Origin of the sequence: Ostreibacterium oceani (assembly GCF_009362845.1) — a bacterium.
GTDB classification, from domain to species: Bacteria; Pseudomonadota; Gammaproteobacteria; order Cardiobacteriales; family Ostreibacteriaceae; genus Ostreibacterium; species Ostreibacterium oceani.
Window position 1 is genome coordinate 115,344 of record NZ_WHNW01000001.1, and the last position, 115,343, is coordinate 230,686.

The 115,343-nt window shown below is 45.7% G+C and carries 97 protein-coding genes, 1 tRNA gene and 1 pseudogene (2 of these 99 cut by a window edge); 50 read left to right on the forward strand and 49 right to left on the reverse strand.

Annotated elements, in window-relative coordinates; genetic code table 11:
- From GCU85_RS00500 to fabZ, 7 genes are all read left to right on the forward strand, one after another.
- Positions 1–33, forward strand: partial view of a DMT family transporter gene (locus tag GCU85_RS00500; protein WP_152808241.1) — the 3' portion only. 831 nt of this gene lie to the left of the window's left edge; the window shows 33 of its 864 coding nt (coding positions 832–864); its start codon lies beyond the left edge, outside the window; its stop codon occupies positions 31–33.
- Between the two features lie 108 nt (positions 34–141).
- Positions 142–735 (forward strand): 5-formyltetrahydrofolate cyclo-ligase, encoded by a 594-nt coding sequence (locus GCU85_RS00505; RefSeq protein ID WP_152808243.1) that lies wholly within the window; start codon positions 142–144, stop codon positions 733–735.
- 139 nt (positions 736–874) lie between these two features.
- Positions 875–1,159, forward strand: coding sequence for a (Na+)-NQR maturation NqrM (nqrM, locus tag GCU85_RS00510; protein WP_152808245.1), 285 nt, complete (start codon positions 875–877; stop codon positions 1,157–1,159).
- Between the two features lie 310 nt (positions 1,160–1,469).
- Entirely contained in the window at positions 1,470–3,746 is a 2,277-nt protein-coding gene (gene bamA, locus GCU85_RS00515) for an outer membrane protein assembly factor BamA (protein ID WP_152808247.1), read from the forward strand.
- A complete protein-coding gene (locus GCU85_RS00520; RefSeq protein WP_152808249.1) occupies positions 3,746–4,390 on the forward strand; it encodes an OmpH family outer membrane protein in 645 nt (214 codons plus the stop codon). The genes bamA and GCU85_RS00520 overlap by 1 nt, the downstream gene beginning before the upstream one ends.
- A complete protein-coding gene (lpxD, locus tag GCU85_RS00525; protein WP_218110445.1) occupies positions 4,383–5,432 on the forward strand; it encodes a UDP-3-O-(3-hydroxymyristoyl)glucosamine N-acyltransferase in 1,050 nt (349 codons plus the stop codon). The genes GCU85_RS00520 and lpxD overlap by 8 nt, the downstream gene beginning before the upstream one ends.
- Positions 5,425–5,892: a 3-hydroxyacyl-ACP dehydratase FabZ gene (gene fabZ, locus GCU85_RS00530; RefSeq protein WP_152808253.1), complete on the forward strand. Its 468-nt coding sequence runs from the start codon at positions 5,425–5,427 to the stop codon at positions 5,890–5,892. Before lpxD ends, fabZ begins: the two co-directional genes overlap by 8 nt.
- A gap of 144 nt (positions 5,893–6,036) precedes the next feature.
- Here fabZ and GCU85_RS00535 read toward each other — a convergent pair whose 3' ends face one another.
- From GCU85_RS00535 to surE, 10 genes are all read right to left on the reverse strand, one after another.
- Entirely contained in the window at positions 6,037–6,801 is a 765-nt protein-coding gene (locus GCU85_RS00535; RefSeq protein ID WP_152808255.1) for an N-formylglutamate amidohydrolase, read from the reverse strand.
- A gap of 212 nt (positions 6,802–7,013) precedes the next feature.
- Entirely contained in the window at positions 7,014–7,619 is a 606-nt protein-coding gene (locus GCU85_RS00540; RefSeq protein ID WP_218110446.1) for a PqiC family protein, read from the reverse strand.
- 70 nt (positions 7,620–7,689) lie between these two features.
- A complete protein-coding gene (locus tag GCU85_RS00545) occupies positions 7,690–9,447 on the reverse strand; it encodes a PqiB family protein (RefSeq protein ID WP_152808258.1) in 1,758 nt (585 codons plus the stop codon).
- Between the two features lie 33 nt (positions 9,448–9,480).
- On the reverse strand, positions 9,481–10,062 hold the full coding sequence (locus GCU85_RS00550) for a paraquat-inducible protein A (protein WP_235896177.1): 582 nt from the start codon (positions 10,060–10,062) through the stop codon (positions 9,481–9,483).
- A 97-nt stretch (positions 10,063–10,159) separates the two neighbouring features.
- Complete coding sequence (locus GCU85_RS00555) at positions 10,160–10,825, reverse strand: paraquat-inducible protein A (RefSeq protein WP_152808263.1); 666 nt, start codon at positions 10,823–10,825, stop codon at positions 10,160–10,162.
- Positions 10,826–10,881: 56 nt separating this feature from the next.
- Complete coding sequence (locus GCU85_RS00560) at positions 10,882–11,184, reverse strand: DUF3144 domain-containing protein (RefSeq protein WP_152808265.1); 303 nt, start codon at positions 11,182–11,184, stop codon at positions 10,882–10,884.
- Positions 11,185–11,305: 121 nt separating this feature from the next.
- The gene (locus tag GCU85_RS00565; protein ID WP_152808267.1) at positions 11,306–12,736 is read right to left on the reverse strand and encodes a hypothetical protein; all 1,431 of its coding nucleotides are present in this window, start codon (positions 12,734–12,736) and stop codon (positions 11,306–11,308) included.
- Positions 12,737–12,925: 189 nt separating this feature from the next.
- A complete protein-coding gene (locus GCU85_RS00570; RefSeq protein ID WP_152808269.1) occupies positions 12,926–13,693 on the reverse strand; it encodes a peptidoglycan DD-metalloendopeptidase family protein in 768 nt (255 codons plus the stop codon).
- Positions 13,694–13,726: 33 nt separating this feature from the next.
- Complete coding sequence (locus GCU85_RS00575; RefSeq protein ID WP_152808271.1) at positions 13,727–14,302, reverse strand: YqaA family protein; 576 nt, start codon at positions 14,300–14,302, stop codon at positions 13,727–13,729.
- A gap of 38 nt (positions 14,303–14,340) precedes the next feature.
- Positions 14,341–15,084: a 5'/3'-nucleotidase SurE gene (surE, locus tag GCU85_RS00580; protein ID WP_152808273.1), complete on the reverse strand. Its 744-nt coding sequence runs from the start codon at positions 15,082–15,084 to the stop codon at positions 14,341–14,343.
- 110 nt (positions 15,085–15,194) lie between these two features.
- Here surE and GCU85_RS10290 point away from each other — a divergent pair, with 110 nt between their 5' ends.
- Together GCU85_RS10290 and GCU85_RS00590 are read left to right on the forward strand one after the other, a co-directional pair.
- Positions 15,195–15,818, forward strand: a complete 624-nt coding sequence (locus tag GCU85_RS10290) for a GNAT family N-acetyltransferase (protein WP_152808275.1) — start codon at positions 15,195–15,197, stop codon at positions 15,816–15,818.
- Between the two features lie 110 nt (positions 15,819–15,928).
- Positions 15,929–16,546, forward strand: a complete 618-nt coding sequence (locus GCU85_RS00590) for a LysE family translocator (protein WP_152808277.1) — start codon at positions 15,929–15,931, stop codon at positions 16,544–16,546.
- A 113-nt stretch (positions 16,547–16,659) separates the two neighbouring features.
- Here GCU85_RS00590 and GCU85_RS00595 read toward each other — a convergent pair whose 3' ends face one another.
- The gene (locus tag GCU85_RS00595; protein ID WP_152808279.1) at positions 16,660–17,118 is read right to left on the reverse strand and encodes a flavodoxin family protein; all 459 of its coding nucleotides are present in this window, start codon (positions 17,116–17,118) and stop codon (positions 16,660–16,662) included.
- A 316-nt stretch (positions 17,119–17,434) separates the two neighbouring features.
- Here GCU85_RS00595 and GCU85_RS00600 point away from each other — a divergent pair.
- From GCU85_RS00600 to GCU85_RS00610, 3 genes are all read left to right on the forward strand, one after another.
- Positions 17,435–17,511: transfer RNA gene (locus GCU85_RS00600), tRNA-Arg, on the forward strand.
- A 177-nt stretch (positions 17,512–17,688) separates the two neighbouring features.
- A complete protein-coding gene (locus GCU85_RS00605) occupies positions 17,689–18,534 on the forward strand; it encodes a metallophosphoesterase family protein (protein ID WP_152808281.1) in 846 nt (281 codons plus the stop codon).
- A gap of 185 nt (positions 18,535–18,719) precedes the next feature.
- The gene (locus GCU85_RS00610; protein WP_152808283.1) at positions 18,720–20,072 is read left to right on the forward strand and encodes a hypothetical protein; all 1,353 of its coding nucleotides are present in this window, start codon (positions 18,720–18,722) and stop codon (positions 20,070–20,072) included.
- A gap of 92 nt (positions 20,073–20,164) precedes the next feature.
- On the opposite strand, the gene aroC is transcribed toward GCU85_RS00610, so the two are convergent.
- The 3 genes from aroC to GCU85_RS00625 all read right to left on the reverse strand — a co-directional run bounded on the left by aroC (position 20,165) and on the right by GCU85_RS00625 (position 22,495).
- Positions 20,165–21,235 (reverse strand): chorismate synthase, encoded by a 1,071-nt coding sequence (gene aroC / locus GCU85_RS00615; protein WP_152808285.1) that lies wholly within the window; start codon positions 21,233–21,235, stop codon positions 20,165–20,167.
- Positions 21,236–21,249: 14 nt separating this feature from the next.
- A complete protein-coding gene (locus GCU85_RS00620) occupies positions 21,250–21,858 on the reverse strand; it encodes a TrmH family RNA methyltransferase (protein ID WP_152808287.1) in 609 nt (202 codons plus the stop codon).
- A gap of 91 nt (positions 21,859–21,949) precedes the next feature.
- Positions 21,950–22,495 carry an adenylate kinase gene (locus GCU85_RS00625; RefSeq protein ID WP_152808289.1) on the reverse strand — a complete coding sequence of 182 codons (546 nt, stop codon included), beginning with the start codon at positions 22,493–22,495 and terminating at the stop codon, positions 21,950–21,952.
- A 107-nt stretch (positions 22,496–22,602) separates the two neighbouring features.
- Here GCU85_RS00625 and GCU85_RS00630 point away from each other — a divergent pair, with 107 nt between their 5' ends.
- Positions 22,603–23,355 carry an endonuclease I family protein gene (locus GCU85_RS00630; RefSeq protein WP_152808291.1) on the forward strand — a complete coding sequence of 251 codons (753 nt, stop codon included), beginning with the start codon at positions 22,603–22,605 and terminating at the stop codon, positions 23,353–23,355.
- Between the two features lie 51 nt (positions 23,356–23,406).
- Here GCU85_RS00630 and GCU85_RS00635 read toward each other — a convergent pair whose 3' ends face one another.
- Both GCU85_RS00635 and GCU85_RS00640 read right to left on the reverse strand, forming a co-directional pair.
- A complete protein-coding gene (locus tag GCU85_RS00635; protein WP_152808293.1) occupies positions 23,407–24,639 on the reverse strand; it encodes a DUF1015 domain-containing protein in 1,233 nt (410 codons plus the stop codon).
- 7 nt (positions 24,640–24,646) lie between these two features.
- On the reverse strand, positions 24,647–25,618 hold the full coding sequence (locus GCU85_RS00640; RefSeq protein ID WP_152808295.1) for an NAD(P)-dependent oxidoreductase: 972 nt from the start codon (positions 25,616–25,618) through the stop codon (positions 24,647–24,649).
- A gap of 245 nt (positions 25,619–25,863) precedes the next feature.
- On the opposite strand from GCU85_RS00640, the gene GCU85_RS00645 reads away from it, so the two are divergent.
- Positions 25,864–27,684: an ABCB family ABC transporter ATP-binding protein/permease gene (locus GCU85_RS00645; RefSeq protein WP_152808297.1), complete on the forward strand. Its 1,821-nt coding sequence runs from the start codon at positions 25,864–25,866 to the stop codon at positions 27,682–27,684.
- 83 nt (positions 27,685–27,767) lie between these two features.
- Here the strand turns inward: GCU85_RS00645 and glmS are convergent, their stop codons facing one another.
- The 5 genes and pseudogenes from glmS to GCU85_RS00670 all read right to left on the reverse strand — a co-directional run bounded on the left by glmS (position 27,768) and on the right by GCU85_RS00670 (position 32,253).
- Positions 27,768–29,597: a glutamine--fructose-6-phosphate transaminase (isomerizing) gene (glmS, locus tag GCU85_RS00650; protein ID WP_152808299.1), complete on the reverse strand. Its 1,830-nt coding sequence runs from the start codon at positions 29,595–29,597 to the stop codon at positions 27,768–27,770.
- Positions 29,598–30,156: 559 nt separating this feature from the next.
- Positions 30,157–30,541: pseudogene (locus GCU85_RS10365) on the reverse strand (integrase core domain-containing protein); the annotation flags it as partial.
- 44 nt (positions 30,542–30,585) lie between these two features.
- Positions 30,586–31,266, reverse strand: coding sequence for a DDE-type integrase/transposase/recombinase (locus GCU85_RS00660; RefSeq protein WP_152808302.1), 681 nt, complete (start codon positions 31,264–31,266; stop codon positions 30,586–30,588).
- A gap of 12 nt (positions 31,267–31,278) precedes the next feature.
- Positions 31,279–31,563: a hypothetical protein gene (locus GCU85_RS00665; RefSeq protein WP_152808304.1), complete on the reverse strand. Its 285-nt coding sequence runs from the start codon at positions 31,561–31,563 to the stop codon at positions 31,279–31,281.
- A gap of 480 nt (positions 31,564–32,043) precedes the next feature.
- A complete protein-coding gene (locus GCU85_RS00670; protein ID WP_152808306.1) occupies positions 32,044–32,253 on the reverse strand; it encodes a cold-shock protein in 210 nt (69 codons plus the stop codon).
- Positions 32,254–32,938: 685 nt separating this feature from the next.
- Here GCU85_RS00670 and gpmI point away from each other — a divergent pair.
- The 7 genes from gpmI (at position 32,939) to GCU85_RS00705 (ending at position 41,204) form a co-directional block, all read left to right on the forward strand.
- On the forward strand, positions 32,939–34,441 hold the full coding sequence (gene gpmI / locus GCU85_RS00675; RefSeq protein WP_152808308.1) for a 2,3-bisphosphoglycerate-independent phosphoglycerate mutase: 1,503 nt from the start codon (positions 32,939–32,941) through the stop codon (positions 34,439–34,441).
- Positions 34,442–34,584: 143 nt separating this feature from the next.
- On the forward strand, positions 34,585–36,843 hold the full coding sequence (locus GCU85_RS00680; protein ID WP_152808310.1) for an AMP-binding protein: 2,259 nt from the start codon (positions 34,585–34,587) through the stop codon (positions 36,841–36,843).
- 96 nt (positions 36,844–36,939) lie between these two features.
- Positions 36,940–38,115, forward strand: coding sequence for a lysophospholipid transporter LplT (lplT, locus tag GCU85_RS00685; protein ID WP_152808313.1), 1,176 nt, complete (start codon positions 36,940–36,942; stop codon positions 38,113–38,115).
- Positions 38,116–38,596: 481 nt separating this feature from the next.
- Positions 38,597–38,935, forward strand: a complete 339-nt coding sequence (locus GCU85_RS00690) for a PepSY domain-containing protein (RefSeq protein ID WP_152808315.1) — start codon at positions 38,597–38,599, stop codon at positions 38,933–38,935.
- Positions 38,936–39,012: 77 nt separating this feature from the next.
- Positions 39,013–39,219 carry a hypothetical protein gene (locus GCU85_RS00695; protein ID WP_152808317.1) on the forward strand — a complete coding sequence of 69 codons (207 nt, stop codon included), beginning with the start codon at positions 39,013–39,015 and terminating at the stop codon, positions 39,217–39,219.
- Between the two features lie 33 nt (positions 39,220–39,252).
- Positions 39,253–39,918, forward strand: a complete 666-nt coding sequence (locus GCU85_RS00700) for a response regulator transcription factor (protein ID WP_152808664.1) — start codon at positions 39,253–39,255, stop codon at positions 39,916–39,918.
- Complete coding sequence (locus GCU85_RS00705; protein WP_152808320.1) at positions 39,891–41,204, forward strand: ATP-binding protein; 1,314 nt, start codon at positions 39,891–39,893, stop codon at positions 41,202–41,204. The genes GCU85_RS00700 and GCU85_RS00705 overlap by 28 nt, the downstream gene beginning before the upstream one ends.
- A gap of 163 nt (positions 41,205–41,367) precedes the next feature.
- On the opposite strand, the gene GCU85_RS00710 is transcribed toward GCU85_RS00705, so the two are convergent.
- The 17 genes from GCU85_RS00710 to glnE all read right to left on the reverse strand — a co-directional run bounded on the left by GCU85_RS00710 (position 41,368) and on the right by glnE (position 68,626).
- A complete protein-coding gene (locus tag GCU85_RS00710; protein WP_152808322.1) occupies positions 41,368–42,111 on the reverse strand; it encodes a glutamine amidotransferase-related protein in 744 nt (247 codons plus the stop codon).
- 137 nt (positions 42,112–42,248) lie between these two features.
- Positions 42,249–42,929 (reverse strand): type 1 glutamine amidotransferase, encoded by a 681-nt coding sequence (locus GCU85_RS00715; RefSeq protein ID WP_218110449.1) that lies wholly within the window; start codon positions 42,927–42,929, stop codon positions 42,249–42,251.
- A gap of 243 nt (positions 42,930–43,172) precedes the next feature.
- On the reverse strand, positions 43,173–43,616 hold the full coding sequence (arsN2, locus tag GCU85_RS00720; RefSeq protein ID WP_218110450.1) for an arsenic resistance N-acetyltransferase ArsN2: 444 nt from the start codon (positions 43,614–43,616) through the stop codon (positions 43,173–43,175).
- Positions 43,617–43,685: 69 nt separating this feature from the next.
- Complete coding sequence (htpX, locus tag GCU85_RS00725; protein ID WP_152808328.1) at positions 43,686–44,558, reverse strand: protease HtpX; 873 nt, start codon at positions 44,556–44,558, stop codon at positions 43,686–43,688.
- 84 nt (positions 44,559–44,642) lie between these two features.
- Complete coding sequence (gene moeA / locus GCU85_RS00730; RefSeq protein ID WP_152808330.1) at positions 44,643–45,932, reverse strand: molybdopterin molybdotransferase MoeA; 1,290 nt, start codon at positions 45,930–45,932, stop codon at positions 44,643–44,645.
- A 38-nt stretch (positions 45,933–45,970) separates the two neighbouring features.
- Positions 45,971–46,618 (reverse strand): P-loop NTPase family protein, encoded by a 648-nt coding sequence (locus tag GCU85_RS00735; protein ID WP_152808332.1) that lies wholly within the window; start codon positions 46,616–46,618, stop codon positions 45,971–45,973.
- A gap of 2 nt (positions 46,619–46,620) precedes the next feature.
- Entirely contained in the window at positions 46,621–47,733 is a 1,113-nt protein-coding gene (locus GCU85_RS00740) for an MraY family glycosyltransferase (protein WP_152808335.1), read from the reverse strand.
- Positions 47,734–47,788: 55 nt separating this feature from the next.
- Complete coding sequence (locus GCU85_RS00745) at positions 47,789–49,015, reverse strand: aspartate kinase (RefSeq protein ID WP_152808337.1); 1,227 nt, start codon at positions 49,013–49,015, stop codon at positions 47,789–47,791.
- Positions 49,016–49,042: 27 nt separating this feature from the next.
- Positions 49,043–51,625 (reverse strand): alanine--tRNA ligase, encoded by a 2,583-nt coding sequence (gene alaS, locus GCU85_RS00750; RefSeq protein ID WP_152808339.1) that lies wholly within the window; start codon positions 51,623–51,625, stop codon positions 49,043–49,045.
- A 185-nt stretch (positions 51,626–51,810) separates the two neighbouring features.
- The gene (locus GCU85_RS00755; protein ID WP_152808340.1) at positions 51,811–52,332 is read right to left on the reverse strand and encodes a prepilin-type N-terminal cleavage/methylation domain-containing protein; all 522 of its coding nucleotides are present in this window, start codon (positions 52,330–52,332) and stop codon (positions 51,811–51,813) included.
- Positions 52,333–52,386: 54 nt separating this feature from the next.
- On the reverse strand, positions 52,387–60,513 hold the full coding sequence (locus tag GCU85_RS00760) for a PilC/PilY family type IV pilus protein (RefSeq protein WP_152808342.1): 8,127 nt from the start codon (positions 60,511–60,513) through the stop codon (positions 52,387–52,389).
- Between the two features lie 109 nt (positions 60,514–60,622).
- Positions 60,623–61,666, reverse strand: coding sequence for a pilus assembly PilX family protein (locus tag GCU85_RS00765; protein ID WP_152808344.1), 1,044 nt, complete (start codon positions 61,664–61,666; stop codon positions 60,623–60,625).
- Positions 61,663–62,493 carry a PilW family protein gene (locus GCU85_RS00770; protein ID WP_152808346.1) on the reverse strand — a complete coding sequence of 277 codons (831 nt, stop codon included), beginning with the start codon at positions 62,491–62,493 and terminating at the stop codon, positions 61,663–61,665. Before GCU85_RS00770 ends, GCU85_RS00765 begins: the two co-directional genes overlap by 4 nt.
- Before the next feature lie 99 nt (positions 62,494–62,592).
- Positions 62,593–63,405, reverse strand: coding sequence for a prepilin-type N-terminal cleavage/methylation domain-containing protein (locus GCU85_RS00775; RefSeq protein ID WP_218110451.1), 813 nt, complete (start codon positions 63,403–63,405; stop codon positions 62,593–62,595).
- Positions 63,406–63,458: 53 nt separating this feature from the next.
- Positions 63,459–64,175 (reverse strand): GspH/FimT family pseudopilin, encoded by a 717-nt coding sequence (locus GCU85_RS00780; RefSeq protein ID WP_152808350.1) that lies wholly within the window; start codon positions 64,173–64,175, stop codon positions 63,459–63,461.
- A 402-nt stretch (positions 64,176–64,577) separates the two neighbouring features.
- On the reverse strand, positions 64,578–65,573 hold the full coding sequence (gene ilvE, locus GCU85_RS00785; protein WP_152808352.1) for a branched-chain-amino-acid transaminase: 996 nt from the start codon (positions 65,571–65,573) through the stop codon (positions 64,578–64,580).
- 158 nt (positions 65,574–65,731) lie between these two features.
- Complete coding sequence (glnE, locus tag GCU85_RS00790; protein ID WP_152808355.1) at positions 65,732–68,626, reverse strand: bifunctional [glutamate--ammonia ligase]-adenylyl-L-tyrosine phosphorylase/[glutamate--ammonia-ligase] adenylyltransferase; 2,895 nt, start codon at positions 68,624–68,626, stop codon at positions 65,732–65,734.
- A 397-nt stretch (positions 68,627–69,023) separates the two neighbouring features.
- Between glnE and nagZ the strand changes: the two genes are divergently transcribed.
- The 7 genes from nagZ (at position 69,024) to GCU85_RS00825 (ending at position 76,891) form a co-directional block, all read left to right on the forward strand.
- The gene (gene nagZ, locus GCU85_RS00795) at positions 69,024–70,073 is read left to right on the forward strand and encodes a beta-N-acetylhexosaminidase (protein ID WP_152808357.1); all 1,050 of its coding nucleotides are present in this window, start codon (positions 69,024–69,026) and stop codon (positions 70,071–70,073) included.
- Between the two features lie 137 nt (positions 70,074–70,210).
- Positions 70,211–71,527 (forward strand): hypothetical protein, encoded by a 1,317-nt coding sequence (locus tag GCU85_RS00800; RefSeq protein ID WP_152808358.1) that lies wholly within the window; start codon positions 70,211–70,213, stop codon positions 71,525–71,527.
- A 51-nt stretch (positions 71,528–71,578) separates the two neighbouring features.
- Positions 71,579–72,877, forward strand: coding sequence for a hypothetical protein (locus tag GCU85_RS00805; RefSeq protein WP_152808360.1), 1,299 nt, complete (start codon positions 71,579–71,581; stop codon positions 72,875–72,877).
- A gap of 244 nt (positions 72,878–73,121) precedes the next feature.
- A complete protein-coding gene (locus tag GCU85_RS00810; protein ID WP_152808362.1) occupies positions 73,122–73,487 on the forward strand; it encodes a peroxiredoxin in 366 nt (121 codons plus the stop codon).
- Between the two features lie 74 nt (positions 73,488–73,561).
- Positions 73,562–74,131, forward strand: coding sequence for a hypoxanthine-guanine phosphoribosyltransferase (locus GCU85_RS00815; RefSeq protein WP_152808363.1), 570 nt, complete (start codon positions 73,562–73,564; stop codon positions 74,129–74,131).
- A gap of 135 nt (positions 74,132–74,266) precedes the next feature.
- The gene (locus tag GCU85_RS00820) at positions 74,267–74,998 is read left to right on the forward strand and encodes an S-methyl-5'-thioinosine phosphorylase (protein WP_152808365.1); all 732 of its coding nucleotides are present in this window, start codon (positions 74,267–74,269) and stop codon (positions 74,996–74,998) included.
- 357 nt (positions 74,999–75,355) lie between these two features.
- The gene (locus GCU85_RS00825; RefSeq protein ID WP_152808367.1) at positions 75,356–76,891 is read left to right on the forward strand and encodes a trimethylamine methyltransferase family protein; all 1,536 of its coding nucleotides are present in this window, start codon (positions 75,356–75,358) and stop codon (positions 76,889–76,891) included.
- Between the two features lie 309 nt (positions 76,892–77,200).
- Here the strand turns inward: GCU85_RS00825 and GCU85_RS00830 are convergent, their stop codons facing one another.
- Both GCU85_RS00830 and aqpZ read right to left on the reverse strand, forming a co-directional pair.
- Positions 77,201–78,205, reverse strand: a complete 1,005-nt coding sequence (locus GCU85_RS00830; protein ID WP_152808368.1) for a LysR substrate-binding domain-containing protein — start codon at positions 78,203–78,205, stop codon at positions 77,201–77,203.
- Positions 78,206–78,762: 557 nt separating this feature from the next.
- Positions 78,763–79,464: an aquaporin Z gene (gene aqpZ, locus GCU85_RS00835; protein WP_218110452.1), complete on the reverse strand. Its 702-nt coding sequence runs from the start codon at positions 79,462–79,464 to the stop codon at positions 78,763–78,765.
- A 387-nt stretch (positions 79,465–79,851) separates the two neighbouring features.
- Here aqpZ and glyQ point away from each other — a divergent pair, with 387 nt between their 5' ends.
- From glyQ to fbaA, 14 genes are all read left to right on the forward strand, one after another.
- Positions 79,852–80,796 (forward strand): glycine--tRNA ligase subunit alpha, encoded by a 945-nt coding sequence (gene glyQ / locus GCU85_RS00840; RefSeq protein WP_152808372.1) that lies wholly within the window; start codon positions 79,852–79,854, stop codon positions 80,794–80,796.
- Positions 80,793–82,934 (forward strand): glycine--tRNA ligase subunit beta, encoded by a 2,142-nt coding sequence (gene glyS, locus GCU85_RS00845; protein ID WP_152808374.1) that lies wholly within the window; start codon positions 80,793–80,795, stop codon positions 82,932–82,934. Before glyQ ends, glyS begins: the two co-directional genes overlap by 4 nt.
- A 90-nt stretch (positions 82,935–83,024) precedes the next feature.
- Complete coding sequence (dcm, locus tag GCU85_RS00850; protein WP_152808376.1) at positions 83,025–84,308, forward strand: DNA (cytosine-5-)-methyltransferase; 1,284 nt, start codon at positions 83,025–83,027, stop codon at positions 84,306–84,308.
- Positions 84,301–85,707: a Sau3AI family type II restriction endonuclease gene (locus GCU85_RS00855; RefSeq protein WP_152808378.1), complete on the forward strand. Its 1,407-nt coding sequence runs from the start codon at positions 84,301–84,303 to the stop codon at positions 85,705–85,707. Before dcm ends, GCU85_RS00855 begins: the two co-directional genes overlap by 8 nt.
- A 9-nt stretch (positions 85,708–85,716) precedes the next feature.
- Positions 85,717–86,268, forward strand: a complete 552-nt coding sequence (locus tag GCU85_RS00860) for a D-glycero-alpha-D-manno-heptose-1,7-bisphosphate 7-phosphatase (protein ID WP_152808380.1) — start codon at positions 85,717–85,719, stop codon at positions 86,266–86,268.
- Between the two features lie 127 nt (positions 86,269–86,395).
- Positions 86,396–87,160: a lysophospholipid acyltransferase family protein gene (locus GCU85_RS00865; protein ID WP_152808381.1), complete on the forward strand. Its 765-nt coding sequence runs from the start codon at positions 86,396–86,398 to the stop codon at positions 87,158–87,160.
- Positions 87,161–87,252: 92 nt separating this feature from the next.
- Positions 87,253–88,506, forward strand: a complete 1,254-nt coding sequence (gene glyA, locus GCU85_RS00870; protein ID WP_152808383.1) for a serine hydroxymethyltransferase — start codon at positions 87,253–87,255, stop codon at positions 88,504–88,506.
- A gap of 512 nt (positions 88,507–89,018) precedes the next feature.
- A complete protein-coding gene (nrdR, locus tag GCU85_RS00875; protein WP_152808385.1) occupies positions 89,019–89,492 on the forward strand; it encodes a transcriptional regulator NrdR in 474 nt (157 codons plus the stop codon).
- Between the two features lie 11 nt (positions 89,493–89,503).
- Positions 89,504–90,607 carry a bifunctional diaminohydroxyphosphoribosylaminopyrimidine deaminase/5-amino-6-(5-phosphoribosylamino)uracil reductase RibD gene (gene ribD / locus GCU85_RS00880; RefSeq protein ID WP_152808387.1) on the forward strand — a complete coding sequence of 368 codons (1,104 nt, stop codon included), beginning with the start codon at positions 89,504–89,506 and terminating at the stop codon, positions 90,605–90,607.
- A gap of 77 nt (positions 90,608–90,684) precedes the next feature.
- Complete coding sequence (locus tag GCU85_RS00885; protein WP_152808389.1) at positions 90,685–91,305, forward strand: riboflavin synthase; 621 nt, start codon at positions 90,685–90,687, stop codon at positions 91,303–91,305.
- 160 nt (positions 91,306–91,465) lie between these two features.
- On the forward strand, positions 91,466–92,563 hold the full coding sequence (gene ribBA / locus GCU85_RS00890) for a bifunctional 3,4-dihydroxy-2-butanone-4-phosphate synthase/GTP cyclohydrolase II (protein WP_152808390.1): 1,098 nt from the start codon (positions 91,466–91,468) through the stop codon (positions 92,561–92,563).
- A 17-nt stretch (positions 92,564–92,580) separates the two neighbouring features.
- Positions 92,581–93,057 (forward strand): 6,7-dimethyl-8-ribityllumazine synthase, encoded by a 477-nt coding sequence (gene ribH, locus GCU85_RS00895; protein WP_152808392.1) that lies wholly within the window; start codon positions 92,581–92,583, stop codon positions 93,055–93,057.
- A gap of 1 nt (position 93,058) precedes the next feature.
- Complete coding sequence (gene nusB, locus GCU85_RS00900; protein WP_152808394.1) at positions 93,059–93,490, forward strand: transcription antitermination factor NusB; 432 nt, start codon at positions 93,059–93,061, stop codon at positions 93,488–93,490.
- Between the two features lie 75 nt (positions 93,491–93,565).
- Entirely contained in the window at positions 93,566–94,597 is a 1,032-nt protein-coding gene (gene fbaA, locus GCU85_RS00905) for a class II fructose-bisphosphate aldolase (protein WP_152808396.1), read from the forward strand.
- 101 nt (positions 94,598–94,698) lie between these two features.
- Here fbaA and GCU85_RS00910 read toward each other — a convergent pair whose 3' ends face one another.
- Complete coding sequence (locus GCU85_RS00910) at positions 94,699–96,078, reverse strand: DegQ family serine endoprotease (protein WP_152808398.1); 1,380 nt, start codon at positions 96,076–96,078, stop codon at positions 94,699–94,701.
- A 130-nt stretch (positions 96,079–96,208) separates the two neighbouring features.
- On the opposite strand from GCU85_RS00910, the gene GCU85_RS00915 reads away from it, so the two are divergent.
- The 4 genes from GCU85_RS00915 to GCU85_RS00930 all read left to right on the forward strand — a co-directional run bounded on the left by GCU85_RS00915 (position 96,209) and on the right by GCU85_RS00930 (position 101,432).
- Positions 96,209–96,886, forward strand: coding sequence for a response regulator transcription factor (locus GCU85_RS00915; RefSeq protein WP_152808400.1), 678 nt, complete (start codon positions 96,209–96,211; stop codon positions 96,884–96,886).
- Positions 96,887–96,968: 82 nt separating this feature from the next.
- Positions 96,969–98,381: a sensor histidine kinase gene (locus GCU85_RS00920; RefSeq protein ID WP_152808402.1), complete on the forward strand. Its 1,413-nt coding sequence runs from the start codon at positions 96,969–96,971 to the stop codon at positions 98,379–98,381.
- A gap of 258 nt (positions 98,382–98,639) precedes the next feature.
- Entirely contained in the window at positions 98,640–100,358 is a 1,719-nt protein-coding gene (locus GCU85_RS00925; RefSeq protein WP_152808404.1) for a DEAD/DEAH box helicase, read from the forward strand.
- A gap of 321 nt (positions 100,359–100,679) precedes the next feature.
- Complete coding sequence (locus tag GCU85_RS00930; protein ID WP_218110453.1) at positions 100,680–101,432, forward strand: hypothetical protein; 753 nt, start codon at positions 100,680–100,682, stop codon at positions 101,430–101,432.
- A gap of 113 nt (positions 101,433–101,545) precedes the next feature.
- Here the strand turns inward: GCU85_RS00930 and dnaN are convergent, their stop codons facing one another.
- The 4 genes from dnaN to sucC all read right to left on the reverse strand — a co-directional run bounded on the left by dnaN (position 101,546) and on the right by sucC (position 106,591).
- Complete coding sequence (gene dnaN, locus GCU85_RS00935) at positions 101,546–102,643, reverse strand: DNA polymerase III subunit beta (RefSeq protein ID WP_152808407.1); 1,098 nt, start codon at positions 102,641–102,643, stop codon at positions 101,546–101,548.
- 198 nt (positions 102,644–102,841) lie between these two features.
- Positions 102,842–104,143, reverse strand: a complete 1,302-nt coding sequence (dnaA, locus tag GCU85_RS00940; protein ID WP_152808409.1) for a chromosomal replication initiator protein DnaA — start codon at positions 104,141–104,143, stop codon at positions 102,842–102,844.
- A 397-nt stretch (positions 104,144–104,540) separates the two neighbouring features.
- The gene (gene sucD / locus GCU85_RS00945; protein ID WP_152808412.1) at positions 104,541–105,413 is read right to left on the reverse strand and encodes a succinate--CoA ligase subunit alpha; all 873 of its coding nucleotides are present in this window, start codon (positions 105,411–105,413) and stop codon (positions 104,541–104,543) included.
- 14 nt (positions 105,414–105,427) lie between these two features.
- Positions 105,428–106,591, reverse strand: coding sequence for an ADP-forming succinate--CoA ligase subunit beta (sucC, locus tag GCU85_RS00950; RefSeq protein WP_152808414.1), 1,164 nt, complete (start codon positions 106,589–106,591; stop codon positions 105,428–105,430).
- 409 nt (positions 106,592–107,000) lie between these two features.
- Between sucC and GCU85_RS00955 the strand changes: the two genes are divergently transcribed.
- The 4 genes from GCU85_RS00955 to GCU85_RS00970 all read left to right on the forward strand — a co-directional run bounded on the left by GCU85_RS00955 (position 107,001) and on the right by GCU85_RS00970 (position 112,505).
- A complete protein-coding gene (locus GCU85_RS00955; protein ID WP_218110454.1) occupies positions 107,001–108,047 on the forward strand; it encodes an NAD(P)/FAD-dependent oxidoreductase in 1,047 nt (348 codons plus the stop codon).
- 143 nt (positions 108,048–108,190) lie between these two features.
- A complete protein-coding gene (locus GCU85_RS00960; protein ID WP_152808418.1) occupies positions 108,191–108,718 on the forward strand; it encodes an RDD family protein in 528 nt (175 codons plus the stop codon).
- Positions 108,719–108,986: 268 nt separating this feature from the next.
- Positions 108,987–111,941 (forward strand): DNA translocase FtsK, encoded by a 2,955-nt coding sequence (locus GCU85_RS00965; protein ID WP_152808419.1) that lies wholly within the window; start codon positions 108,987–108,989, stop codon positions 111,939–111,941.
- Positions 111,942–112,082: 141 nt separating this feature from the next.
- On the forward strand, positions 112,083–112,505 hold the full coding sequence (locus GCU85_RS00970; protein WP_152808421.1) for a DUF6968 family protein: 423 nt from the start codon (positions 112,083–112,085) through the stop codon (positions 112,503–112,505).
- Positions 112,506–112,618: 113 nt separating this feature from the next.
- Here the strand turns inward: GCU85_RS00970 and GCU85_RS00975 are convergent, their stop codons facing one another.
- The 4 genes in view from GCU85_RS00975 to GCU85_RS00990 are tightly spaced (at most 26 nt apart) and all read right to left on the reverse strand, a layout consistent with a single transcriptional unit that may run on beyond the window.
- Positions 112,619–113,209, reverse strand: coding sequence for a hypothetical protein (locus GCU85_RS00975; protein WP_152808423.1), 591 nt, complete (start codon positions 113,207–113,209; stop codon positions 112,619–112,621).
- A complete protein-coding gene (locus GCU85_RS00980) occupies positions 113,206–113,976 on the reverse strand; it encodes a YajG family lipoprotein (RefSeq protein WP_152808424.1) in 771 nt (256 codons plus the stop codon). The genes GCU85_RS00975 and GCU85_RS00980 overlap by 4 nt, the downstream gene beginning before the upstream one ends.
- A gap of 26 nt (positions 113,977–114,002) precedes the next feature.
- Entirely contained in the window at positions 114,003–114,950 is a 948-nt protein-coding gene (locus tag GCU85_RS00985) for an electron transfer flavoprotein subunit alpha/FixB family protein (RefSeq protein ID WP_152808426.1), read from the reverse strand.
- A gap of 1 nt (position 114,951) precedes the next feature.
- Positions 114,952–115,343: the 3' portion of an electron transfer flavoprotein subunit beta/FixA family protein gene (locus GCU85_RS00990; protein ID WP_152808428.1), read on the reverse strand. Its footprint extends 358 nt past the window's final position; 392 of the gene's 750 nt are visible here — the last part of the coding sequence; its start codon lies beyond the right edge, outside the window; the stop codon is at positions 114,952–114,954.

Below are 115,343 nucleotides of genomic sequence, written 5' to 3' on the forward strand. Positions count from 1 at the left end.
TCCATTGTGATGCATTCGCTTAAAAAACGATAACCGTAAAACAATGATTACTTATGCGATAAGCCAAAATGCGATAAGCCAAAATAAATGACCAGCATCACTAAAAACAAATGATAAACGAATAAACAATGGGCTAACACAATGGAAATACAGACACAAAAAACCATACGCACCAATAAACGCCAAGCGAGAAACAATCTACCACCCGCCGAAAAAATCGCCGCGGCCGATAAGATTTGCGCGCAACTCATCAAGCTGCCTGCTTTTGTAGCAGCGCAACAGGTTGCGTGCTATCTGTCGATGCCAGAAGAGGTAACGGTAATGCCCGTAATAGACGCGTGTTGGGCGCTGGGTAAAAGCGTCTATTTGCCAGTGACGATGGCTTGGAAAACGCCGTTACAGTTTGTTAAATACGTGCCTGATATGCCACTGACAAAAGATGCCATCGGCATGGATATACCTGATGCCAATCCTGCGGATTATGTGTTAGCAGACGACATCGATTTGATTGTCACGCCATTGGTAGCCTTTGACCAGTCTTGCAATCGGATTGGCATGGGGGGTGGCTTTTATGACCGCACGTTTGCGTTTAAAAAGCGTGCGCCAATGGTCGCCCCTGTATTGGTTGGCGTGGCCTTTGACATACAGCGAACAACCCAGCCCATCGAGGTCAACGAATGGGATGTTAGCCCCGATTATATTATTAGTGAAAAAGCCGTTTATACGAGCGCTTAAGTGGATGTTGCCTGAATGCGAGTTTGATGCGAGGTGACTCATCGAGCGAGAAGCTGAAAACAGCGCGTGGATTGCTTAGCACTTAGCGGTGTAAAATTATGTTATAATGTAGAAGATTAATAAGTAATGGCGCATAAATATGATTGAGTTTTTAATAGTAGTTTTAGTGATGTTGTTGATGATGGCTATGATGGGTGTCGGTGTGATGTTTAAACGCAAACCCATTAGTGGTAGCTGTGGCGGCTTAGGTAACGCGGGGATTGAGAAAGCCTGTGATTGTGACAAACCCTGCGATGAAAAATTAGCAGCGATGTCAGAGGCAAATGCATTACCTAATCAAGCGGCATCTAGTCAAGCGGCATCAAATCAAACAAATACACGACAAAAGATTATTGCTGCTCGCCCAATTGACCCGATAAACTAGGCGATAAGCTAGGATTCGGTTATTGGATACGTTATACTAGCCGCAGTAATAAAAATAATACGTAAATAAAATAAAAAGCGAGCGCGAGTAATCACTAATATTTCCGCTAATGATCTGCTGAGTTATTTGTTTAATCATCTGGTTAATCTTCTGGTTGATTATCTGGTTAAGCATAGCGGAGCAGAGATACAGGGAGCAGGAATTACATTGTGCCGATACCAAACCAAAGCGCCTGCGCGATTGGTTTTTCTAGTCATCATTTGTAAGCTTTGTTAGAATACGAAACACTTTTTCTGTCGAGTCGGTACAAATGAAAAAAACTTTGCTCTATGTGTGGTTATTACTGGGTTCTTTGGGGACAGCTGTTGCCGAGACGTTTACCGTTGAGGATGTCCGAGTGGATGGTCTGCAACGAATTACAGCCGGTAGCTTTTTTAATTATTTGCCCGTTCGTCAAGGTGATAGATTAGATGAAGCGGATTTTCCCCAAATTATTCGTCAGCTTTATCAAACTGATTTTTTTGACTATATTAATCTGTATAAAGAAGGCAATACGTTAATCGTTGAGGTTGAAGAGCGACCTGTCATCGGTGAAATTGAAATCGTGGGTAATAAAGAAATTAAAACCGATGATTTGCTCAATGGATTGTCAGGACTAGGCATTTCACCCGGAAATACCTTTGATGTTGCCAAATTAAAACAAGCAGAACGCGAATTACTTAATGTCTATCATGCGCGCTCAAAGTTTGATGTCATTATCGCAATGCAAGAAAACCCATTGCCAGATAATCGTGTGCAGCTTAATGTTGATATTCAAGAAGGCATCTCTGCACGCATCCAGCAAATCAATATTGTCGGGAATAAGGCATTTTCCGAAAAAGAAATTTTGAAAAAAATCGACCTCTCAACAACAAAATGGCATTCGTTGTTTACTAAAAATGATCGGTACTCAGGCGATAAATTACGGGGTGATATTGCTGAAATCGAAGCATTTTATTTAGACAGAGGATTTCTGGATTTTAAAATTAACTCGACGCAAGTTAGTTTAACCGATGATAAAAAAGGGGTTTATATCACCGTCAGCCTAGTAGAAGGTCTGCCATACCGCGTAAAATCTGTCGATTTTGTCGGTACCGACGCGATTGATAAAGCACAATTAAACGACATGATAGCGTTTGAAGTGGGTGACTATTACGCCAGAAAGGCGGTACGTGAAACCCAACAAAACATTAAAAATGCCCTAGGGGATAAAAGCTATGCCTTTTCAGCGGTGCAGATTATCCCTGATATCGATAGAGAAAATAACGAAGTTTCATTGACTTATGCAATTGATAAAGGTCGAAAAACAACCGTTCGCCGCATACAGTTTGCGGGCAATTACAAAACCAACGATGAAGTGTTGCGGCGCGAAATGCGCCAATTTGAATCGGCACCCTATAATCACACGAAAATAGCGCGTTCTTTAGAGCGAATCCAGCGCTTGCAAAATATTACTAGCGTGACCCGCAAAGAAGTCCCTGTGGCAGGGCAGCCTGACCAAGTGAATATTGTTTACGAAGTCACTGAAAGCCTACCGCGAACCATTACCGCGGGCGTTGGTTATGGATCGTCGTCAGGATTTTTGTTTAACTTGGGTTATGAGACAGCAAATTTCTTTGGCACGGGAAATACCTTTGCGTTTGATTTTAATAATTCAACGGAGACACGCCAGTATAGCTTTACCTTCACCGACCCATACTATACGGAAAATGGTGTGAGCCGAACGTTTAACTTGTATTACCGCGAACAAGACGAAGATGAAGCCGAAATCGGTGATTGGACTAGCGATAATTGGGGGGCGTTTTTGCGCTATGGTATCCCCATTAACGAGTATGAATCCTTTAGAATTGGCGGTGGGTATCGTGGTATTGAAATAAAAACAGGCGATGAAGTGGCGCCTGAAATCCCGGATTATCTCGCTGAAAACGGCGAGCGTTATGATGAATTTGTGTTTGATTTTGCATGGACTAATGACACACGAGATAAAACGGTATTTTCTACCAGCGGTGCGGTTACTCGCTTGAATGCAGAAATTGTCGTGCCAGGCAGCGATGAGACGTATTACAAATTAGGTGCTAGAAACCGAACTTATTTTGGCATAAGTGATAATTTGTTATTGTCGGTGCGTGGTGATTTGAGCTACGGTGACGGCTACGGTAGCACCGAGGAGCTGCCCTTTTTCAGGAATTACTATGCAGGGGGGCTGACGACAATTCGTGGATTTGAGTCTAACTCTTTAGGTCCTAAGTGGAGCAATGATGATGTGCGCGGTGGAAACCTACGCGTCACTGGTGGTGCAGAGGTTATCTTCCCGTGGTATTTGGGGCAAGATGCTGAGACAGTTCGCGTTGGTTCGTTTGTAGATTTTGGTAATGTCTATAGTGACGTAGATGATTTTGATGTGTCTGATTTTCGCTACTCTGCTGGGCTATTTTTGATATGGCGTTCACCTGTCGGCCCATTGAATTTAAGCTATGGCGTGCCGCTTAATGAAGAGGATGGGGATAAAATCGAAAATTTCCAATTTACCATTGGGGTGCCTTTGTAGTGATTGCACTATCTGCACTATTTGCGCTATCTGTTCGTCGGCTATTGATGGATTTTATGTCGCTGATTGCTCTGGTTGCCGTCGTTACCCTTGTCGTCCTAGCGACATTGAGCCAGCCCGTATTGGCGCAGACAGATACGGCCGATACGCCCAATACACCCGTAGTCACTAATCAACAAAACGCAGTGACAGCCAACGAAAATTTAAAAATTGGGTTTGTTAATATTCGGCAGTTATTGGCGCAAGCACCACAGCTAGAGCAAATTCGCGTGAGTTTGGCACGAGAATTTGAGGCTGAAAACCAACAGCTGATTCAATTACAATCAGACATTGCAACGCTAAACCAGCGTTACGACAGTATTGAGGCAGAACAGAGTAATGAGTTGTTGCGGTTGCAGCAGTTGATTGCGGAAAAACAGCGTGAACTTAATCGTGTCCGCCAGTTATTACAAGACGAGTATAGCTTGCGACGTAATGAAGCGCTCAATCAGTTACAAACGCTGATTGTGCAAATGGTCGCTAGAGTGTCACAAGATAAAAACCTAGATATTGTGCTGAATAATACTGGGGTTGTCTATGTGAGCAATCGAATTGATATCACACCAGACGTCATGGCATACTTGTCGGAGCAATCGCTTGATTAAATTTGATGTCTCGCTAGGACAATTGGCTGTATTTTGTCAGGGTGAGGTCATCGGAGATGCAAGCCAACGTGTCACTGGAGTTTGTTCTGTAGAAGCACCCATTGACAAACACCTCGCGTTTGTCAATCAGCCGCAGTTTTGTTCGCTAATCGATGGTGGCAACGGGTGTTATTATATTGTCAAGCCTGATTGGCAAGACAAAGTAAGCCACGGCATCTGTCACGACAACCCAATGCAAGCGTATCGATTAATTCTCGATGCCATACTGGCAACACAAAATACAGCGCCTGCTCACGGGTCAACGACTATAGCCACGGCACAAATAGCGGCAACGGCACAAATAGCAAGCGATGCCTCAATCGGTCAGGATTGTGTGATTGGTCACCATGTCGTGATAGAGTCTGGAGTGGTGATTGGCGACTATTGTCGGATAGGGCATCATTCGGTGATTACGTCAGGGTGCCAACTAGGTGCGGATTGTGTGATTGAAAACCAAGTCACTATCACCGGTAAAACCCAAATGGGTCGTGCTTGTCAAATTGGGTCAGGGGCGGTGATAGGTAGTTCTGGATTTGGTTTTAGCTTTGAAGGCGGTCAGTGGCAACCGATAGCGCAAATTGGTCGTGTTAAAATCGGAGAACGGGTTTTTGTCGGCGCCAATAGCTGCATTGATCGGGGGGCAATCCACGATACGATTATCGGCGATAATGTGATTATTGATAATTTAGTGCATATTGCCCATAATGTTGAGGTCGGTGATCATACGGCAATGGCGGCGTTTGTTGGCGTGGCAGGATCGACAAAAATTGGCAAATACTGTCTATTAGGCGGTAAAGTCGGGGTCGCGGGGCATATCCACATTGCCGACGGTGTACAGATTAATGGCGGTAGCAATATACTGCAATCAATTGAAAAATCAGGGCGTTACTCTGGTGTTTTGCCGACACTGCCAGCGACTCGCTGGAATCGTCTCGCCATTTACTTTACCAAACTAGATGAATTGACTAAGCGGATAAAATCGATGAGGAAAGAAAATGAATAGTGCAATTAATCATTGTGATGTATTAGAAATTATGGCGTATTTGCCGCACCGGTATCCTTTTTTAATGTTAGACAAGGTCGTGACTTTTGAAAAGGGTAAATCTTTGACCGCGATTAAAAATGTGACCGTAAATGAGCCTTTTTTTACGGGGCACTTCCCACAAAAACCTGTGATGCCAGGCGTTATGATTTTAGAAGCCATGGCGCAAGCGACGGGCATACTTGGATTTAAAAGCGAAAACATGACGCCTGAAGAAGCACAACAGTCGCTGTACTATTTTGTAGGAATTGATAAAGCCCGTTTTAAGCAAGTGGTTGTGCCAGGGGATCAGCTAGAAATTGAGGTGCTTTTTGAGCGTTCACGGCGTGGTATTTTTTCGTTCACAGGGACGGCGCGCGTTGATGGTAAAGTGGCCTGTGTCGCTGAAATTATGTGTACCCGTCGCCCCGTAGACGAATAAGCGGTAGACGAATAAGCGGTAAATGAATGCCAGTGGATGAATAAACCAACGCACGAACGAACAACGGGCGAACAAACCGTTAATTAGCGTTATTTGCCTAGAGGCTGCCCAGTCGATTTCCGAGTCGGTTTTCGAGTCGCTTTTCTAGAGGCTGTGGCTATTTGTATAATCACTGGTTTGGATAATCGCATCGCATAAGACATCAGTCCAGTGCTCAACCCCTGATGCGGTATTGATGTGGTCTTGGCGAAATTCAACGAGAAAATTCGGCACCATTTGAGCGTCTGCATGCGCAGGCACGGTATAGCCTTTGTGAATGTAACCATCATAAGGCTCGTTATCACCGACTAAATAAGGCGTGTTGTTGCGTAAGTATTGCGTAATAGCCGTAGTCGGTTGCGCGTCGCGGTAAATAAAGCCAATATCCCACGGTCGTTGTAATTGTTCGACGACGAGCATAGGGGTAAAACTGTGAATATTGGCAAATTTTGTCTTGGGATTTTGGGTAAGCTTTTGACCAAGGACTTGCGCCACACAAAAATGAAAAGGCCAATAAATTTCGTTAATTCGCCATAATCTGGCCTGCGTCGATAAGTGCGTATTGCCTGGTATAGCGACACCATCACTGGTTGCGGGGATGCAATCAGGGGCATTTAACGGGCGGTTACAGTCGATAACCAGTCGCGAATAATGACAGACAATGGCGGTGGCGTTGAGTTTTTTAGACAAGGCTAGTGTCGCTTCGTATGCCCCGATATCATAGGCGATATGCTGCTTGAAAAACTGCTCGGTTAGTCCAAGGCGGTCTAGTGTATCAGGGACATCGGCGCTAGCATGTTCGCAGACCAGCAACCAATCACTGGTGCCGTTTGGGTTAATAATGGAAACAGGTGAATTGATGTGCGTCATAAAAACAGGAGGTTAAATAGTTAATTATTGTTATTATTATTGTTGTTGTGTACATAAAGGGTAGCAATCAACGCGTAGCAATCAATATAAATCCGAAAACCAATGGTTGCACCTTAGCTGTACTGTCGCAATACAATAGGAGGGTAGATTGTAGGACATTTATCGCCTAGTTATCGCGTCTGTGTAGCCTCGATTACAGTCAATTAAGTCGATTACAGATGCTTGGCGATATCGAGTGCAAGTGCCTCTAGTGCTTGATTATGCGCATCGACTAAAGCGACTGTACTGGTATCGGATAACGGAATATGGGTTGAAAAATTATAGCTATCGAGGTGCTTTGGTTTGACCAAACGATACTTAGCCACTAACGTGAGTTGATTGCTGTTATTGATGGATGCTTCGCTGATTAATTGTTGGATATCCACTTCAACAATGGTATCAACCGAGATGCCTGGTGGTAATGGGTGAACTTCCACAGGCGACTGTTTTGTTGCTTCAATATTTCTAGCCAATATGGTTGGGATAGCATCTGAGAGTCGGTCTGCCCAAATGTCAGTAAGGGAAAGGTGTACTTTGCCGTTTTGTTGCATACGGACAATGCCTTTTTGGTTTAAATAATTGGGCAGTGTTACACGGCGAATAGATACATCGGGTTGCCCTGAAATATCACTGATATTGGCGGTAGGGCTATGGCTTAACACATAGTAAGTTTGAATAGGTGGCGCGCTAGCGCAGCCTGCAATGACGAGGCTGACAGCAATTGAAATGAGGCGCAATAGGCGCAATAGGTGCGTTTTAGCGATGATGCTTTTTTGCATTGAAGCTCGCATCAGGGTTGTTACACGATGGGTCATATTGTTTGAATGGGTTTGTAAATGGGCGCTACGTTTATTGGTCACCATGCTGTCTTTCCGTTGCTTGTTGTTGAGGTTGTTCGGATTGTTGGCGTCTGTTTTCACCAAATATCAAGGCATCAGGGCTGCGTGTCAGCATCTCTGATAAGATTTTTAATGAGGATAGTGTATCATTTAATTCACCCAATGTATCGGTTAGTCCATGATAGAGCGGTGCGTCGGGTGAATAACCTGCAATGACAGATTCGGTCTGTTTCACTAGCGTCTCAATCGATTTGGTCAACTGTTGTATTGATTGATGCGAGGCTTGGGAAAGCTGCTGCCCATCTTTGAGTAGTGCATTAAATGCATCGAGCGTTGGTTGTAAGTTTAGTTGGGTTAACGTGGTGTCTGCGTTGTTAAGCAATTGATTGGCACTGGTCACCAACTCGTTGATAGGCATTTGATTGATTTTATCAACAAACGTTGCAATGCTGTCGGTGATCGTCTCTAGCGATTCGGGCTGCGTGGGTAAAATCGGATAGCCTGTTAGGTCGTCGACAGTAGCGAGTTGCAACGGTAGTGGGATGATATTGTCACTCATCGCGAGGGTGATGTTTTTGCTTCCAGTTAATAGGTTAGCCGTGACTAGGCGTGCATGCAAACCACTTTGAATTAGCTGATTGGTCAGTGAGGCGGCCGTCGTGCGATTACTGGTATCGTTGGCAGTGTTATGGCTTGTGTCATGGCTTGAATTAAGGACTGTGATACGATCTTCATAGATTTCATACAGAACAGGGGTGTAAGTTTTGCCGCTAATCGGATCAAACATGAGCTGAATGGCTTTTACCTTGCCCACCGTAATACCGTTCATCAGCACCTGAGCATCGGTTGATAAGCCGCTAATATTGGATTCAAAATAGCTAACAAACAGTTGTTTTTTGCCAAACTGTTGCTCGTAAGCGATGGTTTTGTTGGGGTAGAGGAAGAATTCCGTATGGCTAGTCACCGCTTCGTCATTTAAGAGTAACTCAATGGGGGTTTCAAATGCAATGCCCCCAGCGACAAGGGCTTCGATGGATTCTAAGGCAACGTCGATACCATTGGCGCTCGTTTTGACGGAAATACCGCCTGCCGACCAAAATTTACTATTTTGTCGGATCAGCTGGTGGTGTGGTGCGTTAATAAATACGTCAACTTTGACCCATAAATAGTCGTCTGAGAAATAAACACGCTCGATATTACCCACTGGCATCCCTTTGTAATAGACGGCAGAGCCTGGGTAAAATGCGGTCGATTTTTCAGCCAATAGCGTCAGGCGAAGCCCAGGTTTGTCTTGTGTGGTGATAGGTGGATCGGATAGACCGACAAAATGGTATTGGTAGTCTTGGTTTTGGTCTTTTGCTGGGTCTATTGTGATATAAGCGCCAGAGAGCAGTGTGTTTAGCCCTGAAATTTTCGTTACTTCAATACGGGGTTTGACGATCCAGAATTGGCTGTCTTTGCGAATAAGGTTTTCGCTACCTTTTTGTAGGCGGATATAGACAAGCACATTGTCAAGCGACTCGTCTAGTGTGATTTTTTCAACTTGACCTATGGTGACAGATTTGTATTTTAGTTTGGTGTTTTCGACGCTAATGCCCTCGGCATTGTCAAACTGAATGGTGATTAATGGCCCTTGGGAAGTAAAATGAGAAACCACGAGAAAAGCCGCCACGAGAAAGGCGATAAAAGGTATCCACCATACGTGATTGAATTTGTTTTCTGGTGTGCGGGTGGCCTCGGGTAACGGGGTATTGGTTTCGTTATTCATTAATGATGTTATTATTTACGATTGTGATTGTGGTTAGGTATTATGGGGTCTTTGGTTGCTGTTTTTGGTTGCTATTTGGTCTTGTTGTAGATCCCAAATGAGTCTGGGGTCAAACTGAGAAACGGCAAGCATCGTCAACACCACAAGAGCGGTAAAAAAAACAATCCCAACGTTGGGCTCAATCTTGGCAAATAAACCCATTTGTATCAAGGCGCCAAGTAGGGCAACGACAAAGACATCAATCATCGACCAGCGCCCAATAATTTCGCTAAAATGATATAGCTTGGTTCGAAAGAGAATGTGGCGGCTGGATCTTATTTGGCAAGTGTAGCATAGATAAGCCATGCTGAGAATTTTAAACACTGGGGTGACAAAACTAGCGATAAAAACAATCAAGGCAATCAAGTAGGATTCGCTTTGCCATAAATGCCAAATTCCCGATAAAATGGTATCACTTTGACTGCCTGTGATGGCCGTTGCCGCCATGATAGGAAAGACATTTGCAGGAATAAAAACGATGATTGCCGTGATTAAATAAGCCCAAGTTTTACTGAGGCTTTGAGGGGTTCTTAGATGGACTTGGCGATGGCATAGGGGGCAGTGCGTGTCATTCATGGATACTAACGTTGCACAAGTCAAACAGGTTTTTAAGCCCATTTTCGCAGCGCTCGTGGTGGCGTTATTTTGGCTAATAGGGCTAGGGCTAGTTGAGCTAGTTGGGCGCATGGCGAGGTTGATTTTGGGCGTTATTTTTTGTGTATTGCGTGTTTTTGGCTGCACGCTGTTGTAAACGGATATGTTGCCAAATTCGTTTCTCAGGAAGTGCAAGGCTAATCAATGCATTAATAACGACTAATACGGAGAAAAGATAAAAGCCTTCGGCAAGCTGAATATTGGCAAAAGTAGCCAGCTTGACCAGTGTCACAAGCGTGGCGACTAAGTAGACTTCAATCATGCCCAGTGCCGACAGGCGAATAATCCAGCGAATTAAACCCACAGAAAAATAAGGCGGTCGATGATAGGCTAGCGGTAATATGGTGAATAATAATCCCACAAATCGCAACAATGGCAAGCCTACAATCAATAAACCGACCGTGAGTGCCAGCGCGATATTCTGTGAATTGAGCATCGCAAGCGTTGAGCCTAACAGTGAAATTTGTTGTTGTTGCCCCGATAGCGTCAAACTTAGAAAAGGCAGGGTAATCGCTGGAAAAAATAAAACAATGGCGGCAATAAGTAATGCAATACTTTTATTTAGTGGTGTGCTTGTGTGATAAAGTGTTTGCTTACAACGCGGACAGCAAGCTTTTTCGCCAGGGTTCAGTGAAATACCCTGTGCGATTAAGTCACAATGTAAACAAACTACCGAGTTATGCATTGAGATTAAGCGGTTGCCTTATCAGCGTTGTTGTGACTGCAGTTATTTTTCTGGGGCTATTTTTTATCGTCATTTGCTGTCTGTTGACTGGCTTTTAACGACTGCACACGGCGTACGTGATTTTCATAAGCTTCGATCACTTTTTTGATGCCGCTTTCTTTGAGGTAACCCTCGTTGCCGGTAAAAACATACGTGGTATAGACCGCTGATGAGGCCATTAACGCCGTTGATATATCGTGAATTTCCACGCCTTCGTTTCTGAATTTATTGGCGAGCGCAATGAATTCATTTAGCAGTTCTTGGTGGGATACGGCGTTTTTTTCTGTGTTTTTTGTTTGTTCGGTGCTTTCTGAGCTCATAGCATCTCCTAAGGTAAATAAAAAATCTGTGAATAACAATCTGTGAATAAAAAAAATCTGGGGCAAACGCCCCAGATTCTAACAAAAAAACGTACGACGAGGTAGTTTTTGTTAGTTGTTGTTAGTTGATTTGTCGCGTCCGTTTGTGCGGTGTTGACGTTGCGTAGTTAGCTAGCGTGCTACCACCGTTTAATTGACCGTTTTGTAGCGAGACGGCTGAAAAACCAATAACGGGTAGCCCGATATAACGATGGCTTTCGTTGCTCACTAGGCGACCATTAAAGCCAATCTCCGCCCAACCTTCTGAAAACGGAATTTCAATATTATTGAGCGTCGCTGATGCGCCAAAGACACTACGGTTGTTAAAGGTGATACGGCTCGTTTCCCAGCAGATGGCAGGTCCAGTGTCAGGGTTTACCGAAGGTGAAAAATCGACCTCGGTATTGACTTGGTTGCGCTCTTCCTCACGATCAAAGTAGCTAAGCGATACAGTTTCACAAGCGCCTTCGTCATTATCGGCGTCAAAACTTGACTTAAATGGCGGACGATTTGGGCCTAGACCATTAAAGGATTCGCCACCATTGACGTAAAAGTGCTTTGTTGGGAACGAAATCACCCAGTCAGTCGCACCGTTTAGTCCTGCATTGACATAGTAATCGTTACTGATGCTTCTTGCCATGAGTACGGCACTAACGGCATCGATGGTTTCGTTCCAAGTGGAGGTGACGAGTCCACCGTTGGCAACAACACTGCTACTTTTATTGCCTAATTTGAGTAGGCTAAGTCCTTCTTCGACTTGTCCATTTAAATCAGGGAATGAGGTGCCAGGTCGGTTATTGGCGCTATTGCCGTTGCCTGAAAGCTCCCAAAAGTTATCGATGGCGGTCGCATCAACGGTAGTAGAAATACCTTGAGGAATATTAATGAATTGGGTAGAGCCATATAAGCCGCCTGTTGGGGCGCTCATGTTGGCATTTCTATCCGCGCTCCACAGCCCCCCATCCCAAGCCGCAGTAACGGCATTGCAGTCATTGGGTACACCATTGACGTGTTTGATGGCGGTAGCTAGCGGGTGCGAAGCAGAATTTTGAACCAATCCCATTTCAATGACCTCAAGGTGACCCTCCTCTAGTCGAGTTAGGCTTTGATCAGCTTCGGCTTCGCCGTTGCCTTCTGCATCGTTGCCTGCATATAACGCGTTTCTGAATAAAATACCTTCAGCTGGGATAGCAGGGACCGTACACGAGGTATCGCGGGTAACCAGTCGAACACCGCCCGCCTGATTTTTGGTCAGTACCGCCGTCCATACGTCATAAGGCGATAGATAGAGGTTAAAATCTAGGACTTCCCAGGTGTTTTTGCCTTCAGAAAAACGGACTTTAACGGCTTTGGTGGTGTTGGTGGTATTGGTGATATTGATACTGGTGTCAAACCCTGATTTAACGGTATAAAAAGGGTAGAGTAAAACTTGGCCAGTGCCATCGGGGTTGATTTCAACCGATTGCGCTGAAAATGCGGCAGCTGCCATGAGTGCAAACAATGATTTTTTCATGAGGGTATTCTCCATGTGGTTTTGTTTTATAATTTTCAAACACATTATGAAGAATTTACGGCAACAAGTTATCTCATTTGCATTAATTTGTTGTCATTTTTTGCTTTATTTTCAGTTAAACCAATCAATTTTCGTTGATTAATTCTACTGGTTGATTTGACGGATTGTTTCGACTGATTGTTTCGTTGATTAAAAATGATAGCGGCTGCCGATGTATTGTTTGGGGTTGACAGGGCGGCCATTCTTTCTGACTTCAAAGTGCAGCATTAATTCACGGTTGCTACCATAGCCAACGGTGCCAATTTTTTGTCGTTTTTTGATGCGTTGCCCTTCTTTGACATAGGTTTTGCTTAAAAAACCATACGCACTCAGCAGTCCATTGTCATGCTTGATAATAATAACATTGCCATAGCCATTAAGGCCATTGCCTTTGTAAGCAACGACACCACCTTCTGCTGCATTGACGGTTTGATTTGGTGCGCCAGCAATGCGAATGCCGTTGCCGCCAATCGATGCCGCATTAAACTCTCGTGATACCTTGCCTTTTATCGGCCAAACCCAGCCGTTGCCAGCGCTTTGGTTGGCTTTTTTGGCATTGCTTTCTGCCGTGGTTTTTGCCGTGGATTTGCTGGAAGATTTTCTGGATGACTTACTAGATGATTTACTAGATGACTTACTAGACGATTTTTTGTCGGCGACGGTGTTATTGGTGTTAGCGAGCTTGAGTTTTTGTCCAACAAAAATTCGGTTTGGGTCGGTGAGGTTGTTGGCGGCTTCGATTTGTTTTTGATCCAAGCCAAATCGCCATGCAATCGCGAATAGCGAATCGCCTTTTTGCACGGTATAAACATTCGGTGCTTTGTCTATACCGTAATTGTTTTTGGAGTATTTGGTGTCGTATTGGCTTGCGCAACCAATAATCGTCAGTAATAGGGCAAATAGTGCAATTTTTTTCATGGCAAACGTGTTTTATTATTCATTTTATTTTTTCTAATAATACAGGCTTATGATGATTATCGCAACTAAAAAAACACACAGCCAACCGAGCCATTCGGCATAGCGTCTAATGGTTTCTTCTAATTTTCTACCGCCTTTGCGGATTGCCCAAGCCACTAAAAAAAAGCGTAACGGGCGACTGAGCACAGAGCCGATAAAAAATAAAGGAAAGGCAATGGGAATCATGCCTGAGCCAATCGTGGCGATTTTATAAGGGAACGGGCTAAAGCCAGCAACAAATACTAAGGCAATCCCCCAGTCGTTAAAGGCTTGGCGATAACGTGCTAGGGTCTCTGTTTTATGTAATGTGGCGACGAGCTGCTCGGCCCATTCAATAAAAAAATAACCGATACCATAGCCGAAAACCCCGCCTGCTATCGATGCAATCGAGAGAATGGTTGCGTAGCGATAGGCCTTTTGCGGCTGGCTTAGGCACATGGGCGCTAGCATAATGTCGGCGGGAATTGGGAAGAAAATAGATTCAATAAAGCCAATAAAAGCCAAATAGGTTTCGGCTAAACGGTGCTTGGTTAAGGCGATGGTCCAGTGGTAGAGTTTTGTGAATATCATGGTGTTGGATCGGGTGAGTTGACTTAACGTGAATTAATTTAACCCAGCCAATCATCGATTGATGTTAGCAGGCGGTGATGTGTCAAATCGGTATGAATTGGTGTGACAGACGCATAGCCGTTTTGAATCGCATGAAAGTCAGTGCCCAGACGTTGATCAGCCATCTCCCCAGGTTCGCCAATCCAATAGGCGGTTTGGCCGTGTTTAGTGGTGACTTGCTTTACGGGTTTGGCTTGGTGTCGAAAGCTCAGCCGCGTTGCGCGAATGCCTTTGAGTTCAGCGACGGGGATATCGGGAATGTTGATATTTAAAATCAAATGATTGGGTAATGGGTTTTGGTGTAATTTTGGGATGAGTTGATTGAGTACATAGGCGGCTGTTTCGTAATGCACAGGCTGGGGCGAAGTCATAGAAACTGCCAGCGATGGGTAACCGAGAAAACGGCCCTCAATGGCGGCTGCCACGGTACCCGAATAAACGACGTCATCGCCCAAGTTGGCACCGAGATTAATGCCTGAGATAACAATATCAAATGCGGTATCTAGTAAACCTAACAAGGCAATATGGACGCAATCGGTCGGCGTGCCTTCGACGGAAATAAAGCCATTTTCGTGCTGGTGAGTATACAGCGGATGGCGTAGGGTTAGGGCGCTACTGACGCCGCTACAGTTTCGATCGGGTGCGACCACATCTATATGTGAGCAATGGGTTGATACGATATCATAGAGCGCCTTTAACCCAGGCGATAGATAGCCGTCATCATTGGAAAGAAGTGCTTTCATCGTGTCATAAAGCCGTTTTAAAAAAATGTATTGTAACCGATATGCAAGTGATTGCGAATCGTTTATCATGCAAATATAGATTTAAATAATAGACTGTCAAAGGAGGCAGCGTGACAATTGATTATCGGTTATTAAGTAATAAAAACGCGAAAGACAACGCTTTGATATTGACATTGCCTGCGTTTTTTGAGGCGGTATTTACGGCATCAGAAGGAAAAGACGAAGGACAACTCATTGGAGGGTTAGTCAGTGGTTTGCTTGAAACGACCGCCACAAATGATTTATTAATTTCGGTGGCGATTGATTTAAACGCAACCTCAACCGCAACCTCAACCTCAACCGCAAGCAATGTGATTAAAGGTTGTGTTTTATTCAGCCGCTTGGTTTTTACTGCGGCTACGGCAGACAAGCCTGGCAAGGCAATTAATATGATGTTGCTTGCTCCCATGGCTGTCGCAACGACAGCGCAAAAACAAGGCATTGGACAGCGATTAATCCAATTTTCAATTCAACAAATGAAACAACAAGGTGTCGATTGCCTGATGACTTACGGTGACGTCAATTTTTACGGCAAAGTCGGCTTTGAGCCTGTAGATGCGACCCTGATAAAACCACCACACTCGCTCGCTTATCCACAAAGTTGGTTGGGTCAATCGCTTAGTCCTCAGCCAGTGACGGCATTCGTCGGAAAAACCACTTGTGTTCGGGTATTAAATAACGCATTATATTGGTAAATGATAGGGCTGGCTTTTGTGTTGGTTGATGCGGTTTAGCGTAATTTTAGGTGATTTTTAGGTAAGTTTTAGGGGATTTTTAACATGCTTTTTAGCGGGTTGGTTTTACGATGAATTTGATGACGTTGTTGCTGTTTGTGCCTGCGTGTTTTGCGCTTAATATGTCGCCTGGTCCCAATAACTTGTTGGCAATGGCAAATGGTAAACGCTTTGGTTTGCGCATTGCCTTGATAGCTGGGCTTGGTCGAATTGTAGCGTTTGCTGTTATGATTACGCTGGCCGCGATGGGCTTGGCAACGGTGTTGTACAATTCTGAAAAAGTCTTTTTGCTGATTAAGCTAGTGGGTGGATTTTATTTGCTGTGGATGGCATTCCAGCTGTGGCGCGCCGATCCAGCACCACACGCGATCGAGCAGTTGTCTAGCCCTCGCTTAATTCCAATGGCTAGACAGGAATTGCTATTAGCGTCAGGCAATCCTAAAGCTATTTTAATTTTCACCGCATTTTTGCCACAATTTATTACGCCATCGGCGCCAATTTTTGGTCAGTTTTTGGTGTTAGGCATTGCTTTTTTGCTTTTAGAGTTTGTTGCGATTTTTTTGTACGCGTGTTTTGGTCATTTTTTACGCCACTGGTTTTCACGGCCTGCGATGCGTCAATTATTTAATCGCGGTTGCGCCACCTTGTTGGGGTTAGCGGGGTTAGGCTTGTTGGCAAGTGGTAGATAAGGTGCATTGATACATTATCGATGATATATTGCCGATAATATATTGCATATAGTGCATTGTATTAATTGCTTTATTATAAACAAAACGTCAGCTTGATTTTGTGTTTTAGACGACTAGATAGCCCCCAGCGACAACGCCTCTGCGAAATATAGCCCGATGTCATAAGCGGCGTCTAGGTCGGTTTGTGCCTGTGGGTTTTTGGCAATATGGCATAACTGGCTGTCTTTCATGTTGTAGCCTAATAAAATCCGCTGAATGGCTTTGACGGCGCCTTGTCCGTCGTTATCACAGCTAATTAATAGGGCGTAGCTTTTGCCGGCTGTTTGTTCGCGTGCATCGTAATAAGTCCGATCAAATAGGGCTTTTAGTTCACCGCTCATATAACCAAAATTCTCTGGTGTGGCGAATATATAACCATCGCTTTGCTGCATTTCTGTCACCGAGACGTCGTGTGTCGGTTTGCAATTGACGGTAATAGGGCTGTCGATGGCATTAGCACCACGTCGCGCGGCATCCACGAGCTGTTTGGTATTGCCTGTTTGTGTGTGGTAAGTAATCAATAAGGTTTTCATTGCGATGATTTTGATTTGCGTGTCTCAGGTATAGGTGCTTTTGTTGGTTTTAAATGACATTTAAGTTGGATTATTATAGCGACCACGGTAATCGAATAGTTTCATGCGCTGAAAAGACAGTATACCAGTTTAGCACGAGGTGTGACAAACTAGACAAAGCAATCCACAAAGCGAGCCACAAAGCGAGCCACAAAGCAATCCACAAAGCGAGGCATCCAATCGTATAAGCATGACCAGATGTATCCAGATGTTTTGTTTTTTAATTGATAATTTTATTGGTTTCGCTGAGTAAATCAGTTAGAATGTAGCCGCTATTGGGTCCGTAGCTCAGTTGGATAGAGTACCTGGCTTCGAACCAGGTGGTCGGGGGTTCGAATCCCTCCGGGCCCGCCACTATTTTCGCCATACATTGGATAGATTTTATGGAAATATCTGTCCACCGCCAATCCGATAAAGTCTGTTCACCACATAAAGCGTGATGGACGGCTAGCAGCAAACAATAAGGGTGAAAATGACCAGACAGGCTATTTGCCTATTGACTATCGCATCATAAATAAACGAGCGTAAACGATGAGAGTCGCCATTTTCTCTGATATACACGGTAAAATATTACTGCCCTTCAAATTGGTAGATTTATATCAAAAAGAAACAGGAAAAGCAGTTGATTTTATTCTTCAATGTGGGGATATAGGTGCCTATCCAGCCATTAATAATCTAGATAAAGCAACGGCGAAACATGCCCAATCCGACAGGGATGAATTAGGGTTCTATGATGATTTTACCAAAATAAATCAACGCATAAAGAAATTTTTAGATGAACTGAATATAACAATGATTTGTGTTCGTGGCAATCACGAAGACCATGACTTTTTAGATGATTTAGAGAAAGAAAACTCGCATACCAATTGGTTTCCGATAGATGTTTACGAAAAAGTGTTCGTCTGCAAGTCAGGGGTAAAGCAAGTATTGCGCACTGAAAATGAAATATTGAGTTTTGTCGGAATTGGCAGAATCGGGGACAGAAAAGGCAGAACAGAAAAACGATTTATCCAAGATTATGAAAGGAAAGCAATTAAAAAATTACTCAAAACAAGCGACACTTTTGATTGCCTAATCACTCACGACAAAGATGATAGGGAAAAAAACGGCTATGGAATGCCTGAAATCAGGGATGTATTGGATAAGGTTATTTTTTATTATCATTTTTACGGGCATACAGGAGAGCCTTTTAAGCACGAAATCGATGCTAATGGGATAACCCAATCCATAAAAATAAAAGAGTTGGAGCATGACGAAAATGGTCTCTTAGAACAAGGGTGTATGGTTATATTGGAAAAAGAAAATGAAAATTTAACCATTGAAATAGTAGATAAAAAATTAACAAACAAGTTGGCTAAATCTAACTGGAAAAATTAATAAATACGGCCATTAGAAAGTGTTTTTTCACCTACGTTGCCAGTATCATTTGATTGTGAAACAAAGTCTGCACCGAGTGGCAGTAAACAATAAAGGGGGGGTACACTCCATTTGACTCATTGAGGTAATGTAGTCAGTACATTAATAGCGCCATCAAAAAGTATTGATAACCCAAGGAGAACAAGATGTTACCATTTTATAAGCTATGTATAAACTATAATGAAAATCAGGGGGTACAACGGACAAGTAAGTGGTGTCACAGCGTCTGCTACCGTTATATTCTGCAGTTAATGACACTATTAATGCTAGTCGCTGTTGTGATGCCGCAGAATGTCTTAGCAAAACCCATACCGAGTGACTATACTCGATTTGAGGTAGCAGATATTCAAATCAATGGAGATAAGGGCACGATTTTTATCACAGTCGAAACGCTTAAGGCAGATGCTGATTTACATTGGGATATCAAGCCTGTTGCCTATCAGCTTCGAATAAAAGATGTCACCAAGTCAAACGCAATGTTAACAGGGACGCCCCCTGTTTTCGGTGGGGATGTCACCGTATCCGCTAGACAAGCTGCGAAGCATCGCTGTAAGGAAGGTGTTACTGGTTGTGTTGAGCTTGATTTTTACACTATTGAAATGCCTTTTCAAGTCATTGATGACGGCTTTTATCAATTTGATGTGTCTTATTTCAGTGATAAGGTTGAGTCAAGACCTTATGTCATGTTTATTTTTGACGGTGAAATTACTGTATGGGAGCTACTTCGTAATGTGCAAATGTTAGATGAGAAGAGTCTGGACGGTATAATTAGTTCGGCTTTCGAGCTAGTTGCGCGTAAAAAGGTGGAAAAAAAACTGCCCCATTTAGTGGCAGAGCGTGACCAGCTCCGTAAAGAACTGACACAGCTTAGCAATCAGCTATGGCAGCAATCTAATTTGGATTACAAGGACGTAGAATATGACGTCAAGCGAAAGTTAGTTCGGCAAAAAGAAGATGAGATCAGAGCAAAATATAGACCGCGGTCAAGAGCCATCAATGCAAAACTCGAAGCAGAATATGAAGTGCAATTACAGCGCATTCAAACATTATATGAAGAACGTGTTGGTATTGTACCCCAAGCACTTGTCCCGCAACCGAAGGCACTCGCTCAGCCCTTGCAGGCAGGCGAAGAAACCCTAGCAGGTATTGATAGTGATGGCGATGGCGTACGTGATGATGTACAAATTGCGATTTATAACCGATATCCTAATGATGAAGAAAAAAGGAATGCATTGACATTAATGGCAATAGATATTCAAAAAGTTGTTGTACTTGGAGCAGAAGGCGATGAAAATAAAATATTTAGCCATGGACTTGATGACAAGCCTATTCAATGCCTAGATGAAACTTTTGGTGATGATGGCTATAATGAACTTGGGTTTATTCAAATAATTGTATTAAATACGCCTGAACGTTTCAATGCAAGCCTAGATTTTGATTTTGCTTTGGATGGTAGTTTCTTCACGGCAAAAAATTATGAAAATCCGTGTGAGCAATAAGGAGTAAGTATGAAAATAATATCTAATCAAATAGTTAAGCTCATAAAATAGCTGCAACTGAGCGTGTTCAACTAATTTGTGCGGTAATCCTCCTAAACACACCAGCCACGGTTTTGTGCATCTTGGCGCAGTAAGTGGTCGACTAGTGTGAGCGCGAGCATGGCTTCGACAATCGGTACGGCGCGGATACCGACACAAGGGTCGTGTCGCCCTTTGGTGATTAAATCGACTGCTTTGCCTGTGTTATCAATCGTTTTCCCCGGGATTAAAATCGAAGACGTAGGTTTAAATGCAACCGCTGCGCGAATCGTTTGTCCGCTAGAAATTCCCCCCAAAATCCCACCTGCATGATTGCTTTCAAAGCCATCGGGCGTGATTTCATCTCGGTGTTCGCTGCCGAGTTGGCTGACGGCGTCAAAGCCATCACCGATAGCAACAGCTTTGGCGGCATTGATTGACATGAGGGCTTTGGCGATATCGGCATCCAGCCGATCAAATACGGGTTCACCGAGGCCTGCGGGTACGTTGGTGGCTTCTACCGAGACTTCGGCGCCCACTGAGTCCCCTGATTTGCGGATTGCCATGAGGTAATCTTCTAAGGTCGCAATGCTATCAGCATCGGCTGCGAAAAACGGGTTGCTATGGATGAGGGATTTGTCGGTGGCGGGAATACGGACAGTGCCAATTTGCGATACCCATGCCGTGATACGAATATCAAACCGTGTGCGCAGGATTTTTTTGGCGATGCCAGCGGCTGCAACGCGCATGGCAGTCTCGCGTGCAGACGAGCGTCCGCCCCCGCGATAATCACGGAATCCGTATTTTTTGTCATACGTTAAATCGGCGTGCCCTGGGCGGTATTGGTTTTTTATTTCGCCATAGTCTTTGCTACGCTGGTCTTGGTTGTGAATAATTAAACCAATTGGCGTGCCTGTGGTTTTGCCTTCAAATACGCCTGATAGAATCTCGACTTGGTCGGGTTCTCGTCGTTGGGTAACGTATTTGCTGGTGCCTGGTTTGCGGCGATCTAAATCAACTTGTAAGTCGCTTTCATCAAGCAAAATACCCGCGGGGCAACCATCGATAATGCCACCAAGTGCTTTGCCGTGGCTTTCGCCAAAGGTGGTGACGCGAAATAATTCTCCAAAACTGTTTCCTGGCATAGGTTCCTCGAGGGTTAATTTAATGGGGCTGCGTGTTGATTGGTGTACTCATATAAACACAAAGACGCGGCAACCGCCACATTTAGGCTCTCAGTTTGTCCGAATTGCTGAATGCTAAGTGGCGTGATTTTTGGGTATTGCGTTGGGTTAAAAGATAACCCGTTTTGTTCGTGTCCCATCACAAACGCGGTTTTTTTAGGCAGTTGTTTGGTGTGCAAATAGTTGGTCTGTAAATAGCTAGTTTGTAAATGGGGTAAAGGTGTTTCAGGAGATATTTCAGGGGGTGTTTCAGGGGGGTGTAGTGCATAAATTTCGTAGCCATCAGTCGCTAGTTGTTGGTAGCTTTGGTCAAAGGTATGGAAAAAACTGGCAGGCACGTGTTTAAACGCGCCTTTGGCTGGTGCGACATCGAAATAGGGCGTGTTAATCACATGAATACTGTGCGCGGAAAACGCCTCAGCACTGCGAAAAATTTTGCCGATATTGTGGCTGGCGTTCAATCCGTCTAGTACCAAAATAACGGCGTGCTTGCCTGGGCTGGCAAAGCGGTTAGCATTGCGTTGCTTGCGAAACGTCCACTGTGACTGTGCATGGCATCGTCGCTCAATTTTATGCTTGGCCATTGGCTGTTGGTTGACTGTTGTTGACTGACTGTTAATGGTGATTATCGGTTTAGCGTATTCATATTACGGATTTCATATTACTGATTGGTGGTTATTTTGCCAATATTTTTTCAATGCGAGCAAAAATATCCGTAATAGAGCCTGTGCCGAGTACCGTAGATAGTTTATTCTGATCGCGATAATACGCAATCAGTGGGGCGGTTTGCTCCTCATAGACTGACAGCCGATTGCGAATGGTTTCTTCGTTGTCATCGGCACGACCCCGTGCGAGCATTCGTTCGACAATTTCTTCGTTATCGACATCGAGCTGGATGACGCAGTGAATCGATTGATCGGCGTCTTTTAGGAGTTTGTCTAGGGCTTTTGCTTGTGGTAGTGTGCGGGGGAATCCGTCAAATAAGATGCCCGATTGGTTAGCCGTGATTTTGTTTTCTACCATCCCCAAAATAATGTCATCAGAGACCAAATCACCAGCATCCATCACGGACTTGGCGGCTAACCCGAGCTCGCTGCCTGCTGAGATTTCTGCACGAAGCATATCACCAGTCGATAAGTGTTCTAGGGTGAATTGTTTTACAATTTCAGCTGACTGTGTGCCTTTGCCAGAGCCGGGTGCGCCCAATATAATTACATGCATAAATAAAATCCCCTATGATTGTCTGCGTGGTGGTATGAAGATAGTGATTATTTTTAATAAATCGTTATAATTGGTTATTTAGTCACTACATTATACGCAAAAAACGCATGTTTAAAAAGGGAAGAATATCGTCATTGGTTGTCGCATTATTGGCAGTTGTTATCATTATCTTGAATGCTTATTTAGATAACGCAGAAAAAACGCCAACGCGCAACGACTCACAGCAGCCATCTCAGCAGCCATCTCAGCAACAAGCATCTGATAAGTCAGACGATACTAGCAAGCCTTATCGGCAAGCACTGTATTTTCTGTGGAGTGAGGTCTATGCGTTGGGCGGTAATACCCTGTATTGTGATGCGCCATTTACAACGGATAATCGAGAAAAACGCGCAAAGCATATCAACGCCGAGCATGTTTTTCCCGCTAGCTGGATTGCCAAAGACTTGCAATGCGGTACGCGTAAGCAGTGCCAGCAAACGAGCGCCTTGTTTCGGACATTAGAATCCGATTTGCATAATATTTATCCTGCCTTAGTCGATGCCAATAAATCGCGCAGTAATTATCGGTTTGGCAACGTGAATCGAAAATCAAGCCCAGTTAAAGGTTGTACATTCTATGTGGATGAATCGGCGCGAATAGCAGAGCCACGTGAAGCGGTACGCGGTGACATTGCCCGTGCGATGCTTTATATGGCGCATGAGCATGGACTAACGCTGTATTCCAAAAATCGGGCGCTGATGCTGGACTGGCATCGCCAAGACCCGCCTGATCAGGCAGAAATCAATCGGGCAAAACAGATTGAAAAAATCCAAGGGCGAGATAACCCGTTTATTACGCAATATCCGTTTGTGAGTAAATAAAGCCCAGTGTAAAAACCCAGTGTAGTAAACGAACACCCACCAGTTAAGCCCTTATTTTCTAAAGCGGATAAAGATACCTGAGCGCACTTTGGGGGCAAACCACGTCGATTTAGGCGGCATGATTTGACCGCAATCAGCAACTGCCATCATTTCTTGGATAGCCGTTGGAAAAGTCGCAAAGACGACCTCAAACCCAGCGGCAATCGCTTGTTCCATGCCAGCGATGTGACTGTCACCTGAGATATACTCTAGGCGGTCGTCTCGCTGCGGATCGGAAATACCTAGCATCGGCGCGAGGATGCGCTGTTGTAAAATAGAGACGGCCAAGCTACCGACAGGATCCGTTGGGACAATGTGTGGCTTGCAAATGAGTTTGTACCAGTTATGGCCTAATAGCATGCCGAATTCTTGTCGATTCATGGGTTGGGCGTGGTATTTATTATCATGCTTTTCGACCAAAAAATCGCTTTCCAGCATACGTAGCAGTGTGGCGGGTTTAATGGGTAAATGTTTGACGCAGCGATTGTAGGCATGGATACGCATTTCATTATCAGGGAATAAAACGCCCAGCATATAATTGTAAGGCTCGTTGCCCGTGTGCTCGGGATTTTGTTGGCGGCACTTTTTGGCAAAACGGTGCCCAGAAGCAATGCGGTGGTGCCCGTCAGCGAGGTAGCTGACACCGACTTGTTGAAAATGATAACGCAGTTCGGATTGTATATTGGCATCGGTGATGACCCAGGCGCGTTGTGTGATATCGGTGGTTAATTCGATATCTGGTGGTTGTTGTGTGATGCGTTGGGTGATTTCAGTGATGCCCGTGTGTTGCGGGTAGGTAATGCAGACAGGGCTAGGCACGACACCGACTTTTTTAATGTATTTGGCCAGTCCTTTTTCTTTTTCTTTGCGCGTGTACTCATGGATGCGAATCGCGTCTTCTTCGTAATCGCTATAGGGGATATCGGCAATCACCCCTGTTTGTATGTGCCCGTCTGTTGTTTCCAATTGATAGACTAACAGCGCGTTATCGACTGGGCGATAGAGCCCTTTGGCGAGTAGTTGCTGCAGATACTGTTTATTTTGCTTGAGCAGCATGTTAAGCGTAATGCCTTCGTGCGGTTCAAATTCATCAATATAACGAAAGGTATTGATGAAATTATCCGGGTTTTTTTCGGCAAACACCCTACGTTCGGCGGGTGTGAAGGTGTCATAAGCTGGACAAATGACAGTTTTAGCGCTGGCTTTTTGCGGTAAGTAGCCAGTTAGTGGATGAATGTTTAGCATTGCCTGATTAGTTTACGCGGTTTAAGAATTGTTGGTGATTGGCAAAAGATGCAATAATTTCAACCACATTATCCGCAACAGCGGTTTGTGCTTGTTCGGTCGATGCGCCAATGTGATGCGTGCCAATTACTTGTGGATGGCTAGCCAATGGCGAGTTAAATTCGCCTGTTGCGGCGCTAGGCTCGTTGCAAAAAACATCAAGCGCTGCCTTTATTGGTTTTTCATCGAGCGCGGCGAGTAAAGCCGCTTCATCGACGACTTCACCGCGTGATGTGTTGATGAGTAGGCTATTGGGTTTCATTTGGGATAAGAATTCGGCATCGATTAATTGTTTGGTGTGTTCGTTAAACGGCACATGCAGGCTAATGACGTCGCAATGGCGCGCTAACGACGCTAAATCAGGGTGTTGTGTTAGGCCAGGGAATTGGTCGGTTAGACGTTGTTGTGCTAGACTGCTGCTGCCTTGGGCGGTGCGAATGACGGTGTGAATCGACATGCCAAAGGCCAATGCGCGTTCGGCAAAGGCTTGTCCGATTGCGCCAAAGCCAATGATACCGACCGATTTGCCGTAGATGCCATCGGCGACTGAGTAGCGTTTTTTGTTCCATTGCCCTGATTTTAAGTCTTGTGTGGCGTCTGCGATATGGCGATCAGCGGCCAGCATAAGCCCCATCGCCAGTTCCGCAACGGCAATGGCGTTTTTCCCTGGGGTGTTACAAACGGCAATGCCTTTTTCAGCAGCATGAGCTTTGTCAATGGTATTGGTGCCTGCGCCAGCGCGGATGATGAGTTTGAGCTGTGTTGCGGCATCAATGGCTTCGGCGCTAACTTTTGTGCTGCGCACCACGAGAATATCTGCATCGCCTATCGCTGTGACTAGGCTGTGTTCATCAAGCGCAGGGCTGTTGGTGAGCGTATGTTCGGCTGCTAATGCGGCTTGTTGGGCTGCAGGAAATTTGTCGGCAAATAATATTTTCATGGTAGGCTGTTATTGGTTATCAATTAGTACGGCCTATCATAACCATTATTCGAATGGCGAATATGTTTAAATACGACATCCCTTTGGATGAATGGAGGCCTTGAATAAATAAAGGCCTTGGATGGATTAAGGCGATACCGTCGGTTTGCTGCCTGTGGCTGTTCGACGAGTTACGCCATACTGGCAAGTAACCAGATAATTAATCTAATCAAAACAAAACAAATAGAGACAAGTAGAGACGAGTTATGCAAAGCAACACCCGACAAAAAACCACAAAAAAAGCAGAGAATTATCAAGTCGATTGGCGCATTAGTCAGCGCTTAATACCGTATCTATGGGCGTACAAGCGGGTCGTGTTTGCCGTGTTGTTGTTTTTGATTTTGGCGCGCGTCTCCAATATCGTCGTGCCGATTATTTTAAAATATACCGTTGATGCGCTAAGCGATCCGCAGTTGCAGTTACTTTCTGCGGTGGTTGGGCTGGTGATTGCTTATGGCGTGTTGCGTTTGAGCTCGGTACTCTTTAACGAAATCCGCAATTGGCTGTTTGCCAAAATCCGTATCGAGATGCTGCATAAAATTTCGATGCAAACTTTGGCACATTTGCATAATTTGTCTTTGCGCTTTCATTTGGATAGAAAAACGGGGGCATTGTCGAGAGAGATGGAGCGTGGTTTACAGGCCATTGCCGTGTTTTTGCGTAATATTTTATTTAATATTATCCCTGTGTTGTTTGAGTTGATTGCGGTGCTCATCCTGATTGGCTTTCAATTTAATTTTATTTTTGTGCTCGTTATTTTAGTGACGATTGTGCTGTATGTCGTGTTTACCTTTTTAATGACGCGATGGCGGACGCAGTTTCGTGTACAAATGAATGACTACGATGCCAATGCCAACACGCGCGCGATTGATTCGTTACTGAATTATGAGACGGTTAAATTATTTGGCAATGAACAAGTTGAGCTGACGCGATACGATGCGGCATTATCGCGGTGGTCTGCGTTTGCCCACAAAAGCACATGGACGTTATCGTTGTTAAATTTAGGGCAAGGCCTGATTATCGCTAGTGGTCTGATGGTCTTGTTGTTAATGGCTGTTATGTCAGTCTTTGACGGTGAGTCATCTGTCGGCGATTTTGTCATGCTAAACGCCTATATGTTGCAGCTTTACGTGCCCTTGAGTTTTTTGGGCTCGATGTATCGCGAAATTAATCATGCCCTGATTGATATGGATAAATTATTTACGCTGCTAGATGAAAAAGCCGATATCACCGAAGTTGCCACTGCCCAACCGCTAGATTTTCGCGGTGGTTGTATTGAGTTTAATCACATTACCTTTTCGTATGATGGCTCGCATCGAATTTTAGACGATATTTCGTTTACAGTCCCTGCGGGGGAAATGGTCGCCGTTGTTGGGCCATCGGGGGCAGGGAAGTCTACGTTATCACGGCTATTGCTGCGGTTTTATGATCCTGACAGTGGTGCTATCTTAATCGATAACCAAGATATTCGGCAGGTCACTTTGGCCAGTTTGCGGACGTATATGGCCGCTGTGCCACAAGATTGCAATCTATTCAATGACACCATTGGTTATAACATTGCCTACAGTATCGCTAGTAGCCAGTCAGATGTATCACAAGCAGAGATTGAGCGCGCGGCTAAAATGGCACAAATCCATGATTTTATCGTGAGCCAGCCCAAAGGTTATGAGACGTTGGTCGGTGAGAGAGGGTTAAAGCTATCAGGTGGTGAAAAACAGCGTGTCGCCATTGCCCGCGCGGCCTTAAAGCAAGCGAAGATTCTTATTTTTGATGAAGCCACGTCTTCATTGGATAGCCGTTCTGAAAAAGCCATCCAAGTCGCTATGAATAACGTTGCAAAAGGACAGACGACTTTGGTTATCGCACATCGATTGTCAACGATTACACAGGCCGATAATATTGTGGTATTAGACCAAGGTCGTGTCGTGGAGACGGGCACGCATGATGCCTTGTTGCTGCAGCAAGGCCTATATGCACAGATGTGGGCACTGCAGCAGGAAAACAAGGCCGACTGCGCCGATGAATAAACGACTAGCAGTCGGCTAGTCGTCGGCTAGTGGTCAATTGGTTACCGATTAGTATTGTTTTATCGAGCTATTTAACTATTCAGCTATTCAACGGTGACCGATTTGGCCAAATTGCGCGGCTGGTCAACATCTTTACCCAGCGCGAGCGCCGTGTAATAAGCCAGCAGCTGCATTGGTACTACCGATAAAATCGGCGCGATGACAGGATGAACACTGGGTATGATGATGTGGTGAGCCGTTTTGTTGGACTGACAGACGCTTTCTTCGGCAACCAAGACGACTTGCGCTTTGCGTGCCATGACTTCTTGCATATTAGACAGTGATTTTTCCAATAAATTATCACTGGGGCATAAGCAGACAACGGGCACATGCCCATCGATTAACGCAATCGCGCCGTGTTTCATTTCGCCTGCAGCGTAGCCCTCAGCGTGAATGTAGCTGATTTCTTTTAACTTAAGCGCTGCCTCTAGCGCAATCGGGTAATGTCGCCCACGCCCGAGGAAAAGCACATCGTTGGCTGGTGCCATCGCATAAGCAATTTGTTGGATGGGTTCGATGTGATGAATACTGTTTTCGATTTGATTGGGTAGTGCCAGCAGTGCTGTGACGATGTCGTGTTCGGTCGCCGCGTCCATTGTGCCACGCTGACGCCCAACATAAATCGCCAAGCAAAGCGCGACAACACATTGTGCGATAAAGGCTTTGGTCGAGGCAACGCCAATCTCAGCGCCCGCGCAGGTCGGTAATCTGTCGGTGCTTTCGCGCGCCATGCTAGAGCTTTCGACGTTTACGACAGAGACGATATGTTGGTTTTCGGACTTAGCACGTCGCAACGCAGCGAGTGTGTCTGCGGTTTCGCCCGATTGTGAAAAGGCAACAAATACGCCCTGTTTGGGTTGGATTAAATCACGGTATCGGTATTCAGAAGCAATGTCGACATCAACGGGGAGGTTAGCGAGGCTTTCCATCCAGTATTTTCCCAGTAATCCTGCGTGGTACGCCGTGCCGCAAGCCACAAATGCCATTCGCTCGATAGTGTTTGGGTCAAAGCTCAGTGGTAACGGCTTAACGCAGTATTGTGATTTGTCGATATAGCGTTCAATAAGGGTGCGTATTACGGTGGGTTGCTCGTGGATTTCTTTGAGCATAAAATGCGGGAAGCCGCCTTTGTCGGTGTCGTCCGCACTAAGCCCCGTTTCGACAACCGCACGGCTAACAGGTGAGTCAGACTGGTCATAAATGGCAATATCTTGTTGAGTGATGATGGCATAGTCACCTTCTTCTAAGTATTGTACTTTATCGGTGACTAGTGCCAATGCCAGTGCGTCAGAGCCCACATACATCTCATTATCGCCGCGCCCAACGACCAGTGGGCTACCCGCACGTGCCGCAAAAATGGTATCAGGTGCGTCATCAATCATAACCGCAATGGCGTAAGCCCCATCTAGGCGTTTGATGCTTTCTTGAAAGGCATGAAAGGCATCTAGCCCTTGGTCGAGCTTGTGCTGAATAAGTTTGGCGATGATCTCGGTGTCCGTTTGTGACTGAAACGCATAGCCTTTGTTGAGTAACTCTTGTTTGAGCGGTTGCCAGTTTTCAATAATGCCGTTATGCACGACTGAGACTTGCTGTGCGTTATGCGGGTGGGCGTTTTCTTCGGTGGGTTCGCCGTGGGTTGCCCAACGGATATGCCCGATGCCGATTTGACCTTTGACAGGGGCGTCGGCAATGACATTTTGCAGGGCGGCGATTTTGCCCTTAGCACGGCGGCGGCTAAATTCAAACGAGCCTTCTCTCTCACGCCGAACGGCAATGCCAGCACTGTCATAGCCACGGTATTCCATGCGCTTTAATCCGTCGAGTAAAAAAGGCACGACATCACGTGCACCGACCATGCCAATAATTCCACACATCGTATTATCCTATGTATAATTTAATGAATATTACTAATTTTAGGTAATTTTCAGGTAATTTGAAAATCGCTAAATTATAGCATAAATTACCTCGTTACCTAGCTTGTCGCTTGTAAGGATTAACCGCTTATGCAATCAAGCGGTCTCCCTGTGTATTGATGGCATGTTTTTATGAGATTTTTTGGATGGCTTTTAGGGCGTGATAAAGGTATAGCCATTTTGACAAGCAACACGAACGCCATGTGACTAATGTGACTAATGAAAATGGTAAATTTGACTTAAGGCAATCCAAGAAATCCCAAGCAACGCCAAGCAACCCCAAGCAACGACTAAATAAATCCTAGGCGTTAGCCGTTAGGTTTTTTTGTGGCTAACTGTTGACTAAATGATGGCTTGATTGACTGTGCTTGAGAGTTAGCGTATTATCCTTCACCCCGCTGTTTTTCTCTAGTGGTGTTTCCTGGTTCTTTGAACGATACCTTCGTTGATACCTTGGGTGACACCCAGGGTAAGAAATAGACATAAGAATAAAGCTTGATATTTGTCATTTTTTGTGTTATTATTTAGGGATGTAGGGCGCGCGTTCGCTGACAGTAACGGGTAAAATAAGTTGTAAGAAATCCTCGCGTTGTTTACAGTTAGGTTAACTCAAAGTAGTGACTAAGTATCTCATAAGGTGTTGCGTTGTTCAAACTTTTGTGCGGTTTGACAGTATTGTAAAAATTGATGAATCGATTTAATTCCAATCGTCTATGCGCACTATCTTTAAACGATTGTTTTTCTTGCCACATTTCCATCATAGTGCGGATAACACGTTCTGCTTTACCATTGGTCTGTGGTCTAGCAATACGTGTAAACTTTTGCCCGATGCCATTGTCACGACACGCTTTGACAAATGCATGTTGCGGCGTTCCTTTGTATTCTTTACCATTATCTGAGTACGCATANGTATTCTCTCAAAAAATACTGTAAACAACCCGAAGAAATCTTACACTTTAAATGATTGTTTTTCGTGCCACATTTCCATCATAGTGCGGATAACACGTTCTGCTTTGCCATTGGTCTGTGGTCTAGCAATACGTGTAAACTTTTGCCCGATGCCATTGTCACGACACGCTTTGACAAATGCATGTTGCGGCGTTCCTTTGTATTCTTTACCATTATCTGAGTACGCATAATCAATGGTGTAAGGGCATTGTGCAAGCACGTTGCTGAGTAAAAAAGCTTTGGCGCTGTGTTGCGTTTTATCGGGTAAAATATCCGCGTACAGTTCCCGCGAGTAGTCATCAATCGCAACAAACAAATAATCCCTAGCCTCAGTTGTTTTCTGTCCTTGTAGTAACGGCAGTCGTTTGGTATCAAAATGCATTAACTCGCCTGGATAGGATTTGTTATAGCGTTTTGCTTTTTGTTTCAGGCGGTGCTGGATGGATTGCTCGACTTTAGCCAATCGCTTCATACCGTATTGGATGTTGCGATAACGCGCGTTGGTACTTTTCTTAGGTGAAAAAGACTGCAGCCTCGCGTTTTTAAGGACTTTGTAAATCGTTGGGCGACTCACGCGATAGCGTGTGGCTAAATCGGTTACTCGCCATTGTCTGGTTTGATAAAGACGCCAAATCTCTTGGCGATCAAGCGGTGTTAAGCGTATTCGTTTGTGCATGTTCATTACAGTATTCTCTCAAAAAATACTGTAAACAACCCGAAGAAATCTTACATCTAATTGGTTAAACCTATCTATTTCTTTATCATTTTCATCTATCACTTTCTCATTAATATCTACAGTGAGCACATCAACAGGATTATCGTACAATATCCCATTGAAATATATGGCCAAAGGGTTGTCGGTACTTTCAGGCGCACTAAAGGTAATTTTTAATTTCTCTAGGTTCTGGTCAAACAATTTTTCTTCAGCATTGCTAATTGAAATAGCAGTCACTAATACTAATAATAATATTTTCTTCATATCAACCTCATAGTTTTAAATTTTATTTTTCGGGGGCACACCATGCTTTACCGCACGGACCTAAATGTTAGCTGTTTAATTAACGGTGTTAAGATGCTGTCTTTGCCATTTAAAGGTTTGCCGTCATACAACGCTTGAATAGCAGCTTGCATATCGAAATTGGGTGTTTTCTTTGTCCATGTGTCATCTCCTCTGTTTCTAACAGTTTAATCAATTGACACAGAATTTTGAACACTACCGACCTTGAATAATTATTTATAATTGGTTAGTCTGTTATCCTACCCAGCTAATAGCTCGGCTTATCACCCTGTTTATCGCCCTGCCCACCTCAATTTCTGCATAAAAAAACCGCGCACTGATTAACAGCACACGGTTTTTTTTGGGTTTTAAATCACTAGCAAAAGCACTAGCAAAAGCCAGTTATTTAAATGGTCCCCGTTAGTCGCCTGACTTATCGGTCAAAACGACTACCGCAAAGACTTAGAGTCCGCGAACGTTGTTTGCACAAGGTCCTTTTTGGCTTTCGCCAACTTCAAACTCTACTGCCTGTCCATCATTAAGCGTTCTAAAGCCGCCGTCAGATGACTGAATCTCTGAGTGATGTACAAATAGATCTTTTCCACCTGCTTCTGGTGTAATAAATCCAAACCCTTTTTCGGCGTTAAACCATTTTACTGTTCCTTTATTCATATGTATTACTTCTTCTTTAAAAATAGTGAAAATAAACTATATATCTGCCACTATCACTATCGCGACAGATATTTTGTATGCTCAACTCAATTGCTAAAAAATAAATTTTCTACCAATAAAGCCAAACACACGACTTAGGTACGAAAATCACCTAGACAACATCAAACAAGACAAGGCTAGACAACCATCGAAAACTGCAAAGGGGATGAATTTAATGACTCGGTGAAACTGATAACTACACTACAGGTAACGCGATGTTTCCTGCAAAATATTAACTACCTTCTCAACTACACATGTAAATCAGACCATTACAATACAGACAGCATACCGCAAATCACAACACCTGCAAAGCAGTATTTGCATTATTTTTTAAGGGCTAGCCACTAGTGCAACGTTATTGCTTTATCAATAAAAAATATATCGTCTATTAAAATGGCTTATCTGCTGGGTTTGCGGCGGGGTTGCAATGGGGTTGCAATGGAGCTGCAGTGGGTTTATAGTGGAATGGTGGCATACATTCTGCAAAACCTATCTGCTTTTAAAAAGTATAATAACTGCTTGGCATCTGTCCTAACGATGACTTTTTGTCGCTGCGTTTTTGTATTCGCTTTTTAATTTTTTGTTTTAAGCCCTTGTGCTATGATGAACCCTAAAACTTTGGTTCGAATTACAAAGAGGAGACGCCATGCAATCCGTTTTATTGATGATTTTAGACGGCTGGGGGCATGCACATGCCGCGCCTGACAATGCGATTAGCCATGCCAACACACCAAACTGGGATATGCTGCTTGCCACGTGCCCCAAAACACTAATCAAAACCGCAGGCAAAGCCGTCGGATTACCCAACGAACAAATGGGTAACTCCGAAGTCGGTCACATGAATATCGGTGCAGGTCGCGTCGTTTACCAGTCGTTAACTCGCATTCAAGATGCGCTACACGAACACCGCTTTCAACAGACCGAAGCCCTTGCAAATGCCTGCGATGTTCCCGACAACCAAGCACTGCATATTTTGGGATTGCTCAGCGCTGGCGGCGTTCACTCGCATGAAGACCATATCGAAGCCCTAATCGAACTCGCCAAATCCAAAGGCGTTGCACGCATCTATCTGCACGTCTTTACCGACGGTCGCGACACGCCACCGCGTAGCGCTGAGGCAAGCCTTAAGCGTTTTCAAGCGCTAGAAGACCAGCAATTTAAAATCGCCACAATCACTGGCCGATACTTTGCAATGGACCGCGATAACAACTGGGAACGCACACAAACAGCCTACGAAGCCATCGCGGATAATCAGGCTGAATTTCGCGCGCCGCGAGCGCTTGATGCACTCGCGCAAGCATACCGCCGTGATGAAAACGATGAATTTATTCAAGCGACTGTCTTAGACGCCGCCGAGCGCATGCAAGACGGTGATCATTTGGTATTTATGAACTTCCGTGCCGATCGCGCCAGACAACTGACGCAGCTTTTTGCCGAAAACACCACGCATTTCCCGCACCGACACATTCAACTCAATCAGTTAGTCACGCTGACACAGTACCAACAACAACTGCAGACTACCGTGGCTTTCCCCCCAATAGCCATCCACAATGGCTTAGGTGAAGTGCTTGCCCACGCAGGCGCAAAGCAATTACGTATCGCAGAAACCGAAAAATATGCCCACGTCACGTATTTTTTTAATGGTGGCGAAGAAACCGTATTCCCCGGTGAAGACCGCATTTTAGTCCAGTCGCCTGCGGTCGCCACTTATGATCTAAAGCCCGAAATGGCCGTGTCTGAAGTCACAGAAAAACTCACCGCTGCCATTCAAACCAATACGTATGATTTCATTTGCCTCAACTTTGCTAATCCAGATATGGTCGGTCATACAGGGGTATTTTCCGCCGCGGTCAAAGCCGTCGAAGCCGTTGATGAAGCAATGGGTAAGGTTATCAACGCCGCGCGCGCCAATCAGATGAAAATATTAGTCACCGCAGACCATGGCAATGTCGAGCAAATGACTAACCCCGAAACAGGCAAACCATTTACTTCACACACCACTTTCCCCGTGCCTTTATTGTTGGTCAACGGGGATGGAAAGCGATTAACCGATGGTGGCGCGCTGTGCGACCTAGCACCAACGGTCCTTGCGCTCATGGACATCGAACAGCCCCCTGAAATGACAGGAAAATCTCTCATTGTGGCGTAATTGCCGACTAATTATGGAATAAAACACACGTAAACGTTAGCGAATCATTCGCCAGGCAACTCGCGTTAACAGTAAATCGTTAACAATAAATCGTTAATAATGAATCATTAACCGTAGATTAATCAACCCGTCAGGATAGAAACATGATGAAACCATTGGTAAAAAAACTCATGCAGTGGGCGTTTCGCGTCAAAGTACACGGACAATACGAATCGCACCACAAAAAAACACTCATTATCGCAAATCACTCTTCGTTTTTAGATGGATTACTGCTCGCATTGTTTTTGCCGGCTAACCCCGTTTTTGTTGTCCACAGCACGGTTGAGAAAAGTCGGTTATTCCGCTATTTTTTACGCTATATTGATTATCTTGCCGTTGACCCCAGCCATCCCATGGCAATGAAAAAAGTCATCAAGCTACTAGACAGCGGACGCCCAGTCGCCATTTTCCCCGAAGGTCGCATCACAACGACTGGGGCATTAATGAAAGTTTATTCAGGTGCTGCTTTTGCTGCCAGCAAGTCTGAATCGACGATAATCCCTGTGCAAATCACGGGCGCTAAGTATAGTTTTTTCAGTCGTTTACGCGGGCTATTTAACCGCCGTTTGTTTCCAGCGCTTAGCTTGACCATCTTTCCTGCAACGCAACTCGATCGCCACGAGAATCTGCCCGTCAGAGCGCGCCGAGAGGCCGTCAAAGAAAGCTTGCACCAACTCATGATGCGGATGGCCGTTGAAGCCCGTCGCCCCATGACGCTGTTTGCCATGCTACTTGATGCTCGCAAAAATCATGGCAAACACACGATGATTTATGAAGATGGTATTTCAGACAGCTTAACCTTCAACCAATTAGTGCACAAAGCAGTCGGGCTGTCACATTTACTCAGCAAGCAAACCTTGTCGCCCCGTGTTGGCGTCTTGTTACCCAATAGCAACGTGCATATAATTACTTTTTTTGCATTACAGCATTTGGGTAAAGTCCCTACCATGATTAATCACACAGCGGGCATTCGCGCCATCAAGGCAGGGCTGACCGCCACCCAAGCCGACACCATCATTACGTCAAAGCGATTTATTGACAAGGCACAGCTGTCTGAGCTCATCGCGCAGCTCACCGAATATCAAATCATTTATTTAGAAGACCTTGCCGCGACAGTCACGCCAAAAACCAAACTACAGATTTTTGCCAAACGGCTGATCCCCGCGCTCACCATGTCACCACAAAGCCCCAACGACGAAGCGGCGATTATTTTTACCTCGGGGTCTGAAGGCTTGCCTAAGGGCGTAGTCCATAGCCATGATAGCCTGCTCACCAACGCGGCACAAATTCAAGCCATTTATGATTTCCACCCCAAAGACCGCTTTATGATTTGCCTGCCAAATTTCCATGTATTTGGGCTATCGGGCGGCACGCTACTGCCCATCGTCATTGGGTCGCGTGCATTTTTATACCCCAACCCCTTGCATTATCGTGCCATCCCAGAGATTATCTATGATCGCGGCTGTACTATTTTGTTAAGCACATCAACGTTTTTAAGTGGCTATGCCCGATTTGCTGACCAGTATGATTTTCATCGGTTACGCTATGTCATTGCTGGCGCTGAAAAGCTATCGCAAGACGTCATTAAAACCTACCAAGAGAAATTTGGCATCCGCGTCCTAGAAGGTTACGGCACCACAGAAACCGCGCCTGTTATCGCCGCCAATACACTTATGGCGCATAAAACAGGCTCGGTCGGCAAACTGCTCCCCAGTATGGGCGCCACACTAACGCCTGTTGAAGGCATTGCGGATGCGGGCAGACTCATTGTCAGTGGCGATAACGTCATGCTTGGCTACTTAAAGGCAGAACAACCTGGCGTACTCGATGCATCGCCTGTCATTGATGGCAAACGCCAATACGACACGGGTGACATTGCCAACATTGACGATCAAGGGTTCTTAACCATCCGCGGGCGCGCCAAGCGCTTTGCAAAGATTGCTGGGGAAATGGTCTCACTCGATACCGCTGAAAAAATCGCAGCGAATGCCGCACCCGACGCCGCTCACGCCATTATTACCCGTGAAGACAAAGCCAAAGGCGAAGCGCTCATTCTATTCACCACTGCCGAAAATTTAACTAGAAAACAACTGATTGCATCTGCACAGCAGCTGGGCATTAGCGAATTAGCCGTACCAAAAACCATCCAATCACTGTCCGAAATTCCCTTACTCGCCAGTGGCAAAACCAACTACGTTCAATTAAAAACGTTGAGTGAACAACCGACACCATCCGACCCGCTCAGCAACCGCTCGGCTGACACGGCTGAAACGGCTGACTCGGCGAACCCAGCGAACCCAACCGCCGATGCATTAATCAACAACACCCCAATCAAAACCCCAATTAAAACCCATGTAAACTAACATGCTGACTAATTTATCTATGGCTGGGTTTCCCTCACCCCGCAGGGTTGTCCAGCCTGGTTGCTATGCAACCAATCACCTGGGGCTAAATTCTGTATGATTTTTGTCGTTATTGCCCAATTTTTATCTGCGCTAGCGGATAATATTTTGCTCTTTCTCATTCTAGGCATACTCAAAGAGTCACAAGCGCCAAACTGGCATATCCCCATGATACAGCAAGTCTTTCTCATGGCGTTTATTATACTCGCGCCTTTTGTTGGTGCTATCGCCGATAGCATTGCTAAAAATCGTGTGATGATGGCGGGTAATTTACTTAAATTGGCTGGCGTCATTTTTTTATTGGCAGGCGGTAATGCCTTTATTAGCTACACCATTGTTGGTATTGGGGCGGCGATTTATTCTCCTGCTAAATACGGCATACTCAAAGAAATCACAGGCGAGGCGTTTTTAGTCAAAGCCAATGCGCTAATAGAAGGCTCGACCATCGTTGCCATTTTAACTGGCGTTGTCCTCGGCGGCCTGCTCGCTGATTTTGCGGTACAACAAGGTCAGTTTTGGCTGGTTATTGGACTGACTGCGAGTATTTATGCACTGGCTGCATTTAGTAATATCTATATCCCCAAAACCCCACCCGAACGGCCTCAGCCCATTCAATTTTTGCCGCTATTGAGGTCCTTTGCGCAAGATTTTAGCTTGCTTTGGCGAGATAAAACCGCACGTATCGCGTTGCTCGGCACGGGTATTTTTTATGGTGTTGGCGTTACCATGCGCTTTTTGCTCGTCGCTTGGGTACCCATCGCGCTACAAATCACGGATAATAAAACCCCTGCCATACTCAATGCCATGGTTGCAATTGGGGTTGTCATTGGCGCAGGATTGGCCAGTTTCATCCCGCTTAGATATGCAAAACGCGCTATTTTCTCTGGGGTCGGCATGGGGGTTTTATTGTCTGGGCTTATGCTTAGCCAAACCCTCTCTGCGAGTTATTTCTTTTTAATTTGCATTGGCATCAGTGGCGGCGTGTTTTTAATCCCATTAAACGCTCTGCTGCAACGTCAAGGACATCGGTTAATTGGCGGCGGACGCGCCGTTGCGATTCAAAATTTAATCGACAACCTCGCCATGCTCGTTTTATTAGCGCTCTACATCTTCCTTATCAAAGCAGGCATTAGCGTCATTAGTGTGGGGATTTTATTTGGCCTACTCACGATTGCCCTCGTCAGTGGCATTACGTACTATGCGTATCGCCACGCCAAATTATTACAAGAATAGTGACCAAAGCCCCAGAGCGCCCTAGCTATGCCGTTTAAATGATGGTGATGGTGATGATTTAGGGCGATTAATATAGCAAAAAATTAAACAATTGGGTTATTTATATTCCCATGCAAGTTCAAACTGTTAACGCCCGTTTCAGTCATGCGCCGTAACAATGAGTTTGCAACAAGATAAACCATCAAACCTTTGCACGACTAATTACAATTTACAGTCAAGCCCTACAAAGATCAATCAACCTCCATCACTGAGTGCTTAGCCATCGGCGCAGCGTCCTAGCAAAGTGCAGCTAAAAATGGGAGAATGAGCGTACTACGCTATTCTAGACTGGAACAGTCCAGAATGTATTTGAACATAAAAAAATCCAAAAAATAGGCAGCCCCTAAGTTTGCCCTAAGTATTGACGATTAAACTATACCCATAGCGTTGTAATACAGCGCTATCATTTAAAAAACAATCAATTTTTAGGAGTGCATTAATAATGAAAAATAGCAAACATATTTTAGCAGCAACATTAGGTTTAGTCATTTTAAGTGGTGCGGCGACGGCCGTGGCTTCTGATTACCATAAAAAGGATTATGGTGACAAAAATGGGCATTCAGTAATGCATTTATTGTCAGAGGTTAAAATTGATATTAATCAAGCAATGCAAATAGCACTGGATGATACCTCAGGGCAGGTTTTTGGCGTAGAGTTGAGCAAAGATGACAATCGATTAGTCTGGGAAGTTGAATTGCTTACAAACGATAGTATAGCCTATGAATATGAAATCTCAGCGATAGATGGTAAGATTTTAGACAAAGAAATCGATAACGATTAACCATTTCACGTATTGCTTATTAAAGAGTCGCCCGCTAAAAATTAGCGGGCAAACCAATCATCACAGAGAAAAGCATAATGAAAAACACCATAAATTATCAACAATACATCAAAGCTAGCTGGAAAAACTTGGCATTTAAAGAAAAGCTTTTTGTGACGACTTTAGGAACTATCCTTTTAGCCAGCGGTGTATTTCTCAGTTTATTTATTTTGATGTTTGCACTCATACTGACGACTACTTTTTCTATCAAAGCATTGATGGAAAAGCGAATTAATAAATATTGACCGTTAATATAGCGATTAATATCGGAATAAATGATGCGCATTTTATTGATTGAAGATGATTCTTTAATAGGGACCGCAATCGAGCAGGCTTTAAAAGACACGCATTATTCGGTTGATTGGGTTAGCGATGGACAGTCAGGGTTATTGGCAGCTTCTACACAAGATTATCATTTAATCTTACTTGATTTAGGGCTACCCAAAATCGATGGGCTAAAAGTCTTGAAAGAGATTCGTAGCAATCGTAATCACATTCCTGTAATCATCATTACTGCACGCGATGCCGTCGAACAACGCATTCAAGGTTTAGACGCCGGTGCAGATGATTATCTCATCAAGCCTTTTCGCGTTGCAGAGTTACAAGCACGTATCCGTGCGATAATCCGACGCGGGCAAGAGGCGAGCAGTGCAACATTAACGTGTAACGACTTGACACTAGATGCGGCCAAAGGGGTTTTGTATCAAAATGGTGACCCTATTGCACTTTCAGCCCGTGAGTTCGCTATGATTCGTTTGTTTATGAGCAATCCTGATCGCCTTTTAAATAGGAACTACTTAGAGGAACAGCTTTATGGATGGAGTGAGGAAGTTTCAAGCAATGCGGTAGAGTTTATTATCCATGCACTGCGTAAAAAACTAGGCAAAGACAGCATTAGCAACATTAGAGGAATGGGATGGATGATCAGCCGAAAACAAAGCTAAAACAATCGCTGCGACGTGAGTTAACCCAATGGACAATCATCATTACGTTGATTGTTTCTTCGGTAGTCGGATTGGTGGCTGGCACAATGAGTTATTTCGAAGCGCGCGAAGTTCAAGATGATATGTTAAAAAACTTGGCTAACTTAGTCGCGAACTCGGAGATACCAATAACACAAAAATTGGGCTACGATTATGATGATAGCATGTTTATTGTGCAAATTATTTCCAAAGAGTTGACTCAGCGCGCGGGTATCTCACCGAATTTACCCAATGGCTTCGACACGGTTCGGCTATTCGATGATCATTGGCGAATTTATGTAAGAAGCAACCAAGCGGGCCAACGATTTTTAGTCGCTCAAGAAACTGAATTACGTAATGAAATCGCTTTGGCCAATGCGTTTAGCGCGTTGCTTTCTAGTGCTTTTTTGGCTTTTTTCATTATGGCCTTGGTGATATTTATGATTACTCTGCGACTAAAGCCTATAGCGAATCTAGCGAATTTACTCGATAAACAAACAGCTGATAAATTGACCGCACTACCGACAAATAATATCCCTAGCGAAATATCACCTTTTATTGAGGCAATTAATCGTTTGCTTTACCGCACTCAACAAAGTATCGAACAACAACAACGATTTATCGCAGACGCCTCTCATGAGTTACGTACACCGTTAGCTGGATTATCTTTGTTGGTTGATAATATGGAACAAGAGAATACACCCGAGAGCAAAAATCAACAAATGAGCCTAGTGCGCCAAGGGATTAACCGTATGCAACGATTAGTTGATCAATTATTAGATTTGGCGAGATTTCAAAATCAATCTAGTCGAGCAACCAGTCAAGTCAAATTCATTTCAGTGCTGACTCAAGTAGTTGAACAATTATACCCATTAATTAATGAAAAAAATATTCACTTAACCTTGCTTCGCACCACTGACGCAGTGGTTGAGAATATCAACCATAGTCTTGAACAGCTTGTCGAAAATGCTTTGGTCAATGCAATCCGTTATATCCCAGAGGGAGGCGTCATTGAGATAACATTGGAAAAAAAGCAAAAACATCTCGTGATGACGATTGCCGATAATGGCCCAGGTATTTCACAGCATGAGCTTAAGAAAGTATTCGCTCCATTTTATCGAATAGAACAAACAGGCGAGAAAGGCAGTGGTTTGGGATTGACACTGTGTCAAGAAATCGCCAACGCTCATGCGGGAACAATTACTTTAGAAAATCATCCAATGGGCGGTTTAATTTTCCGCTATACGCAGCCTATTATTGACTCATAAAAATAGGACTATCTTTTGAAAGCCTTGCTATTTGTTGATGATAACTTAGAGACGACCGTGCTCTAAACGTAAACACTTATCCTTTCATTGCCAGTCACTACGCACTGCAAATCAATCCCTCAACCACCACTTGACTAAACGAACGCATATCGCAGGTCGAGATTTAAGCCGCGAGCCAACGCGGCAAAAATTGTGACAGCCACGCTTCAACGGCAGGCGAACTCTCTTGATAAAGCTCAATTTGTGTTTTGTAGGATTGCGCCCCAGGCAATGCTAACAAATGGGATTCACGCTGCACCCAGCAGTCTATCATCTCTCGTGTCGCCTCAGGATGAAACTGCAACCCAATCGTCTGTGGATTTAGCATAAATGCTTGGTTAGGGAAATTATCGCTCTCCGCTAGCCGCTCGCAACTTTCAGGGATGCTAAATCCTTCTAAATGCCACTGATAAAACCGCAACCCTTGTGCTGGTAACAAACTACAGTTCTGTCGGGTAGGTCGAACGTGATGACAGCCAATTTCAATCGATTCATCGGGCTTTTTCGTCACGCCAGCACCCAAAGCACGCGCCAATAGTTGTGCGCCTAAGCAGATGCCTAAATACGGCACGCCAGCCGCAATCACTGAGGGTATCCATTCAATTTCTTGTCGTATGCCGTCGATGGTTTGACAATCGTTTGCCGACATAACACCGCCAAAAACCACCACGCCCGCATAGTCGTTTGCATCGGGCAGCTCATCGCCTTCTATGATACAGCGCACATCAATATCATACCCTTGATCAGTCAAAAATTGACCAATTTTTCCCATATCACCACAAGCACGGTGCAAAATAGTCAGAATAGGCAGCTTTTCTCGATTAGCCAATTGGTTAGGCAATTGATTAGACAATGGATTTTCAGGCATAAAAAAAGGTTATTATTTGTGATAACACCATTATACTGCAAATCAGCACGCGGCTAAATGTTTTTCATGGACTCGCTTTCATAGCCTTGCTTTCATAGACTCGCTTTCATGGGGCAGCAGGCAGTACAATCAACCAATCAGACTGGCAAAAACGGATTATCATCCGGCTGTCTTGGTACTTTTGCTTGCGTCAAAAACTGTGCGAACCACTGAAAAATGAGCATAGAATCAATGGTGTTTTGCGCAAAAGATTCGGATCCGATTTCATAGCGTTTAGAAGGAAACTCATCCTGACGTACGTTTAGCAGTCCTTTGGCAAACGCTTTGGAAAATTCAGGGTGGCCTTGAATCGTCAGCATATGTTCGCCGTATAGTACCAGACCAAATTCACAGCACTTGCCTTTGGCCAAAACCGTCGCATCGGACCCTAGCGACCCCACTTGATCTTCACAAAACATCGGTACATAAAAACTTGTCGCGGCTGGCTGCATAAACCAAGCTGGCTCACAAATAGTAAATTCATGCACCCCAATCTGCCAACCGCAGTCGGCGCGTTCGACTTTTCCACCCGTTGCTTCGGCAATGACTTGATGACCAAAACAAATACCAATCGTCTTTATTTTGGCCTTATGCAGTTTGGCAACAAAGCCAATCAGTTGATTAATCCATAGCTCATCGTGTTTAACCACACTACAACGGCTGCCTGTTATCATATAGCCGTCGCACTCGTCTATGCTGTCGGGTAGAATGCCCTCATGGGCTTTATAAACCGTATAATCAAAATGATCGTCTACTGCACTGAGGTGCTTTTTGATCATGTCTGGGTACTCCCCAAACTGGGCGCTGAGCGTGGACCGAACATCGTCACACTGTAGAATCCCTATTCGCATGCTATCATTCACAAAGCTAAAAGGGGAGTTATTTTAGCACGCAAAATACAAAACACAGCTATTTTTGTGGTCTTTTTGTGTTGCTGGTTTGATTTTAAGCGCCCGTTCAATCAGTGCCTTTCGACTGATATTCCTGTAGCGTCAGTATCAAGACGCCTATTTATCCTATCGTTATTGGACGCTTTCATTCGACCTTGGGCTAATACCTAGCCCTTTATGCATGAAAATCGCCGCATCTGGACATAAGGTTGAAAATTGCGGTGTCTCTGTAATACGGCTTGGGGCCGCCGATCGAGGCCATCGCTCATAGCCTAATCGTCCAAAGAAACTATCTGCCTCAGTTGTCAGCAGATACAATGCCTTTAACTCAACCTGCATTGCCCACTTCTCAGCAAAGGAAACTAACCTTTTTCCAAGCCCCTTGTTCCTATGAGAAGAGGCAATCGCCAATGAGCGCAGCAATCCAAAATCACCACACACCTCAACCCCAATCACGCCTAACAGACTCCCCTCATGGCGTATGCCAAAAAAACAAACCCGGTTATCCTGTTGTAAATCAGCGACAGGCAAATCACATGACAACAAGAGCGCCTTAATCTCCTGGTTATAGGTCATTTTTTCCAAGGCATTACCTGAAGGCATCATATTATCTAAAAACTCCTAATTACCCAACGAATAGGGTACTCAACGAATAGGGTTATTTTCTAAGGCAGCGATGCGTTTTTCTAGCGGCGGGTGCGTGGACAATAATCCACCAAACGCCGTAATCCCAAAAGCCGCCATTCTATCAGGCAATGCCGTCGGTATATTTTGCTCTTTGACACGCATTAAGGCGCGCAATGCATTTGCCATGCTGGTTGCCGAGGTTAATTGCGCACCGCCAAGGTCGGCTTTGAATTCGCGATAGCGCGAAAACCACATCACAATCATCGAGGCAAACAACCCTAATACCATCTGCATCACCATCATTACCATAAAATACGAACCACTGGACTGCTGCCCATCACGCCCACTACTTAATACGCTGGCGATAATTCTCGCAAAGAAAAAGACAAACGTATTCAGCACGCCCTGTAGTAACGTAGAGGTCACCATATCACCATTATTGACGTGCGCCATCTCATGCCCGATAACGGCTTCGACTTCGTCTTTGGTCATGACTTGCAAGAGCCCAGTAGAAACGGCAACCAATGAGTTGTTTTTGCTCGCACCCGTTGCAAAGGCATTGGGCGCAGGCGAATCAAAAATCCCCACCTCTGGCATTTTGATACCGAGTGCATCAGATTGTGATTTGACCGTATTATAAATCCATGCCTCGACTTGGTTGCTTGGTTCGTTAATCACTTGAACGCCCATCGAACGTTTTGCCATGTTTTTCGACATCAGCAATGAAAAAAACGACCCAGCAAAGCCAAATACCGCAGAAATCAGAAACAAACTGGTCAAATTTAGCCCATTTTGTTGTAGCATGGGTTCTAATCCCAAGACTTTGACGACAACGCTAATCATTAACATGACCGCTAAGTTGGTTGCGACTAATAAGGTGATTGCTTTCATTTTGATTGTCTCATTTATGTAGTTAATATTTCGTTATCATGCGATTTTTTTTGAAAAAATCAAGCCAACAACAATTAAAATTATTTAACGATTAGGCTGAATACTCACCCATTCGCCTACCCCCACACTGCCTTGGTCTGTTGCTAACACAATCATACAATTGGCACGTTGCACCGAGCTTAGGATGCCCGAGCCTTGGTCACCCGTCGACTCGACACAGGCTTGCCCATTTTCATCGTAAAAAAACCAACCGCGCTGAAACTCGGTTCGCCCTGGTCGTTTTTTGAGTGGTGTGGTGGTTTTTGCCTTTATCGTCAAACTCGGTACTGATTGCTGACCCATCAACTGCTCCAGCGCTAGCAAAACAAACTGCTGAAACGTAATCATCACCGAAACGGGATTACCCGGCAATCCAAAAAACCACGCCTGACCCAAACGTCCAAACGTAATCGGTCGCCCTGGCTTAATCGCTGCTTTCCAAAAAATCAACTCACCCGCGCGTGTCACGCAATCCTTTATCCAGTCTGCTTCACCCACAGACACACCGCCTGTTGTGATAATGACATCGGCTTGTTGACTGGCTTCAACTAAAGTTTTCTCTATCAGTGCTTGCTGGTCTGCCAAAGTGCCTTTTTCAATCACCTCAAATCGCGGATCAGTTAATAGCGCAATGAGCATATAACGATTCGAATCATAAATATTCCCATGTGCTAAGTCACTGCCTATGGGCTGCAATTCATCACCTGTCGAGATAATGGCAACGCGAATTTTACGCACCACAGGGACTTCAGCGATGCCCATCGTTGCTAGCAGCCCAATGCTCGCAGGGCAAAGCTGTGTGCCAGCGGTCAATAATACTTCACCACGGCGCAGATTTTCGCCTTGCAAACGTATATTTTGCCCGATTTTGACAGCGGCATTTATCTCCACTGTCTCTTCGGTAGCCATTTCGGTAGCCATTTCGGTTTCCTCTTGCATCACGACGGCATCGGCGCCTTTGGGAATCACGCCGCCCGTCATAATACGCACGGCTTGCCCGCGTTGCAACGTGCCTGTAAACGGACTGCCTGCAAAGGCATCGCCAACAACTGTCAACATCGCCCCTGCGCTGCCCTCAGCCGAATTAACATCAGCAGCAATGACCGCATAGCCATCCATTGCTGAATTATCTGTCGGTGGGTGGTCGGCAGGTGCGGCAATATCCTTAGCCAAAACACGCCCTGTTGCCTGTCGCAATGCAACCCACTGACTGTCTGTAAGCGGTGATACTTTTTCTTTGATGACGGCTTTTGCTTGCGCAATCGTAATCGCAGCAGGATCAAAATCACAATGTATTGGCGGTGCTTTATTTTGGGATGCATTATTTTGAGACATAGTAATCGCTCGTTTCTCTTATTTTCTGCTATTTTATATCAATTCGTCTCTAGCCAAGCAATTAATGCTGGCATCGTTTGAAAAACGCGCGTTTGCATCGCTGGATACGTCGTCGATTGGGTTTTTTGGGTTGATACTGTTGTGTCATCGTCTTGAGCTGACGTATCGCTGGGTAGCAAGCGTTTTGCTGTCAGACACCATGCATTACCCCTATTTTCACCCGCTTCATCGCTACCGTCATCGCTACCGTCATCGCTACCGTCATCGCTACCGTCATCGCTACCGTCATCGCTACCGTTAGCGATAACGGAGACCAACGCCGTTTCTGGATACACTCGATTTTCCTGTACGACCCAATCATAGGCGTTTAGCGGTAGCTGCTCCGATAGCCGTTCGCGCGATTTCAGATAATGCTGCTTATCCGTCACCAGCATCACATAGTCTAAGCCTGCCTGAAAAAGACGCTCACTGTCTTTGCCTGGTGTATCAATATCAAAACAACGGTTTTGCTTCGCAAACAGGACATTTTTACCTAACAATTGTAGTTGTGCCATGCAATCAAACAGGGATTCGATAGTGGCATTTTTTATCGCGTCATCCGTTGCACTGACGGTATCAAAGGTCACAATGATGGGGTGATTGTTGCGCTTTTCGCTGCACGGCTCATTTGACTGCGGCGGTTGCATGCTCAAAGACCCCGCTCACAATCATCCACCCCAGCGCGTAAGCAAATGACCAATACAAACACGGGCAATACCGCGACAACAAACCAAATCAGCGGATAAGTCGCTAACAAACTCCCATAAGCCATCGGCAGCAACCAACCCACATTAATACCCAATAATAACAGACTGGCCTTGGTATGCGAATCAAAAATACGATTTGCCAACTGTTGATACGCGTGGCTACGGTGCGCTTCAAAAAGCGACTTGCCTGCGACAAACCGCCTGACAAGCGTCACCGTTGCGTCAACCCAAAATACCGCGTAGAGAATTAGCATGACCCACCAGCCCGCAGCATGTGCTTGCGTCACAACCACAAAGAGCCAAGCAAATAATACCCCCAGACTCAGGCTGCCAACATCGCCCAAAAAAACCTGCGCGCGGGGAAAATTAAACGGCAAAAACACGAAGCAACTCACTAACAAATAGATAAATACCATTAGATAAGTAGACGATAGCGGTAGTGCCTCGATCCACGTGAGGATAATCAGCGCAAGCAGCAAAAATATCGTTTGCAGCACGGTAATGCCATTAATACCGTCCATAAAATTCGTCAGGTTCACCACCCAAGTCAGCCCCAACAACGCGACTATCCCTAGCAACCAAAGCGGTATCACAACGGGTAACGCCCAAACGATTAACTGTAGCTGATCAGACCGTATTAGCCCACCAACAATCAATGGACAAACAGCGAGTATCGTCAGTATCAATTTGACTTTTGCGGTCAATTGATGCCGATCATCCAGCCAGCCTGTTATGGCCGCAATGAGCATTGCAGCCGTTATTGGCAACAATTCGGTTGTTTTATACCAGAGCATACCCCATAAAAAAACCCCTACTGCGGCAACCACGATTGCAATGCCACCGCCACGCGGTGTTGCGATTTGGTGGCTTGAGCGGGCATTGGGCAGGTCCAGCAATCGTTTACGGTGGCTATACTTAATCCAACCCCACGTAATGAAAGCCGTGACGGATGCAACGATGCCTGCAACGATAACCGCAACAACCATCTCTGTCACAGACACATTCATCAGGGTTATTGACCTTGCGTCAGCGATATGCGCAGATAAGCCATTCATCAAGTAGAGAAATTACCCAAATCATCGTCACTTGCTTATCGTATCAATTGTTGTGTTATTGCGCTAGGCCAAACCCTTTGTGCAAGGCACGAACGGCGAGTTCTAGATATTTTTCGTCAATCACCGTTGAAATTTTAATTTCAGAGGTCGAAATCAATTTGATATTGATATTTTCATTTGCCAAAATTTGGAACATTTTGGTTGCAACGCCTGCATGACTACGCATGCCGACACCGACCAAAGACACCTTGACAATGGTGTCATCGCCAATGATTTCACTGTCCCCCAAAATATCTTTGGCTTGGTGGAGAATATCAACGACACGCTGATAGTCGCCACGCGGCACGGTAAACGTCAGGTTGGCAATGCCTTGATGACTGGCATTTTGCACAATCATATCAACCTCGATATTGGCGTCAGAGACCAATGCCAAAATCACAAAGGCAGCGCCTGGTTTATCAGGGATATTCGTGACTTTAATTTGCGCCTCATCTCGGCTAAAGGCAATACCAGATACTAATGGTGCTTCCACGTCGTCGTCCTCCAAAGAAATTAACGTCCCCGAACCCGCTGTCTGCGCTGTTTCAAAGCTAGACAAAACGCGTAACGGCACATTGTATTTACCTGCAAATTCAACCGCTCGAATTTGCAGCACTTTTGACCCCAAAGACGCCATTTCTAGCATTTCTTCGAAGGTGATTTTATCTAATTTTTTTGCCTGCGGCTCAATACGAGGATCTGTCGTATAAACGCCATCTACGTCGGTGTATATCTGACATTCATCGGCTTTTAACGCAGCGGCCAGCGCAACGGCTGTCGTATCCGAGCCACCACGGCCTAAGGTGGTAATGTTGCCTACCTCATCGGTACCTTGGAACCCTGCCACGATAACAATGGTATCGGCTTGTAAATCCTGCTGGATTTTTTCGTCATCGATTTGCTTAATCCGTGCTTTGGAGTGGGCATCATCCGTGATAATACGTACTTGTCCGCCAGTGTATGAACGCGCCTTGAAGCCGCGCGCTTGAATGGCCATTGCTAGCAGGGCTATCGTCACCTGCTCACCTGTGGACACCAGCACATCCACTTCGCGCGGATTATTTTGCGTAGCAATCTCACTGGCCAATGCCAGCAATCGATTGGTCTCACCGCTCATTGCGGAAACCACCACAACAACCTGATGCCCTGCTTGTTGCGTCTTAATAACACGGTCGGCGACGTGTTTTATCCGCTCAATCGTGCCAACGGAAGTGCCGCCGTATTTTTGTACAATAATCGCCATAGTTGATACCCTTGGTGGTTACTCAATTCATCGTGCCTGTAGCAACGTATCGACCGCTGCTAGTGCTTTTTGTAATTGCTCAGGTCGTGAGCCGCCCGCTTGGGCAAAATCAGGTCTGCCACCGCCTTTGCCGTCAATGTGTTTGGCAATTTCGCCGACAATCTGCCCAGCGTGTAATCTGTCAATGGCTGCTTTGGCAACACTAACCACGAGCTTGGCTTTGTCTTCGTCTTTGGTCGCTAGTACAACCAAATCAAGGGCATGTTTATCGCGCAATTGATCAGCCAGCGCTCTAAGCTCGGCAACATCATAGCCTTCGATTAATGCCGTGATGACGTTAAATCCGTTAACTTGGCGTGTTTCAAATACCGCTTCGGTCGATTGACTCGTCAGCGCCTGCTGCTTGAGCTGTTTGATTTGCTGTTGCAGTTGTTTTTTCTCAGCGACCAATTGTGTGATTTTGCTCAATGCACTATCGGGTGTCGCTTTGAGCTCGGTTAGCATGGATTGCAACAGCGCCTGTTTTTGTCGATGGTGGTGAATCGCTTGCCAACCTGTGACGGCTTCGATACGGCGGATACCAGCGGCAACGCCCGACTGTGCCGTGACCACGATTTGCCCAATATTTCCCGTAGCACTGACGTGCGTGCCACCGCATAACTCAATCGAATGCGGCCCCATCGTCAGCACACGGACCACATCGCCGTATTTTTCGCCAAACAATGCCATTGCGCCTTTATCTAAAGCAGCGTCTTGTGACATCTGTTCAGCACTTACTGGATAATTCGCCAACACATCGGCATTGGCCAACTCCTCGATGGCTTGTAAATCAGCCGCACTAATCGGCTGGTCGTAGGAAAAGTCAAATCGCAGACGCTCATCGGTGACCAACGAGCCCTTTTGCTCGACCGTTTGTCCCAGTACACGACGCAGCGCCGAATGCAGCAAATGCGTCGCCGAGTGGTTGCGCATAATGGCTTCTCGCCGCGCCGAATCAACACTCACAGTGACCTTGTCGCCGTGGTTGAGTGTGCCTTTTTCCATATAACCATAATGCAAAAACGCGTCGCCTTGTTTTTGCGTATCCGTCACCACAAATACGGCATCATCCGTGCGAATTTCACCCATATCACCGATTTGCCCGCCTGATTCGCCATAAAAAGGGGTGCTATCCAAAATCACCACGGCATCGCCCTTGTGCACCGAGGATACGGATTGAAAATCAATGAATATCTCTGACACCGTGGCTGTTGCCTGTGTCTGCTCATATCCTGTAAATTCGGTTTTGACGGTGGTTTTGAATGACTGCTCGCCCTTAAACCCACCGCTGGCTTGGGATTGTGCCACTTGTCTCGCCATCGCGGCTTCGTAGCCTGCCATATCGACTTGCAAATTGCGCTCACGCGCAATGTCTGCGGTCAAATCAACGGGAAAACCATAAGTATCGTATAGTTTAAACAGGGTCTCACCCGAAATCGTATCGCCCGTCAGGGTCGCCAAATCGTTTTCGAGGATATCCATCCCTTCACTTATCGTGCGCCCGAAGCGTTCTTCTTCGCGGCGGATTTGTTCTTCGATGCGAATTTGATTTTCAGCAATTTCTGGGTAAGCAACCCCCATTTCTGCGACTAGCGCCTCAACCAACCGATAGAAAAACGGTTGTTTTTGCCCCAATTTATAGCCATGACGAATCGCACGGCGCATAATACGACGTAATACATAGCCACGACCCTCATTAGACGGCACGACCCCATCGACCAACAAAAACACCACCGAGCGAATATGGTCAGCGATGACCTTGAGCGAATTATGAGACAAATCGGACGTATGCGTTGCTTTACCTGCTGCATCGATGAGGTTTACAAACAAATCAATTTCGTAATTAGCATGCACGCCCTGTAAAATCGCGGCAATCCGCTCTAGCCCCATGCCCGTATCAACCGATGGCTTAGGCAGCGGCAATAACTCGCCGTCCGCTTGGCGGTCGTACTGCATAAACACCAGATTCCAAATTTCGATAAATCGATCACCGTCTTCTTCGGGGGTGCCTGGTGGCCCACCCCAAATATGCTCACCGTGGTCATAAAAAATCTCAGAACACGGCCCACACGGCCCTGTATCACCCATTTGCCAAAAGTTATCCTTTGCGCCGATGCGTGAGATACGATTCTCTGGTACGCCGATTTGCTTCGCCCAGATAGCAAACGCCTCGTCATCGTCTTCAAACACCGTTATCCAGAGTTTTTCTGGGGGCAATCCAAAGGTTTCGGTGACGAGTTCCCACGCAAATCGAATCGCGTCTTCTTTAAAATAATCGCCAAACGAAAAATTACCCAGCATCTCAAAAAACGTATGATGGCGTGCGGTATAACCGACATTTTCTAGGTCATTGTGTTTACCACCTGCGCGTACGCAGCGCTGAGCGGTGGTCGCGCGGCTGTAGCTACGCTGGTCTTGCCCCAAAAACACGTCTTTGAACGGCACCATCCCCGCGTTGGTAAACAGCAATGTCTTGTCATTGCCTGGCACCAAAGATGCACTCGGCACGATGGTGTGTCCTTTGTTTGCAAAAAAATCTAAAAACGTCTGCCTAATCTGTTGACTGCGCATAAAATTCGATACGTGGGTAAATTAAACGCCCATTGTAACAATTCTAGCGAATAAAGGAATAGCTAACCGCGCTTAAATCACCGCTAAATGCAAATTTAAGCCCTACAGAAAATGATTTAAAAATTGCATTGTAGAAATTGCAACAAAAAAACCCGCCGAAGCGGGTTAGCTGTTAGGAGACAAGCTTAGTTCCAGCAATGATAGCTATCGTTTAGATTTGGAGCAGCATAGTTGGGAGGGAGCGCATTACCAGGGCTTGTCACCGCCGCATACTGAAAGCCATCGCTGTCCAGCGATATAATCTGGCATGGGTGCCTGCCTTGTCTGGCGTTTGGTGTTGCTATAATGATAAATTGATGCCGCGCTAAGTTGACTTGCATACCATAGCCCCACGCGCGTCCGTCGCCTGGATAACCACCACTCCCGTCTGCGTTCAAAGGAATATTCCAATCATTTGGTAAAAAACCGGCACGGGTTGTACAGTTAATATTATATCGATTACAAATCGCGTAGTTTTTCTCCAGTGCCAAGGCGACCTCTTGCATTTTGGCGGTCATCTTTTTCAGGGTGACTTTGCGCATGTAGTTTTCATAGCTGGGGATTGCGATTGCCGTCAGTATCCCGATAATCGCGATGACAATCGCGACCTCAATTAGGGTAAAGCCTCGCACGGAGGCTTTGTTTAGGTTTGTTGCTTGTTTACTCATTTTTGTTTCCTATAATTATTCGATTGTTAATGAAACGCTACTGCCTACTACCTACTACGGTCTGTAGACACGAATCCAATTGGCTTGACCAGCAGCGGGATTTTTCAACATATGACATACAGACCCCGCATCGCAAGCTAGTCCTCCACCAACCCTAGGGTCGCCTAACGTCCCACCGCCACCTGGAGTTTGGCCAATTTCATAGGCGTCTTCGACATCAGTAAGAACACATTCTCCTTTACTATTGATCGTACACACACTACCTAGCTGGGTATTGACCTCTTCTGGATCAACTTTACTAACCACATCCTTTAAATCTTTACCCGCGGATGAGCCAAAAAACTGAACCACATTATTCGTCCGAACAATCGAGTAATTTGTGATAATGGTATTTGCAATCCATTTACGCACGGCCCCTGTGTTACCATCCTCGTTTACCGCATTATCGGTGCTGGTAACAAAGGTGGTATCATCGTTTGGCGTGAGCCCAGTCTCCCACTCAAATACATACGCATAGCTTTTCCCGCCTGCAACACAAATACTGAAACTCGGCGTAATCGCATAAAATGAGACCTGATCGCCCACGAAAAATCCATTATTGATGATTCGCTCCCCACGTTCAAACAAGTTTATGTACCAACCGCTTTTATTGGTTCCACGCCAATCCGTTTTTTCTCTCTCGTCAGCGAAGACAAACACCTCTTCTCCATCTATTTGTGTGGTTTTCGGGTTATCTGGCGTACAAAGCGGATCCTTAGTCGGTCGGGAACTGTCTTGACAAGTGTCTTTGGACAACTTACGCTCCAGCAAGTTAGCACGTGTCAACGTATCAGAACTAATGCTAGCCGGGTCATCGAAAATCGCATAAAAACTGTTTGTGACACCCGACAAATCATCACTACGCTCTAAGAATTTACCTGTACCGACAAAGATTAATACGCCGTTTTGTAGATCCCCACTTTCAGGGGCGTAGTTAAACCGTTTTGCCAGTGGTTTCGATGTAATCGCCTGTCTGACCTTGCTATCATCTTCCATTGTTGTAAAGACAGTGCTATGGTTTAGGCTGGTCGGCAAACGAACATCAATGCGGTATAGATTACCGTACAGATCCCCTGCATAAATTGTATCTGCCTTACCATCAGAGCCAATATCATTTGAACTTCCGACAAAATAATCAAGCACTAATGGTGTTGACAAACCATTCGCCTCTCCTGCTGTAATCGCTGATCTTAACCCCTGCGGTCTATCAGTAATAGCACGACCTGGATCAAGGATAATTTCATCTACCAACGAACCATCTTCGATATTAATAAGGAATAGCGAAGCTACACTTCCTTCCTCACCATCTTGAACAGAGGTACTATCGCCTGTGCCTTGAGCATCATCATAACCATTAGCCATTACGACAACCCATGTGCCATCTGACAATTGCGTGATAGTCGGCTCTGGGAAGGTGTAATATAGATTTTCATAGTCGGTACCTGGGATACCGCCTTCGATTTCCCACATTGCGGTGATACCGTTAGGTGAAGAAGGACTATCGCCGATTTCTCCAGGATTCGTAATATCGATAGCATACAATCCCCTGCCACCACGACCTGTCGTGCCAACAAGGACCGTTTTCCACTCATTATTGATTTGGACATCAGCAGCCACTTGCTTACCATCGACTAGGAACTTGTGACAGTCTGCATCGCTATACTCAAATAAATCAAATCGTCTTCTCCGTTGGTTATTACAATCATAGCCAGGCGTCGCAATGCGACTGATTTTATTGGCGGTTGAGTTCAATACTAATGCGTAAATTTCCTCACCTGTCAAGGCGTCAAAGGCATGCACCATACCATCATTGGCACCAACATAAACCATTTTTCGTCGATTTTTATTGCCATCATAAAAATTCTTGTATCCTGGCTGCTGGCTATTGCGCGCAAGGTCAGTTGGCGCACCCACGTAGACCAAAGACGAGCCATATATATCGCCCAAAATGTTGTTTTCGGCATCGCTGTAATTACTGCCACTAAGTGCTTTTCTTGGTCTAAATGCACCGCCTTTATCTGTCTCGTTGCTGTCATCTCCACGCAACCAATTCGCTAATGAACTCACATAACTATCATCGCCGCCCAAAACTGCAGACTGGATTCTATCGGTTAGTAGCTTATTTTTCATTAATGGACTGCTCAGCACATTTCCTGCACTAAACGCTGCAGGACCTCTGATTATACTGCCTTCAGCATCCTCAGGTTGAGATAAAAATTGTACGTTTCGCGCACCATGGCTGCTTGCGCCATAGTATTTATTTAGCAATTCTCCTGCACTCCAAAATGGTTCGTCGGTATATACATTACCATTTCGAACGCCGCGCATAAACCCGTATTCATCAATTCGATAGACACGGAGATCACCTGCCCACCCGCAAAAGTCAAACCAAGCGGTAAACGAATAAGTAAACTCACCAGTCACCGCACTGGTTGGTGCAGTACTTGACTGTAAATAGCGTCTGCCATTTTCACAGCTGAAGTTTGAAGACGGCGCTACTGTGTTGACATTCATGTTATCAAGCATGTAGTCTAGCCCCTCGTGGGTAATATTATGCAATACATAGTAGTTTTGTTTTCGGTTTGGCTGACCTGCTTCAACCGCATGCCACAGCGGCGAGCGTAAAAATGCCTCTGTATCCGTCGTTAAGAATGCATAACCCGAATCAACCACATCCGTTTCATCATCGGGTGTTGGATCGGTTGATGCAGTTGTCATCGTGCTACTATCAACAACGAGCTGAAGTGACTCGGTGTCTGCATGAGCCATGATGTAGCCTGCTTTGACGTTGTTGCTAGTACTTGCTGCCAGCGGCTCAACAATCACATCAAGCTTTTCATCTGCATTCACACGTATTGTGTATTTAACGACGAAATTACCTTCAAAGTTACTGCCTGCCTCTTGTTCATTGTAGGTCACGATAAACTGCATGGCAGGACGACCTTCGTTGATACTTTCATCCATATTGCTAGGCGCAAGCAAACGCAAGTTATCATAGACTAACCGTGGGATGGTTGGATTGCCAATTGTATCTTCGAAATCATAGTCCAAACGTCCTTCGTCCGTAAATTTGTTATAGAATTGATCATCGATGATGAGTGGCTCACCGTCGTTGGTAAATCCTTCACGTGTATTGTATTCATACACCATCTCAAATGCCGCAATTCGGTTTGTTGGGTTATACGTATCACCACCAAACTGAGTTTGCGCCACTGGAATAAACTCAATATATTCATCTGCTAATGCTTCTTTGAATAAAGAATTTTTTCGGTATTCAGAACTGTTTTTGGCGTTCTCAGTATTACCTTCTTCATCAATAACTTCTCCGTCAGCTTGAGATAAATCCATCTCTTCTAAAGGTTTTTTCGGAATACGTATACGTGGCAACGTGTGCTGCGCCTCGACCGCCATGAGACGCACGCCCTGAATATCCGCGAGCGGATCAACCAAATTCTCAGAACAGCCGTCATTATTTTGACCCGCACTACCTTGGCAATCTGCAGAAGGCTCACCACGCACGCCATCCTCTTCATCTTCATAAACATTATGGACATCGCCGCTCAACCCATCGAAATGTTTCGTTATATCAGCGACATAATAAGATCCGCCGCTAGATATTCCTTTGCGATATTGTCCATGCATGTCTTTATTTTTAAACTTAAATGATACATAGTCTGCACCTGATGCACCAATCAACACATTACTTTTTTCAATCTGAGCTACCGCTGTTTTTCCGAAGTCTCCGCTTTTAACTAAATTCCACGTCGTATAGGGATCTTGAGGATCTGGAATATCGATATTAAAGATATCGTCATTATCAAAACTGCTTCCCGCTACATTGTAAACCAGCTGCATCGATTCAGAGCAAGCGCCATATTCCTCGATTGGGTCGCTTGTCCACCAGCGTTGACCATTTCTTTCTTCTTCAGCAACAGGAAGCTCAACGCTGATACCCATAAAGTCAACGTAGTATTCGGTATCAACAGTATTACTGCCATTGCCGTTGTTATAAAAATCATTGGTTGGTGTTGCTCGAGTATCTTCGCCTGGATCAGTTACACCAGCTTGACCAGCTTTATCCCGGAAGTCTTCTTCACCAGAAAAGTAGCGTAGACCTTCTAACAAGTACTCGGCATTCGGGTCTGCAATATTATGACAATTACCACGATTCTCCCAATTGGTTAGCGGTGCGCTACCTGGCGTGATACAACTTTGGTTATAGGCGATACTATCGACACTGCTATTATCCCTATTGCGCCCTGCTTCAGACGCAACACGCAGGTTATTGATTGTATCTATGATTTTGCCTCTATCCCCGCCAATTTCTACCCGCAATACACCTCCTTGATCTGGGTTACTATAACTCGTTGTCATTAGCCCCCAAAGGAAGCCCGAACGGTCAATCAATCCTGTCACATTATTGCCTGCACACGCACGAGTGAAACGAATATCACGTCTAGCCGTATTACGGAACCTTTCATTCCCTAAATCCAGCTGGTCACCAGCAGAATCAAAGTCATTCTGCAAGTTATCATTACCAGAGTTATCACCGCCTTCATTCGTGCCATCGATTAAGTCTTCGATGTCGGTCACCTCATCAGTCGCCTCGGTGCATGCCAGTGCTTGTTCAGTATAAGTGATTTGCTGTGCATCAATCATCGCCTGCAGGTCGATAAGCTGTTTTATCCAATTAACGGCTTCTTTTCGTTTATCAGCAGGTTCGTCAGGGTCAGTATAAGCAGTAATACTATCTGGCGCCCCTGTTGCGGCCGTTGTTGTTGCTTCAGTGCTATTGCCTGGTGTACATTCACCTGGATCGACAGTACCATCTTGCGGACCTTGTACAGTCACTTCAGGCAGATCTCTATCCCCTTCATTATAAGTACATTCCACATAATTTCCTGTGGTATGCGAGCTGGGCGTGAACGTATATCCAGGTACGACTGGCGCAGGTATTGTGCCGATTTGATTGCCTGCAGTGATCATCTGCTGTGGCGCCTTGGTCGCATCAGTCCAGTAATCACCAATAGCCACACCATCGATTGTTGGTAAAGGAGCAGCGTTTAAATCTCCCTGTGCATTATCTCTTGCTGTCTGCGCATTATCTCTTGCTGTCTGCGCATTATCTCTTGCTGTCTGCGCATTATCTCTTGCTGTCTGCGCATTATCTCTTGCTGTCTGTGCATTATCTCTTGCTGTCTGTGCATTATCTCTTGCTGTCTGCGCATTATCTCTTGCTGTCTGTGCATTATCTCTTGCTGTCTGTGCATTATCTCTTGCTGTCTGTGCATTATCTCTTGCTGTCTGTGCATTATCTCTTGCTGTCTGCGCATTATCTCTTGCTGTCTGTGCATTATCTCTTGCTGTCTGTGCATTATCTCTTGCTGTCTGCGCATTATCTCTTGCTGTCTGCGCATTATCTCTTGCTGTCTCCGCATTATCTCTTGCTGTCTGTGCATTATCTCTTGCTGTCTGCGCATTATCTCTTGCTGTCTCCGCATTATCTCTTGCTGCCTGCGCATCATTTACCGCTTGTTGCGCCGCTGCAGTCTCTGCTGGCGTTGCACTAGCAGGCAAATTATTAAGGGCTGTCTGTGCATCCGTCAGCGCAGTTTCTGCCGTGCCTAAAGCAGTGTCTGCAGCCGTCAGCGCCGTTTCTGCCGTTCCTAAAGCAGTTCCTGCATCCGTCAGCGTCGTTTCTGCCGTGCCTAAAGCAGTTCCTGCATCCGTCAGCGCAGTTTCTGCCGTGCCTAAAGCAGTGTCTGCATCCGCCAACGCAGTTTCTGCCGTGCCTAAAGCAGTGTCTGCAGCCGTCAGCGCAGTTTCTGCCGCGCCTAAAGCATCCCCTGCATCCGTCAGCGTCGTTTCTGCCGTGCCTAAAGCAGTGTCTGCATCCGCCAACGCAGTTTCTGCCGTGCCTAAAGCAGTGTCTGCAGCCGTCAGCGCAGTTTCTGCCGCGCCTAAAGCATCCCCTGCATCCGTCAGCGCCGTTTCTGCATCCGTCAGCGCCGTTTCTGCATCCGCCAAATCAGACTCTGCATCCTGCAAATCCTGATATGCTTGCGTATCCTCTAAGGTGACCGCAGCAAGTTTATCGTACTCACTTTTTAACCAATTTTGTAACTCGGTCTGTGCATCAATCAAATTTTGTTGTGCATTTCTTAGCGCTGTAATATTTGCCGTGGTCATAGGCTCGGCTAGTGCATTGACTAGCAAACGGTAGGCTTCTAATTCAGTAATTAATTTTTCTTTCCTAGTATCAAATTCTGTAGTATCTAACACACTAGATAAGCTTATTGTCGTACCTACAGGAAACTCGAAATTTGTGACACCCAATGAATCCAATGCATCTTTGTAAGCATCCAATTCGGCAAACACGGTCTGCGCAAATCCGCCAGGCGTTGTCGCTGCTTCAATTGTATTAGCAAAAGGAGCGCCTTCATTCCCTACATCTATGTTGGTTTTGATAATTTTGTCAACATTGACTAAATTATCACGCATTAAATATTCTTGAATACCTGGAATCCCTTTTGTTGCATCTAAGTCTTGATAAACTCTATCGGCAATTTGCTCTAATAAATCTTTTTTTAAGTTCTGTAAAGCTTGTAAAGTTGTCCCTACTTCTTCGGTGTCAATATTCCCATCAGAACCACAAAGTTCCTCTTTTACACCTTCATAATGCTCAAGCTTATCTTCGGCTTTCAGTAACTGTTCCTCAGCGTCTTGAACGGCGTCTATGATGTCATTAATATCACTTTCGATGGCACCAACTAAGCCGACAACCAATTCTTTTTCGCGCTCACAATCAACTTCGAGGCGGACACGAAAATCAAAAAAACCATCACCTGCATCACACGCACCAACAGAGTATCCACTGCCTGCCGCTGCCGCTGCATTGGCAACCCAACATCGCGCTTCGTGCATCGGTGCGGGCACAGAGCCCCACTGCCATGTGTTGTGCGAAGTATTTGCTAGCACACGCAAGGTCGGCTTGCGATCATCAGGCAAGTCTACCGTCAAAGACGACGCTGAAGTTTGCGCATTATCAAATGCACGCACAGTAGCGTTCGCAAATAGCGTGTGATTTGTGCCATCTGGGTCTTTGAATGGTGTTAAATGCGACAACCGCCACGTATTACTTAATTTAAGGAATAATGCTTCATACTCTTCTTGAGTAATTGGATCATAATCGCTGAAATCCCATGCCAAATTAAGATTATCGCTTTCAATTGGAACACCGTCATCATCCACTTTTTTGGTAAATGGACCACCATTATCTGGATTTTCAGGGTCACACTCTTGGTAACTCGGCACAGGATTTAAATTTATGTCATAAGCTTCTGTTGGATTTTCAGGGTAGCATACGCTCTCTGGATTGTTATCTGGGTCTGCGTTAATTTCACCGCTGGCATCTCCAACAACAAAGCGTGATGAATTTAGATTATAGCCAATTGTCCAGCCATGGCTGTCAGGCGGAATCTGCGCACGCTCTAATGCCAAGGGGCTTTTGGGACCTGGGTCAACAGTAGCATCTGAAGAGGGCAGTGAGGTCATCGTAAAGCCATCATCTGGTTTTTTCCCGCCATAAAGTTGGAAACGCACCAAATCCATACGTGACATGGTGATATAATTGAGATAATTCCCACTCCACAACCCATCGGGATTATAAGCTGGCGAATTCTCATCGGAACCTGCATTACAGTGATAATAACCAACAAGCTCAATATCATCTTCAGGATTATCGTTGTTGTTTATATCAGCATCCCCATTGATTAAAGTGTCTCCGGCATTGATGGACTCCTGCGTCGTCAACGGCGTTTCTACTAACCCTTGGATAACAAAGCCATCATTTGCACTGTCATACTGATAACAAATATAAGGATTAAAGTAGCCACGGTACTCGTTGCGCGGGTTAAACTGTCCTTCAACCTTGGGGTATTCCCAGTCTGTACCCGTTTGTGTCAATGATACGTTGTTAAACGCACTTTCATACATCGCGTGCTCTTTGGATACATGCAGCAAAACCAGTCGTTCACCCGGCTGATCTTCTAGCTCTAATGGCCAGTCTGGCACCTCAATCGCCAGTGCCCACGAGGCGCTAAGCCCTAAAAATAGTCCCGCTTGTTTTGCTAATTTGTTCATTGCACCCTTCCTATATCTTTTGAATACCATTTCAACTGTTAGTTTTTTGTTAATCTGCTTATTATGTTGATTATTGCGTAGCGAAAACACCACTCAAATCGTCTCTATCTTATTCGATCGAAAACCTTATGGCTCTTGTCATAAAGTTTGAACGCGTACGATCATTAACATTCGGTTCATCTGACTCTATAAATCCACCATAACCTGTGCCTGTAATTCGGTGTATATAAACTACAGGGTCCGATCCACTAGAGCCAGACCCTGTGTTAGTAATCATTAGCTCCTCTGTCCCTGCCCCCGCTCCTGTTGATTCATTGCGCGTTGTCGTCTCTAGCATATACTCTGGCAGATTGGCTTGACCAATAAAGTTCTTGTAATCATGAATATTGTCATCTACTGCACCAATATCGTCGAAACTCTGCTGGTAAACATTGCCGACCTGATTTCTCAGCAGTATATTATTATCGCCGATTTTACCACTCGCCACACAGGCCCCGCCTTGACAAGCAACACTTGACTCAAAATCCACCCATGCTAACGAAAACCAAGAGGCCAGATTATTGGCTGTGGTAAATGTTGTGCCTACTTTACTGCCGCCACCACTAAGTATTAGTGGACGATCACGCAAAAATGGACGGCAATGACCCTCGGTATTAACTGAAAAATCAACTACCCCACTGACTGCATCGGCTGCAGACACTTGCCCTAGTCTTAAATTAAGCGGCACCCCATCGGCGCAAGCCAAAGAAGTGTTGTCAGGCACAAAAGCACCCGTTAATGCCGGCAAGCCAATCAAGGTAGAGAAATACTCTGTCATCGGTTTATCTGTCGCAGGGAGCTGGAGGGTTGACTCAGCAGATTTTGCGCTTAGGGTTGCCCACCCAACGCCGCCACCACCATTATTGCTCGCTGGCGGATTAATTTTTGCGCGCAAAATATCCAGTGTCGTCTCCACATCTCTGACGACACTCTGATTGGCAAGATCAGCACGGATGCGGCTGTCATTAATTTGAGCAAACTTAGTTGCCTGCCGCGTTACCTGCGCGGTAGTCACCGTCAGCGAAGCCAAAATCAACACCATGACCATCGCAACAAACAAAACTATGCCTTGCTGCTGTTTTGGCATAGAGAAATTTTTATTTATTTTTTTCATAGCAATCCATTCTCCACATTAACACTAAATACCACTTGCCGCCCTAACTTACCTGCAGCAGATGCCGCAGGACTTTTATCTAATGCCTGAACACGTGTTGCAATATTATCTTTGGTCGAAATTAAGTCTACTTCGACTAAAACTGAACGAATTTTATTCCGTTTATTGTCACCCCCACAATCAATTTGCCCGACTGCCAAATAAGCCTGTAGCGTACTTAACCCCCCCGCAATACCACCTGTACAGTCTCCAGCCTCCACTCTATTAAGATCTACTAAATAACGAAAGTTAAGCTGATCAATGCCGCCGTCTATAATGGTGACAGGCGTTGCATCCTCGTCGCCGTTTGCAAAACCACCCTGACACATCAGACTATTTGTTGCGGGATCTACAAAAAATTCAGAATAACCCACCCGCCCATCGACGACACTTGCCCCTGCACAGTGCTGAATATCATGCTCATCATCTCCTATAAAGTAAATACGCAATGCATCTTGGCCGTTTCTCGTCATTGGCTTAAAAGGAAACTCCGCATCGAGATCATTAAGGGGGCGCACTTGGTTAATTTGATCAATCGACCTTGCCCAACCTTGTGTTTTTCTTATCTCAGTCAACGGGCGATGGCCTACTTTTTTTATCTCTGCATTAAAGAAATCATTAACAAAAGCGGCATTTTCCTCTATTTCATTGAGTGCACTCACTGTCCGGTAATTGATGTGGCTGCCATCAAACATTTTAAGCAACATGGCAACGACAATCACTCCAAGACTGAGCGCAATCATCAGCTCCAGTAATGTCAAACCCATTTGTTTTTTTATTGATTTCATTTTCTATCTCTGTTTATCATTTAATTATAAAATTCAATTATAAATTAACTCATTTAACGTACTTACCTACCGATAAGGCAAAATACAATACTATTGATGCTAGTAAAAAAAGCTATATTGCACACACTCATCGCCCGTCAAACTAAAGTTTGCTGTCACACCATTGACTGGTGTTACATTTTTTCCTGTATAACACCCACGGCCCGCCAAAGGAATATTTTGCCGATTAGGGTCGTAACTCCAAACAACGGTGACATTCACTCTAGAACCTTTTTTAGAGCACCTTTTCTCGGTCGCATCAGTGGTATCTACGTCAATACACTCCACCTTAAAAGCGGCATTGGGCAAATCCCTTGCTAGATTATAGGCAAACATATTGTGCAGGTAGTCGGCTGCAAATCTTCGATAATCACAAGACTCTGAAGCGGTCGCCGAGTTCGCATCAACCAAGCCTGGAGCGACTGCCTGAAAAGGATCCACACCATTTTTATTCCCTGCACTATAGCATTGTCGCTCTGCTACATTGTTAACTCCTTGTAGAAAATTCAAGTTTTCACCCCACCGCATAAAACCGCCATTTGCCACACCACCACCCGCGTCCCTAGTCTGTGTCGCAAAATAGCCAAACTGCATCGCCTCTGGCTGAGATAGCATCATATCGACTAATTGACGAGTGTGATACTGTGTCCACACTTGGTTAAGCGCATCACTAGAACGCTTAGTATTCGCGACTTGAAGCGCAGCATAACCCAACAACCCCACCGCAAATATGACCAGAGAGAATAGCACCTCTAACAAGGTAAATCCGCGTTGCGCGCTCAAACTCCGTACATTTGTTCCTTGTAGTGCTGACGACACTTCAATCGCTGGCTGAGAGGCCAATGGCATATTGTTTTTTTTAATTAATTGCATTCTATCTATCTCCGCCTGAATTATTTCAGCCTTATTCACTCCTACATGCATGATTATAGTCCCGCCTCCTTACGACAGACAGAAATTCCACCGGGCTGAACTTGACTGCACAAATTTGCACCGCCCACGCACTGCGGACCATTCGCAGCTGTACTCGAGCCTAACTGCTCACCCGTACGAGACCGATCTCGCACTCGCCCCAGAAAATCTATGGAAATTTCACGGAAATAACGCTCATTCACACCGACCGTGAAACGTCTGTCTACCATACAAAACCGTGTCCTAACATTTTGACTGATTCCTGCCGCTGTTCGCGTATAACCTCGACCGCTGGGTCCATAACCAACATAGCCAATCAATCCATTAACGGGGTTCCCTTGCCAAACCCCAACATCTCTGGCGACAGTCGTGCCTTTTTGAATAATAACCTCCCCATCATCAACAGCACCGTTACCATTGCGATCAACGAACATAATCCAACCACTACCCCAAAATCGCGCAGAGGCTGTCGCAGCAGCCGCATTCGCTGCCAAATCACAATCATCCATCGCCGCGTTGGCCGAGCACAACGCGACACGCTCGCCACGACTCATTGCCTCAAGTCTTGCTTGACTCAAATGGCGCAAAAAGAGGTCTTTGCCGCCCTCTAGTTGTTGGTTTTGATAGGTTCGGCTGAGTGACGGCGCAGCCAGTGCAACCATAATAGCTGCAATCGCAACCACCACCATTAGCTCTAATAACGTAAACCCTTTGTTTTTGTTTATTTTCATACCGTTTCTCTTTGATTATTCCCTTTGCAGGGTTTTATTCACGTTTATTATTCTATAACGTAAATACCCTATTTTTTCGTTTATTACCAAATTGTAATTTTGGATTACCGTTGCCGCGAGGATTTCTTACCAATTATTTCGTTGATTATTTCGTTGAAAATCTTGCCGATTAGCTTACCGATTAGCTTGCCGATTACTGGTTGTTTTTCGGGCGCTTTAACTAAAAAATTATGTTAATTCAATCGGTAAAGCGCTAAGGCAGAGTTTAATGGCACCTGTAGCGCCAGTCATTATTGCCATTGATTTGTTGTAGGTCACACAGACCATAGCCACACAGACCATAGCCACACAGACCATAGCCACACAGACCATGGCCACACAGGCCATCATCACACAGACCAACTAGGCAATCGGCGTCAACCAGCCAAAGCTATCGGGTGCTTGCTCCTGTTGCAGGGCATTGAGGTATTGACGCAACTTCATCGTATTGACACTAGGATTACCCGCATTGACCGAATAGCGATTTTCATGATACACCACTTCGCTGACTGGCACTAGAACCGCAGCAGTGCCTGACAAGGCCACTTCGCCCGTTTTTGCCCAGTCAATCAACTCGTCAGCATCAATATTGCGCTCGGTCACTTGATAGCCTAAATGCGCAGCGACTTTTAATAGCGAATCCCGCGTGATACCAGGCAAGAAGTCATTAGACAACGGCTTAGTGATGACTTCGGTATCATTAATTAACAAGCAATTAGTGGCAGCCGTCTCCTGAACATCGCCATTAGGCGCAAAAATGACTTGCTCAACCCCGTATTTTTCACGCGCCTGCATGACAAGCCCCAGTGCCGATGCGTAGTTGCCCCCTGATTTTACCGCACCAAAATGCGGCGCACAACGCAGATTATCGGTGTCTAACAACACGCTGACTTTTGCATCTGCTGAGATATAATCACCCACAGGTGATATTAGTATATACAATAACGCCGTGCGGCTAGGGGATGCTGCGCGACCGATTGAACGGTCAGTACCAATCAACGTCGGACGAATGTACGCCGTCCCTGGGAAATCAGGCACTTGGTCGGCGTATTTATTCAATAATACGAGAATCATTTGCCGCATCTGCGCGGCGTCTGGCACGGGCAAGCATAGCTGGCGTGCCGAATTTTGCATCCGCGAAATGTGGTCGTCTAAACGAAACACACAAATGCGCCCCGTGCTGGTACGAAAGGCTTTTAACCCCTCAAAGCATTCGCTCGCGTAGTGCAACGCATGCGAAGCAGGATGCAACACCAGCGCATCGCTCGCCTGAAAACTAACCGCTGACCAGGTACTGCCATCAAATTCACTGCACGTTATTTCATCAAAAAATTGCGTGCCAAATTCTTGACTTGCCATATTATTATCCTCTGTTAATCCTGTCTATATAGCGCCTTATTATTGCGGTTTTTTGGGCCGCTGTAAACTGCAATCTATGCCTTTTTAGCTTACTGGCTCATGTTAGCTATTGTGCTGGCTATTGTATTGACTATGGCATTAGGTATTGCGATTTGTGGTTAGCTTGTTTTTGCCCCAATTTTTGCCTCAGTTTTCGTCTCAGCTTTCGTCTCAACTTGGGTTTCAAAAACCTGCGCCCAAATGGCTTTGACGTCTTGCATTTCTTGCGCAAATCGCGCCGTATCGACAACGGTTTCATGCCCCAATAATTGTTGGTGGTGTATCCAAAAGCGATACGCCCGATAAGCAAACCGCAAATCTGCGGCATCCGCCGAACGTAAAATTTCGAATAACTCAAGCGCTGCAATTTGGCGAACATTATCACTGCAACGCACCAAATCAGGGAAATCCACCGCGTGTTTTAGCAGCAAGTACTGCACAATAAACTCAATATCCGTTAGCCCACCTGCGGCTTGTTTGATATTCGCCTGACCGTCTGGTAGCGTTTTGTCGCGATGCTGATCTCGCATTTTGGTGCGCATTTTCAGCACATCTTGGCGCAGCGTTTCGCTATCACGGGGCATGGCCAGTACGCGCTGGCGAATATCGGCAAAGGCATCCGCGATAGACTGCCCACCAGCAACAAATCGAGCGCGCACCAAGGCTTGGTGTTCCCATGTCCACGCATCATGAAACTGATACTGCGCAAACGCATTAACGCTATTGACTGCCTGCCCCGAGCCGCCTGACGGGCGCAGTCGTGTATCCACAGGATAAAGCTGTCCGCTGGGTGTCAATGTGGTAATTAAATCGGTGAATTTTTTCACCACGTGCGAAAAAAACACGGCGTTATCTATAGACCGTTCGCCATTTGTCATCTGCTTTTCGCCTTGCGAATCATGCAAAAACACCAAGTCTAAATCAGAGCGATACCCCATCTCCAAGCTACCCAGCTTGCCATACGCGATAATACCAAACGATGCCTGCTTCGTCTGCCCATCGAGCACATAAATCGGTCGTCCATATTTTTCCACCAGCGCATCGATGGCCATTGTCAAAATGGCATCAATAATCGCCTCAGCAATCCAAGACAGCTGGTCTGACACGTGCAGCAGCTTAATATTACCTTGCAAATCTGCGCTCGCCACTCGAAATGTCTCGGCATTCTTAAAGTCCATGAGTTTTTGCAGCGTGCTTTCGGTATCGCTACATTGTGCAATGGCACGCTGTAACTCTCTGCGGATATTTTGAGCGCTACGTGGTGCGGTTTCGTGGTTTTCATGGATTAGTTCATCAATAACCAATGGATGGGTACATAAAAACTCTGTCATCCAACGACTGTGCATAAACAAATGCATGATTTTTTTCAACACGCCTGGATGCTCGACCAACAAACTCAGATAAACACTCTCATCGGCAATGGACTCGAGCAGCGTCAGCATGTGGTTAGCGATTTTAACGGGGTTGTCTTCGCCATCCAGCGCCGCAATGATTTGTGGCAAAACCCAATTTAAGCGAATCAAGTATTTTTCACCCAAATCATGCTGCCACATCCGTTTATAAAACTGTACAAACTGGTGCGCAATGGTTTCTGCGCTTTGCTGGGTCATGTCGGTTTGGTACAGCAAGTCTAGCCAGTAATCATCGGTTAGTTTTTCTTGGTCAATTGGCTGTGCTTGCCCATCTTGAGTGGCAAAGACGCGCTGAAACAACGCAAATACTTCGTAGCGAATACGGTTAATTTCTTCGACAAGGCGCAGCCAGTCTTTTTCGCCCAACGCCGTCAGCAATGCCTGTCGTGGCGCGGTTTTGTTTGGTAAATCATGTGTTTGCTGATCCTGATAATACTGTATTGCATTTTCTATTTGGCGTAACCGCAGGTAATTAACGCGCAGCATGGCGGCGACTTTTTCGGATAATAACTCCTTGTCCTGCAGTGCTTGTAATGCACCCAGCAACGACTGCTGGCGCAGCGACTGCATACGCCCACCATAAATCATCTGAAACGTTTGCACGATAAATTCGATTTCACGAATACCACCGTAACCCAGCTTTAGATTATCTTTGATGCCTTTTTCTTTGGCAGCGGCGATGATTTTGCTTTTCATGTCGTCGATAGAATGCATGGCCACATAATCGACGTGGCGCTGATAAACAAACGAAGACAATTGCGAAATAAGCGCCTGCCCCGCCGCAATATCACCCGCAACAGGACGCATTTTAACCAACGCATAGCGCTCCCAATCGCGCCCATGCTGCAAATAATAGCGTGTCATTGCCGTAAAAGTCGTCGCCAAAGTTCCAACGCTGCCAAAAGGCTTGAGCCGCATATCAACGCGGTACACAAAGCCATTTTCATCGTACTGGTCTAGCAAGCGGATTAATTTTTGCGCCAACCGATGAAAAAACAATTCGTTATCAATCGGATTTTCGTCTGATGTGGTCGTGCCATTTTCAGGATACGCCAAAATCAAATCAATATCTGATGAAAAGTTCAGCTCGCCACCGCCCAACTTCCCCATACCAAATACCGTCAAATGCTGCGGTGTTTGGCTATTTTTGCCCATTGGTATCCCGTAACGTTCGCACATTTGTCGATACAGGTATTGATAAGTCACTTCCAAACAAACCGTCGCCAAATCTGACAGCGCCCGCAGCATGGCTTGGATGGTTATTTGCCCCGCAATATCACGACAGGCCAGCTCGACATGGCTTTGCAATCGAAATTCACGCAACCGCTTCGCTAGGGTTTTTTCATCCACCTCCGCAACCAACGAAGACAATTGATTCAGGTATTCGTTATACGTTTTTACGGCGTTGGCGCGGTTCTCCGTAGACGTTTCAAGCCGTTCTAGTATTTGCGAATAGGTGACGGGCGATCGCTCGGCAAAACGCTTGACCATTTCACTGGCTGCCGTACAGGCGTTGCTCAGTGCGTGCCTATCGGGGAAACGAGCGGGGTTATTCTCTGCAATTTCTGTTGCCGCGATTTCTGTTGCGATTTCTGTTGCCATTTAAATCGATTACCTTTGTTGCGCCGCACAAAAATAGCAGGCGGTTATGTCAATCTATCGTGTCCAGTTTATCGGGCCCAATTGTTGTGCCCAATTGTTGTGCCCAATTGTTGTGCCCAATTGTTGTGCCCAATTGTTGGGTTCAATTGCGGTGTCTATGAGCACCGATTGAGACAAATTTCAAGCTACGCTAGCACGACTACACACGATTGCACTATAATAGCACTAAACTTTCAGCGTACGACAAAATGCGCGACAAAATGCGCGATAAATTGCACGACAGAAAATGCAACCAAATACGGCGCAAAATCGCACCATCTAATCGCACCATCTAATCATGATACGAATTAACGACAAGCGCCACAACCCTAGCCACTGACTATTACGAATAACACCGATGATTTCAAATACTGCTTTATTTATGATTGGTATCCAAGGCAAACAACTCACGGACGCCGAATGCCAGCTATTACAACACCCGTTAACCGCAGGGGTGATTTTATTCACCCGCAACTACGATAACCCAGACCAAATCACCCAATTCGTCAACACGCTACGCGAAACCGCGACCAATGACTTATTAATCGCGGTTGATCACGAGGGCGGTCGTGTTCAGCGCTTTCGCGATGGCTTTACCGCGATTCCACCGATGGCAACTTTTGGCGCACTATACGATGATAAACAAGCCGCTCACTGCCCCCAGCAAATTGCCCACGCCGCAGGCTATGTCATGGCGCATGAAATTGCCGCTTGTGATATTGATTTTAGTTTTGCCCCTGTGCTGGATTTGCAAACGGATTTTTCAACGATTATCGGTGACCGCGCCTTTCATGAAAATCCAGACATTATCGGTGAACTGGCGGCCGCATTTTATGCTGGCATGCGCGAAGCGGGCACGATTGGTGTGGGCAAACACTTTCCTGGTCATGGTGGCGTGGTGGCGGATTCACACCTTGAATTACCCGTCTCGACGGCGGATTTTGCCACGCTACAACAAACCGAAATACAACCATTTAAACACCTAATCGAGGCAGGTATCGAAGCCATCATGCCGGCGCATATTCTATACAGCCAAGTCGATGGCATGCCCGCTGGATTTTCTAATTTTTGGTTGGCTGAGGTGTTGCGGCATCAGCTTGGATTTAACGGCGCAATTATCAGCGATGATTTAGATATGGCAGGCGCGGCGGCATTTGGCGGTATGGCTGATCGGGTGGCATTGGCCGCCAAAAACTGCGACTTAATCTTACTTTGTAACGACTTTGATTCCATGCAAATCGCCTATCAATGCCAGCCAATCACCCCTGACAACGACCGTCAAGCACGATTAACGGCATTGCAACGCAACAAAGCCGCGCTTAACACCACCAACAGTGGCGCGACGCAGTCGAATCGCTATAACACGCTAAAAACACTATTACTAAAAGCACGATTACAACACCACTAACCCATCGTCGTCCTTACCATGCCAAGGCGTTTTGTTTATTACAATACGTTAATGTTGTCATTTTTTATTACCTAGCTTGCGTGATTTCGTTGTAATATTTTTGTAATATAAATGCTTAATTATTTTTCTAAAAAACCATGTCATATAATACTCACCGCTATGCCATTAATATAAACAAACCGCTATACGCCATCGTGCGTCGCTATCTGGTTTTAATCACGATGGGCGCCTGTGTCACCGCTATGATGCTAACATCGGCAAACGCCCAAACCATCATCTATCAAAATGATTTTGAAAATCCAACACCCAGCAATTGCCCAAACTGGGGAGGCACTGCTTCTGCTGGAACACTTGCAGCAAACTATAACGATCCACCCGATGCGATTTTTGCACAGACTGGCTCTGCCGACAGACTGTGCGTCAGCCATCCAAGCTACGCTGACCCTAGCAATACCGCGGGAAATTTTGCTATTACCTTTGGCGTTGCATCCAATAATATTGAATCTTGGGGGCTGGCGTTTGACCCGCAGGGCGAAGCATTTATCAACGGGTCTATACAGCTCTCCAAAATCCGTGTTTTTGCGAACAATTCTTATAACTTTACCGCCCCCGAAACCACCCCTGTTACAGCCAATTTTTATCGATTGCCCGCTGGACAAACCTACACTTTATCCAATGCTGGCGTCCCAGTAGGGGGCAATGTCCGCGTCATTGTCGGTGGCGTCGACCAAACGCCAATTGACTCAGACACTATCAATGTGACCAACAGCATCAATCACACCACCTTTGATTGGCAAACGTATAACTTTTCGGTAGACACCAGTGCTTTTGCAACCGGTGATAAGCTAATTATGGTTTTTACTGGCTTGCCTTTACAACGCTTCATGGCATTCGACAACCTGATCGTCACCGCCAATAATACGCCACCCACGGTGACACAGGTCAGCCAAGCCTTTGCCACCGCTGTCGTTGCGCCAGGCGCCAGCACGCAGTTAACGATTGATATCACAGGCAACAATATTGGCGATGCCTTGGGCTTGGTGCTGAATAACACGCTCCCAACACCGCTTAGATTGGATGGTATCGCCAGCAACACCTGTGGCGGCACACCCACCATCACACCGCCAAACGCACTCGCGCTAATGGCCGGCACTGTCCCTGCGGCGGGCTGTCAAATCGTCCTCGATGTGACTTGGGACGAGGTAGACCAATGTAGCGTCCCTAGCGTCACTAACCTGATTACCGATACCGGTGATGCCACGGGTGATTTTAGCTTTACTTCGGGGCAAAACACCGCCATGATTGACGCCACCGCCGATTTGGCGTGCCTTGTCGGGGCTGGCGCTACGCCACACCCAGTACCTAGCGCCAGTAGCTGGTCATTATTCTTACTATTTATCACCTTGGTTGGCAGCTACCGTAGCCTGTATTTGCGCCGGCGGTCTAAGGCGTAAACCCTAAGCAATGACGCTATTACTAATAAAAAAACACAAGGAAACTTTACCATGACACGTCGTACGATACCACATAGACCATTGACCCGCCTGATGACCTCTGTCACCACGTTGTTTACCTTAATGACGTTGGGCATAGCATCCGTACAAGCCCAAACCATCATCTATCAAAATGATTTTGAAAATCCAGCCAATACCAATTGCCCAGACTGGGGAGGCACGGCCTCAGCATCAACGCTCGCAGCAGACTATAACGATCCACCCGATGCGATTTTTGCCCAAACTGCCACTGCCGATAGACTGTGCGCCAGCCATCCAAACTACGCTGACCCCAGCAATACCGCGGGCAATTTTGTTATCGGCATGCATGGGGGAAATGCTTCAACAGCCCAAATTGAGTCTTGGGGGCTGGCGTTTGATCCCCAAGGTGAACCGCTAATCAATGGATCCATTCAACTCTCCAAAATCCGCCTTTTTACATTTAGTGACTATAATTTCACCGCGCCAGAAACCTCGCCCGTTACCGCGAATTTTTATCGCCTACCCGCAGGGCAGACTTATAGTTTATCCAACGCCACTGTTGCTTTTGGGGGCAGTGTTCGCGTCATTATCGGTGGCGTGGACCAAACGCCAATTGACTCAGACACTATCAATGTGACCAACAGCATCAATCACGCCACCTTTGATTGGCAAACGTATAACTTTTCGGTAGACACCAGTGCTTTTTCAGCGGGTGATAAATTGATTATGGTCTTTTCTGGACTACCGCAAAGAAGATACATGGCATTTGACAACCTGATTGTCACCGCCAATAATACGCCACCCACGGTGACACAGGTCAGTCAAGCCTTTGCCACCGCTGTCGTCGCACCAGGCGCCAGCACGCAGTTAACGATTGATATCACTGGCAACAATATTGGCGATGCCTTGGGCTTGGTGCTGAATAACACGCTCCCAACACCGCTTAGATTGGATGGTATCGCCAGCAATACCTGTGGCGGCACACCCACCATCACACCGCCAAACGCACTCGCGCTAACGCCCGGCACCGTACCGGCGGCGGGTTGTCAAATCGTCCTCGATGTGACTTGGGACGAGGTAGACCAGTGTAGCGTCCTTAGCGTCACTAACCTGATTACCGATACCGGTGATGCCACGGGCGATTTTAGTTTTACTTCGGGGCAAAACACCGCCATGATTGACGCCACCGCCGATTTGGCGTGCCTTGTCGGGGCTGGCGGCACAGCCCACCCAGTACCTAGCGCCAGTATCTGGTCATTGTTCATTGCGATACTAAGCGTTATGGCTGTCGCAATGGGTGCGACAGGGCTTTACCGCAAATCGAGTTGATAGACCAGTTGATAGGCTAGCTGACAGGCACATTGACAACGGCAGTGATTTACAGTGATTTAATTATCACCGATGGCATTACTGATGGCATTACCTACGTTAAACCAATCGACAAGGCTGATAGGATTGATAGCGTGGATAGAATTGATAGATTATTTGGCAATTAACGCCAATAGCCGTTATAATTGCTCACGAGACGAAACATCGTCGCCACTTTACAACCCACAAATCCGTCAGAGGTTTTATGACCGAGCGCCTGTTAATTGTCGTCAATAATAGCAACCCACACAATCCTTGTGAAATTGTTGAGCCCATTTATAACGCAACCGTTGCCGCCGCCATGGATTATCATGTCGAATTGATTTTTTCGGGTAGTAGCGGCGAAATTCTAGTCAAAGGCGTTGCAGAAAGCATACTCACGCTAAAAGAAGACAAAACCGTCTATCAACTCATCCAAGAAGCCCACGAAACGGGCGTTCAAATCAAAGCTACCAAGCACCTGACGCTGCGCTGGGGCGAAGAACTAATCCCCGAAGTTGATGACATCGTTGGCGCGGGCTATGTCATTAGCGAAGTGATGGGCAATTCAACCGAAACGCTGTGTTACTAGGGCTATCTGCACTGTTATACGCACCTAAAATAACCGAAAAGACTAGCTGAAAAAACAAACGGACAAAGTAGCTCATGAAAAATCAGCGCGTAAGCAGCGAAACACTAGAAGACGTATTAAACCAATCGGAATGCTTGATTACCGAGCCGACCATTTTGGCGGCTTATGACAAATTAGCAGCCATGCTCAATTTACATTATGCCACTTTAAATCCGATTATCCTCGTCGTACTCAATGGTGGCTTAATCCCTGCCGGCCATCTATTAACTCGGTTATCGTTTTTCCACCGTATGGACTATATTCACGCGACCCGCTACCAGGATAATATCGGTACACAAGAATTAATTTGGAAGGCCGAGCCCGACCTGCCCCTAAAAGACGAACATGTCCTCTTGGTCGATGATATTTTTGACGAAGGCATTACCCTTAAGTCTATCGTTAACGTACTAAAAAATGCAGCGCCTGCTAGCATCAAAACCTGCTGTCTGCTTGACAAGCAGCACGATCGCAAGGTTGCCGATTTTCAAGTTGATTTTATTGGCACTGGGGTGGATGATAAATACATATACGGCTGCGGCATGGATTATCATGGCTATTTGCGGCATTTGCCTGGCATTTATGCCTTAAAATCGACTGATGACTGACCCGATCACACTAAAACCGAACACACTAAAAGTCACGCTAAAACTAAAGCGAAGACTACGCTTAGATTAACAAACAACTAAAATCCAACTAACATCCAACTAACAACCATAATCAAACAAAAAAGGTATAACACGATGATTGGCATTATTGGCGGCAGTAGCCTAAAATCACTCAAACAAATGGTCATTCAAAAAAAGGAAGTTGTTCGAACGCCTTTTGGCATCCCTTCATCGCCGATTATCCTTGGCACGCTATTTGGCGCGCCTATTGCCTTTTTGGCACGGCATGGCGTACAGCATACGATTCCACCGCATTTGATTAATTATCGTGCTAACATCTGGGCGTTACACCATGTTGGTTGCCAAGAAATCTATGCCTTTTCAGCGATGTGTAGTATCAACGACAATATTTCGGTCAAAGATATTGTCATTCCCGACCAGCTTATCGACTACACCTGGGATAGAAAATCGACATTTTTTAATTCACAGATTGAGACCGTCCAATACACCGAATTTTTAGAGCCCTATTCCTCACAAGCGCGACAAAAGCTTATCCATGCTGCTAGCGAACAAAGCCAGCCGTATCATGACAATGCCACTTATGCTATCACGCAGGGCCCGCGCTATGAAACGCGCGCAGAAATAGAACGCTACCAACGCGATGGCTGCCATGTCATCGGCATGACGGGCATGCCAGAAGCCTCACTCGCCCAAGAAATCCAAGCTGATTATGCTGTCTGTGGTTTGGTGACCAATGTCAACACAGGTAACCAGCAAATTTCACACCGAGAAATCATTGCCAACTTGAACCAAACCGATCAAGTTTTTGATGGGCTATTGTCAGCCCTACTCACACAACCCGCATAATACCCCGTGCCGTATCATAACTCGAATAGCCGTATAGTCGTCCGATTGGTTGTACAACGGGTACTGAGCGGATAAAAAGCAATCAGTCGATTCAAGATAAAAAGCGGCAGGTCGATTCAAAGCGGCAGGTCAGCTCAGGCAGGTCAGTTCAAAGCGGCGCCAAACGTCGAAATCACACGGTCTTTTCTGTTTGTGCGCAGGAAGTGACGCTTTTTAGCTAACGCGATAATGCCAATTAGACTTATAATAACCTTTGGCAATGTAGTGGGGCTTTTAGCGAGTAGCTAGGTTATTCAGCTAGCCGCTAAAGGTCGATTACATGTGTATCATTTTCCTTTAATTTATGGAGCGTAAGTTATGTCAGAAAGACGTAGTCGACGTGGTCGTGGTGGCGCAGACGCGCGTATTGAAAAAACAATCAAACCCTTTGCTGAGCGCAAAATTCCTTATTTCGACATCATCAGCGAAGCTGACTACCAAATTATCGAAGACAATGCAGAAACCATCCTCAATGAAATTGGTATCGAGTTTCGCGGTGACGAAGAAGCCATACAAATGTGGCGTGATGCAGGCTGTACGATAGAAGGCGAACGCGTTAGATTTCCTCGTGGGCTATGCCGTCAATTAATCCAAGACAATGCGCCCCGCGAATATACGCAGCACGCCAGAAACCCAGCGCGAACCACCATTATCGGTGGCGACCGCATGGTCAATGTGCCAGCGTATGGCTCGCCATTTGTCAGCTCGCTCGATTTTGAACGCCGCTACGCAACGCTTGATGACTTCCAAAACTTTGTCAAACTCGCGTATATGTGTGACAGCCTGCACCATTCAGGCGGTACGGTGTGTGAACCCGTCGATATTCCTGTCAATAAACGACATCTGGACATGGTTTATGCACACATGAAATATTCTGACAAACCATTCATGGCCTCTGTTACTGCGCCTGAGCGCTCACAAGACACCGTCGATATGCTAAAAATCCTATTTGGCGATGACTTTTATGACGAAAACGGCGAGCCAAAGACCTTTACCAGCAGCTTGATTAACGCGAATTCACCCATGACTTTTGATGACACCATGCTCGGTGCGCTCAAAGTATTGGCACGCAACAACCAAGCCACCGTCGTATCGCCATTTATCTTAGCAGGCGCTATGTCGCCTGTCGCCGTTGCGGGTACTTGCTCACAAATTCTCGCTGAATCAATGGCAGGCATGGCATTTGCGCAACTTATTCGTCCAGGCGCGCCTGTGGTATTTGGTACGTTTTCTAGCTCGATTTCCATGCAATCCGGTGCGCCGACATTTGGCACGCCAGAGCCTGCACAAATCCTGTACATTACGGCGGGTCTTGCGCGACGTTTGGGTGTTCCATTCCGCTCAGGTGGCGGTTTCTGCGCTTCCAAAGTCGTCGATGCACAAGCCGCCGTCGAGGCCGCCAACACCATGTCACATTCGTCGATGGCAGGCATTAACTTTATGCTGCATACTGCAGGCTGGCTAGAGGGCGGATTGGTCATGAACTACGAAAAATTCGTCATTGACGCCGATCAAATTGGCATGGCACAGCGCATCATTGGCGGTGTCGATATGACCGAAAACGGTCAAGCTATGGATGCCATTCGTGAAGTCGGGCCTGGCAAACACTATCTGGGTTGCGCCCATACGCAGCGCAATTTCAAAGATGCGTTTTATCTCTCTCCGTTGACTGATAATAACAGCTACGAGCAATGGAGCGCTGAAGGTAAATTGACGATGGAGCAACGCGCCAATGCTTACTGGAAAAAGCTATTGGCGGCTTATGAAGCGCCACCGCTCGATGCAGAGACTGATGCGGCATTACAAGCCTTTATCGAAAAACGTAAAAATGAAATGCCAGATGAAATTGGGTAGTGGCAAAATTAGCTAATCCAAAAACAAAGTGATGCCAAAACAGAGTGATGGAATCCTTGCTGTCTTAGCACACGCGTTTTAAGACATGTTCTACAAAAACACCCGCAATCGCGGGTGTTTTTGTTTGGGTTTCTACCCAGATTTTCTTTTAATCTTGTTTAAACTTTTTTAAATTTTTTATATCTGATAGCCCTATAAACCACTACCTAGTGACATCAAGTCACGGCATAAAGTGCTTACGTCAAGACCTTACATAAGGGCATGGAGATTGAGGAAAGCATCAATACAACACACAAGAAAGATACAAGGTCAACTCCCCATTTTTTTCGACTCAGCCCGAACAATATCCATAAATAACGTTGCCGCCGGCGATGCAAAGCCACTTTGTCGGGTAATGATGCCGATATTAGTCGCTTCTTCAGATAAATCGACATCGAGAATCGTAATCCGATTATCACGGGCCTCATCAGAGATGGATTCGCCTGGAAATGCCGCAATTAAATCATTACTTTTAATCACTTTCAGGCTACGCACATGCGTTAAAGAATAAATACTCGCAGACGGTAAGTCTAACTCGGATTTACGGAAAAACCGCTCAATCTGGCTATACATGATTGAATCACGCGGCGGCATTAACCAATTCCATGCCAATAAGTCTGCAGGGCTCACATTTTTGCGCTTAGCCAGCGGATGCTCGTTACGGACAACTAGTTGCAGCGTTTCGTTATAAAAATGTTCGATGTGAATGTCTTCGTACTGATTTTTATTCGGCAATCGACCGACAATTAAATCCAAATTGCCACGTTTTAACGAAGGAATTAAACGGATGTTATAATCCTCGACTAAATTAATCTGTACATTCTTTCGCTGCGCTAATAACTCAATGACAGAACGCGACACCAAATCCGTCGAGGCGGCAACTGTCAATCCAATCGTTAGTCTGCCGCCTTGCCCAGCGGCTAAATCCGACACTTCACCTTCTGCGTCTCGCAGTTGATTAATGATGATATGCGCGTGTTTGATGATGATTTCACCGTAGGGCGTCGGCTCAACCCCTCGTGACATTCGATGGAATAACGTCACACCCAAGTCACGCTCCAAATCCTGCAGACGCTTAGTAATCGCAGGTTGTGATAGCCCCATCACATTTGCTGCATTGAGAATCGTGCCGTGCTCATCTAGGGCGATAATCATTCGCAAGTCTTGTACCTTAATCAAATTACAAAAGGCTTGTGCCGTTAATTTAGCTTTTGCCTTAGTTTTTGACGTAGTTTTTGAATTAGATTTTAGCTTAGCTGTCTGTTTAGATTTCATCTCGATTGTTACCTGTTAGTTGTTGTTCACCACTTCACTTGCCGCAGAATAGCGCATAATAGCCGCATAATAGCCGCATAATAGCCGTTAACTGCGCTGCGCACCTCAATCCTTTGAATAAATTAACCAAAATAAATTAATCAATTGATAATGTATGATTTATTGAATAAATCTGCCAGCGGCAACAACTATTTTTAATAGATTATATCACAAATAGTTATGCGTAGGTAACATTTAGCATTAATATGAATACCGATATAACATTGCCATGACACTACTATCATATTGCCACAATATTACCATCGTATTGCCATCGTATTGCCATGGCATTGCCACTACAACCTGTCGCCCTATCGCTGTTTTCGCCACTGCCTCATCATCACCCCGTCATCATCACCCCGTCATCACCGCGCAATAAAAAACCCCGATTGACGGGGTTTTTTATTGCACTTATCGTTAGCCTTTTTTATTGCTAACCTTTATTCCTAACCTTGCTGGCTAATGGCGCTAGGCTAATGGCGCTAGGCTAATGGTGCTAGGTGATTAGTTAGCTATTATTAGTTACTATTAGCGCTTGATTGACCAAAACAACGATACAAAAACCCAGCCGCCATCGCCCCAGCAATCGGTGCAACCCAAAATAACCACAGCTGCTTAACCGCCCAATCGCCAACAAATAACGCGACACCCGTGCTACGCGCAGGGTTGACTGAAGTATTGGTAACCGGAATCGAAATCAAATGAATTAACGTCAACGCCATACCAATCGCCAAAGGTGCCATCGCCGCAGGTGCGCGCTCGTGTGTTGCGCCCAATATGATAAACAAGAACATAAACGTCATCACCACTTCGGTCGTCAGTGCTGCCTGCAAACTATACCCGCCTGGCGAATGCTCAGCATAGCCGTTTGAGGCAAATCCAGCAGACACATCAAACCCTGCTTGCCCCGAGGCGATAAGATACAAAATTGCCGCTCCAGCAATACCACCGAGGACTTGGCTGATGATATAGGGGAATACTTCACACGTGGGCATTCGCCCGCTGCTCCATAATCCCAATGTCACGGCTGGATTTAAATGACAGCCCGAGATATGCCCGATGGCATACGCCATTGTCAGCACCGTCAAGCCAAACGCTAAAGAGACGCCCAACAAACCAATGCCCACATCGGGAAACCCAGCCGCCAATACGGCGCTACCACAACCACCTAACACCAGCCACAACGTACCGATAAACTCGGCAATTAACTTGTTACGCATTAACATTTTATTTATACTCCTATCAATTCCTATCAATTTTTTGTTATCTAATGACAATCATTGGTCATTGCTATAATTTTTTGGTTAATTTTTGGTTTTTTACCGTGGCAAATTATAGGCAATGTCTCGGCCCGTGCCTACTCATTTTTTATTTTTTACGCGTTTTTTGCGTGTTTTTTACACATTGCACACGCACGCGACTAAACCATGCAAGGTAAAAACAATCGCAAAGAATGCTTGGCGTCCGTGCGATGGATTTGTAGAATAGACAAATTGAAATGATAATAAAGTAATTAAATACAAATTGGGCAATGAATTAGGCAAAGCCACTCGTTCGCTAACTAGATGCGTAACTACATGCCCAACTGGATGCTAAGCGGATAAAATATGACAACAACAATGAGTTTCCAAGCAATAATTTTACGATTACAGCAATTTTGGTCAGAGAAAGGCTGCCTCGTCTTACAGCCTTATGATGTCGAGGTGGGCGCAGGGACGTTTCATACGGCTACTTTTTTAAAGGCGATTGGGCCAGAGCCTTGGAATGCCGCTTATGTGCAGCCATCACGGCGCCCAACCGATGGACGCTATGGCAATAATCCAAACCGATTACAGCATTACTACCAATTCCAAGTCGTGATGAAGCCTTCGCCAGATGCCTTTCAAGAAATGTATCTGGACTCGTTAGCCGCGATTGGTATCTCGCCACTAACCCACGACGTGCGCTTTGTCGAAGACAACTGGGAATCCCCCACGCTGGGCGCTTGGGGTCTCGGTTGGGAAGTGTGGGTAAACGGCATGGAAATTTCTCAATTCACCTATTTTCAACAAGCAGGCGGTATGGAATGCAAGCCCGTGATGGGCGAAATTACTTATGGCCTTGAACGCCTTGCGATGTATATCCAAGGGGTGGACAGCGTTTATGATTTATTATGGAACACCACACCACAAGGCGATGTCACTTATGGCGATGTTTTTTTACAAAACGAAGTCGAACAATCCACGTATAATTTTGAACAAGCCAATGTAGAAGAATTATTCCGCCAATTTGAATTCGCCGAAAAAGAAGCCGTTCGCCTATCGGCACTCATGCTCGCATTGCCCGCGTATGAACAAGTCCTCAAAGCCTCGCATTTGTTTAATTTATTAGATGCACGCGCCGCCGTGTCCGTCACGGAACGCCAACGCTATTTACTACGCGTGCGCCACATTGCCAAAGCCGCCGCCGAAGCGTATTACGAATCTCGCAAAGCACTGGGCTTTCCCTTGTGCCGCGGTGAATTTGCCCCCTTAGCAGCCGCATTATTGGCCGAAACGGAGGTATCAACATGAGTCAATCTATGGGGCAATCTACGGGACAATCTGCGGGGCAATCTATGAATGAATCCACGTTATTAATCGAATTGGGCGTCGCCGAATTACCAACTGCCGCCGTTGAACAGCTATCACAAGCCTTTTTAACGCAAATCAAGCATTGCTTAGACGAAAAAGGCATTCGCTATGGCAGCGCCAAACGCTTTGCCACTGCTAGACGCCTAGCCGTGCAAGTGCACAACATCGCCGCAACCCAAGCCGAACAACACATTGAAAAACGCGGACCTGCACTAAAAGCCGCCAAAGACGCCGATGGCAACTGGACCAAAGCCGCCAGCGGATTTGCTGCGTCTTGTGGTGTGGCAGCCGATGATTTACACATCGACAGCACCCCCAAGGGTGACTGGCTGTTTTTTCGCCAAACGGTCGCTGGCAAACCGACTGTCGCATTAATCCCTGATTTATTTCAAGCGGCTTTGGCCGATTTACCGATTGCAAAACGTATGCGCTGGGGCAGCCGTGACGAGAGCTTTGTTCGCCCTGTCTTGACCTTGGTCATGATGCTAGACGATACCGTCATTGACGCCGAGTTATTCGGTGTGAAATCAGGCAATACCACACTAGGGCATCGCTTTCATGGCGATAAAACACGCACCATTCTGCACGCCAACGCGTATGAAAAAAACCTCGCCGATAGCTTTGTCATTGCCGATATCGACAAACGCCGTGAAACGATTGTTCAGCAAGTCAACGCGCTAGTTGCCACCATTGATGCCGCACACGGTGCAAGCCCTGTTATCGACGCAGGCACACTGGATGAAGTCAACGCCCTTGTTGAGCACCCCGTTGCGATTTTGGGCGAATTTGACGCGCGCTACCTGCGCATTCCGCAGGAAGTCCTCATCAAAACCATGCAGGATAACCAAAAATACTTTGCTGTGGTGGATTCAGAGAATAAGATTTTGCCGTATTTTGTCACGATTGCCAATATCGCATCAGAACACCCTGATATCGTCCGGGTCGGTAACCAGCGCGTCATTGAACCGCGTTTTGCTGATGCCGAATTTTTCTGGGAAAATGACCAAAAAACCCCGTTAATTGCTAGGCGCGATGCGTTAAAACACGTCGTTTACCAAGCAAAATTAGGCAGCGTATTTGACCGCAGCGAACGCATGACAACCATCGCCCAATGGCTTGCCGAGCAATTAGACTATAATCGCGATTATGCTCGCCGTGCCGCCCAATTAGCCAAATGTGATTTAACCACCGAAATGGTCTTTGAATTTGGCGAACTGCAAGGTGTCATCGGTCAATACTACGCAAAAAACGATGGCGAACCGCACGAGGTCACCACAGCGATACGCGAACATTACCTACCAAAATTCGCAGGCGATGCACTCCCCAAGACACAAACGGGGCTAGTCATTGCACTAGCCGATAAAATCGAAAACCTAATCGGTGGTTTTGCGGTCGGTGCTAAACCAACAGGCACCAAAGATGCCTATGGATTGCGCCGAGCCACTATTGGCATCATTCGACTACTGGATAACGCGGCACTCGATTTGGCACTCGCTGATTTATTAGCCTTCGCTGCCCAAGCTTTTGACCCCGCATTAAGCGCCGAGAAACAACTAAACGATATTCAATCCTACATTGACGAGCGTTTAAAAGGCTACTATCACGACCAAGGCATTCGCTACGATGTGATCGAGGCTGTCCTTGCGGTAAAACCTGCGTATACCCATGATGCAACGGCACGCTGTCAGGCGTTGATGGCATTTTTACCCCACGAAGCAGCGGACAATCTATTTGCCGCCAACAAGCGTATCAGCAATATCCTCAAAAAAACCACCGTCACACAATCTGCCGTTGATACGCAAAAACTCACCGAAACCGCGGAAAAAACACTCGCGGCAGCAACCAGCCACGTTAAATCACAGCTCAATGCCGCTATTGCCCAGCAGGATTATGCCAGCGCCCTCAATATCCTATCGGTATTACGCCAACCGCTGGATGACTTTTTTGACCAAGTCATGGTCATGTCAGACGATGACAGCGAAAGAAATAATCGCCTAGCGCTATTGGCAGACATCCGCGCATTGTTTTTGCAAATCGCTGATGTATCTACCATTGATAATTCGGTGGGTAATGGCTGATGGATAATCTGCTCAAAAAACTGTATTAAAATTGTCATATGAAAAACCATAGTCTTTTTGTAACACAAAAAAAATGATAGACTTTGACTAATGAAAAATATTAAAGTTATAGAGTTATTTGCAGGTGTTGGTGGTTTTCGGCTTGGACTAGAAGGCTGGAATGGAAAGTCACCATCCTCAAAATACAAAAAATCAATAAAAACAAACTATAAAGTGATTTGGAGTAACCAATGGGAGCCCTCCACAAAAATACAGCATGCCTCATTTGTTTACGAAAGCCGTTTTGGTAAACATGGACATTCAAATCAAGATATTTCACTAGTTAAGTCTTCAGAAATTCCAGACCATGATTTATTAGTCGGTGGTTTTCCATGTCAGGATTACTCTGTCGCAACTACTTTAAAGAACTCTAAAGGACTTATCGGCAAAAAAGGAGTTTTATGGTGGAGCATTCACAGAATCATCGAAGAAAAACAAAATAAGCCAAAATTTTTGATACTAGAGAATGTTGATCGGTTACTTATTTCTCCTTCTGGACAAAAAGGTCGTGATTTTGCCATTATCTTACAGAGCCTGAACGAATTGGGCTATGCAGTTGAATGGCGAGTAATCAATGCAGCTGATTTTGGAATGCCACAACGGCGAAGACGAATATTCATCTTAGCCTACCTAAAGGAAACGGGCATTCAAAAGAGTCTAGCGCGAATGACGCCCACACAGTGGATTTTAAACCAAGGGGCATTAGCGAAGGCGTTTCCAATAACACCTGAAAAAATGCTGTTTCCAACAGAATTCACATTAGAGGGTGACATTGTTTCAATATCTGATAACTTTAATCATAACAACTTTGCTAGACCTTTTGAAAACACAGGCATAATGATTGATGGCTTGGTTACTACGATAAGAACAAGACCAAACTATAAGGGCAATTACATTCTATTGAAAGACCTTATTCAAAAAGAAGAAGTTCCCTCTGATTTTTATATCGATAAACATTCTATTGAAAGATGGGCTTATTTAAAAGGCTCTAAAAAAGAAATAAGAAAAAATGCTCAAGGTTTTGAATATCACTACAGCGAAGGCGGTATGACTTTCCCAGATTCACTAAACAAACCATCTCGAACAATAATCACAGGAGAAGGCGGGAAATCACCTTCAAGATTTAAACACGTTGTTGTTTCGGATAGAGGATTACGTAGACTAACGCCAATTGAATTGGAAAGACTGAATATGTTTCCCGATAATCACACAAAAATTGATGGGATTACCGACACGAAACGAGCATTTTTTATGGGGAATGCTTTGGTAGTCGGAGTAATCGAAAAAATCGGAGAAGAACTTTATAAACAAATAAATCAGTTTGAATATGCTTGATATTACTTCGGCAGATTCAATTATTGATTTTGCCAAACTGCTAAAAAACCAAACTTTACGAGAAGTTTGTGGTAAAGAAATTGAAAAACACGGCTACAAAGGAAAAGGCAATTTTGGTCAAATTTTAGAAAAATTCTATTTCGGTTATGAACCTAATTCTGATGCCGAACCTGATTTTAAAGAAGCAGGAATTGAACTAAAATCTAGTCCTTTAAAAACATTGAGAAATGGAGAATTACGCTCAAAAGAAAGATTGGTTTTAAATATCATAAATTATTTAGAAGTTCATAAAGAGGATTTTGAAACCAGTTCATTTTGGAAGAAAAATGCTCATTTACTTTTGGTGTTTTATCTGCACGATAAAGATTTAGACCTTCTTGATTACCTTATTAAATTGGTTGACGGTTGGCAATACCCTAACGAAGATTTGAAAATTATCAAACACGATTGGGAAACAATAAACCAAAAAATAAAAGACGGTAAAGCACACGAATTATCGGAAGGAGATACATTTTATCTTGGAGCTTGTACAAAAGGTTCAACAGCCTTAAAGTCATATCGTGACCAACCTTTCAATGTTGAAAAAGCAAAACAAAGAGCATATTCGCTTAAACAAGGTTATGTAAATCACATAATAGCAAATATCGCTCAAGAAGAAACTGCGGTTTACGGAAAGATAATTGATCAACCCGAAATTCTTGATTTAGTCCAATCAATTGAAGATGTTGTAATTTCAAAATTTCAACCGTTTTATGGAAAATCAGCAGAGCACATTGAACAAGAATTAGGCTTGGAATTAAATCAAAAAGCTAAAAGTTATTTTGCCAACCTTACAAATACAATTCTTGGAATTGAGTTAAATCAAAAAATAGCGGAGTTTGAAAAAGCAGATATTCGAGTAAAAACAATTAGACTTAAAGAAAATAATTTACCGAAAGAAGATGTTTCATTTCCAACATTTAAATATAAAGAATTTGTTCGAACAGATTGGGAAGATTCCGATTTTAAGAACATATTGGAAAGTAAATTTTTCTTTGTGTTTTACCAATTTGAAGGCGAAGATTTGATTTTACGAAAAGTAAAGTTTTGGAATATGCCACATTCTGATATTCTTGAAGCAAAAGACGTTTGGGAAAAAACGATAAAGACAGTTTCAAATGGAGGAATCGTAAAAGAAATAACCGACAAAGGAATAAGAAAGACAAATTTCCCAAAGAAAACCGAAAACAGAGTGAGCCACGTTAGACCACACGCTAAAAATGCAGCAGACACATATGAATTACCTGTTGCGGATAAACTAACGGGATTGACTGAATTTACAAAACATTGTTTTTGGCTTAACGCAAGTTACGTGAAAGATGAAATATACTTGAAAAATTCGTCACCTAATTTAACTTAAATTTGCATCATGAAACTCGTCATCCTAGACCGTGATGGTGTCATTAACCAAGACCTCGGGCATTACGTGACTTGTCCTTCGGCGTTTGTCTTTAACGAAGGCGTAGTTGAGGCGATTGCGCTGCTAAAACGCCACGGCTATCTCGTTGCCATTGCGACCAACCAAGCGGGTATCGAACGCGGGTTTTACACACACCAAACGCTGGCTGCCATTCATCACCGAATGCTACAAACCATTCGCCAAGGCGGCGGTGATATTGACCGAATTGTCTATTGTCCTAGCTATGACGACAATCATCCGTGGCGCAAGCCAAACGCGGGGATGCTGCGTGAGATTTTAGACGGCTATGGCATCCAAGCAACGCATGCCGTTTTTATCGGTGATACCGTGCGTGATATGCAAGCAGGCGATTGTGTTGACTGCCAGCTCATCATGGTCAAAACGGGCAAAGGTCTTACCGAATACCCCTTGTTACCAACACCATTGCGTGATAAAGTGCGATTAGCGACGCATTTATTGCAGGCATGTGAGTGGCTTGTCGATCGCAACGCAGTCGATTGACGTTGTAGCGGCATTGGTCTAACCGTTGCTCGCTTAGATTGCGAGAATAAACTAAAACAAGCATAATAAGGCGCTATAAGACACAATAAAGCGCAATAAAGCGCAATCAACCGTAAGCATAAACCGCATGATTTTAAAGATTCGTACCAGCATTGCTTTCACACTGGCGGTAGTCAGTCTCATTATCTGGACACCCGTTGCTATCCTCGGTGGCTGGGTGTTGCCTGAAAAAGGAGCTTTTTATGTTGCGACGCTGTGGGGGCGTTGGGTGACGTTTTTGGTCAAACACATTGTCGGTATTCGTTATAAAGTAGTCGGTAAAGCGAATATTCCAGCAACGCCGTGTGTGGTCCTTTCCAAACACCAGTCCATGCTGGATATTTTTGTTTTATTGATGGTTTTTTCACCGCAAGCTTGGGTGTTTAAACGCGAACTACTACGCATTCCGTTTTTTGGTTGGGCGTTGGCGGCAACAAAGCCCATCGCGATTGATCGTAGCGCTGGCCGACAAGCCATGTCGATGCTAATTGAACAGGGCAAAAGAAAGCTGGCTGCGGGTTTTTGGGTCGTACTCTACCCCGAAGGCACACGAACCAAGCCTGGCGAAAAAGGCACCTATAAAAACGGCGGGGTAATGCTCGCCAAGGCAGCAGGCGTACCCATATTGCCTGTGGCATTAAATACGGGGCTATTTTGGGAAAAGGGCAAGGGCCCGATTAATACGGGCGAAGTTGAGATTGTTATCTCTCCACTGATTATGCCAAATGAGGAAATACGATTGATTACACAACAGGTTGAAGCCAGTATTGAAGAAAATACCGCACAGATAACGCGACAACACCCCTACTATTTGGCGATGTTGCAGCAAAAAAAGGAACACAATAAATCATAATAAACAAACCGACTATGGTTAGGCTACGACTAAGTTATAGCTAGGTTCTGGCTAGACTAGCGTTAGCGACTATTAAAAAAGAGGAGACTACAATGTTTAAAAAAACCATGACTATTGCTGATTTTGACGCAGAATTAGCCACCGTAATTGCATCAGAAAATAAACGGCAAGAAGAACACATCGAGCTAATTGCCTCAGAAAACTACACCAGCCCACGTGTGTTAGAAGCACAAGGCTCAGTACTGACCAACAAATACGCCGAAGGCTACCCAGGCAAGCGTTATTACGGTGGGTGCGAGTATGTTGATGTCGCAGAAAAACTCGCCATCGAACGCGCCAAACAACTATTTAACGCTGATTTTGCCAATGTACAGCCGCATTCTGGGTCGCAAGCCAACGGGGCGGTCTTTTTGGCATTGCTTGAGCCTGGTGACACGGTATTAGGCATGAGTTTGGCACACGGTGGGCACTTGACGCACGGCGCATCAGTGAATTTTTCTGGCCGTCAATATCGCGCTGTACATTATGGTATTGATGAACAAGGATTAATCGATTATGACGAAGTCGAAAAACTCGCCGTAATGCACAAGCCCAAAATGATTATCGCAGGCTTTTCCGCCTATTCTCAGGTGCTTGATTTTCCGCGTTTCCGTGAAATTGCTGACAAGGTGGGGGCTTATTTACTGGTCGATATGGCGCACGTTGCAGGCTTAATCGCCGCAGGCTTATACCCTAACCCAGTGCCGTTTGCAGACGTGGTCACCTCAACCACGCACAAAACACTGCGTGGACCGCGCGGTGGCATCATCCTTGGCAAAGCAAACCCTGACATCGAGAAAAAAATTGATTCAGCCGTTTTCCCAGGGATTCAAGGCGGCCCATTGATGCATGCCATTGCAGGCAAAGCCGTTGCGTTTTTAGAGGCGCTGTCACCTGAGTTCAAGACCTATCAAAAACAAGTATTGGCAAACGCCAAAGTTATGGCAAAAACATTCAACGAGCGCGGCGTCAATATCGTCTCGGGTGGCACAGAAAATCACCTGATGTTAGTAGATTTAATCGATAAAGGCGTCACTGGCAAAGCCCTAGATGCAGCACTGGGGCGGGCTTATATTACCGTCAATAAAAATTCCGTGCCTAACGACCCGCAATCTCCCTTTGTGACTTCTGGTATTCGTGTCGGCACGCCTGCAATTACCACACGCGGCTTCAAAGAAGACGAAACCCGTCAGTTGACGCATTGGATTTGTGATATCATAGACGACATTAACAATGACGAACTAATTGATACAATTCGCGAAAAAGTCATCAAACTATGCGCAGGATTCCCTGTCTATCAGTCGTGAGTGACTATCGGCAGTTAAGCAAACACGATACCAGACTTGATGTGTGCAGCATCGCTTATATCGCGTCAATCTGGTCGCGTTCGCCTAGTCGTATTCCCTAATTGCGCCCTGGTTGCGCCCTAATTGTGACCTAGTAGCGCCCTAATTGCGTTTTACCCTCACTAACCGACTGTTTAAAGCGTCATGACACCCCAGCCACAAGACAACCGCTATAATGGTTTTGTGGCTGGGGTATTTTTTTATTGGTATCTTTTTTGTTGATAGACGCTGGCTAGGAGTCTATTCGCTCGCTATGCAATTACTATGCGCTTACTATGCACTTGCTATGCGCTTACTATGCGCTTTTTTACATACACCTTGCCGAACATACACTTTACCGACTTTTTGCGCGCTTTTTTATGCCCCTATGCTGTATAATGTCTATTAATTCGTCTATTAGCAAGCGTGCGTTCCCTGTGAATCTCCCCTCAACGCACCATTGCACCATCGACTTAAGCTAGGTAATAATTTTTATGATTTGTCCATTTTGTCAGTTTGAAAATACGCGCGTCATTGATTCGCGATTAGTAGTAGAGAGCAATAAAATTCGGCGGCGACGCCAATGTGAACGCTGTGAAGAGCGGTTTACCACCTATGAAATGATTGAAGATTTTTATCCGATGTTGGTCAAAGGAGACGGCCGCCGCGAAGCATACAACCCCAACAAGGTCCGTGCGGGCATCAACCGCGCAATAGAAAAACGGCCAATCACCGCAGAACAAGTCGATGCAGTGATTCATTTTATTGAAACGCAGTTACGCAGCAGTGCCGACAAAGAAATTCCCGCAAAGGCCATCGGCGAATGGATTATGCAACAATTAATTGAAATTGATGAAGTCGCCTATGTGCGGTTTGCCTCAGTCTATCGCTCATTTCAAGACGTGAGTGCTTTTCAGCGTGAAATCGAACGCTTACAGGCCTCATTCATTGACAAAGGTCAGTCTTAACGGAGCGCTACATGTCTGACCATGACAATCGCTTGATGCAGCGCGCTATCGAGTTAGCGCGACAAGGTTGGCATACCACCACACCCAATCCGCGCGTAGGCTGTGTTATTGTCAACGCGGGTGAGGTTGTTGGCGAAGGATACCATCAGCGTGCAGGCGAACCCCATGCTGAAGTTCATGCGCTCAAATCCGCTGGTAGCAAAGCCGCTGGCGCAACGGCTTATGTCACTTTAGAGCCTTGTTCGCACGTAGGCAAGACACCGCCGTGTGCCGATGCGCTCATTGCAGCAGGCATCAAAACAGTCGTGATTGGCTGCCAAGACCCTAATCCGCTAGTCGCTGGACGTGGTATTGCCCAATTAAAAGCTGCCAATATCACCGTAAAAACAGGGGTGTTAGCGCCAGAATGCGAAGCATTAAACCCAGGTTTTTTTAAACGTATGCGCACTGGTCGCCCTTGGGTACGGGTTAAAATCGCCATGAGCCTTGATGGACGTATTGCAACGCAAACTGGTGCTAGCCAATGGATTACCAGCGAGGCATCACGCCTTGCTGTTCAGCAATTACGCGCAGGCGCTTGCGCGGTGTTGACCTCCAGTCGCACGGTGATGATAGACAATCCTGCTTTAAACGTCAGAATACCACCCGATCCGCCGCAATCGCCCTGCCTCATGCGCCAACCCACTCGAGTTATCGTTGATTCACAGCTGACCATTTCACCAGACAGTCAAATCTTGCACTTGCCAGGTAAGGTGATTATTTTTTATCACCGAGCCCCCGTTGAAAAAGAAACCGCCCTCGCGTCACTGGCTACCCTTATCCAAGCGCCTAGCCACAATGGTCGCGTCGATTTATCGGCCGTTATGAAAACCCTTGGTGAACTAGGTCACAACGAGATTTTAGTCGAGGCAGGCGGCCTATTCGCTGGTGCTTTGTTGTCTGCGGACTTAATCGACGAATTAATCGTTTACCAAGCACCTTTGTTACTCGGTCATCAAGCACAGGCAGGATTCCACTTACCTGACATCTTCGCATTAACGGAGGCTTATGCTTGGACCTATGAACGTTGCCGTCGGGTAGGCAATGATATAGAATTAGTCTTAACACCCCGATAAAGCACAGACAATAACGCACAGACAATAAAGCAAAAATAATCACACACAGACATTAACACACAAAGGCAAGACACGATATGTTTACAGGAATCATCCAAGATGTCGGTAAAGTCATCGATTTAAAAAAATCAGGAACGGATATGCAATTAACCATTACGAGTCAGGGGCTTGAATGGTCAACCGTGCAATTAGGCGATAGCATTGCGGTCAACGGCGCTTGCTTAACGGTGACTGATTTGCTGGTCAATGCAGATAACACAGGGCAATTCATGGCGGACGTGTCGCACGAAACATTGCAAAAAACAACATTAAGCCAACTGGCTATCGGGCATGCTGTTAACCTAGAAAAAGCCTTAACACTCTCAACACCGCTGGGTGGACATTTGGTCTCAGGCCATGTCGACGGCATCGGGCAAGTTCGTCATATCAACGCCGACGGCGACAGCACCCGTTACTATTTTTCCGCCCCTAACGAATTGCTAAAATTTATTGCCATCAAGGGGTCAATCACCATCGAGGGCATTAGTTTGACCGTCAACGGCGTTAGCGCTGAGGGCTTTGATGTGACCATTATTTCTCACACCGCGGACAAAACAACCATTGCGGCGCTGCAGCCGGGCGATAGGGTTAACCTAGAAATCGATTTGATTGCACGCTATATTGCGCGTATGATGGAGTTTGAAAAACCAACCGTATGACTGACAGCTTAACAAGCATAACAATCGCAGCATAACAATCGCGCACAGCAATGGGGCACAAAAAATAATTAAAAGAATAACCTAGTTTAAAATATTTACAAATATTCACATCCATTCATAATCGCATATTCACAAATAACGAGATTCATTTAGGTAACGCATGGGAAAATTAAACACCACAGAAGAAATACTCACCGACTTAGCGCAAGGGAAAATGGTCATTATCATGGACGATGAAGACCGAGAAAACGAAGGCGACTTAATTTTAGCCGCCGATTGCGTAACACCCGAGGCCATTAATTTTATGGCAAAACATGGTCGCGGTCTCATTTGCTTGCCCATCACACAGGCGCGCGCCAACCAACTAAAACTTTGGCCCCAAAGCCAGCAAAACAACGCCCAGTTTTCGACCAAATTCACGGTGTCTATTGAGGCCGCCGAAGGCGTTACCACAGGAATTTCAGCCGCTGACCGCGCAGCAACCATTCGCGCGGCCATTCGCCCTGATGCCAAGCCTTCGGATGTGGTACAGCCTGGACACGTATTTCCTATTGTTGCCGAAACAGGCGGCGTGTTAACCCGTGCTGGGCATACCGAAGCGGGGTGTGACTTGGCTAGGCTCTCAGGGCATAGCCCCGCCGCCGTAATCGTTGAAATTTTAAACGATGACGGCACAATGGCTAGGCGACCTGATTTAGAAGTTTTTGCTAAAAAGCATGGGCTGAAAATCGGCACCATCGCCGATTTAATTGCCTACCGCCTAGAAAAAGAAAAAACCGTCGAAAAAATGGCCGAGACCGAGCTCACCATTCACGCACAGCCCATTCGCCTCGTCGTTTACCAAGACAGCGTTGACGGCCAATTGCACTACGCCCTAGTCAAAGGTAGCCTAACCCCTGAAACACCCACGTTTGTCCGCGTCCATGTGCAAAATATCTTTACTGATTTATTCCACGCCGCGGTGAATAACCGCACTTGGACACTAGACGATGCCATCGCCAAATTAAACGCAGAGCCGCACGGCGTTATTGTTATTTTAGCCGATGATAGTTCGCAACAAGATATCATTATGGCGGTACACGAATTAAATCAATCCCAAAAAACGCCACGCTTAGAAAAAAAAGAATTACGTACTTATGGCATTGGCGCACAAATTTTGATGGATTTAAATGTCAGAAAAATGCGCTTATTATCTGCCCCGAAAAAATTCAACAGTATGTCAGGATTTAATCTAGAAGTGGTAGAATACCTATCCTAAATCAGAGAGGAAACCTTATGAATCCAGAAATTCGATTAACCGAAGGCGATTTTGTTATTGACGATGCACGTTTTGCGATTGTCTGTAGCCGCTTTAACCATTTTATTGTTGATGCCTTGGAAAAAGGTGCGATTGATGCGCTCAAGCGCCACGGCACTGATTACGCCAATATCGAAGTTTTCAAAGCACCAGGGGCTTATGAACTCGCACTCGTCGCCAAACAAGTCGCCGCGACTAACCGATTTGAAGCCGTTATTGTTTTGGGCGCGGTCATTCGCGGTGCGACCGCACATTTTGAGTATGTATCAGGTCCTTGCGCATCTGATATTTCCAAAGTCGCGCTAGACACGGGTATTCCTGTCGTTTTTGGCGTGTTGACCACCGAGGACATCGAACAAGCAATTGAACGCGCTGGCACCAAGGCCGGCAACAAAGGCGCAGAAGCCGCATTAACGGCAATAGAAATGGTAAGCCTACTGCGACAAATCAACTAACATGCGCGAATTAACGGTTCAACAATTAGCCACGATTCGCAAAGCCCGTGCGAGACGCTTTGCTATGCAAGCGGTTTATTCCCAGCTCATCTCGACCGAGGGCTTTGACGAAGTTGTCACCCAAACCAAACAACGCATCAGCGACGAAGATTACGACACCGATTTTTTAGATGAGATTTTACAGGGCATTGCAACCCAGCAAGCCCATTTTGAGTCGCAACTCACGCCGTTTTTAGACCGCTCTATTGCCCAGCTCGGCGTGATAGAACATGCCATTCTACTCGTTGGCGCGTATGAATTAAACGGAAAAGTCACACCGCATAAAGTCGCTATTAACGAAGCCATTGTGCTTGCCAAAAAATTTGGCGCCGAAGACAGTTATAAATACATCAACGGCGTACTGGATAAATTATACAAATCCCTGACTGGATAACTGGTCTAAATAATCAGTCTAGGTAACAATCAGTCTAGATAACCGATACTTTTAGGATAATTTTAGGAGAGTCTTATGCCAATAGCAACCACTGAACAGTACACTCAAATGCTTGATAACGCAAGAAAGGGCGGATTTGCTTACCCAGCCATTAATGTGGTCGGGCTAGAGGGGCTTAATGCCGTGATGCAAGCCTTTGCCGAAGCCAAAACCGATGGCATTATCCAAGTCTCTACCGGCGGCGGCAAACATGCCTCAGGCGGCATTGATGAGGCATTAGGCGCTATGATTATTGCCGAGGCAGCGCATGTCATCGCCGAACAATACCCCGTGTTAATCGCGTTACACACCGACCATTGCGTCCCTGAAAAGGTCGATAGTTTTATGATTCCTCTAATCGAAGCGTCTGAAAAACGCGTTGCCGCAGGACAAAAGCCGCTATTCAACTCACTGATGTTCGATGGCTCAGTCTTACCGCTTGCCGAGAATATGCGTATTGGCAAAGCATTACACGAACGCATGACGAAAATCGGCATGTTGATTGAAGTCGAGACAGGCGTTGTGGGCGGTGAAGAAGACGGCATTGATAACTCGGATGCCAAATCGGAGGAACTCTACACGTCACCCGAAGAGATGGTCTATGTGTACGAACAATTGGCAGACATTGGGCCTTTTATGTACGCGGCGACTTTCGGCAACGTACATGGCGTTTACAAACCCGGCAATGTCAAACTCAAGCCAAGCATCCTGCACGATGGACAGTTGGCAGTTTGTAGCAAACATGCAACGGACAAAAATCCGCTTAATCTTGTCTTTCACGGTGGCTCAGGCTCGAGTAAAGACGAAATTGCTGAAACCTTGCATTATGGCGTCGTTAAAATGAATGTCGATACCGATACCCAATATGCCTTTACCCGCCCAATCGTCGATCACCTACTAAAAAATTATGACGGCATCCTGCGAATTGACGGCGAAGTCGGCAATAAAAAGGTCTACGACCCCCGTGCCTATCTCAAAAAAGGCACTGACAACATGAAACAACGCGTTATCGAAGCCGTTAACGACTTAAATGGTGCTGGTACCAGTTTGCTAAATACGTCGCGCTAACCTAATCTAACGACAACATCACAACAACATTAAAAAACTGATTAATCAACCAATAAAGCCGACCTGCGTCGGCTTTATTGGTTGTATTTTGCTGTTATGAATTACAGTGGGATAAACAGTGTTCTGCCATTACGATTAACCAATACGGCCGCCGGTTTATCGGCTTTTAATTCGCCTATTGCGGATTTAAACGCCTTGATACTGTCAATCCGTTTGTCATTAATTTGCAAAATCACATCATTGACAAAAAAACCTGCCGTTGCGGCGCGTGATTCTGGCGCAACATGCGTCACTAAAACCCCGTGTGTCAACGACAAATTCGCTTTGTCAGCATCACTCAGCTCGGTCACTTGAAACCCTTCGTTGGTCTCCTTGCTGGATTGAAGTGGTGCATTGTCACGTTCTTCTTCTAATTCACCAATATCAACGCGTAATTTTTGTGCCTTGCCTTGGCGCATCAATTCAACCTCGACGGTTGTGCCTGCGGCAACATCACCGACTAATGGTGGCAAATCAGACGATTTTTCAATTGATTGCTCGTTAAATGTCAAAATAATATCGCCAGGCTGGATGCCGGCTTCTTGCGCGGGGCTGTCTTTGACAACATCAGAGACCAGCGCCCCTTTGGGTTTATCAAGACCAAAGGACGAGGCCAAATCTTGATTAACGCTTTGGATAGCAACACCCAACCAACCACGACTGACATAACCCGCGTCTCGTAACTGATTGGCAATATTCATGGCTGTGTTGATTGGAATTGCAAATGCCAATCCGTTAAAAGACCCTGTATTAGAATAAATTTGTGAATTAACCCCAATAACTTGGCCTTGTAAATTAAACAATGGGCCACCCGAATTACCTGGGTTAACCGCCGCATCGGTTTGGATGAAGGGCACATAAGCCCCGTCAGGCAAGCTACGCGAAGTGGCAGATACAATACCTTTGGTGGCTGTATGGTCAAACCCAAATGGGTTGCCAATCGCCAACACCCAATTGCCGACCTCTACTGCATCGGAATCGCCAATTTTTGCGGCGGGCGTTTTTTTAACATCAATCTTTAACAACGCAATATCGGTCCGTTCATCCATACCGATTAATTCGGCTTGGTACTCTTTTTGGTCTTTGGTTCTCACGGTGATTTCATCACCCCCTTTGACCACGTGTGCATTGGTTATAATGTAACCACTCTCATCAATAAAAAACCCCGAACCTTGGGATTGGCGTGGTCTTGCGCGCGGTTCTATGCGAGGAAACCCACCCGGTCCTTCAAAAAAATAACGCAATAAATCATCTGGGTTCATCGGGTCATAGCCTCGGCGCTGCGTATTGACTGACGTGCTCGATTTGCTTTCGATTTGCACGACCACGGGGGCGTTTTCTTTTATTAGGCTAGTAAAGTCGGGCAATTCGTTGGCAAAGGCTGGCTTTAACAAAAAACCTAACAACAATAACAACATCACCACTGGTTTCTTACACTTCATTTGTCACCTCTTATGCTAAGTTAACGTTATGTTTCATTTTATTTATTTAATCCGAATGTATCTATTTAATAGTGTCAAGGCTGTAACTTTTCAATTACAATAGTCTATAGGATTAATTAGAGGACGCATTATGAAAATTCTCATCATCGAAGATGATAAGCCCGTTGCCGAAAATTTGGTCAAAGGATTTTCAGAAAAAGGGTTCGAAGCCGATGTTGCCCATGATGGTATCTCAGGCCTCGCACAAGCATTAAGCCACGATTATCACGTGATTATTGTCGATAGGATGCTGCCGGGTTTAGACGGGCTAACCGTCATCCGACAACTGCGCGCCCAACAAAACGAAACGCCTGCTATTATGCTAACGGCGCTGGGAGAAGTTGATGACAAGGTTGAAGGGCTAGAGGCAGGTAGCGATGATTACTTGGCTAAGCCGTTTGTCTTTGCCGAGCTGCTGGCACGAGTCAAAGCACTGGCAAAGCGCAATCTCGCTGCGCAAGCACAAGAAACCACCTTAATCGTTGGGCCCGTTGTTATCGACAAAATCACCCGAGAGGTCACATACCAAGGAAAGTCTATCGCGCTACAACCCCGAGAATTTGATTTGCTCGTTTATATGGCCAGCAACGCTGGCGAGGTCATCACCCGAGAAATGTTATTAAAAAACGTGTGGGGCTATGAATTTAACCCCCAAACAAATATTGTCGATGTGCATATCTCACGCTTACGCAATAAATTAGATAAAAGCACCAAAAAACCCCTAATCAAAACGCTACGCGGCGTTGGTTATGTCTTTGATGCGGCCTAATGCACAATCTAAATGCACAATCTAAATGCACAACCTAATGCACGGCCTAATACACAATCCAATGCACACAAACTAACTAACGATGCCCAGTCAAATTGTCGACACACTACCCTTTAGATACACACTGGCCTTTGCCTTTTTTATTATGGTTGCGGTTATTTTTGGTCTAGGTCATGTTTATCTATTTACCTATCAGGCGTTAGAGACACAGGCAAAAAATCAAATTGCCGCTGAAATAGCCATTTTCCGCGATAATCCAACACTCGCTAACCAACAAGCTAACCAACAAGCTGGCCAACAAACAGGTCAACAGGTTGGTGCAACGACGCTAAAAATTTGGGCGCACGATTTATCCAAGCCATTGCCAGACTCGCTGCGCCAACAGCTATTAAACCACCCCCAAAAGCTCTATCAACCCCATGATTTTTTTACCACGCCCCAACACACAAACATCAAGCCGGGTATGATTGTCGGCGCCGTCTCATTGCCTGTTGCCCCCGATGCGGGATACACTGCACACACCGCGCCTCACCACACAGAATCTTTATTACTGATTGCCCTGCCTGTCGACAACAAGCCTTTATTGCGCACTTTGCTTTATACGCTTTTTTACTTGGTTATTTCGATTTTTCTGCTGATGGTGGTTTATAGCTATATGATTGGCTTGCGTAGCCAACAAAAAATCAAAACCATCGACAGCGCGGCGCGCGACATTATGGCTGGCAATCTCGATAAACGCATCCCGATTTATCGCCATGACCGCGATGAGTACAGCCAACTCGCCAAAACCTTAAATGCGATGCTAGACAAAATTTCGGCCCTGATGAAAAGCACCAAACAAGTCAACAACCATATTGCCCATGATTTGCGCTCACCGCTCAATCGCTTGCGTAGTCGCATGGAAATTGCGCTACTCAATGTTCGTGACCCCGTTGATTATCAAAACGCACTAGCCGACTCGATTGCTGACTGCGATTCACTACTACAAACTTTCAACGCCCTATTGCTCATTGGGAATCTAGAGTCTGGCGCGCGGCACTATCATTTAAAACCGCTTGATTTACACCCTTTGCTACAGGATTTAGCTGACCTTTACAGCGCGGTTGCCGAAGAAAAAAACCACCAATTTAGCGACCAAATATCGCCCCACCTCACGGTACTTGGGCATCCTGATTTGCTGGCCCAAGCCATTGGTAATCTACTGGAAAACGCCATGAAATACACCCCAGAGGGCGGGGAGATTAGCCTGCAAGCGCTACCGCGCGGAGAATTCGCACTGATTCGCATCACCGACAATGGACCGGGTATCCCCGCGCAAATGCGCGACAACGTATTTGACAGTTTCACCCGCCTAGATGAGGCACGGAGCTTGCCTGGCACAGGGCTTGGCATGAGTATCGTCCGTGCCGTTATCCAAGCCCATCATGCCAGCATTCAATTAAGTGATAACCAACCTGGGCTTTGCGTTGAAATTCGACTTCGCCTGCGCCATTAAGCTGTATTTTGGCTTAATTACAATGCATTCTAGCTCATTCTAGCGGTTTTTAACCGATATTGTCGGATAAACATTGACTTTGTTTGATATCCTGCGATAATCGCCTAGCAATTTATATTAATCAGGCGATAATCGCCTAGTCAATCAGCACTTCGAAAGATTTAGTTCTGTCTCTCCTCTAGTAGCTAACACGCTACCACACGGGTTATCGTCTTTTATCTCATTCGCGGTCGGTATTGACGCTACTGGGAAAACAAAATGACCAATACAAATCATGGCTTTGATGAGCTAGGGCTTAATGACGCTTTTTTACAGGCATTAGCAGACGCGGGCTACACCACGCCTTCACCAATTCAAACACAGACGATTCCGCTCGTTTTAGCGGGTAACGATATTTTAGGCCAAGCGCAAACTGGCACAGGCAAAACCGCCGCCTTCGCTTTACCTACGCTGCAACACATTGAAACAAAGGTTAACCACACCCAAGTCTTAGTCCTCGCGCCGACCCGCGAGCTCGCGCTTCAGGTTGCGGAGTCTTATAAAACTTACGGCAAATACTTGCCCAATATTCGGATTGCGCCAATTTATGGCGGCGCCGCGTATGGCACACAAATCAACGCCCTAGAAAAAGGTGCGCATATCGTGGTCGGTACGCCTGGGCGAATTATGGATCACATTAAACGTGGCACGCTCAAACTCAATCATTTGAAGTCACTAGTCCTTGATGAAGCAGACGAAATGCTGCGCATGGGCTTTATTGATGATGTCGAATGGATTTTATCCAAATCACCCAAGCAAAAACAAATCGCGCTATTCTCAGCGACCATGCCGAGAGCCATACAAACGCTTAGCCAAAAATACCTCAATAACGAAGTCGTCGTCAAAGTCGCGGCAACACGAGAAACCGCATCTACCATTACACAATCATACTTGGCAGTCGCGCACAAGCAAAAAACCCAAGCCCTGCATCAATTATTAGAAGCTGAAGCCCCTGATGCGGCTATTATTTTTGTCAATACCAAAGCCGCAACCGAAGAACTCGCGCAGTCGCTCGCCAAAAAAAATCACCGCGTAGCGGCATTAAATGGCGACCTGCAACAAAAACAACGTGAGCGAGTCATCAGCCAGATTAAATCGCACGATATCGACATCATTCTAGCAACCGACGTGGCTGCAAGAGGATTAGATGTTGATCGCATCACGCACGTCATTAACTATGACTTGCCACGCGATAGCGAGTCTTACACCCACCGTATCGGACGCACAGGCCGTGCAGGTCGAGAAGGCAAAGCCATTTGCATTTTAAGCCCCAAAGACAAGCGCAATCTACAACAGATTCAACGCGCCACCAAAACAGAAATCACGCCATACGCCATGCCCAGCATTGATGACATCAACCGCCAGCGCATGGAAAAATTCACCGCCGCGCTTGCCGATAAAATTGAGCACGCACATTTGGTTCCTTTGCGTGACATGTTGGCAGACATTGATAAGCAACTCGATACTGACATGCTAACTGTTGCGGCGGCATTGATGAGTTTATACCAAGGTAAAACCCCTTTATTACTCAGCAAACGTGATGTGCTGGCGCCCGTCGACTTAAATAGCCGAGATACCACCAGCCATTCACGCAGCGCTGATAGCAAAAATCCGCGTAAAAAGCGTACACCTTTGGCTGAAAATGCGCGCAAAGTCGCCAGAAAGCCTCGTAAAGGCGAGCTTGCACCCGCTGAGATGGAAGCCTTCACCTTAGCCGTCGGTCATGCTGACAAGGTCAAGCCCGGGCATATTGTTGGCGCAATCGCCAATGAAGCAGGCATAGAAGGCCGCCACATTGGCGCGATTGAAATTTATGAGTCGCATACTCAGGTCTTTTTACCCAAAGGTATGCCCAAAGCGATTTTCAATAGCCTGAAAAAAACCCACGTCATGGGCAAACCGCTTAATATCAGCAAAAGTAACGCCGCAAGCGTGTAAAATACACGTCTAAGAAAGACCCAAACCCAATCGCTATTTTTCAAATAGCCAGTCAAGGGCTGACAAAGGCTATCCGCATCACGTAGCGGATAGCCTTTTTTTAATTGATTATACAAAGATGAAACATCCAAATAATGCCCAGTTAAACCCGAGCCAGCTAAAACTAAATTTATTTGACTTCATTAGAAAAGCAACTAAAATATAAAACAAATAATAACAATAAGAAAGCCTCTATCCATGATTAGCCCATACAAATTAATTCAGCGCCCTGTTAACAATTTATTACATCCGCTTTTTATTGTTCTATTGCTGACCATGTCCATGCTCAACACGTCAGCGCAAGCACAAAGCCTCACGGTAGATTTCGATGGGACAGAAAGCACGCAACTAGAAAAGCTCGCCACACAGCCTGATGAACAAACCAATATCACCGCTTTTGGGCGCGACACGACTTTTTATGCAGGTGTTTCTGATGCTGCTACGCCATTTATTTTCAACAATGCAACCGCTAATTTGTCCGCGGGCGATAGTATTGATATTACCGTCACAGTTTACGCCCGTGATAACACTGCCGCTCATAACGAAGCCTACATTTGGCTAGGCCCTGACCCCATGGGAAACAACACTATAAATCGACTTCCTGTCAGCACCAGACAGGGGGTTACGGCTGGTTTTGCTACTCACCTTGGCACAATCTACACAAATAATGACAGTATGTCTGGTGTAATCACGTTAAGCTCTGATACGACAGCAATTTTTAACCGTTGGGTGGATATGCGTATCCGCTACGAAGTCATCGCGGGTAATTTAGTCATGTCAATTTTCTATGACGGTGTCCCTGTCGTCACTAATGAAATTATCGCCCCCGCAACCGACTTTAGTTGGTTAGACAACGCGCATATGGGATTTGTGATTGACGATACAGTAGATGGCGTGGTGTTGTCTGGACCCGCACTACAAATTAATTCACCTAGCAGCGTCCCTTCGCTATCAATGCTCAGCTTCCTCGTATTGGTCACCCTCGTATTCGCCAGCGGACTAACCAGGGCTCGTAGGCGTATTAAGCGTGCTTAGTGGCATGTTGCCAAGGTGTTTCTCTGTGATAAACGCCTTGGCTTTACCTATCTAACCTAAGCGTCAAATCGCCTAAGCGTTAAATCAAATTAGGCAACAACAAATTAGCTAATTTAAATATTCATCGGCATCAACACATACCGTGCGTTGTCATTTTCGGTATCGTAAATCAAGCTACTGCTTTGGCTATCTGTCACCGACATGGTGACGTTGTCATGGCTTAGTGCATCCAAAATATCAACCAAATAATTAATATTAAATGCAATTCTCATATTTTCGCCATCGTAATTCATGTCGATTTTATCCTCGGCCATTTCGTTATCCATATTTTTGGCAGACAAATGCAACGTCCAAGGAGAAAAAGACAATGACACACCAGAGCCATACTCATTCGACAAGATTTTAGCGCGTTGTAGTGCGGTTTTTAGGGTCGCTTTGGGAATAATTGCTGGATTCTCTGACAAACTCGGAATCACGGATTCATAGGCGGGGTACTCGGCGTTAATCAACGCTGATGTCATTTCAACCTGCTGATAACAAAACTGAATGTGCGTATCCGACAATTCAATTTTTAACGAATCAGATTCACCCGATAACCAGTTGATGATTTCTCCGATGGCTTTTTTGGGGATAATCACCTTTCTATCGGTGATATCTGAGTTATTTTCAATCTCTGCAATCGATAATCGATGGCCGTCTGTTGACACCGCAATAATCGCCGAGGGGGTAAAGTGCAACAAAAGTCCGTTGAGGTAATGGCGAACATCATTGGTCGCCATCGAAAACTTAACGCGGCTCAACAAATCAACCAACTGCACCGCTGGCAATTCAAACTGTTGCTCAAATTCATAACGCTCTGGTAAAGGGTAATCTTCGACGGGCAACGTCACCAACTGAAACTTACTGCTGCCTGCCTGTACATAGAGCACATTATCTGTTTGGTGAAAGACCACATCCGTCTCGCTAGATAGTGAGCGGACAATATCAAATAACTTTTGCGCGGTGACGGTCGTTTCACCATTTTCCTCAACCGTTGCAGCAACCGAGCCTGCAATCGTCATTTCGTTGTCGAATCCCACCAATTCAATACGGTCGTCAACCGCACGAATCAATACATTGGTGCGGATTTTTTGTGGGCTTTTTTTCTCGACAATATTATTGACGCGACTCAATAAAGCAAATAATTCTGATTTTTTACTGCTAAATCTCATGGTAGTTTTCCTAAAATAATCATTGTTGCTGTGTAGTGTATCGTAAAAACACCATCAAATAAACGGGTTAATGGTCGATTTTATTAATACATTTCTAATGGGTTGGTAATGGGTCAATAATGGGCTGCCAATGGGCTACTAGTGAGCTACTAGCGGGTTGCGGCGTGTCACTCAGCCTTTGCTAACTGGTCACCTTTGCTAACTGGTCAACGTGGTAATCAAATTTGTCATATCTTCGCGGATGCGCGGGTCAGAATTTTTCATTTCATCAATTTTTTTCACCGCGTGCATCACAGTAGTGTGATCGCGGTCAAAGGCATCACCAATGTCAGGTAACGACAAATTCGTCAGCTGCTTGGCAATCGCCATCGCCACTTGCCTTGGTCTAGCGACCGAGGCTTTGCGGCTCTTAGATTTGATGTCTGATACCTTGATATGGTAATAATTAGCCACTGTTTTTTGAATATTATCAACGCTAATCTGGCGTTGCTGCGCATTTAAGATATCGCGCAATGCCATCTTGGCCAAATCAATAGTCGCAGGTTGGTTATTAAATTGTGACAAGGCGAACACGCTATTTAGCGCCCCTTCTAAATCCCGCACGTGTGAACGCACTTTTTCGGCGATGAAAAACGCCACTTTGTCATCTAGTTCAAAGGCAATCATCGCGGCTTTCTTTTTCAAAATCGCCACTCGCGTTTCTAGATCGGGGGGTTCGACCGCAACGGAAAGCCCAGCACCAAACCGAGATTTAAGCCTTTCTTCGAGGTTTTCAACGTCCTTGGGGTATTTGTCGCACGTCAGTACGACTTGGCTACGCGAACTCAATAGCGTATTAAACAGATGGAAAAACTCCTCTTGGGACTTTTCTTTGCCAGCAATAAACTGCACATCGTCAACCAGCAATACATCGACTGCACGGTAGTGTTTTTTAAAGGCATCTATCTTGCCCTGTGAAATGGCATTAACCATTTCTGCCACGAATTGTTCAGCCGTTTGGTAAACGACTTTTTTCTTGGGGTTAATCGATTTGATTTGGTTACCGATGGCATGCATCAAATGCGACTTGCCTAACCCTGTCGAGCCATAAATCAATAGCGGATTGAAACTGCCATTCGGGTTATTGGCGACGCCCAAAGCAGATTTCGCCGCGATTTGGTTCGATGCACCTTCGACATAGCTATCAAAGGTAAACGTTGGGTTTAATGCACTGATGTACTTATCTTCGGCTTTACTCTGGCGTGGCGCGTCAAACAGCGTCGCTGGCGAGCCCAGTTTTACCGTAATCGTGACCTGCGAATCGATTTTTTTTGCGACTAACTCAATCGTCTGAATAAATCGCTTGTTGACTTCATCACAAACAAATTTATTGGGTGCATAAAGGATTAGTTCATTTTGCTTACTCAGCGCTTCTAGGGGCATGAGCCACCGAGAAACATCCTCTTCGTTTACGACAGTCGTTAGATTTTCCAGACAACTATCCCACAATGCATCAGACATATATTTTCCTAAAATTGATTTATCTTACGCCGGCTCTTGGCTGGCGATGCAATACGATGGGGTGATATTGATTTATTATAATGAGTAGTGGTACCCTACGGTTAGTGGTAGGGAGCGTTATTATAACGAGTCAACGCTTGGCTGACTATTGTTAATTGCATTAAATCGTCGATTGGGTACCTGCCAGTCATTGAGCGACGTCATTGAGCGCAGTCATTTAGTAAAGTCATTTAGCAAAGCAATCACCAAAACATGACGCTAACAACAAAGCCATCGACAACAAAGCCACCAATAATAAGCCGATTAAGGGTAACGATTAAAGGGCAAAAACTAAGGGTAAAGGCTAAGGGCAATCTTCGGCACGCACGGGGCGCACGCGCCGAAAATTAACGAGACGTTAATTGCCTGAGGCTTCCTTAATGGCTTGTCCCAAATCAGCGGGTGAACGAACGGTTCGTACACCAGCAGCCTCTAACGCTTTAAATTTATCTGCCGCTGTTCCTTTACCACCAGCGATAATCGCACCGGCATGCCCCATACGCTTTCCTGGGGGCGCGGTCACGCCCGCAATATAAGCGACGACGGGTTTGGTCACGTTAGATTGAATAAACTCAGCCGCTTGTTCTTCGGCTGACCCACCAATCTCACCCACCATGATGATGGATTTTGTCGCCTCATCGTTTTGAAACGCGGATAACACATCGATAAAGTTGGTGCCATTAATTGGATCACCACCGATGCCGACACAGGTGGATTGCCCCAAACCAATACTCGTTGTTTGGTGAACCGCTTCATACGTCAACGTGCCTGAGCGAGAAACAATCCCGACAGAGCCTTTCAAATGGATATGGCCTGGCATAATACCGATTTTACATTCGTCTGGCGTAATCACGCCAGGGCAGTTCGGCCCGACTAAGCGAACGCCTGTACCCCGTAGCGCACTTTTGACCTTCATCATATCCAGCACAGGGATGCCTTCGGTAATACAGATAACCATCTCAATGCCTGCATCGGCGGCTTCTAGGATTGAATCCGCCGCAAACGGCGGTGGTACAAAAATGACCGAAGCATTCGCGCCAGTTGCTGAAACCGCCTCGGCGCAACTATTGAAAACAGGTCGGTCTAGGTGAACTTGTCCGCCTTTACCGGGGGTGACACCACCGACAATTTGCGTGCCATAGGCGATACATTGCTCGGCATGAAACGTACCCTGAGAGCCTGTAAAACCCTGTACAATGACCTTTGTATCTTTGTTGATATAAATACTCATGATAGCTCCTCAGATTATTGGTTGGCTGCCGCAACGACAGCTTGCGCGGCTTTGGTTAGATTTTCTTCGGCCTGAATATTAAGCCCTGATTGTGCAATCATTTCACGCCCTTTTTCGACATTTGTCCCTTGCAGGCGCACGACTACTGGCACTGACAGTCCGACTTCTTTCGCGGCGGTAATGATGCCCTCGGCAATCAAGTCACAGCGCACGATACCACCAAAAATATTGACAAAAATTGCATTCACTTTATCCGATGACAAAATGAGTTTAAAGGCTTTGGTGACGCGTTCTGCCGTTGCACCACCACCCACATCAAGGAAATTAGCGGGGTCGCCACCGTGTAGCTTCACAATATCCATCGTCGCCATCGCAAGCCCTGCGCCGTTGACCATACAACCAATCGTGCCATCTAGGGCAACATAGTTTAGCTCGGCTTCTGCCGCTTCTGCTTCACGGCTGTCTTCTTGAGACGCATCGCGCATTTCAGCGATATCAGGATGGCGATATAGTGCGTTGCCATCGATGCCTACTTTGCCGTCCAGCGCCAATAAATTGCCTTCGCCCGTGACAATCAAGGGGTTAATTTCAATTAGCTCAAAATCTTTGGCCAAAAACAACTGATACAAGCCATTCATGACCTTGACTAAATGTGAGGTTTGCGCCTTGTCCAGCCCCATTGCAAAACCTAAACGGCGACCAATATACGGCTGAAAACCAGACGCCACAGGCACATGCACAGTAATGATTTTTTCTGGTGTTTTTTCAGCGACCTCTTCGATATCCATGCCGCCCTCAGACGACCCGATAAACGTAACGGATTGGCTTTCGCGGTCGACGACTGCCGACAAGTAAAGCTCGTTCGCAATGTCTAGCCCCTCTTCGATCAACACTGAATTAATGGGCAAAGCAACGCCACCCGACTGAAAGGTCGTCAAGGTATGTCCAAGCATTCCCTCGGCAAATGTCTTGACCTCATCAAGCGATTTTGCCACTTTGACACCGCCTGCTTTGCCTCGGCCACCTGCGTGGACCTGCGCTTTGACTACGGCAATTTCGCCACCGAGTTCTTTGGCTGCAGCGACGGCCTCATCAACCGTTGTTGCGACGATACCGCGTGGTGTTGGCACACCATATGAACGAAAAAGTGATTTCGCTTGATATTCATGAACATTCATCAGTAATTCCTGCCTATGTTTTAGTGTTAATTAAATTGTTTAATTCAAGATGCCTTGTATTGACCTTTGTTGTATTAGATGGCTGTTTTTTTGCTACTGCTTTTTTGCTACTTTTTGTTGCAGTCTATGCTAAATGTGCCGCAATCCCCCACGATAAACCTACGATACCACCTTGGCTAATGAGCCAATAGATGACTTAACAGCCAGTTAACAACAGGTTAATTTAACAGATTAATTTGGCGCGAAAATACGGTAAAAATGCGACATTAACCTGGCAATAGCCTGACAATACCAGAGCAATTTTAGCACAAAATAGTCTTTTTTTAGCAGTAAATCTTTTGTGTGTGTCCTTGCTGACTATGTGTGATTAGCCCTATAATACGGGTTTTATGCTTTTGGGAGCCGCCTTGTGCACGTGGATTATTTGATTATTGGCCAAGGAATTGCAGGTAGTTTGTTTGCACACGAGCTCAACCAACACAACCAAACGTTTATTGTCATCGACCAAGGCGCGCACAATGCCAGCAAAACCGCAGCGGGCATCTACAACCCTGTCGTACTCAAGCGGTTTACGCCCGTATGGCACGCGCAGCAACAAATCCAAGTCGCCCAAAATACCTTTGCCCAGCTATCACAAGCGTTAAACCTGACGCTAGACTACCCAACGCCAATTTGTCGTATTTTTCACGATGCGATGGAAAAATCCACTTGGTTAGACAAATCCACTCGGCCCGACCTTGCGCCCTATTTGGGCAAAACACACCCTGCGGGCGCTGCCGCATTGCACACCCCCAACGGCGTTGGCGAGGTCAAATTAAGCGGACGCATTGATGTCAAAGGCTCTTTATCTGCCATGAAAGCAACGCTGATGACAAACGCCCAATTACGCATTGCATCATTTGACTACGCTGCATTAACACCAATAGCACAGGGCTGGCGTTATCATGATATCACCGCACAGCACGTCGTGTTTTGTGAGGGCTTTGGGCTCAAAGACAATCCATTTTTCAACACGCTACCGCTACAGGGCAATAAAGGCGAAGTGCTACGCATTTACGCACCCAAATTAAGCCTGACCACGATTGCAAAAGGTGGGGTTTTTATCGCGCCACTACCCGAGGTCGATACCGCAACGTATTTTGTTGGCGCGACCTATAACTGGACCGACAAAGATGAGGCGCCTAGCGCTAGCGCCAAAGAAACACTACAACAAAAACTAAACACGCTGATTAAAGTACCATATGAGGTGGTTTCGCAGACAGCAGGTATCCGCCCAACGGTGATTGACCGCCGCCCACTGCTTGGCGAACACCCAACCCAGCGCGGACTATACGTACTAAACGGACTGGGTACGCGCGGTGTCATGCTCGGCGCAACGATGGCACAACAGCTCTATGCACATATTCAAAACAAAACCCCGCTGGATAACGCGGTATCGATTGCGCGGTTTTATTGAGCGCTGTACAGAAGTCGCCGTACAGAAGCCGCCGTATAGAACCCTCCGTGCCGCCACATAAAAAATTTCTGTTATTCATTGTTATTTTGGCAAAAATTCGCTACGCTTTACCTCTAGAAAATAAAACCCATTCGGAGACCATAATGAACCAAGAAAACCCACAAAATCCACAAAATCCCTATGAAACACCGCAGACAGAAGGGATTAACACCAATCACTTCTCAGCTGACCACGACATGGAGCTCGCCAGTCGCTGGGCGCGTCTAGGTGGTGCAATTATTGATTCGCTTTTACTTGGTGTTATCTCTATGGCGATTTTTATTCCTTTGGGATTAATTTCATTTGACCCTAACAAGCCTGCCAATCTAGTGGCAACACTTTTTACTTTTATTATTAGCTTCATACTCTTTGTTTTATTACAAGGTTATTTCCTTAAAAACGAAGGCAAAACCATCGGCAAAAAACTACTAGGCATGAAAATCGTGACGATGGATGGCGAGTTACCCGATTTTCTGCCACTAATTGGTAAGCGCTATGCCGTATTTTGGGTGGCGTCAATGATTCCTTTCATTGGCGGGTTAATTAGTCTAGTCAATGCGCTATTCATTTTCCGTGAAGATAAACGCTGTTTACATGACTTACTTGCGGGTACACAGGTCGTCAAAGACTAAACGGTAAACAATAAACAAAGCAAACATAAAACCCTAAATAATAGTCCTAGTAATCGCGCCTAACAACGCCGTCAACAACAACCGAATAAGCCGCGAGCTAACTATTTCACTTTGATTAAATCGCTGGAAATCATCGGATTTCAAGCGATTTTTTTTGTTTTTTGAGGCAAAAAATGGGATAATCCTCGTCATGCAAAACACCACCTCATTCATTGGTATCTCTCGCAGTTACCCGCAATAACACACAGACTCACACAGACTAATAACCATGTCGAACAAACCAACCAGTCATCTCGCATCCGCCGTCGTTTTAGCCGGGGCGCTTATCGCGGCCGTTGTTGCCGTTTTTTTATTCATTGCCTTAATGACTTACCACCCAAATGACTCTGCTTGGAGCCATAGCGGCAGTGGTCCTGTGCAAAATGCTTTTGGGGTTTTGGGCGCTTGGTATAGTGATTTTTCTTTTTCATGGATTGGCAAGCTAAGTTATTTAGTGCCCATTGCCTTGCTGGCGTTTTGTGTTCAAGCGTGGCTGGAAAAGGGCATAGACAAAGAAATTTTATCTTGGCGCTTATGTACGCTGACAACCGCCATTGCTTCGGGCTGTATCCTATGGGCAAAACACGACCCCAGCGCAATCAATAGCGTTGCCTTAACGGGGGGCGGGGCTTTGGGGGCGTGGTTGGCGATTGGCTTAGAAAAGAGCATCGGCTCTGTCTCAATTATTATGGCGCTATCCACCGCTATTTTCCTCATTTCACTCAGCGTGTTATTCAATATTCCTTGGCTAAAAATCAGCGAAGGCATTGGCGCGGGGATTTATCGTTTTGTCGCCACCCTGATTCATAAATTACGTGCCGAAAAATCCACAGCTAATGCCCCTAAAAAATCCCATGCAATCGCCGACACAGACGATAACGCATTACAAGAAAAAATTCGCATATTGAATAAGTTTGCTGAGAAAAAACGACAAACCAGCGAACCCAACGAAGCCAGCGAACCGCGCCGACATTTTACCATCAGCGATTACCATCACGGTCATGCTAACGGTCATGCTAACCGTCACGAAACCACAGAGCAAAGTCCGCAACAGACAGCAGCGCCAACAATGGCAGCCAACACCGCACAAACCGATTCTGATTTATCCAATGCCCCTGCGCACGAAAAGTCAGAGCCGACTTTTTTTAATTTTGATGCACTACCCGATAATCACTCGCCAAGTGATGACGGCACGTTTGACGCGATTGATACCTATTTTGACCCCCGTACTTTATCCGAGAATTCATTGCCCGAGAACTCGTTATACAAAAACACAGCACCCGACACTGCCTATCACGATGATGAGGATGCCCACACGCAACCCGTTAGCACCGACAGTATAGATGCTGAACCCTTTGTTTTTGATCGTTTTTCATCGCGCACTGATGCGTCTGATTTGGTCGAGCCTAGCCCCGCGCTAGCTAAATCTTGGCAAGAACCCGCCACCACCGATAACCCAGCACATTGGGATGACCCGATAACGGCTTTCGCAACCGAATCCGATGCCACGCCCAATGCAACGCCTAAAGCTGAACCCAATACAGCATCAAATACGACGGCCGCCACCCAACAAAAAGTCAGTATCGGTAAAGCCTACGAAGCCAATACCGCAATGACCGATAAAGTAAACGGCAAAATACGCGACAAAGCACGCGGTAACGACAGCCCAAGCCCATCCCGTCAGCCCGAGCGCCCTTATCAATTTCCGCCGGCCAGCTTACTCGATGAGCCACCTGCCCAAAAAAACGCCTATACCGAAGACACACTCGCCGACATGGCCGGCATTTTGGAACGAACGCTAAAGCAATTTAATGTAGAAGCCACCGTCATGCACGTCTCCCCTGGGCCTGTGATTACTCGATTTGAAGTCGATTTAGCGCCAGGCGTACAGGCTAGAAAAATCACCGCACTATCTACCGATTTGGCGCGCGCCTTGGCAGTCAATGGTGTTCGAGTTGAAGAGGTCATTCCAGGTAGCTCCTACGTCGGCTTAGAAGTACCCAATAAACAACGACAAATCGTTTATTTCAAAGACGCCATACGCTCTGCCCCTTTCCAAGACAGTCAATCGCCACTTACCCTCTCGCTTGGCGCTGATATTTCAGGCAAGCCCGTCGTCGCTGATCTAATGAAAATGCCACATCTACTGGTTGCAGGCACAACAGGCTCAGGCAAATCGGTGTGTATCAACACCATGTTGCTGTCTATGCTTTACAAAGCATCACCCAAAGACCTGCGGCTGATTTTGGTTGACCCCAAAATGCTAGAAATGTCGATGTACGCAGACATTCCACACCTACTTACCCCTGTCATCACCGACATGAACGAAGCAGAAAATGCACTCACGTGGGCCGTCGGTGAAATGGAACGGCGCTATCAGCTAATGGCAGCCATGAAAGTGCGTAAAATTGATGCATTTAACCAGCTGGTTGATGATGCCACCGCGCGTGGTGAAACAATCAAAGATCCGCTGTGGGAGCCTAACGAAGGCACTGGCTACACACACCACCCTGATTTAGCGCGCTTACCCTTTATCGTTATCGTTATCGATGAACTCGCTGATATGATGATGGTAGTCGGGAAACAAGTCGAGCAGCTCATTGCAAGACTCACACAAAAAGCCCGCGCCGCTGGCATTCATGTGATTCTCGCGACCCAGCGCCCTTCGGTTGATGTCTTGACAGGGCTGATTAAGGCCAATGTCCCCACACGTATTGCCTTTCAAGTATCTTCTAAAGTCGATTCACGCACGATTATTGACGGCCAAGGCGCTGAGTACTTATTAGGCCATGGTGATATGCTTTATGTGCCACCTGGCGTATCGCATCCACAACGCTTGCATGGTGCCTTTGTTGACGATGCCGAAACCGATCGTGTCACGGATTTTATCCGAGCCCAAGCCGAGCCCAACTATATCAACAGCATCACGGCGAAACAAGACCCTGCCAGCCTAGGCGCATTTGGCGCCAGCGAAGCAGCTGATAAAGAAGACGCAGACCCTTTGTATCCTGAGGCCATTGAAATTGTGTTAACCTCAGGAAAGGCTTCGATTTCTAGTGTGCAACGCCAATTGCGTATCGGCTATAATCGCGCAGCGCGTATGATTGAGGATATGCAGGCACAGGGTATTGTCAGCGAACCCGTCAACGGCGTCAGAAAGGTCCTCGGGCCGCCACAAAATTAGCCGCCACAAAATTAGCGTCCAAATCAAACAAAGCGGGCTGAAAACAACGCAACGCAATGAAAAACAATGAAGAACAAAGGAAAACAGCCCGCTAAAAGCAACCCCCTAAAAGCAAACCGCTAAAAAGCATTAATCACGCCAATGTCCATCAATCAACCCATCGCTAGTCGCCAATTACTAACCGAAGACGGCAATGTCATCACGGTGACGATTGGACAACCTGAAATCGTTGCTGATAATGCTGCTGATAGCATTGCTGATAGCGACAAAGACTGGTCGTGTCCATTCACCATCACAGGGTTTGCCACAGATATTGACGGACAAGCCTACGGCGTTGATGCGCTACAAGCCGTGCAGTTAGTTTCGTCTGCCATACGACAAGCACTGGAAAAAACAAACGAGACGCTATACTGGCACGAAAATGCATTTTGGCAGGCTGGCTTTCCTTATCTAATCGAATCATTTGGCGATGCCAACATCGAATCAGAAATCCTTTTGGAAATGCACCAGCGCTTAACCAAAAATAACCCACTGAATGTGTCGCTGAATAAACCATCAAAATAGAGAACAATACCGCCTCAAATTGCGTTAATGAGGCGGTGTTTATTACTTGTGGAGTAACAATAGACTAAGGGAGAATGCGCTAACCGTGCAACAATTCGATTTGCCGTACGTCGCTATCGATTGATTATACGCACTGAACTCAGCAAACTTTGAAACGTTGCAATAGACTGTTGATAATAATATTGATTCACGGCTTTATACGTAAATTGATAAAAGTAGTTAGAATCCATCGGTATTAATAAGCTATTTACACGATACTTGAGCCCATCAGAATCGACAATAATACGCTCAAGAGCAACCGCTGATGCCCCGTCTTGAGTCGTCGTCTGTTGTTGTGATATCAGCTCATATCTAAGCGGAGACGTCTGTGCAATCAATTCTTTTTCATGCTCTATAAATTGATTTGCTAGGGCAAATAAATCCCCATCGGGCCTAAACGTATTATCATCTTCGGTTATGTCCGAATAACGAATTTTAGTTATACGAATCGAATCTACCGATGGGCTGGTAAATACATATTCGTAAGCGTCTGCACCATTGATTTTACTAGTGTGTTTGCGCCAATCTTTATTAGGTTCTGTGAATTCAACACGGCTCTTGCTGCTACCAATTGATGACACTTCACCCGCACTATCTTTCCAAGCAACACAGCCTGCTAACAAGGATAATAAAAAAACAACTGATATTTTTTTCAATGTATTCATCGTGCTTCTCTGTCAAGTGGTACTAAAAAATCTGTGAATAATCGGCGCATTCGCAAATTACCCTCTCTATTTGAATGATCAAAATCACTTGAGCCACTATGATTTCTTGCGGCATCTGCTGGCTTATCCAGTCCGCTTGCTCCACTATAGCCGTTGACCCATGCAACATCTCCTGTATTGACATTGATGACTGCCGCACCTAAATACGAACTACCAAAACCAATCGTTATCGGAACGCCAGCTACGCCACCAGCCGTGGCTAAAAGTGCGTTCAAAAAAATTCGTCCACCCGTTGAATTTGCCTCACCACCATACAAAAAGAGTACATGCGTTACACCAGCTTGCTGAGCCGCAGGCAATGAATAAGGTAGCTTAATTGGATTTTTTTCGTAATAGGCTTTCCAGACTGGAGTCGGACGAAGTTTAAATTCATTGTAGTCAAACAGTAATGCTTTATAGGTTGCTATTGCTTGCTGCATTACTTCGTCGTCTATCGCCAAGGGTCGCACGTCAAATCCTTGTTCGGTTAGCGCGTTAATAGCTTCTTCTTGGATCACGCGATTCGCACTTTCTGATTGACTAGGGACAAATTTTATCTCATTAACGCCATAACTAAATATACTCACATTAGCAGGAGGAGCAGCTAATGCGAGGTTGCTTGACTCAGGTAGTGTTTCTGTCACCAGCGTTGCGTTGCGATAAGGACTTGAAACACATCCTGCTAATAGCGCACTCGCCAATATAGGGGTAATTATATGTAATTTCATCAACGTACTTTTTTGTAAGTTCAAAGTTATGACAACGCAAAAACCAATGCAGGTATCGCTTCATTCAAGTCCGCAACTAACCCATAATCAGCGATTTGGAAAATCGGCGCATCGGGGTCATTATTTATCGCGACAATGACTTTGGAATCTTTCATACCTGCTTGGTGCTGAATTGCACCCGAAATACCAATGGCAATATACAAATCAGGAGCAATCACTTTGCCTGTTTGACCGACTTGGTGGTCGTTGGGGCAAAATCCTGAATCCACCGCTGCACGGCTAGCACCCAGCGCGGCATTCAATTTTTCAGCAAGCGGTGTCAACTGCCCAAAATAATTCTCTTTCGAGCCCATACCGCGACCGCCTGAGACGACAATGCTGGCTGTGGCCAATTCAGGACCTGCGTTGTCTGCTAGCTTGGCTTCGACAAACTGAGACAATCCGCTGTCACTACCCGCCGCAATCCCTGCCGTAATCGAGACAATCTCAGCACTACCGCCCGAAGCAGGTGCAGAATCGAATTTGGTGGCACGAACCGTGATGACTTTTTTCGGGTCATTGCTGCGGACTTCAACAATCGCGTTGCCAGCGTATATCAAGCGCTCAAATACTTCATCAGACTTAACCGCTGAAATTTCAGATAGTTGCATGACATCGAGTAGCGCCGCAATCCGCGGCATGATATTTTTGCCTTGGGTTGTCGCGTTTCCTAGAATATGCGTGTAGTCGCCTGCGATAGCCACAACAGCTGGTGCGATATTTTCGGCTAATGCGTGCGCAAACGCCGCATTTTCACCCGTCAATACTTTATCAACCCCTGCAATAGCCGCTGCTTTTTCAGCAACGCTTGATACGCCATCCCCCAAAACGAGCGCATGCAACTCACCGCCAATCTGCGACGCTGCCGTGATGGTATTCAACGATGCGGCGTTAATTTCTTGATTATCGTGTTCGATTAATACTAAAACAGCCATTTTAAATTACCTTTGCTTCGTTTTTAAGTTTATCGACCAGCGCCTCAACGCTGTCTACCAAAATCCCTGCTTGACGTTTTTCTGGCTCACGAATTGAGACCAAAGCCAACCGTGGTGTCAAATCAATCGACAACTCAGCAGCTGTTGTTTTGTCTACTGGTTTTTTCTTTGCTTTCATGATGTTAGGCAGTGACGCAAAGCGTGGCTCATTGAGACGCAAATCCGTGGTAATGACGCTAGGTAACGTCACGGCAAGCGTCTCCAATCCACCATCGATTTCACGCGTAACATTCGCGCCACTATCAGTCAATTCGACCTTGGACGCAAACGTTGCTTGAGACCAACCCAGCAAGGCGGATACCATCTGCCCCGTCTGATTGGCGTCATCGTCAA

Coding starts and splice junctions, on each gene's coding strand:
- GCU85_RS00505 (WP_152808243.1), top strand. CDS start 142: ATGGAAATACAGACACAAAAAACCATACGCACCAATAAACGCCAAGCG.
- nqrM (WP_152808245.1), top strand. CDS start 875: ATGATTGAGTTTTTAATAGTAGTTTTAGTGATGTTGTTGATGATGGCT.
- bamA (WP_152808247.1), top strand. CDS start 1,470: ATGAAAAAAACTTTGCTCTATGTGTGGTTATTACTGGGTTCTTTGGGG.
- fabZ (WP_152808253.1), top strand. CDS start 5,425: ATGAATAGTGCAATTAATCATTGTGATGTATTAGAAATTATGGCGTAT.
- GCU85_RS00535 (WP_152808255.1), bottom strand. CDS start 6,801: ATGACGCACATCAATTCACCTGTTTCCATTATTAACCCAAACGGCACC.
- GCU85_RS00540 (WP_218110446.1), bottom strand. CDS start 7,619: ATGCAAAAAAGCATCATCGCTAAAACGCACCTATTGCGCCTATTGCGC.
- GCU85_RS00545 (WP_152808258.1), bottom strand. CDS start 9,447: ATGAATAACGAAACCAATACCCCGTTACCCGAGGCCACCCGCACACCA.
- GCU85_RS00550 (WP_235896177.1), bottom strand. CDS start 10,062: ATGAATGACACGCACTGCCCCCTATGCCATCGCCAAGTCCATCTAAGA.
- GCU85_RS00555 (WP_152808263.1), bottom strand. CDS start 10,825: ATGCATAACTCGGTAGTTTGTTTACATTGTGACTTAATCGCACAGGGT.
- GCU85_RS00560 (WP_152808265.1), bottom strand. CDS start 11,184: ATGAGCTCAGAAAGCACCGAACAAACAAAAAACACAGAAAAAAACGCC.
- GCU85_RS00565 (WP_152808267.1), bottom strand. CDS start 12,736: ATGAAAAAATCATTGTTTGCACTCATGGCAGCTGCCGCATTTTCAGCG.
- GCU85_RS00570 (WP_152808269.1), bottom strand. CDS start 13,693: ATGAAAAAAATTGCACTATTTGCCCTATTACTGACGATTATTGGTTGC.
- GCU85_RS00575 (WP_152808271.1), bottom strand. CDS start 14,302: ATGATATTCACAAAACTCTACCACTGGACCATCGCCTTAACCAAGCAC.
- surE (WP_152808273.1), bottom strand. CDS start 15,084: ATGAAAGCACTTCTTTCCAATGATGACGGCTATCTATCGCCTGGGTTA.
- GCU85_RS00590 (WP_152808277.1), top strand. CDS start 15,929: ATGAATTTGATGACGTTGTTGCTGTTTGTGCCTGCGTGTTTTGCGCTT.
- GCU85_RS00595 (WP_152808279.1), bottom strand. CDS start 17,118: ATGAAAACCTTATTGATTACTTACCACACACAAACAGGCAATACCAAA.
- GCU85_RS00605 (WP_152808281.1), top strand. CDS start 17,689: ATGAGAGTCGCCATTTTCTCTGATATACACGGTAAAATATTACTGCCC.
- GCU85_RS00610 (WP_152808283.1), top strand. CDS start 18,720: ATGTTACCATTTTATAAGCTATGTATAAACTATAATGAAAATCAGGGG.
- aroC (WP_152808285.1), bottom strand. CDS start 21,235: ATGCCAGGAAACAGTTTTGGAGAATTATTTCGCGTCACCACCTTTGGC.
- GCU85_RS00620 (WP_152808287.1), bottom strand. CDS start 21,858: ATGGCCAAGCATAAAATTGAGCGACGATGCCATGCACAGTCACAGTGG.
- GCU85_RS00625 (WP_152808289.1), bottom strand. CDS start 22,495: ATGCATGTAATTATATTGGGCGCACCCGGCTCTGGCAAAGGCACACAG.
- GCU85_RS00630 (WP_152808291.1), top strand. CDS start 22,603: ATGTTTAAAAAGGGAAGAATATCGTCATTGGTTGTCGCATTATTGGCA.
- GCU85_RS00635 (WP_152808293.1), bottom strand. CDS start 24,639: ATGCTAAACATTCATCCACTAACTGGCTACTTACCGCAAAAAGCCAGC.
- GCU85_RS00640 (WP_152808295.1), bottom strand. CDS start 25,618: ATGAAAATATTATTTGCCGACAAATTTCCTGCAGCCCAACAAGCCGCA.
- GCU85_RS00645 (WP_152808297.1), top strand. CDS start 25,864: ATGCAAAGCAACACCCGACAAAAAACCACAAAAAAAGCAGAGAATTAT.
- glmS (WP_152808299.1), bottom strand. CDS start 29,597: ATGTGTGGAATTATTGGCATGGTCGGTGCACGTGATGTCGTGCCTTTT.
- GCU85_RS00660 (WP_152808302.1), bottom strand. CDS start 31,266: ATGAACATGCACAAACGAATACGCTTAACACCGCTTGATCGCCAAGAG.
- GCU85_RS00665 (WP_152808304.1), bottom strand. CDS start 31,563: ATGAAGAAAATATTATTATTAGTATTAGTGACTGCTATTTCAATTAGC.
- GCU85_RS00670 (WP_152808306.1), bottom strand. CDS start 32,253: ATGAATAAAGGAACAGTAAAATGGTTTAACGCCGAAAAAGGGTTTGGA.
- gpmI (WP_152808308.1), top strand. CDS start 32,939: ATGCAATCCGTTTTATTGATGATTTTAGACGGCTGGGGGCATGCACAT.
- GCU85_RS00680 (WP_152808310.1), top strand. CDS start 34,585: ATGATGAAACCATTGGTAAAAAAACTCATGCAGTGGGCGTTTCGCGTC.
- lplT (WP_152808313.1), top strand. CDS start 36,940: ATGATTTTTGTCGTTATTGCCCAATTTTTATCTGCGCTAGCGGATAAT.
- GCU85_RS00690 (WP_152808315.1), top strand. CDS start 38,597: ATGAAAAATAGCAAACATATTTTAGCAGCAACATTAGGTTTAGTCATT.
- GCU85_RS00695 (WP_152808317.1), top strand. CDS start 39,013: ATGAAAAACACCATAAATTATCAACAATACATCAAAGCTAGCTGGAAA.
- GCU85_RS00700 (WP_152808664.1), top strand. CDS start 39,253: ATGCGCATTTTATTGATTGAAGATGATTCTTTAATAGGGACCGCAATC.
- GCU85_RS00705 (WP_152808320.1), top strand. CDS start 39,891: ATGGATGATCAGCCGAAAACAAAGCTAAAACAATCGCTGCGACGTGAG.
- GCU85_RS00710 (WP_152808322.1), bottom strand. CDS start 42,111: ATGCCTGAAAATCCATTGTCTAATCAATTGCCTAACCAATTGGCTAAT.
- GCU85_RS00715 (WP_218110449.1), bottom strand. CDS start 42,929: ATGATCAAAAAGCACCTCAGTGCAGTAGACGATCATTTTGATTATACG.
- arsN2 (WP_218110450.1), bottom strand. CDS start 43,616: ATGACCTATAACCAGGAGATTAAGGCGCTCTTGTTGTCATGTGATTTG.
- htpX (WP_152808328.1), bottom strand. CDS start 44,558: ATGAAAGCAATCACCTTATTAGTCGCAACCAACTTAGCGGTCATGTTA.
- moeA (WP_152808330.1), bottom strand. CDS start 45,932: ATGTCTCAAAATAATGCATCCCAAAATAAAGCACCGCCAATACATTGT.
- GCU85_RS00735 (WP_152808332.1), bottom strand. CDS start 46,618: ATGCAACCGCCGCAGTCAAATGAGCCGTGCAGCGAAAAGCGCAACAAT.
- GCU85_RS00740 (WP_152808335.1), bottom strand. CDS start 47,733: ATGAATGGCTTATCTGCGCATATCGCTGACGCAAGGTCAATAACCCTG.
- GCU85_RS00745 (WP_152808337.1), bottom strand. CDS start 49,015: ATGGCGATTATTGTACAAAAATACGGCGGCACTTCCGTTGGCACGATT.
- alaS (WP_152808339.1), bottom strand. CDS start 51,625: ATGCGCAGTCAACAGATTAGGCAGACGTTTTTAGATTTTTTTGCAAAC.
- GCU85_RS00755 (WP_152808340.1), bottom strand. CDS start 52,332: ATGAGTAAACAAGCAACAAACCTAAACAAAGCCTCCGTGCGAGGCTTT.
- GCU85_RS00760 (WP_152808342.1), bottom strand. CDS start 60,513: ATGAACAAATTAGCAAAACAAGCGGGACTATTTTTAGGGCTTAGCGCC.
- GCU85_RS00765 (WP_152808344.1), bottom strand. CDS start 61,666: ATGAAAAAAATAAATAAAAATTTCTCTATGCCAAAACAGCAGCAAGGC.
- GCU85_RS00770 (WP_152808346.1), bottom strand. CDS start 62,493: ATGAAATCAATAAAAAAACAAATGGGTTTGACATTACTGGAGCTGATG.
- GCU85_RS00775 (WP_218110451.1), bottom strand. CDS start 63,405: ATGCAATTAATTAAAAAAAACAATATGCCATTGGCCTCTCAGCCAGCG.
- GCU85_RS00780 (WP_152808350.1), bottom strand. CDS start 64,175: ATGAAAATAAACAAAAACAAAGGGTTTACGTTATTAGAGCTAATGGTG.
- ilvE (WP_152808352.1), bottom strand. CDS start 65,573: ATGGCAAGTCAAGAATTTGGCACGCAATTTTTTGATGAAATAACGTGC.
- glnE (WP_152808355.1), bottom strand. CDS start 68,626: ATGGCAACAGAAATCGCAACAGAAATCGCGGCAACAGAAATTGCAGAG.
- nagZ (WP_152808357.1), top strand. CDS start 69,024: ATGATTTCAAATACTGCTTTATTTATGATTGGTATCCAAGGCAAACAA.
- GCU85_RS00800 (WP_152808358.1), top strand. CDS start 70,211: ATGTCATATAATACTCACCGCTATGCCATTAATATAAACAAACCGCTA.
- GCU85_RS00805 (WP_152808360.1), top strand. CDS start 71,579: ATGACACGTCGTACGATACCACATAGACCATTGACCCGCCTGATGACC.
- GCU85_RS00810 (WP_152808362.1), top strand. CDS start 73,122: ATGACCGAGCGCCTGTTAATTGTCGTCAATAATAGCAACCCACACAAT.
- GCU85_RS00815 (WP_152808363.1), top strand. CDS start 73,562: ATGAAAAATCAGCGCGTAAGCAGCGAAACACTAGAAGACGTATTAAAC.
- GCU85_RS00820 (WP_152808365.1), top strand. CDS start 74,267: ATGATTGGCATTATTGGCGGCAGTAGCCTAAAATCACTCAAACAAATG.
- GCU85_RS00825 (WP_152808367.1), top strand. CDS start 75,356: ATGTCAGAAAGACGTAGTCGACGTGGTCGTGGTGGCGCAGACGCGCGT.
- GCU85_RS00830 (WP_152808368.1), bottom strand. CDS start 78,205: ATGAAATCTAAACAGACAGCTAAGCTAAAATCTAATTCAAAAACTACG.
- aqpZ (WP_218110452.1), bottom strand. CDS start 79,464: ATGCGTAACAAGTTAATTGCCGAGTTTATCGGTACGTTGTGGCTGGTG.
- glyQ (WP_152808372.1), top strand. CDS start 79,852: ATGACAACAACAATGAGTTTCCAAGCAATAATTTTACGATTACAGCAA.
- glyS (WP_152808374.1), top strand. CDS start 80,793: ATGAGTCAATCTATGGGGCAATCTACGGGACAATCTGCGGGGCAATCT.
- dcm (WP_152808376.1), top strand. CDS start 83,025: ATGAAAAATATTAAAGTTATAGAGTTATTTGCAGGTGTTGGTGGTTTT.
- GCU85_RS00855 (WP_152808378.1), top strand. CDS start 84,301: ATGCTTGATATTACTTCGGCAGATTCAATTATTGATTTTGCCAAACTG.
- GCU85_RS00860 (WP_152808380.1), top strand. CDS start 85,717: ATGAAACTCGTCATCCTAGACCGTGATGGTGTCATTAACCAAGACCTC.
- GCU85_RS00865 (WP_152808381.1), top strand. CDS start 86,396: ATGATTTTAAAGATTCGTACCAGCATTGCTTTCACACTGGCGGTAGTC.
- glyA (WP_152808383.1), top strand. CDS start 87,253: ATGTTTAAAAAAACCATGACTATTGCTGATTTTGACGCAGAATTAGCC.
- nrdR (WP_152808385.1), top strand. CDS start 89,019: ATGATTTGTCCATTTTGTCAGTTTGAAAATACGCGCGTCATTGATTCG.
- ribD (WP_152808387.1), top strand. CDS start 89,504: ATGTCTGACCATGACAATCGCTTGATGCAGCGCGCTATCGAGTTAGCG.
- GCU85_RS00885 (WP_152808389.1), top strand. CDS start 90,685: ATGTTTACAGGAATCATCCAAGATGTCGGTAAAGTCATCGATTTAAAA.
- ribBA (WP_152808390.1), top strand. CDS start 91,466: ATGGGAAAATTAAACACCACAGAAGAAATACTCACCGACTTAGCGCAA.
- ribH (WP_152808392.1), top strand. CDS start 92,581: ATGAATCCAGAAATTCGATTAACCGAAGGCGATTTTGTTATTGACGAT.
- nusB (WP_152808394.1), top strand. CDS start 93,059: ATGCGCGAATTAACGGTTCAACAATTAGCCACGATTCGCAAAGCCCGT.
- fbaA (WP_152808396.1), top strand. CDS start 93,566: ATGCCAATAGCAACCACTGAACAGTACACTCAAATGCTTGATAACGCA.
- GCU85_RS00910 (WP_152808398.1), bottom strand. CDS start 96,078: ATGAAGTGTAAGAAACCAGTGGTGATGTTGTTATTGTTGTTAGGTTTT.
- GCU85_RS00915 (WP_152808400.1), top strand. CDS start 96,209: ATGAAAATTCTCATCATCGAAGATGATAAGCCCGTTGCCGAAAATTTG.
- GCU85_RS00920 (WP_152808402.1), top strand. CDS start 96,969: ATGCCCAGTCAAATTGTCGACACACTACCCTTTAGATACACACTGGCC.
- GCU85_RS00925 (WP_152808404.1), top strand. CDS start 98,640: ATGACCAATACAAATCATGGCTTTGATGAGCTAGGGCTTAATGACGCT.
- GCU85_RS00930 (WP_218110453.1), top strand. CDS start 100,680: ATGCTCAACACGTCAGCGCAAGCACAAAGCCTCACGGTAGATTTCGAT.
- dnaN (WP_152808407.1), bottom strand. CDS start 102,643: ATGAGATTTAGCAGTAAAAAATCAGAATTATTTGCTTTATTGAGTCGC.
- dnaA (WP_152808409.1), bottom strand. CDS start 104,143: ATGTCTGATGCATTGTGGGATAGTTGTCTGGAAAATCTAACGACTGTC.
- sucD (WP_152808412.1), bottom strand. CDS start 105,413: ATGAGTATTTATATCAACAAAGATACAAAGGTCATTGTACAGGGTTTT.
- sucC (WP_152808414.1), bottom strand. CDS start 106,591: ATGAATGTTCATGAATATCAAGCGAAATCACTTTTTCGTTCATATGGT.
- GCU85_RS00960 (WP_152808418.1), top strand. CDS start 108,191: ATGAACCAAGAAAACCCACAAAATCCACAAAATCCCTATGAAACACCG.
- GCU85_RS00965 (WP_152808419.1), top strand. CDS start 108,987: ATGTCGAACAAACCAACCAGTCATCTCGCATCCGCCGTCGTTTTAGCC.
- GCU85_RS00970 (WP_152808421.1), top strand. CDS start 112,083: ATGTCCATCAATCAACCCATCGCTAGTCGCCAATTACTAACCGAAGAC.
- GCU85_RS00975 (WP_152808423.1), bottom strand. CDS start 113,209: ATGAATACATTGAAAAAAATATCAGTTGTTTTTTTATTATCCTTGTTA.
- GCU85_RS00980 (WP_152808424.1), bottom strand. CDS start 113,976: ATGAAATTACATATAATTACCCCTATATTGGCGAGTGCGCTATTAGCA.
- GCU85_RS00985 (WP_152808426.1), bottom strand. CDS start 114,950: ATGGCTGTTTTAGTATTAATCGAACACGATAATCAAGAAATTAACGCC.